Below are 115343 nucleotides of genomic sequence, written 5' to 3' on the forward strand. Positions count from 1 at the left end.
ATCCCGGCGATTACAACAGTGGGCTACGCCGGGATTCTGATCGGTCCGGCCGCCATCGGTTTTATCGCCCACATCAGCAGCCTTGAACTGGCGTTCATGGTCGTTGCCGTAATGCTCCTGGGCGTGGCCTTCGGGGGCAGCAAGCTGCGCACCTGAACGCTGCTACAGCCTGCGCGCCATACCCGAGACCCGGATCGAACTGCCGATCTGCTCGGGGATCTCGGCGCGCAGACGCGATGGGCTGCCCATGTCTTCACCTTGCAGGATGTCGATCAGCCCGCCGTGCGGCCAGCCTATATCGCGCAGATAACCACCCAGCGCAGCCGTGGCCGCTCCAGTGGCAGGGTCTTCATACACGCCGCCGAATGCAAATGGGTTGCGGGTATGAAACATTTGATCAGTCTCCGCCCAGGCCAGCAGAATCGTCGCCCAGCCTTCACGCGCCATCAGCTCGCGCCCGGCCTGTTGGTCGTAGTGCATGGCCTTGAGCGCTGCCCGACTGTTCAGTGCCAGGACCAGATGCCCGGCACCGCCATTTATATGTGCGGGAGGGATGCGCTCATCCAGATCGCTATGCGTATAGCCGAACAGCATCAGCGCTTCTTCCAGCAGCTGCGCGCTGATCGGTTTGCTGGATGTTGCCGGTGATTGCAATGCTGCCGAGGTCAGTGAACCCCGAGCATGACCTTCGACTGTAATCTGCGCCTGATTGAGCGTCAGGTTAAACACACCGTCGCCTTGCTGCGCCGCCAGTGCTGCACCTAGCGCAATGGTGGCATGGCCGCAGAACGGCACTTCGGCCAACGGCGAGAAATAGCGCACCCGCCAGCCGTTTTCGAGCGGGACAGCAAAAACGGTTTCGGAAAAACCGACCTCAGCAGCGATCTGCTGCATGCGCGCCTCATCAGGCAGCGAGGCACCAAGCCATACACCCGCCGGATTACCACCCTGATCGCCATCGCTGAACGCGGCCAGTCTGAGTATTTCGTTTGTCATGGGTTCGGGTCCTTGCCGTGCTCAGGGGTAGACAGTGTGCTACGCAGGTGTGTGGGGAATCCAGTGAGAAAGGCGCGCAGGGTGCGCAAACTCTTCCTGTCAAAGCCCCTCACATCTGGCCATCCGTCGCTCTACCAAGCGCTCGCGCAGTGTGTCGTAGCCCCAGTTGAACAACAGGGTATAAGGCAGAAACATCAGCAGCAGGCCGATATCCAGCCAGAATGCCTGCATCAGGCTGATCGACAGCCACCATGCGGCCAGCGGCACGACAGCCAGAATAAGCCCGGCTTCGAAGCCCGCTGCGTGCAGGATGCGAGTGGTCAGGATCATGGTGAATCCGTGGGTGCGGCGCAAGCGGTCGAACAGGGCGTTGTAGGTCATGTTCCAGAGCATGGCGATGGTGGAGATCATCACCGTCATGATGCCCATCATTGCCAACGAGTGGTCCATGAGCCAGGCCAGCAGCGGCGCGACCAGAATCACACCACCTACCTCGAACAACGTGGCATGCAGCGCACGCTCACGGATGGATTTACTGGGGCCGGAGGGCTGCTGACCTGTGTGATGTTTGCTGTGACTCATGATCGGGCTTCCCTTGTGTTCGTTCACGGCAGCATTATCATCGGCCTTTGCGTTAATCTGAAAATCATTGCCATCGGGAAAACCGATAAGAGACAGTCATGAGCTATTCACCTGAGGCGCTGGAAGCCTTTGTCCAGATCGCGGCGCTGGGGTCATTCAGCGCTGCCGCCAGGCGTCTGGGCAAGAGTCAATCGACCATCAGTGAAGCGATCGCCCGCCTGGAGATCGATCTGGGGCTGGAGTTGTTCGATCGCTCATCGCGGCAACCGGTGCTTACCGATGCCGGGAGAGTGATGCTTGGTCGTGTCGACGACCTGCTGTGCGCCTCGGACCGGCTGCGACGTGCGGCTGCGCGACTGGCTGCGGGCGTCGAGCCTCGGTTGACGCTGGTGCTGTCCGATGCCAACCAGTTCGCCGATTTCGAGCGACTGATGACCGAGCTGGACGAACGCTTTCCAGAGCTGGAAATGGAGTGTGTGTTTGCCGAACATGGTGATGCGATCAGTCTGGTGCAGTCGGGCAGGGCATCCCTTGGGCTGCTTTCGGCACAAGCCAGCTACCCACCTGAAATCGGTCATGCCACCATCGATGAAAGTGCTGACTTCGGCTTGTTCGTGTCGCATGGACATCCGCTTGCCGCGCTTGAGCGGGTCGACTATCAGCAACTGGCGCGCTATCGCGCATTGCGCCTCAACACGCTGGTCGAGCACAGTATTCCTACCGACGATCTGCCCACCAGCGGCCACCGTCACTGGTCAGCGCCCAATTACCTGCTGCTGATGGACATGGCCGCTTTCGGTTTCGGCTGGTCGGCTTTGCCGCGCTGGCTGGTGTCACGTTATTCGGGCGGGCTGCTGAAGGAACTGAAGGTCTCGGGTTGGCCGCGACGTTCGGCGGTCGACATTATCTGGTCATTCGAGCGCAGCCTGGGGCCGGCCGGGGCGTGGTTGCTAGACTCATTGGTACCGTTTGCGGGGGAATGAGGCGGGAACACGACTGGCTATATTGGTCTGGTTTCATCGATAAAATTCGGAATGGTCTGACAGACCCTTATAAGTGTCTCCTTTACTGTCGTCACCCCCCGGCTTAAGGCCGGAACTGCGTGATGAACCAAGGATGCCTACATGATTTCCTCTGCAAAACTTGGCGACTTGCATGCCTGCCCGATTCCGGGCCACGGCATCACGCCCATTGTGACGGCTTCAAGCGATGTTCTGATCAACTCACTGACTACAGCGCGGGTCGGCGATATGTGTGCCTGCGGGGCGGTGATCGTTGCGGGTTTTCCATCCATCATGGTCAATGGCCGGCCCATGGCCCACCTCGGCAGTCCGAGCAGCCACGGCGGCATGTTGATCAGCGGCAGCGACGATGTGGGCGGCGGTTCTACGCCGTGACGGTACGCTGGACCCACAGCGACTCGAGACAGTGATAAATGATCCGGATCTTGCAGGTAACGCCATGTAGTGACATTTTATTACCCTGACGTCTGATCAGACATTTACTGCGGACAGGTGGATATGGCATTCGACTGGCACTCTGACCTTATTACGCGTGACACGCCGGTGGACAATCACTACCGCAATACGCAGAACGTGCGGCGTTTCATGATCGGGCAGTGCGGCGCTTCCTTCAGGTTTGATCGAGCCTTCATGGGCTGGATCAAGGACGATACGCCCAAAAGCATGGGGCAGGTGGCAGACGAGTGGTTGAGGACCCGGCCGTCGGCGTCACAGGCAACCTGAAGTCGCTTTTTTGCGCTTTGCCACTGTGCTTTCCAGGTATCCGGTTGTCGCTCAGCGAGCAGGCAGCGCCTGGAACTCACCTTTCGACAAACCCTGTACGTCGTTGCCCATGCTGTCACGGATGTTCAGGTCGGCGCCCTTGTCGGTGAGGGCTTTGAGTACCTCGGTGCGTTTGAACAGCGCTGCATACATGGCGGCGGTCTGCCCGGCATTGTTGGTCAGGTCGGGACCGCAGTCGGCCTGAACAAGACGCTTGGCGATACTCAGTTCACCTTTGAAAATTGCGCCCATCAGCGCGGTATTGCCGCGATTGTCCTTGGCGCAGGGGTCTGCACCTGCATCGATCAGCCTGGTCACCGAGTCTTCATGGCCGTGATAAGCCGCCAGGATGAGACCGGTATAGCCTTGCTCGTCCCGAACATTGAGGTCGTAATGGGCCTCGATGAATGTGTCGAGCATGGGGTTGTTGCCTTCGCGGGAGGCGTCGAAAAAAAGGCTGCGCAACTGGCTTGCAGTCTGTTCCGCCGTCAATTGCTCAGGGGGTGTCGGTTGTGTCGCGTTCGCAGCTGCCGTAAACAACAGCAAGGCGTAGATGAGATTTTTCACGGGCGTTCTCCTGGCCATGCCCGCTCCGGCGCACCAGGCACCGGAGCGGGATTTCAGCTCATCAGTCTTTCAGGTTGGCAGCCAGCGACTTGACCTTGGCCAGATCGCCTTTGGCCACTTCGGTAACCCGAGTGCCGTAGGTTGGATCTGCCTTGTAGAGGAACGACAGCATGATGTTTTTGCTTTCAGTGTCAGTGTCGGCCAGCGACTCACCGAAGCTCTGCACCAGATCAGTCTGCTCTTTAGCGTTGTAAGAGCGATAAAGGTCACCCGCCTGCTTGAAGTTCTGCTCACGCGTGATCTTCGCCTGCTGGGTGGTGCCGCTCAGCGGAAGTTCGCTGTAACGCGCCTTCTCATCCGCTGGACGCGGCTCCAGCCGGCTTGGCTCGTAGTTCACGCCGCTGGTGGTGTGGCCACTGTTCATCTTGCCATCCTGGTTGCCGTTGTTAACCGCCACTTTAGGCTGGTTGACTGGCAGGCTCAGGCCGTTGGCGCCCAGACGATACATTTGCGTGTCGGCGTAGGAAAACACACGACCTTGCAGCAGGCGGTCTTCGGAAGGCTCGATGCCTGGAACCAGGTTGGCCGGAGCCATGGCGACCTGCTCGGTTTCCTGGAAGAAGTTGTCTACGTTCTTGTTCAGCACCATCTGACCGATCTTTTTCTCGGGTACATCAGGCCAGATCTTGGTCGCGTCCAGAGGGTCGAATTCGAACTTGGCCAGGTCTTCCGGCTTCAGAACCTGCACGTACAGATCCCATTTCGGGAAGTCGCCTTTCTTGATGGCGCCCACCAGATCGTTGGTCAGGTGGCTGTAGTCCTTGGACTGGACCTGAGCAACTTCTTTCGGGTCAAGGTTCTTGAGACCCTGCAGGCTCTTCCAGTGGAACTTGACGTAGTGCACTTCGCCTTTGGCATTGACCAGCTTGTAGGCATGAACGCCGTTGCCGTCCATGAAGCGATAGCCTGCTGGCGTACCTTCGTTGGAGTACAGCAGGGTCAGCGTGCGGGTCGCTTCCGGTACGTGGGAGAAGAAGTCGAAGCGACGCGAGTCGTTGTCCAGGTTGGTACGCGGGTCAGGTTTGAACGCGTGCACCATGTCCGGGAACTTGATGGCGTCACGGATGAAGAAGGTAGGGAAGTTGTTGCCCACCAAGTCCCAGTTGCCATCGGCTGTGTAGAACTTGGTCGCAAAGCCGTGAGGGTCGCGCAGTGTTTCTGGTGAGTGGTTACCGTGAACCACGGAGGAGAAGCGGACAAAAACCGGGGTTTTTTCACCGGATTTAAAAACCGTCGCCTTGCTCAGGTCGCTGATGTCGGCCGATGCCGTGAATTCACCTTTGACACCTGTACCTCGGGCGTGCACGACGCGCTCCGGAATACGCTCGCGATCAAAGCGCTGCAGCTTTTGCAGCAGTTGCACGTCTTGCAGCAGGACCGGCCCTTGGGGGCCTGCGGTCTGGGAGTTCTGGTTGTCGCCGACTTCGGCACCATTGTCGCGAGTCAGCGTATCGGCTGCATAAGCCGCCGGAATACTGATAAGACCGGCTGCAGTCAAATGAACCACGTGTCTGGACCAGTTTAATAACGGCATTTTGAATCCCTCATATTTTTAGTAGGCGAGATAAGCTTAGGCGCGCGAACGTGAAAGGGTGATTATAAAAATGCATCGGGTTGATTAAAATAAATGCGAGCGAAAGTGTTGGATATTAGTCTTGTTTTTGTGCGTAGCTGAAATAGCAGTCGATAAATAATACTGGCAAAAAGCCTTTTTCTGGAGGGTACTAGTTTGCTACATCATTGAAATTAAGGTATTTTTTATTATATTTCGATTGCAATAATAAAGTTCTCATACCGTGCGTCAGTGACAGGTTGATGAAGGAAGCAGTAGGGGTGCCGAGTGTTTTATTTGCAAATCAGGCACCTTGATTTAATAGGGAGCTAACGTTCGGTAATATAATAGTGGGTCACGGAATAATATTCGGTAGTGGCTATTTGATAGTTGATATCGCGAATGAGTATCAACTAACGTTTATATTTATCAGCTTCTGACGATTCGGTGTTGCGTGCCTGGAAGCGTTATCATGCTTCTATAGCCAGTGCAGACAAACCACACATTCCGGAATCCGCCGCTTTATGCCAACCGTCATGCTGCTCCAGACCCCGCCCCCCGAATTCATCCGCAGCCAGATTCAGCAAATGGTCGTCGATTACGTCACCGACATCAGCCTAGTTGCCATCGACCCGAGCAACCCGCTGTACAACCTTTATCAGTATGGCGTGGGCTACGAGGTACATCTTTACCTCAATGCCATGGACGGTTCACAACATTTGGCCGTCGAACTGATTGTTGCGCTGGACGATGACGACCCGGAAATCGTATTGGGTTTTTTGTTGTATCTGCCGGTCAACGGCGACCCACAAGCCTGCGCGGTGGCCTACATGGCGGTTCTCGAAAGCCATCGTCAGCAAGGCATTGGTCGTTCAATGCTGGAGAAAATGATCGATCGATACCCGCATGCCGAACTGTACTGCGCAGTTGACAAGGTGCCTTGCTTTGAATCACTGGGCTTTCAGGTATTGGGCGCGCGGGGCCCCCAGGTCATCATGAACACCCGCGACCACGGCACTGGTGGGTTGCTGGCGGTCATGGACATTGCCCCGATCTACAGCTCGGTAGAAGTGCGGCAGATTCATGCCTATCTACTCAAACAGCATGGTAGCCAGGCAATGGTCGATGCCGAGAAGCAGCGCGATCTCCACCTTGACGAGAAGACCCGCCAAGCCAGGGAGTTTGTCGAACAACGGCCTGGCAGTAATACGTTTGGGGCTTTCAAACTGCATTAACGTGCATTGTTCATGAAACGTAGTGCACTTCATTCTCATTGCATTTACGTATTTTTATATTTGTCAAACTTTTTTACGTAAATCTCTCGGGGGATATGAACCATTCATTTGGGGTGAAGTCATTATGATATCACTGCTGCGTGATCATTTATCTCAGCGCCCCATCAGCTTCATCTCCCTCGGATACGTCTCATGAATTTCCTGCGTCAGTTAAAGTTTTCGACCAAGCTTATTTCGGCATTCATCGTTTGCGCACTGATCACGCTGGCTGTCGGCGGTCTGGGCATGGCAGGTGTTACCCGTCTGGGCAATGCGCTTGAGCTTACTTTTTCCAACAACCTGGTCTCTGTCGGCAATACCAATGAAACGCTTACCAGCCTGACAGCGCATAACCGCGGCCTTTACCGGTTGCTGGATGCGCAGGATGGCGGTGTGCCCGAGGCTGACATGGAGCGTGTTCGTCAGGCGCTGGGCGATGACCTTGCTCGTGCGCAGAAAGTTTTCGCAACCTACCGGGCCACTCCTCTGGAAGATGACGAGCGCGTCGCTGGCGACCAGTTGGAGCAAATGCTGCCTGCTTATATAGCGGGCTCTCAGCAAGTGGTCGAATTGATGAAGGCTGGCAATCTCGATAGCGCCCGCACTCGTTTGAACACATTATCCGCAGACGGATTTGCCAAGGCGCGTGGTTACTTGCGGACAATGATCGAGTCCAACAATCGCCAGATCAAGGAAGGGGCGGTGGCGGCGTCCGAGCTCAAGTCCAGATCAGTGCTGATGCTTGAGGTGGGCGTGGTTATTGCCTTTCTGGTAGCGATCATGCTGGGTGTATTCATCACTCGCATGATCACCCGACCACTGGCGGTGGCAGTAACAAGCGCCCAGCGCATTGCCGGCGGTGACCTGACTCAGCCTATCGTTTCCACCAGCGGTGATGAGGCTGGTCAGTTGCTCGATGCGCTGTCGGGGATGCAGACCGGTCTGAAACACACGATTCAGCAGATCGCCAGCGCCGCCGACCAGCTCGCTTCGGCAGCCGAGGAGCTGAGCGCGGTCACTGACGAGAGTACTCGCGGGCTGACTCGCCAAAACGATGAAATTCAGCAGGCGGCGACTGCGGTCAACGAGATGACCGCTGCAGTAGAGGAAGTGGCGCGCAATGCGGTGTCGACATCCGAAGCGTCGAAGACCGCGACGGATGACGCAATCGATGGTCGGGGTCAGGTCGATCACACTGTCAAAGGCATCACCACCATGGTTCATGAGATCACCGCATCCACGGGTGCCGTTTCTGAACTGGCCGGGCATGTCCGGGAAATCAGTAAAGTGCTCGACGTGATTCGCAGCATTGCCGAGCAGACCAATCTGCTGGCGCTCAACGCCGCCATCGAAGCAGCGCGTGCAGGTGAACAGGGCCGCGGCTTTGCGGTAGTGGCCGATGAGGTCCGTGCTTTGGCGCACCGTACTCAGGCATCGACAGTGGAAATCGAAGGGATGATCAGCACAGTGCAGTCAGGTGCCGATGGTGCCGTTGCTGCAATGGGTAAAAGCCTGACGCTGGCGACCAATACTCAGGAACTGGCGCTGCGGGCCGGTTCGGCGCTGGAAAAAATCACTATGGGTGTAGCGACCATCAACGAACGTAACATGGTCATTGCCTCCGCTTCCGAGGAGCAGGCCCAAGTGGCTCGCGAGGTTGACCGTAACCTGATCAACATTCAGGACCTTTCGACGCAGAGTGCTGCTGGCGCGAATCAGACTAGCGCTTCGAGTCAGGAACTGTCGCGTCTTGCTACCTCGTTCAATTTGCTGGTTGCCAACTTCAAGCTTTAATAGCCTCTTCCAGCAGGCATTTGTCTGGCGCACGTCTTCAGCCTTCCGGCCATGAAATTCCGGTCAGGTATGAAAAAGGCGTTGCGCCCGACCGGGTGGTATCGCGCATCATAGGCGTACTCAGCCCGAGAGAGACATTTTCATGCCTGTCATTGTTTACGCCCTGCGCCTGTCGCTCCTGAGAGTTTCGCTGTCACTTCTTGGCGCGCTGTCCCTTGGAATGTTTGCCAGTCATGCGTTGGCCAGCGACGAGACACAACTGGTCGAATCCCTGAACGCCTATCGGGGTCAGACGCAACGTTGTGGCGAGCAGGTGTCCATGGAACTGCCGCCGCTTGCCAGTGATCCGCGTCTGGTATTGCCTGCCAACGGCAATCTCGACCTGCAGCAGGCGCTGACTCGTGCCGCCTACCCGATGGTCACCGTGCAAGCGATCAGCCTGTCCGGACCGCGTGATGCGGCTTCGGCGCTCAAGGCCGTGCAAGAGAGTTTCTGTCGTGTGGTGCTGGACCCGCAGTTCGTCGACATCGGCGTCAGTCGCGAGGGCCGGGACTGGCGCATCGTGCTGGCCCGTTCGCTGGTTGCATCGCGTCTGGGTGATTGGCAGGCAGAGGGGCAGAAAATCCTCGAGATGGTCAATGTCGCCCGCACCCAGCCACGTCAGTGCGGTCCGCAGTCCTTTGCCGCGACCACGCCGCTGTCCTGGAACCTGATGCTGGGTACCGCCGCTCAGGCGCATTCACAGGCAATGGCCAATCAGAACTTTTTTGATCATAAGGATCACGACGGTCGCACGCCCGGAGATCGCACCGAGCTGGCCGGGTATGTGGGCCAGCAGGTCGGCGAGAACATTGCCGCGGGTCAGGATACTGCTCGCAAGGTGGTGGACGGCTGGCTGGCCAGCCCCGGTCATTGCGCCAATCTGATGAGCCCCGCTTATCGCGAGTTGGGTGCTGCCTACGCGATGGACCCCAAGAGTAATGCAGGCATCTACTGGACGGCGATGTTCGGCACGCAGCAGTGAGGTTTTCCGGTTTGCAGTGGTCGCCAGCCTAAAAACGAAACGCCTGGCGACCGATCAGCAGCCACTGGCCGTTTTGTTTCTGCCAGATCTGGAAGTTTTCTATCTCGGTCGGCACGACCTTGCCGCTGTTTACCGCCTGCGCCGAGAAGTGATTGCGCACCAGAGCCACGTCGCCGGAGAGCGTTATTTTCTGATTGAGCATCTTCAGTTCGTTGAAGCCGCTTCTGCCGGTTTCGATGTCTGCGATGAACGCTTGCTTGTCCTGAATAGCTCCGCTGGAGTGCCCGTAGGTGAGGTTGTCGGCAGTCAGTGCGTTCAGTTGCGCAATGTCCTTGTGCCACATGGCTTGCGTCAGTTTGTCTACGGCATTGGCCACGTCAGCTTCGTCGGAGGTCGCGGCGGTGACATATCCGCTAAACAGGCACAGAAAACCTATAAGCAATGTCAGCTTCTTCATGGGTATACCTTTTTTGTCGTTGTCGGGTTGGGGGAACCGGGACAGGCGATCAATTCATCTGTCGCCGTGCAACTTAGATCAGCGCGAGCGGCTCGACAAGTGCGATTGCGAATTCTTCAGGCCTGCAGAAGCGCAGTCTCGATAACAACCACAAAGCGCCCTGACATTGCTGTCAGGGCGCTTGGGTGTATGCTGCGCAATGTCAGGTTCCGGTTACCTTGTCACTCAGACCCGGAACTGCTTGGTCAGTCGATTCAGGCCTGAGGCCAGGCTCGACAGTTCTGCCGTGGCAATTGCAGTCTGGTTGGAACCTTCAGAAGTCTGACTGGACAGGTCGCGGATGCTGACCAGGCTTCGGTCAACCTCGCGCGCTACTTGGGCCTGTTCTTCGGCTGCGGTAGCGATCATCAGGTTGCGCTCGTTGATCTGGCTGATGGACTCGGTGATTTCGAGCAACGCCTTGCCGGCGCCGTTGGCCATTTCGAGTGTCTTTTGCGCCTGAACGCTGGTCTGTTCCATTGCCGTCACCGCATTGCCGGTACCGGTCTGAATCGAACTGACCATCTGTTCTATTTCACGGGTCGACTGCTGAGTACGGTGGGCCAGCGCCCGAACCTCGTCCGCGACCACCGCAAAGCCTCGTCCGGCCTCACCGGCGCGGGCGGCCTCGATGGCTGCGTTGAGGGCCAGCAGGTTGGTCTGTTCCGCGATGGCGCGGATTACGTCCAGCACTTTACTGATGTCGGTTGCCATGGCTGCCAGGCCTTGCACTTCGGTGGAGGTGAGTTGCACCTTGGACACCATAAGGTTGATGGCAGTGACGGTTTCATCGACTTGCGCGCGTCCGGCGATGGCGGCTGTACTGGACTGCGAGGTAACTTCCGATGCCGAGGCTGCGTTGCTGGCAACCTCTTCGACCGCAGCGCTCATCTGGTTGACGGCAGTGGCGGCCATTTCAATTTCATTGCTCTGACGCTGAATAGTGCGCGAAGCGTCTTCGGTTACCGCGTGCATCTCTTCGGAGGTGGCCGCGAGCTGGGTGGAAGAGTCGCCAATCAGGGTCAAGGCACTGCGCAGGTTGGTCTGCATGGCGGCCAGTGCCGCGATCAGTCTGGCAGCCTCGTCGGTGCCATCCAGGGGGATGTCCTTGGTCAGGTCGTTGTCGGCGATGCGTTGCGCAATGTTCAGCGACTCGCCAATGGGGCCGGTCAGGCTGCGGGTGTACATCCAGGCTAGGAGCAGCGTGGTCAGAACACCTGCGGCGATGAAAATGCCCACCATCCACAAGGTTTGCTGGTAAGCAGTGTCTGCCGTGGCGCCGGCCTTCTGGGCCTTGCTATCGTTGATGCCGGTGAGCTTCTTGAGGGTGGCTTCGACCTGATCGGCCGCGCTTTTCATTTCTCCATTGGAGGTCGCAACGGCTGCTTCGAGATTTCCCGCAGCGACTGACGCCAGGTAGCGATCCTGGGCCGCCTGATAATCGGCATTGGCCTTGGTGAGCTCATCAAATGCCTGGCGGCCTTGTGGGGTGACGATCAACTTGTTGAGGGCATCGGCATAACCAGCAATCAGCGAGCGTGATTGTTGAATATCACCCAGCGCCTTGGTCTTTCGTTCTTGCGGTTCGATCGGGTTACGGACGCGGGCATTGTTGCCTCTGATGCCTACAAACTCGCGATCCAGAGAACCAAGTAATTTGACGCTGGGCAGTACGTTGGTTTCGATGAATTTTTCGGCGGCGTTGAGTTCCGCGGCCTGACGCAGAGCCAGCAGGCCCAAGGCAACGATCATCAGGCAGAAGATGCCGAAACACAGTGCAGAACGGGGAGCGAGGTTGAGCTTTCGCAACATCATGAGTGTTTCTCCGGAGTGGGCAAAAAGGCTATCGCCCGCACGCGGTTTAACTTTGTAACAAAATAGTAAGCAAATATTTCAAAGCTTTTGAGCGCTGAAACGGCAGGTCAGGACCTGCCAGCTTCAGCCCCCAGGTCAGCGCTTTTCCATGCCCAGAAGAAACGTATCGACTGCCCGCTCGACCATGCCGCGAATCTGCTCGATGCTCAACGGCATAGGCGCCTGCTGGTAAAGGCGAATTTCTGTTTCTGCAGTCAGCAGTGCAGTGAGTTGCAGCGCCGCGATGTCCGGATCAGTCGATCGCAACTGCCCGCGCTGCATGGCTATGCGCATTGTCGATGCTATTGTCTGCAGGCACTCTCGAGGGCCCGATTCATAAAACATCATGCCGATGTCGGACTGTCCGGACTCGGCCACCACCATTCGGTACACCGCCAAGGCGCTGTCATCATTGATCAACATCATCAACATGCGCTCACCGAAGCGAGTCAGCATGGGGCGTAGTTCTATGTCGGTGCCCATCTCGTTGGTATTGCTCAGTTCCGAAACAGCCTCGGCCAGATGCGCCGTTGCCAGTCTGTTGACGACGGCGATGAACAGTTCTTCCTTGGAATGGAAATAACTGTAGATAGTGGCTTTGGAGCCACCCATGCGCTTGGTCACTTCGTTCATCGAAGCACGTTCGTAGCCCATTTCGAGGAAAACGCTTGCTGCGGCATCAATGATGGCTTCGCGGCGAGCTTCAGTACGCACCTTCATTTATATCCTTAATCCCTTGGTGAACCGCTCGGTACAGTTAGCGCAAAATTCTCTAGACTGGAACTGAACCGTTCGGTACGATTTAAGCCGAATCCGTGGAGCTTACTGGAAATGCAGACTCAGATAAATGCTGAAAGAGGGACGCTTTCTTTATCGGGTCATTCGACAGGCTGCCTTCAGTCATCCATTGCACCTATGTATCAATGATGGAGTGAACAGTTCCATGAACATCATCGATTTCAAGCAACCCGTGAAACGCTCCCATCGCGTCAGTACAGCAACGGTGCCCGTGCTCGAAAAGGTACTGACAGTCATCTTGAAAACCGATGTTCCCGTGCTCATGGGCATCTGCAGCGACGGCCTGCGCAGTAACAGCGCAATTCTGGGAGGCGAGTTCCAGGGCGAATCCTTCAGCGGTTCAGTGCTTTCCGGCGGCAGCAATCTGCTGGTCGAAATGTCATCCGAGCTGGCTGTTTTGGACACCCGTTTCACCTTGCGTACGCAGATGGGCGAGCTGATCAATGTTGAGAACAGGGGCATCATGCTCTTGGACGAGGCGGGCCAGCAGGAGCTTCAGAACGGCATATGGCCAATCAGCGAAGGCCATTACCAGTGTTCCTGCACACCACGTTTTCAGGTTTCTCTCGGTCCTAACGAGTGGCTGGAAAAGAGTGCCTTCATCGGCAAGATCGAATACCTGTACGCTCACGAAATGCTCATCAGCTTTTACCGCATGAAACCCTGACCGCTTAGCTCAGGAGCCTGCCGATTCATTCAGGCAGAAGGAGCAAGCCGGCGCGGGCGAGCTCCTGCGCAAGCATTCAGAATGTGACGCTGGCGCTCAGCCTTGCGGTGCGGGGTTCACCCACATTGACCTGCAACTGGCTGCCGGTGCTGGATGGGTAATACTGCTTGTCGAACAGGTTGTCCACGTTCAATTGCAGACGGGTTTTATAACCCGCCATTGGCACATCCCAGCGCAAGAATGCATCGGCAACGGTGTAGCTGCTCATGTAGAACGTGTTCGCGTCATCACCTGCACGTTCGCCGACGTAGCGCGCACCGCCGCCGGCATGCCAGTCACCCAGCCCGGACGGGATCTGCAGGTGGTGGGTGAGGTACAGGCTGGCCGTGTGTTTCGGCGCCTGACTCAGACGGTTGCCTTCGTTGTCAGGGTCGTCGAGTACTTCGGTGTGGGTATAGGCGTAAGTACCTATCATGTCCCAACGTTCGGCGATGCGTCCGGTCACGTCCAGCTCCACGCCCTGCGAACCTACTTTACCGGCTGCTTGGCTGATGCCAGTCACGCCAGTAGGCGTGACGACGTTTTTCTTCTCGATGTCGAACACGGCGAGGTTGACGTTGAGCTCCGGCGCCAGCGTATATTTGGCACCGACTTCGTAGCTACGGCCTTCTTCAGGATCGAACGTGGTGCCGTCGTCGTTCACTTCTTCGTTGGGCACAAATGAACGGCTGTAATTGCCATACAGCGAAAGGTCTTCATTCACCTTGAACACCAGGCCCGCCATCGGCAGGAACACATTGTCATTTTTGTCCAGGTTGGTGACGCGGTTGGCACCCAGGCCTTGGGCAATGTCCTGTTCATAATGCTGATAGCGACCGCCCAGTACCAGAATCCAGCGGTCATCCAAGTGCCAGTTGTCCTTGATGTACATGGACGTGGATGTCAACTGATTGCTGAGATTGCTGGTGGGCGCACTGACTACGCTCGGTTCGGCCAGGCTGCCGTAGGCCGGCGAAAATATATTGAAGCCGTTCTGGGCTGTATTGCGATAGGTCTTGCCGCGATACCTGTCGGAATCCTCATGTTCGGCGCCAACCAGCAGGTCGTGCTGCTGACCGAGAATGTCCTGCTTGCCGATGAAGTCCCAGCTGGCATAACGGGTTTCGTAATCGTAATGGCCGCCATTGGCCTGACGGCGCAGTACGCCGCTGCTGGACAGAGTACTGGGCTGGGCAATCGCAAGGCTGTAGCGATCATTGTTCCAGCCGTACGTCAGACGGGTTTTCCAGTCATCACTGAGCTGGTATTCGAAACGCGCGGTGGCGGTCTCGCTGATGCCCACCGTATTTGCCCACTTTTCGTCCAGCCGCTTGCCGTAGCTGATGTCGGCTGGATGACCGCCCGTGAACACGGTGCCGCGGTCAAACGGGCTGATGTAGTCGTTGTACTCGTAGGCCAGGGTCAGGCTGGCGCGTTCGCCGGTCCACGACAGCGAGGGTGCAATCAGAGTGTGTTGATCAACGCCGTAGTTGCGCCAGTAGTCCTCGCTCTGTCGTTCGGCCACCAGACGATAAGCCAGCCCTGAGTCGCCAAGCGGGCCGGTGGTGTCGACCCCAAAGCTGCCGCCGCCTTCGCTGTAGGCCGAGCCACTCAGCGTGGTGCTTTGCACATATTGCGGCTGTTTGCTGATCACGTTGATCACGCCGCCTGGCTCCATTGCTCCATACAACAATGAGGCCGGACCTTTGAGAACCTCGACGCGCTCGGTGGTTGCGCCAAAGTTCTTCGACACCACCGAGCGTACGCCGTCGCGCAGGATCGAACCGTCATCGTTAGTGCCAAAGCCGCGTTTGACCAGCGAGTCCTTGGTGTTACCTAACGTGTTGCCCTGACTGACACCACTGACGAACTTCATGGCGTCGTCCAGCGAGCGCACGTTGTAGTCGGCAATGGTCTGCGGCGTGACAACGTTGACCGATTGCGCTTCTTCCTTGATCGGCACATCACTCTTGCTGACCGTACTGGTGCTTTTCGCGCTGTAGCCTTCTTGGGGCTGCGTCGCGGCAGCGGACACCTGGGTGGCAGGCAGAACAGCGGTTTCTGCAGCCTGCACGGTACCGCTGGAGCATATCGCCAGAGACAGCGCAGACAACAGAAAAGGGCCAAGACGGCGAGTGCGTTGGGTGGAAGTGCTCAAGGGAGATGCTCTGTCAGGACGTTAATAGCAATAATTGTAATTTGATATTAATTCTCAAGTAAATAAATGAATCGCGGGCCATGGGATTTGATTGATCAATACTCCTGAGGCAAGTTGCTCATGATCGAGGCATGATGTTGGCATCAAGCCGCTTGCCCATGCTGATGATGGGTTCCGAGGTGTAGCCCAGTGTCTTGTAAAATGCCTGCACACGTTCGTTGAATGTGTGAATCTGCAGATTGATTTTTACACAGCCAAGATCGGTCAATGCCTGTTCGGCGTGCCTTACCAGTGCAGACCCCAGCCTGTTGCCGCGATGTTGTGGATCAACTGCGACTGCGTACAGCCAACCCCGATGACCGTCGTAGCCAGCAAGAATGGTTCCGATCACCTGATCGTTCAGAGTTGCGACGAAAAACAGCCGGTCGTCCACCGCAAGCTTCTTGTCGATTGAAAGATCAGAGCGGTTTTGCGGTGCTTCGTCATTGAAAACTGTTTTCCAGAGCTGGATGACAGCGAGGCGGTGATGCAGGTCGGAATACTCGACAATTGAGGTCATTGCGCAGTCCTTGAGTCGGGTACGCGAGCATACTGTTGCGCCTCGCAGGTTGTCTAACCGGCGTCTCTTGACTGGCGGCCCTGTCGGGTGGCTTGAGGCAGCGATGCTGGGGTCTTGAGCAGCCTCTGTATCGCCTGGCTGTAAGCCGGTTGCCCCAGTTGCATGCTGTTGTTGTGCGTGCCGCCGGGCACCAGCAGCAGTTGTTTCGGTTGTTTCGCCGCGTCGAACAACTCTTCGCTGAAGCGGGAGGGCACGTACTGGTCGTTGGTGCCATGGACGATCAGTACCGGCATGTGAATGTCTGCGATCTTGTCCAGCGAGTCGAATTTTTGCGACAGCAGCCAGCGCACGGGCAATGACGTGTTAGCAAGCGCGGTGGCCACATCGGCCAGGTTGGTGAAGGTCGATTCGATGATCAACCCCCGAGCCGCAGCCGGACTGTTGTTCTTTTCTGCATCTGTGCCCAGTTCTGCCGCCAGGTCCACCCCGACCGCGCCCCCCAACGAGTGTCCGTAGATCAACCTTCGGGACGGGTCGGGCTGCAATTGCTTGAGGCGTTCCCAAGCGATGCGTGCGTCCTCGTAAACGGACCTCTCGGATGGTAACTGGCCGACACTCTGACCAAAGCCACGGTAATCGATAGCCAGAACCGAGAAGCCTTGTGCGCTGAGCTGGCGGATGCGAAACAATTGCCCGGTCAGGTTCCATCTTGAGCCATGCAGGTACAACACAGCCGGGGCGTTCTTGTCTGGCGCAGGCCACCACCACGCATGAATGTTTTGCGACGTGCCGAAGGCAGGCGTGCGCAATTCGATCTCTTGAACCTCGTCGGGCAGCCCGCTGTACCAGCTGGCCGTGCCGGGTTCGATGCGGAACACCAGCTCTCTTTCCTTGTGCTCGAGTACTGCGCAACCAACCGGCAGCCCGAGAATAATGGCGAGCATCAGCAGCCATCTGACCGGACGAGCCCTGAAGCGCGCCAGAGGTGAAATCGCCATGAGTGCAGTGTTCCCCGTCAACGAGTTGCGAAAAATGCAGGTTATGCGCTTTGGTTACAAGGCGTACCAGCAAATGTCGGTTACAGCATATTGCACGGTAAGGCTGATGAACCCTGCAAACCTGGACCTTTATCAGGCACAGGCTCTTAAAGTCTGCTCGCACAAAACCCTACGCTTCAACAGGTTGCGGCCAGTGTGCGAAGGCGGTGCGGGTTGGCACGATTGGTTATTGAGGTAGCTCTTTATGACAGCCCGGGATTATGCTGTAGCCGCGCGGGCGCTATGTTTCTGCCGCTTGCCCGCCCTGATCGCCGATTTGCTCACCGCGTCAATCGCGCTTTCTTCAATTTCTTCGAGAGGTTATCGCCTAATGTTCCTTCACCGTCCCTTGGAAGAAAAAGATATCCCGATTATCTGCGAAATGCCGCAGAACGCCGACGAACTGTTCTACATGTTCCCCAGAGCAACCTATCCACTGACACCTTCACAGCTCGGCGACGCCTTGGCAACACGTCATGATTCGACCGTCATCGAGATGGATGGCGAGGTGGTCGGTTTTGCCAATTTCTCTCAGTGTGAATTTCGCGGTCGCTGCTCGCTCGGTAACGTCATCATCGCGCCGAAGGCCCGTTCGAAAGGGGTAGGGCGCTTCATGATCACCAGCATGATGGGGATCGCCTTCGACAAGCATGAAGCCAAGGAACTGATCGCGTCCTGCTATAACCACAACGTACCGGGGCTGCTGTTCTATCCGCGGATGGGATTCCGTCCGTACTCCATTGAAGAGAAGCGGGACAAGCAGGGCGCCCGGGTCGCTCTTCTCCATCTTCGTCTTTCCGGTTCCGAGCAGTAATCGCCTGACCGGAACCCGGCACGGCCGACCCTTGCTCGGCCCGTGCGCTTCCGGTATCGCAGTCAGTCCTTAAGGGGTTCTCCCCCACCGCCGGTAACGCCATTATCCCGTTCTAAAACCAACAAACTTTTCGCTGGAAAATGGCTCATTCATATACCGTTCGTCAGTCTGTGCTTTCTTTAGATAAGCCGGTTTTGGATTTATTGATCCGGGTCATAAGTTTTTGCCCTGAAAACCCTGACGATGAATCGTTTTTTCTAACAACCCCCGGTATTCAGCAGTGTTAAACGCGCGGTTTAATTTTTTGCGCAGGCGTTGATTGCAGGGGCGTTTGAAGCGTATAAATATCGAAAGCATCAGGTAAGTGACGACGGATAATTGGCGGGCCGGCACGTGCCGTTTTCAAATGTTCTACCAACCATAAAAATTGCCGAGATTTTGTCACTGTCGGGACATGCTTACACCCATAAGGAGATAAAGAGATGATCACCAGTGGATTGTCTGAGTTAGAACTCAGAAACATCGTTGAAGTTGCGTTTCTGCCGTTGCGCTGCACCTGCACAATCGCCAGTAATCAAATGACCGTGAAAATAGAAGACTTGGCCTCCGGGCGCGTGTTTCACAAAACAGGCATATCCATGAACGCTATAAAGACCAGTCGCGATATATCCGGCCTGGTTGCGAAGCTACGCACCGAGCGCGCCGCAGCCGCAGCCGCAGCCACCGCCACAGCGCTGCCGCATGCCCAGTCTAGCTTTGCCTGACCTGTTCTTGCTGCGAGGCGCCTGAAAGGCCCTGGGTCATTGAGACCAGGGCCTTTTCATATGTTTGCAACACCCTATGGTGTCTCTGCTGATTTCTTTACGTCGGTGACTCATTGCCTGGCAAACTGCGGTCAATGCCCCGAAGACTCTTCCTCCCGTTGCCTCCCTCCTGTCGGCGAATAAACAACGCTACTCAAATCATCAGCTTGTGGCGTACAGGTGAACTGTTTTCCCGTTTTCGCTGCCTCTAACTTACCTTGTTTTCAGGATACAAATTGTCACGCTTTTAATTCGGGTCGTGATGTATTTTCCTGAGTTGCATTTAAAGCGTCACAGGGTGATCACACTGATCGGTTATCTTTTAAAATGACGGAACTTCAAAACTTTGCTGCTGTTAGCGTTTATTGAACTGTGTTATTTCAGGCTTGGTAACGCTACATCATTCAGGTAGTGACTCGTGTTCGCTGGGCAATGCCTGAGTGCAGTAATAGTTTGGGCTGAACCGTTGAGGGAGGAGAAGCGCTCTGAAAGACAGGCATAAAAAACGGCGTCCTGAGACGCCGTATGGCTGGTCTGCCTGAAAAATCAGCAGGTCAGCATCGAATAGGGGGAGCGTGTGCGATTATTGTGGATCCTGATTTGGAGCCAGCTCTGCCTGTATGCGTTTGTAGATTTCTTCACGATGCACTGAAACGTTTTTAGGTGCATTGATGCCCAGCCGGACTTGAAGCCCTTGAACGCCAAGAATCGTCACGGTGATCTCGTCACCGATGTTTATGCTTTCGCCTACTTTGCGAGTGAGTATCAACATAATCTTTTCCTTGATGGCCTCTTGAAAACGCCTCTCTCAAGAGGCTGGCGTTTGCCTTTGCGTGGTAATTGTTGCCGAGTGCATCCAGATGCATCCGTCTGTATGACGTCGCAGTGGTGAATTTAATTCCCTCGGTTCATTTTCTTGTCATCGAGATTTGCATCCCCGATACGACGAGTGCGCCAATTCTGCCCGTTTTGACGTGAAAATGCCCGTATTTACTGGCGCCACATAAAAAGTAACGTGACAGCAGCGCGCATCGAGGTCGCCGTTGCCTCGCCCGGCAATGGCAGGCGAGACCATCTTCAGATGAGTGTAAGCGTAGGCGGGACCAGGAAAGATTGCCCGTGCTTTCTGAAATTTTAAAATGAAAGTGGTGGGCGGGGTGTAGGAAGAAGCTGACTGCGAGGGGCGGCAACTGGCTGTAGGTCGTGTTTATGCGCCGGGATGTGTGCTAATGCAGGAAGGAGGAGGGGCTGAGGATGCCAGCCTTCGCGGTTCTGGGTGTCCGCGAAGGCCGAGTATGCCTGTTGCGTTAAACGGCCATAGACAGCAGCATGATGAAAATCAGGCCGACCACCGAGAGGATGGTTTCCATCACCGTCCAAGTCTTGAAGGTTTCAGCCACGGTCATGTTGAAATATTGCTTGACCAGCCAGAAACCGGCGTCATTGACGTGCGACAGGATCAACGAGCCAGCGCCGGTGGCCAGCACCAGCAACTCGCGATTGACACCAGGAATCAGGCCAACCACCGGAGCGACAATCCCTGCACCGGTAATGGTCGCCACGGTGGCCGACCCGGTTGCGATGCGAATCACCGCCGCTACCAGCCACGCCAGCATGATCGGGTTGATCTGTGCCTGTACCGCCATGTGGCCGATCACGTCACCCACGCCGCTGGCGACCAGCATCTGCTTGAAACCACCGCCCGCACCGACGATCAGGACGATTGCGGCGACCGGAGCCAGGCTCTGGTCCAGCAGTTTCATGATTTTGCTGCGATCAAAGCCGCGCGCTGCACCAAAGGTGTAGAAGGCCAGCAACAGTGCCGCCAGCAGTGCGGTGATCGGGTGACCGATCAGGTCCATCCAGATGCGGAACATGTTGTTTTCTGGCAACACCACGTCGGCAAAGGTCTTGAGCAGCATCAGGAACACCGGCAGCAGGATGGTCACCAATGTAATGCCGAAGCCTGGCAGGTTCTCGGTGCTCGACTCCTTGGCGATCTGGTCCATCAGTTCCTTTGACGGGGTGCCAGGGATGCTTTTGGAAATCCAGTTGCCGAAGATCGGGCCAGCGATGATTGCCGTCGGCAGCGCAACGATCAGTCCGTAAAAAATGGTCTTGCCGATATCAGCGCCGAAAATGCCGATTGCCAGCAACGGACCCGGGTGCGGTGGCACCAGGCCGTGTACCGCTGAAAGGCCTGCGAGCAGCGGGATGCCGATCTTGACGATGGGCACGCCGGTGCGACGTGCAACGATGAACACCAGCGGAATCAGCAGAACAAAACCGATCTCGAAGAACAACGGGATGCCCACCAGAAACGCGGAAAACATCATTGCCCAATGCACTTTCTGCTTACCGAAGGTGCGGATCAAGGTCTGCGCAATCTGATCAGCGCCCCCCGAGTCGGCCATCAGTTTGCCGAGCATGGTGCCCAGACCAAGGATGATGCCAACGAATCCCAGCACGCCGCCGAAGCCGTCCTGGAACGATTTCATGACTTTTTCCACCGGCATTCCCGATGTCAGGCCAAGAAAGCCCGCTGCCAGGGTCAACGCGACGAAGGGGTGTACCTTGAATGTGGTGATCAACAGTACAAGACCGACGATGGTTACCAACGCATCGACGAGCAAGAACGTCTCATGGGTCATACCGAACATGGGTGTTTCTCCTGTTATTGTTTTAGGCCACTGCAAAGAGCGCCGTCGTTCTATCGTGTGTGCTCAAGACAGCGCTGTCTTTTGCATTCACGCCTTTATCAGGCGTGGGAGCCTTTCCACCATGCGGCAGCTTGGGTGCCAATCACATCGATGGGCAGGGAAGCATCCACGACCAGCGTCAGCGGCTCGCCTTCAGGGGACTCCAGGGTTGCGAACTGACTGTCTACCAGGCTGGCAGGCATGAAATGACCGGGACGGTGCGAGCAACGTTCGGTCGCCAGTTCCTTGCTCAGCTGAAGGAAGACAAACCCAAGGCCCGGCACCGCGTCACGCAGACGCTGACGATAGATGAGCTTGAGGGCAGAGCAGGTCAGGACCGGGTGTTCGCCGTTGGCGAGCGCCGCAGCCATTTCTTCACCCAGGCGGGTCAGCCAGCCGGCGCGGTCTTCATCATTTAGTGGGGTTCCGGCGCTCATCTTGTCGATGTTTGCCTGAGGATGGAACGCATCGCCTTCGATCAGGCGACCGCCGCTGTTGAGTGCGATCTCGGCACCGACGGCGCTTTTTCCGCAGCCCGACACACCCATCACCACAAGGGCGGAAATAGCAGTATTCGCAGTTGTCACAATAGGCACCTCGTCTGGAGACAGCGCTGTCTTTGTCCGATGGACATCAGGCTCAGCCTGTGCTGTTCCAGTTCTTTTCGTTGTTTTGAGTTCATCATTGAGCATCGGAGGCTGTTCTCCGGGGCCACCTTAAAGGGGAGCCCGAATGTGAAACCAGCGATAAAGCATTGTCACGTTCCATGAGACAGCGCTACCTTATTGGGCATACGTCATATTTGGCAACCCTTATGTTAGTTGGCAACGCATGACCCGCATTGGTTCCCGCTCTACCGGTCGTCCGACCCTCGATGAAGTGGCGCGGCTGGCTGCCGTTTCTCCGATCACCGCGTCCCGCGCTCTGCGGGGCGTTTCCACGGTTGCCCCACAGCTGGTCGAAAAAGTGCGTGCAGCGGCGCAAAGCCTGGGCTACGTCGCCAATTCTGCGGCGAGGGCACTGGCGTCATCCTGCAGCCAGACTGTCGTGGTGCTGGTGCCGTCGCTGTCCAACCAGTTGTTCATCGAAACCCTGGAAGCCATTCAAAATGTGTTGCGCGCGCGCGGCCTGGACGTGGTGATCGGCAACTATCACTACTCGCCCGCAGAAGAGGAAACGCTGTTGCGCAGCCATCTGGTCCATCGTCCCAGAGGGGTTCTGTTGACCGGCTTCGACCACACGCCGGCTTCGCGTCAGATGCTGGAAACCAGCGGCGTGCCCTGCGTCCACATGATGGAGCTGGATACCCGGCTTGGCGCCTATTGCGTAGGTTTCTCCCAGCAGCAGGCGGGTGCCGAAGCGGCTCGCCATCTGCTGGGGCGCGGTCGTAAACGTCTGGCTTATATGGCGGCCCAGCTCGACCCTCGCGTGTTGCAGCGTGGGGCAGGGTTTCGTCAGGTGCTGGAGGAGGCCGGGTTATTCGATCCCGATTTGCAGGTCTCGACACGTCAGTCTTCGTCAATCGGCCTGGGCGGTGAGCTGTTCGCTCGTCTGCTCGATGAGCACCCCGATGTCGATGGGGTTTTCTTCTGCAACGATGACCTGGCTCAGGGCGCAGCACTGGAGGCATTGCGTCTGGGGGTGGCGATCCCTGAACGGGTAGCGCTGGTGGGGTTCAACGATTTGCCCGGTTCTGCTCATATGGTTCCGCGCCTGACCTCCATACGCACGCCAAGGCAGGAAGTGGGGCAGCGCGCCGCTCAGTTGCTGCTGGGCCTGCTCGATGGCGTTGCGCAGGCTCCACAGGTGGATCTGGGCTTCGAGCTGGTAGTGCGAGAAAGCTCCTGAGTTGTCTCGCCGGCACTGTACAAGCATTTCTTCCGGTAACCTTCAGTGGTCATCCCTCAAGCCTTGTCTGACCAGTGGTAGCTCCGCTGCAACGGCTTCCTGCTGTCGTCCTGGACTGCCCGACCGCTATGTCCCGCATGCTTTTTTCAGTCTCATCTGGAAGGTTGTGACATGTTTCGACTGTCACTTCTGACAGTACCCATCCCCTCGGGTTGAGTATTCAATGACTCCATGTTCTGGATCGGAGCGGCATCGGTGTCTTGGCCGCATCGTTGGATGACGGGGATATATCTTCTTATCTATTCCCCGTTCTGGCGGTCTAACAAGGCCCATTGACTGGTGATGGAAATGCAAAAAAAGGCATCTCAACATGTTAGAGCTTTGACTCATATGGTCGATCCGGTCAGTTCAGGAGAGCCTCTGGACATCGCATGGTTGACCGGCATCATTCCTCTGGGGTTCGTACCCGCAGAACTCGCGCTCAGCCCCGATGAAACCACTCTTTACGTCGCGCATGAGAGTGGCCGCGAAGTCAGCGTGGTCGATATCGCCACTGCAAGCGTGGTCGGCAGTATCAAACGAGCGGGCGCCGGCGCCATCAGCCTGAGCCCCGACGGCAAACGGCTCTACACCATCGGCCAGAAGAGGTGCTATGTGGTCGATACCCGCCTGCGCGAAGTGATCCGCATACTTCCCGCAGCCAACGCCAATCGAGTGCTTTGCAGCGCGGATGGCCGGTTCATCTGCCTGTCCTTTCAGAATGCGCTGGGCGGGCTGATCCGTCTGATCGAGACCGAAAACTATACGGTCGAAAACGAATTCGATCTTGGGGCCTTGACCAATGCATCGCTGGCGCTGGGAATCAGCCCTTTGAATGACCGCTTTTACGCAACGATGCTGGTGGACCGGACTGCGCCTACCGACGTTCTGGCAATAAGCAGGGTTGATTACCAGCAGCACGAAATTACCGGCTTTTCCGATCCGCGATCAATGGCGTTCAGTGCCGATGGCGCTTGGCTGTATGTGGGCGGAATCGATGAGGTCTATATCGTCGATGCAGCGACCAACAAAACCTTTTATCGAGAGAGGGTCGGCAGCCAGGGTTATCCGGTAAGAATAATCGGCGTCACGCCCGACGATCGATACGTCTACGCGATCTACACCTGCAACTATGACGTTTACCGGATCGACACGGTGAAAGGCATCGCCACCTGTATTGCGTACTTTCCTTCCGTGGGGGGCGCCGTGTTGAACCGTAATGGCAATTACATTTATTCCTCGCACCCGGACATGAGCTGGATTTCGATCTACAGGCTCTAGGCGCTGCACATCAAAGGCTGCTTTCGGCCCGAGCCTGGCGTGTCTGACGTCCTGCATGCCTTCAGAAAGAGGGCCATTCGCTCATGCCCGGTGCAGGCGCATGAGCGAAACGGCAGGTCAGTCCTGGTTCTTGAACGCTAGCCTGGCCTCATGCAGCAATGGTTCGGTGTAGCCGGAGGGCTGCTCTGGCCCTTTGAACACCAGCGCGCAGGCGGTCTTGAATGCGGCAGAGTTCTTGAAGTCCCTGGCCATGGGTCGGTAGTGGGAGTCTCCTGCATTCTGCTTGTCGACCACCTTGGCCATACGCTCCAGCACGTTGTTAACGTCTTGCTGATCTACGATGTCATGCAAAAGCCAGTTGGCCATGTGCTGACTGGAGATACGCAACGTTGCGCGGTCTTCCATCAGGCCCACATTGTGAATGTCGGGCACCTTGGAACAGCCGATGCCTTGCTCGACCCAGCGTACGACGTAGCCCAGCAAACCCTGGGCATTGTTCTCCAGTTCTTCGAGAATCTGCTCCCGCGTCCATTCCGGCTTGTCCACTACCGGTATGGTCAGCAAGTCGTCGAGCAACGAGACACTGATGTCCGCCAGCGCCTGCTGCTCTAGTTCTTTTTGAATCTGCCCGACGTCGACCTGATGGTAGTGCAATGCGTGCAAGGTGGCTGCGGTGGGCGAGGGTACCCACGCGGTCGTGGCGCCAGATCGGGGATGAGCGATTTTCTGCTCCAGCATGTCGGCCATGCGATCAGGCATTGCCCACACACCCTTGCCGATCTGTGCTCTCCCGCGCAGGCCGCACGCCAGGCCGACCTGTACATTGTTGCGTTCGTAAGCCTTGATCCACGGAGAATTTTTCATCTCGCCCTTGCGCAGCACCGGTCCGGCCCGCATGGCGCTGTGGATCTCATCGCCGGTCCGGTCGAGAAACCCGGTATTGATGAACGCTACTCTTGCCGATGCTGCACCGATGCAGGCCTTCAAGTTGACGCTGGTGCGTCGCTCTTCGTCCATGATGCCCATCTTCAGGGTATTGCGCGGCAGTTGCAGTATGTCTTCGATACGGCTGAACAACTGATCGGCGAAAGCCACCTCGGCTGCGCCGTGCATTTTCGGCTTGACGATATAAATGCTGCCAGCCCTGGAGTTGCCTCGACGATTCAGATCATGCAAGCCGATCAGGCTGGTGATGACCCCATCGAGAATGCCTTCGGGGATCTCCTGCTCGTCCTCATCGACAATTGCCGGGTTGCTCATCAAATGGCCGACATTGCGAATGAACATCAGCGAGCGCCCACGCAACGTGAGCTCGCCTCCGCTAGCAGCCATGTAGGTGCGATCCGGGTTGAGACTGCGGATGATTGCCTTGCCGCCCTTGTCCAGCGTCTCGGTAAGATCACCTTTCATCAGGCCAAGCCAGTTGCGATAGACCGTCACCTTGTCTTCGGCGTCCACGGCAGCAACCGAGTCTTCGCAGTCGATGATGGTCGACAGAGCAGATTCCAGCAGCAGGTCCTTGATGCCGGCCGCATCGGTGCTGCCCACCGGGTGCTGCGGGTCGAACTGGATTTCGATATGCAAACCGTGGTTCTTGAGCAGAATTGCTTCCGGTTGATCGGGCTCGCCCCTGAAGCCGACATACTTTTCCGAGTGCTGCAGGAGGGTGTGTGAGCCATCCGCCAGGGCGATGCGCAGTTCGCCGTCCTCGATACGGTAGCTTCGAGCATCGCTGTGGCTGCCGTTGACCAGCGGTGCGCTGCTATCGAGCAGTTCGCGGGCGAAGGCGATTACCTTGTTGCCGCGTAACGGGTTGTAACCCGCGCGGATGTCGGCCCCGTTGGCGCTGGAAATTACATCGGTGCCGTACAGGGCGTCGTACAAAGAACCCCAACGGGCATTGGCAGCATTCAACGCATAGCGCGCGTTGCTGGCAGGTACCACCAGTTGCGGACCGGCTTGCTCGCTGATTTCCAGGTCGACATTGGCGGTGGTGGCGGTAACCCGCTCAGGTTCCGGCTGGAGGTAGCCAATCGAATGTAGAAAATCCCGGTAGGCGGGCATGTCGCTGATCGGGCCGGGATGTTTCTTGTGCCATTTGTCCAGCTCGGCCTGCAGGCGTTCGCGTTCTGCGAGCAGTTCGCGGTTGCGCGGTGCAAGTTCGTGTACCAGTACGTCAAAGCCTTTCCAGAATGTTTCCGGCTCCAGGCCGGTGCCTGGCAGCACTTCTTCATCGACAAAGCGCTGGAGATTGACAGCCACTTTGAGCCGTTGGCATTTGACGAAATCGTTCATCGGATGGGCTCCACATAAAAGTTGCGCTGTGATTTTTTGTTACGGGCACCCCTGATGAGCGGGCTCAGGGCACCAGAATGATGATCGCTCAGTCGGCATTCAATGCGGCAATGCCTGCCTTGGCGATCTGTGCGTCCTGATCGGCTTTGACACCGGAAACGCCCAGCGCACCGATCACCTGACCATCGACAATGACGGGCACACCGCCTTCCAGAGAAGTCAGCAGCGGGGCGCTGAGGAATGCGCTACGACCGCCGTTGACCATGTCTTCGTAGCCCTTGGATTCGCGTTTGCCGAGGGCCGAGGTCCGGGCTTTTTCAATCGAGATATAGCTGCTGATGGGCGAGGCATCGTCCAGTCGCTCGAACGCTAGCAAATGGCCGCCATCATCGACAACCGCGATGGCCACCGCCCAGCCATTGGCCTGCGCTTCATCGCGTGCGGCACCGAGCATCAGGCTGACTTCGGTCTGGGTCAGAACAGCTTTGATTTTCATGGGGTTCTCCAGAGCAGTGGTTATTCAATATGAGTTCAACGGGATTCAAGAGTGCCCAGCGCTTCATCGACCAGTTCGATCCAGTGCCGCACTGGCGTCCGCTCAGCACTCGCCAGGTGCGCCTGGCAGCCGATGTTGGCAGTGGCGATAACCTGTGGCTTGCCGCTTTCCAGCGCACTCATGCGGTTGTCGCGTAGTTGGCGGGCCAGCGCGGGTTGAGTCAGGGAGTAGGTGCCCGCCGAACCACAGCACAAGTGGCCGTCCGGCACGCTGGTCAGGTTGAAACCCAGGCGCAGCAGGACACGCTCCACCTCGCCACCGAGTTTTTGTGCATGCTGCAAGGTACAAGGGCAATGAAACGCCAGCCGGGTGTCGGTATTGATGCCGAGGTTCTCCAGTGGCTCATCGCGCAGGACTTCGACCAGGTCCCGGGTGCGTGCGCTGATCAGGGCGGCCTTGTCTGCATATAGCGGGTCGTCGCGCAATAGATGTGCGTAATCCTTGACGAAGGCACCGCAGCCGCTTGCCGTCTGGATGATGGCCTCGGCACCACCTTCGAGGGCTGGCCACCAGGCATCTATGTTGCGCCGCGCTCGCTCCAGGCCCGCATCCTGCGCATTCAGGTGGTAATCCACCGCGCCACAGCATCCAGCCTTGTTGATCGGGTTGATGCTGATGCCCAGACGGTCCAGCACCCTTGATGTTGCGGCGTTGGTGTTCGGTGAAAGTCCCGGCTGTACGCAACCTTCAAGCATCAGCATGCGCCGCGCATGGCGTGGTGCCGGACGCGCACCTGAGCGCAGGATCGTTGCGGGCAATTTGTTTCTCAGGTGGTCTGGCAGCAATGGGCGAAAGGCAGTACCCAGGCCGGTCAGCGCCTTGAACAACCCGGCATTCGGCACGACCCTGCGCAAGCCTTCGCGCAACAATCGCTGACCCAGTGGCCGGGGCACGGCGGCATCCACCGCAGCGCGTCCTATATCAAGCAGGTTGTGGTAATCCACGCCCGACGGGCATGTGGTTTCACAGTTACGACAGCTCAGGCAGCGGTCCAGATGCAGCTGGGTCTTCTCGGTGACTTCATGGCCTTCAAGCACCTGTTTGATCAGATAGATTCTGCCGCGCGGACCGTCCAGTTCATCACCCAGCAACTGATAGGTCGGGCACGTGGCATTGCAAAAGCCGCAATGCACGCAACTGCGCAGGATGCGCTCGGCTTCTTCGGCGCGGGGCTGTTTTCTGGCGTGTTCACTCAATGTGGTCTGCATGCCTCAAAGCTCCGCGTACAGTCGGCCAGGGTTGAAAATACCCTGCGGGTCGAGCCGGTTCTTGAGCGCCCGATGGTAGCGCAGCAAAGGCTCGGGCAAGGGCTGAAAAGGGCTGTCCACACGCGCCGGGCCATAGCATGTCGCGTGCCCGCCGACGGCTGCCGCCATCGTTCTGATCACGACGCTGTCCGCGTGTGATTTCAGCCAGCGTTGTGCGCCGCCCCAGTCAATCAACTGCTCGCCTGGCAGGTCGAGCACGCCGGTGTGGGCCGGTACGCAAACCCGCCATAGCGGGCGCGAATCCTGAAAAAATGGCAGGCGCTGCTCGTTCAATTGCTGCCAGTAGGCAGTATCGATCACCTCACCGCCAAGCCGCTCGTGCGCGGCTTTCACAGAGCCTTCACCCCCATCGAGGCGCAGACGCAGCACCTGACCATCATGACTGGCAGCACTGATTGGCATGGGTTGCCGTCCCCATTCGGCCAGGCAGGAAAGGGCGTTGGCACTGTCTGTCTGCAACGCGATGCTGATGCACAAACGCGGCTTGGGCAGCACTTTCAGCGACACTTCGGTCAACACCCCAAGGCAGCCAAAACTGCCCGCCATCAGGCGCGAGACGTCATAACCGGCAACATTTTTCATGACTTCTCCGCCGAAGCGCAGGTGTTTACCAAGCCCGGTGATCAGCCGGGTGCCTAGTACGAAATCCCGCACCGATCCGCTCCACGGGCGGCGTGGCCCGGACAGGCCGGTTGCGACCATGCCGCCAAGGGTTGCCGTGCCGAAGTCCGGAGGCTCGCACGGCAGCATCTGGCCAGTGGCGTCCAGTACCTGCACCAGTTCGCTCAGCGGCGTCCCGGCGCGGGCGGTAATCACCAGTTCTGTGGGGTCATAGCTGACGATACCGCGGTGTTCACGGGTGTCGAGAACGTCACCAGCCACCGGGCGACCGAGAAACGCTTTGCTGCCGCCGCCCTGAATACACAGCGGTCTGCCGTCCTCCAGCGCCTGATTGACCTGCTCAAGCAGTGCTTGAATAGCGTCCCTGTCTGGCGTGTTCATCAAAAGCGCTCCAGTTCAGGGAAGGGCAATTGCCCGGCGTGAATATGCATGGCGCCAAACTCTGCGCAGCGCTGCAGGGTGGGGATATTCTTGCCGGGGTTGAGCATGCCGCTCTCGTCGAACGCGGCCTTGATGGCATGGAAGAAGGTCAGTTCGTCGCTGTTGAACTGCGCGCACATCTGATTGATCTTTTCGCGCCCTACACCGTGTTCTCCGGTGATGCTGCCACCCACCGCCACACACAGTTCCAGAATTTTGCCGCCCAGGGTTTCGGCCCGTTCCAGTTCGCCCGGTTGATTGGCATCGAACAGGATCAGCGGGTGCATATTGCCGTCGCCGGCATGAAACACGTTGGCGACGCGCAGGCCGTACTGCTCGGACAACTCTTTGATGCCGCGCAGGACGCCCGGTAGTGCACGGCGCGGGATTGTCCCGTCCATGCAGTAGTAATCCGGCGAAAGGCGTCCGACTGCCGGAAAGGCGTTCTTGCGCCCGGCCCAGAAGCGCACGCGTTCGGCTTCATCGCGCGCCAGACGCACTTGTGTGGCGCCGGCGCGCTGCAGCACCACGCGGACTACCTCGCAGTCGGCCTGCACATCGGTTTCGACCCCGTCGAGCTCGCAGAGCAGAATGGCTTCGGCATCGACCGGGTAGCCAGCGTGAATGAAGTCTTCGGCGGCGCGGATCGCCAGGTTGTCCATCATTTCCAGTCCGCCGGGGATGATGCCGGCAGCGATGATGTCGGCCACCGCACGCCCGGCGTGTTCCACCGAATCGAACGCGGCGAGCAGCACCTTCGCCACCTGTGGTCTGGGCAGCAGTTTGACCGTGACCTCAGTGATGATGCCGAGCATGCCTTCGGAGCCGGTGAACAGCGCAAGCAAATCGAAACCCGGCGAGTCGAGGGTGTCGCTGCCCAGCGTCATGGGCTCGCCTTCGACAGTGAGGATGTCGACGCTGAGCAGATTGTGTACGGTCAGGCCATATTTGAGGCAATGTACGCCGCCTGCGTTTTCTGCCACGTTGCCGCCAATCGAACAGGCGATTTGTGAAGAAGGGTCAGGTGCGTAATACAGGCCGTGCGGTGCCGCAGCCTGAGAAATCGCCAGATTGCGCACACCGGGTTGCACCCGGGCCAGACGCGCATCGGGGTTGATCTCGAGGACCTGGCTGAAGCGCGCCATTACCAGCAGCACGCCTTTCTCCAGCGGCAGTGCGCCACCTGAAAGCCCGGTGCCGGCGCCCCTTGTGACCACCGGCACATGGCGCTCATGACAAAGCCGCAGCAGTGTCTGTACCTCTTCGAGGTGGCGCGGCAGCACTACCAGCATCGGCGTGGTGCGATACGCCGACAACCCGTCGCATTCATAGGGACGAAGCTCTTCGTCGCGATGCAGGATGTCCAGGTCGGGCAACAGGTGTCGCAGGTCGCGCAACAGTTGATGTTTATCGACAGCCGGCAGCATGCCGTCAATGCGTTCATCGTAGAGAATATTCATCAAGCCCCCCAGTTTTGTTTTTATCGGGTCAGCCCATTCCGGGCTCTGCACATAAAGTGGCCGCTCTCGACCATGCTGCGTTAAAAACACGCCTGGACGCGAGTTAGATCGTTGCTCGCATGTTTCCGCCCTGCCTGACGTCGCTCGCCGACTTTTCTACAGAGCCTAGCTCATGGCATGGGTGGCGAGGCTTGTGTTGACAGGGCAGGGTGGATCACGCAATTTACGCATTACGTAATGTGTTTACGAAAATAACAACAGGCAGCACCCGTGCGTCAATCAGGCGATCTACCAGGGCCTTTCACCAGACACACCCTGATGCGCAATCGGACAAGCCGGAGTAGGCTGCCCTCATGAAGATTCTTGGTCTGCAACTGATTTTTGGTGATTTCCTTGCTCGCAGTGTGCGAGGGATCCCATGTGCGCCGCCCGCAGGACAGTGATTGCGTCGTTTACTCACCTTCACTCTTCTGCAAGGAGCCAGTCATGGCTGATCTCTACGAAAACCCGATGGGCCTGATGGGTTTTGAATTTATCGAATTTGCGTCGCCGACCCCCAACAGCCTTGAACCCGTGTTCCAGATGATGGGCTTCACCAAGGTCGCGACGCACCGCTCCAAGGACGTGACGCTGTATCGCCAGGGTGCGATCAACCTGATTCTCAACAATGAACCGCACAGCCTGGCGTCCTACTTTGCGGCAGAGCATGGCCCCTCTGTGTGCGGCATGGCGTTTCGCGTCAAGGACGCCCAGCAGGCCTATAACCGGGCGCTGGAACTCGGCGCTCAGCCGCTGGAAATCGCCACCGGTCCCATGGAATTGCGCTTGCCTGCGATCAGGGGCATCGGCGGCGCTCCGCTGTACCTGATCGACCGTTTCGGCGAAGGAACGTCGATCTATGACATCGATTTCAACTTCATCGAAGGCGTGGACCGTCACCCGGTCGGCGCGGGCCTGAAGTTCATCGATCATCTGACCCATAACGTGTACCGCGGTCGCATGGCGTACTGGGCGAATTTCTACGAAAAACTGTTCAATTTCCGCGAACTGCGATATTTCGATATCAAAGGCGAGTACACCGGCCTGACCTCCAAGGCAATGACCGCGCCGGACGGCATGATTCGTATTCCGCTGAACGAAGAGTCGTCGAGAGGCGCAGGGCAGATCGAAGAGTTCCTGATGCAGTTCAACGGCGAAGGCATCCAGCATGTTGCGTTCTTCACTGACGACTTGATCAAGACCTGGGACGAGCTGAAAGCCACCGGCATGCGTTTCATGACCGCGCCGCCAGACACCTACTACGAGATGCTTCAGGGGCGCTTGCCCGATCATGGCGAGCCGGAAGACGAACTCAAGTCACGTGGCATATTGCTGGATGGCTCGTCCGAGGGCGGCGAACGCCGACTGCTGTTGCAGATATTCTCTGCCACCTTGATGGGGCCGGTGTTCTTCGAGTTCATTCAGCGCAAAGGCGACGACGGCTTTGGCGAGGGCAACTTCAAGGCACTGTTCGAATCCATCGAGCGCGATCAGATCCAGCGTGGCGTGCTGACACCGGATTGATCCTTGCTGGAGATGTCCGTAAAACTATCGTGCCCATGCTCCAGCGTGGGCATGCCTTTCTGGACGCTCTGCGTCCGATTTTGATGGTGAGGCGAAGGTTATGGGGCGTGTAATGCAGGCTCAGCCTGGCAGCTTGCCACCCATGCGTTCACTGATTGCGTTAGCTGTTTCTGAAAGACGTCGAGCCGCCTGGCTCTGCGCCTCGTCGTTGAGCAGCGACCCCGGCCCGACGACGGTAATCACACCCACCAGTTTGTTGCCCATGGCAAACAATGGGGAGGAAGCCGCATTGACGCCCGGCATCAATATACCTTGCACCTGATGCACGCCGTTGCTGCGGATCTGCTTTAGGTGACGCTCGACCTCGCGCAGACGACCGGCCTGCAGATGAGGTGTTTCCTGATGGCGAAGCAGGGCGGTCTCGTTCTGGGGCAAAAAGCTCTCGAATACCAGCCCGGTAGACGAGCCGAGCAGCGGCAGGACCGAACCGATCTGCGTCACCAGCGTCACTGCGCCCAGCGACGGCTCGACATACACCACGGTCGGACCTTTATTGCCCCACACGGCCAGGAAGCAGGTCTGGTTCAGCTCGTCGCGCAGATTGGCCAGCCAGGGGGCCGACACCTTCAGCACATCCAGCTTGCCCAGCGACGCCAGCCCGACTTGCAAGGCTTCGCGGCCCAGCCCGTAGTGATTATTGACGGCATCCTGCTCGGCAAAACCGCTGGCGATCAGCGCCTGCAAATAACGATGAACCTTGCTGGGCGGCATGCCCAGGTGCTCGGCAAGCCTGGACAGCGACGTCGCGGGCGACAACTCAGCCAGAGCCTTGAGTACGCCCAGGCCCACTTCAGCAGCCTGAACCTTTTGCTGACGTCCGCCTGTCGGGCTTTCGGTTTCTTCGGTCATGGATATGCGTTGCGCCGGTCTGGGAAGGCAGCTTTATAGCTTGACCGGGTTTCAAACTCAAATTACGTTAAGCGTAATCGATTTACGATTTTTGACGATCCACCTACTGCTGTGTGACTGAATAACAACAAGAGGCTCAGATGGCTATTCATTGCAGCTCGGATCCACTGGTCTATCAGTCAGGTTTTGGCAACCAGTTCAGCAGCGAAGCCTTGCCGGGCGCGGTACCGATTGCTCAGAACTCGCCGCAAAGGCACCCGTTGGGTTTGTACGCCGAGCAGTTCTCGGGAACCGCTTTTACCGTCGGTCGTGCCGAAGCTCGTCGTACCTGGATGTACCGGATCCAGCCCTCGGCAGCCCATCCGCGCTATCAGCGTGTCGATCGGCAGATCCTCGGTCAGCAGCAGGGGCCGATAAACCCCAATCGCCTGCGCTGGAACGCCTTTGACATCCCCAGAGAACCCACAGACTTCATCGACGGCCTGATATCACTGGCCAGCACGTCGATACCTGATCAGGCCGAAGGGGTCAGTGTTTACGTGTATGCCACCAATACCTCAATGCAGCGCGCGTTTTTCAATGCCGACGGCGAATGGCTGATTGTGCCGCAGCAGGGAAGATTAAGAATCGTCACCGAGCTGGGCGTGATGGACGTAGAGCCTCTGGAAGTTGCCGTGCTGCCGCGTGGCCTGAAATTCAGCGTGCAGTTGCTCGACTACAGCGCACGTGGCTACATCTGCGAGAATCATGGTTGCGCGTTACGCCTGCCGGAACTCGGGCCGATCGGCAGCAACGGATTGGCCAATGCGCGTGATTTTCTAACCCCGGTGGCCTGGTTTGAAGAACGAAACGAGCCGGTACAACTGGTACAGAAATTCCTTGGCGAACTGTGGGCGACTCAACTGCCGCACTCGCCGTTCGATGTGGTCGGCTGGCACGGCAACAATGTGCCGTACAAGTATGATCTGCGGCGCTTCAATACCATCGGCACCGTCAGTTACGATCACCCGGACCCCTCGATTTTTACCGTGCTGACCTCGCCAGGTCCCGTTCAGGGGCAGGCCAATATCGATTTTGTGATTTTCCCGCCACGCTGGATGGTGGCGGAAAATACTTTTCGTCCGCCGTGGTTTCATCGCAACCTGATGAACGAGTTCATGGGCCTGATCGATGGTGCTTACGACGCCAAGGCCGAAGGTTTCATGCCGGGCGGCTCGTCGCTGCACAACTGCATGAGCGCTCATGGGCCGGACAATGTCACGGCAGAAAAAGCCATCGCTGCCGATTTGAAACCGCACAAGATAGAAAACACCATGGCTTTTATGTTTGAGACCGGCAAGGTGCTGCGCCCCAGTCGCCATGCGCTGGATTGCCCGCAACTGCAAACCGACTACGACGGCTGCTGGAACGGCATGGCCAGAACGTTCAACAAGGAGCCGTTGTAATGAGCATTTCTTCAGGTCGCCGCAGTTGGGTCGCATCGGCCAACGGTCATGGCGACTTTCCACTTCAGAATCTGCCGCTGGGCGTGTTCAGCCATAACGGCTCCGCGCCGCGAGGTGGTATAGCCATCGGTGATCTGATCCTTGATCTCAAGGCTGTGCTAAAGGGTGGTTTCATCAAAGGGCCGGCGGTTGAAGCGGTCGAGGTTGCGAGCCGCGATCAGCTCAATGATTTCTTCGCGCTGGGTGCTGAAGCGCGTCGGGCCTTGCGTGCTGCCCTTGTGCAGTTGCTGGATGAAGACAGCCCACAACGCTCCTACCTGCAGGCCGCATCCGGCCTGTTGCTGCCTATGAACGAATGCACGATGCACATGCCCGCCCGGGTAGGTGACTACAGCGATTTCTACGTCGGCATTCATCATGCGTTGAACGTGGGGAAGATGTTTCGTCCAGACAACCCGCTGTTGCCCAATTACAAGTATGTGCCCATCGGTTATCACGGTCGGGCGTCGACCTTGTGTATCTCTGGCACACCGATCAGACGGCCCAACGGCCAGATGCTCATGGCCGGCCAGCAAGTGCCTGAGTTTGGTCCATGCAAACGGCTGGATTACGAACTGGAAATGGGCGTATGGATCGGCCCGGGCAATGCGCAGGGCGAGGCCATCGGGATCGACCGCGCGGCCGAGCATATCGCTGGGTTCTGCCTGCTCAACGACTGGTCCGCGCGCGACATACAAGCGTGGGAATACCAGCCGCTTGGACCGTTTTTATCCAAGAGTTTTGCGACCACCCTATCGCCCTGGGTGATCACTGCCGAAGCCCTTGAACCGTTTCGCAGCCCCCAGCCGGCGAGACCCGAGGGCGATCCGCAGCCGCTGCCTTATCTGCTCGACAGGAGCGATCAGCAGAGTGGCGCGCTGGATATCGAGCTGGAAGTCCTGCTGCTCACCGAACAGATGAAAACCCAGGGGCTTGCACCTCACCGGCTGGGTTTGAGCAACTCACTGAACATGTACTGGACCGCTGCGCAGATGGTTGCGCACCACAGCGTGAATGGCTGCAAGCTGCAACCGGGTGACCTGTTCGGCACCGGCACGTTGTCCGGGCCTGATGCGGGCCAGTTCGGCAGCCTGCTGGAGATGACTGAAGGGGGCAAAGATGTCATAACGTTGCCAGGTGGCGAACAGCGAAAGTTTCTGGAAAGTGGCGATGAGGTGATCCTGCGCGCTCGCTGTCATCGAGAAGGGCAGGTGTCGATCGGTTTTGGCGAGTGCCGCGGCACAGTGCTGGGGTGAGCGAAGACACCCGGCGGTGTCAGCGGGGCATTTCATACCAGCCCAGAAACATGTTCAGTGCCGATTCCACGACATTGCTTTGCTCATCGGGCGTGAGCAATGGCGCGTTGAAAGTCACTTGTGGCCAAAAGGCAAACGACTTGAGCAAGGCATGCATTTGCGTGGCGGCAAAGCCCGGGTCGACGTGTTTGAGGCGACCATCCTTCTGTGCGGCGCGGATCCATGCGCTGAAGGTTTCTTCGCGTTCATTGATGCGCGCCATCCACACCTGCGCCCGCTCTGGCGAGTGAATGGTTGCACCGACCACCACTCGCGCCAGATCAATGAAGCTGCTGTTGGTAAGGTTGCGCATCTTGCCCCACAGCAAGTCTCTCAATTGCTCACGCAGGCTGCTGTCAGCATGGTAGAGCACCTCCGACTGCGGCGGGGCGCAGCTCCACAGACGCTGGAGCATTTCGGCGAACAACTCCTCCTTGCTGGGGAAATGGTTATAGACCGTCCGTTTTGACACCTCGGCTCGCGCCGCAATGCGGTCCATGCTGGTGACCTCGAAGCCACGGTCGCCAAACTCGGCAATGGCTGCCAGAACAATGGCTTCGCGTTTCTGATCGGTAAGGCGCATGGGTGCGGTCATAGGTTCGCTTCAAACGTGCGTTTAGAGAAAAGTACACTTGGCAGTTTACTTGTCGCCCAGAATCATGCAAGCTTAAAACTACACCGTGTAGTGTAAAACACTGTTACATATTTTCCATCGGACATCCTGCAACGGGATTCACGTACAAAGTATGCACGGCTGGAGCCTCAACCTGTCCTCAGGAGTCAGCAAATCATGGCCTCGACCCACCAGAAAAAGGATGTTACTTCACTGCCTGTCCTGTCTCGGCACGAGGGGCGCTATCGCAATCATGCGCCCGTGAAGCCGCTCGGTTTTTTCCGGACGCTTGGTATCTTCTGGGACCAGCTGTTCAACAAGCCCAAGGACACACGCCCGGCAGGGGAAATTCCGGTTCAGCCGCTTTCGCGTCAGCAGTTGCTGGCAGCACCGAACAATACGGTGTATCGCCTGGGTCATTCGACTGTGCTGCTCAAGCTGCGCAACCGGTTCTGGATTACCGACCCGGTGTTTGCCGAGCGTGCCTCGCCGGTGCAGTGGGCAGGGCCGCAACGCTTTCATCAGCCGCCCATCAGCCTTGACGAGCTGCCGCCGATCACCGGTGTGATTCTCTCCCACAATCATTATGACCACCTTGACCGCATGGCTATAAAAGCCCTGACGGACAAGACCGAACACTTCCTGGCGCCGCTGGGTGTGGGCGATACGCTGATCGAGTGGGGCGTCCCTGCGCACAAGGTTCGTCAGCTCGACTGGTGGCAATCCACCGAGATCGAGGGTATCGAATTCGTTGCCACGCCTTCGCAGCATTTTTCGGGTCGTACATTGCTCGACAGCAATCGCACCTTATGGGCGTCCTGGGTGATGATCGACGACGATCAGCGGATTTTCTTCAGTGGCGACACGGGCTACTTCGACGGGTTCAAGACCATTGGCGAACAGTACGGGCCGTTCGATCTGACGCTTATGGAAACCGGCGCCTATAACGTCGAGTGGCCACAGGTACACATGCAGCCCGAACAGACCTTGCAGGCGCACCTGGACCTGCGCGGGCGCTGGCTGCTGCCGATCCACAACGGCACTTTTGACTTGGCGATGCATGCCTGGCACGAACCTTTCGACCGGATTCTGGCGTTGGCCTGGGAACAGAATGTGTTGATCACAACACCAATGATGGGCCAGCCGTTCTACCTGCAATTTCCGTGTAGCGGAATGACCTGGTGGCTGGGTGTAGATGATCTCGTCGGTGCCGAGGTGCCGCGCACAGAACAGGTCGAATGTTGCGATGGCCGTCGTCAGAACGCCTGAAAGCCGCGTGCGCCAGGTCTGACCTGATTTTCCGATAGCACGTCCCATATTCTGATTTGCCGCCGACCCGCCCACCCGGCCTAATCGTGACCTTTACAGCGAAGGTGACGGTATGCAATTGCGTGGCTTGGCGGGAAAACCTATCGGGTTGATGGTCAGTGTGGTTCTGGTCGCATTGAACCTGCGCCCATCGATGGCTGCAGTCGGTCCGTTACTGGCGGCGATTCGCCTTGACATGCCGCTGAGCTTCGCTGCGGCGTCGCTGTTGACCATGCTGCCGGTCATGGTCATGGGGCTGGCGATGTTTTTCGGCGTCAGGGTTGCCCATCTTCTGGGCTCGCACCGTAGTGTCATGCTGTCGCTGGCGCTGATCGGCGTGGCGACCCTGGCGCGTGTGTTTCTGGGGTCGGCTGTCGACCTGATTGCCAGCGCCGTGCTGGCGGGGCTCGGGGTTGCCATTATCCAGGCGCTGATGCCCGCGTTGATCAAAGCCCGTTTCAAGTCCCATGTCTCTTTGTGCATGGGGCTCTACGTCACGGCGATCATGGGTGGAGCAACCATTGCCGCATCCTTGAGTCCGCTTATCCTGTGGCTTAGTGGCAGTTGGCATGTCGCGCTGTCTGTCTGGTCCGCGCTGGCGCTATTGGCGCTGTGTTTCTGGAAGGGCCAGCAGCGGCGCTTGTCGCAGCCTGATGCACCAGTGGCCATGCTTGAGCAGCGAGCGTTTTCGCACCTGCCTCGGGCCTGGATGCTCGGGGTTTTCTTCGGTCTGGGCACTGCTTCCTATACCTGCGTGCTGGCCTGGCTGGCGCCTTATTACGTGGAACATGGCTGGAGCGAGCAGGGCGCCGGCCTGTTGCTGGGGTTTGTGACACTGATGGAAGTGATCTCGGGCTTGCTGGTGCCGGCGCTGGCCAACCGTAGCCGGGACAAACGTATCGCTCTGAGTGTTCTGCTCGGGTTGATGATGGCCGGTTTCGCCGGTCTGATCCTGATGCCCGAGCAATCGAGCCTGGTCTGGGCGGGCCTGCTGGGGTTGGGTATCGGCGGTCTGTTCCCGATGAGTCTTATCGTGTCGATGGACCATCTTGACGATCCGCAGCAGGCAGGCAGCCTCACGGCGTTCGTGCAGGGGATCGGTTACCTGATCGCCAGCCTGTCGCCACTGTTCGCCGGACTGATCCGCGACCTGACCGGCAGTTTCGCTGGGGCGTGGTGGTCGCTCATGGCAGTGGTCGCAATCATGCTGCTGATGGTGGCTCGACTTAACCCGCGGCATTATCATCGGTATCTGCGTGGTGCCCGGAGTACGCCGGAATGCGAAGAGGCTGCCTGATTGCATTTTGATGCTATCGTGCTCGCGCAGTCCTGACCGTCCGGTCGCAACGCCAGCGAGAAGCCTTGATGCTCAACAGTAATGCTCTGAGAAAGCTGGACATGCAGGACCTGATGGTATTTGTCTCAGTGTATGAGCAACGCAATCTGACGCTGGTCGCCGAAGCGCTGCATGTCAGTCAGTCGACGGTCAGTTACTGCCTGAAAAAGCTGCGTGCGAATTTCGAGGATGACTTGTTCATCAGCACTCGCAATGGCATGCGTCCGACCCGCAAGGCCCTTGCCATGCACAGCCATGTGCAGCAGATCCTGCAAGCCATCAATCTTTGCCATGACGGGCTGAAGCTGTTTGATCCGACACGCAGGCAAACCACCTTCACGGTGTGTGCTCCCGAGTATTTCGAGCTGCTGGTATTGCCTCACCTGATGCGCGATTTCGCGGCGGCGGGGTTCTCGGTCACTGTCAACGTGCAGAAGCTGGACAAGCATTTGCCAGTCGAGTCGCTCAACGACGGCCATCTCGATCTGGCCCTGTGTTTCGGTCCGGGTTTTCATCGAGTGCCCGACAGCCTGATTTCGCAGGTACTGCTGGAGGATGATCTGGTTTGCGTCATGGACTCGCAGTTCGCGCCGCAGAGCGCACTGATTGACACGACCACCTTTACCCGGCGGCGGCATGTATACCCGACCCCCTGGACCTCCGACAGCAATATGGTTGATGGCTGGCTGCAACGTCAGGGGCTGGAACGCGACATTGTCGCTCGTGCCAACAGTTACCGGGCGGCCTTACAGTTGCTCGAGGGTACCGACTTCATTCTGGTGCTGCCACGGCGCATTCAGACCCTGCTGGATAACGAACCGTGGGTTTCTGTTTTCGAGCTGCCACCGGACCTGCCCGGTTTTAGCCTGGACATGGTCTGGAGCGCGCAGGCCGATCAGGATGAAACGAGTTGCTGGCTGCGCGAACAGATCGTGAAGGTCTGTGCAGAGCGGGGGCTGCTCTGACCAGCGATCAGCTGCCGGAATTGTCTTTTTGCGGGTCGGGAGAAGTGCCAGGTCGTGGCTGCTCACCCTGCTTGTTGAGTTCTTTATTCTTCTCACCCACTTTGCCGGCATTTTCCGGTTTGTGGTCGAGGTCTTCACGTTTGGATTCATCTGTCATGGCAGTTCTCCAGAGGGGTGGGGTATCTGGATATTGGGCTGTTGCAGCCCGACAAGATTCGATCTAAATGACGCGCGGTTCAATGCCGACCCTTCAGGCACCGAACCGCGCATCAGGCATCAACTCAACAGAGTCAGCACGTCTTTGGCAGCCTGCGCCGAACTGGCCGGGTTCTGTCCGGTCACGAGTTTGCCATCGGTCAGCACGTAAACGCTCCAGTCATCGCCTTTGGAGTAGTCGCCGCCCAACGCTTTGAGCGCGTCTTCGACCAGAAAAGGTACAACGTTGGTCAGGCCGACAGCTTCTTCTTCGCTGTTGGTAAAACCGGTAACGCGGCGACCCTTGACCAGCGGCTCGCCATTTTGTGCTTTGACCTTACGCAGCACGCCGGGTGCGTGGCACACCAGACCATGTGGCTTGTCGGCTTTGGCAAACGCTTCGATCAAAGCAATGGAATGCGCGTCTTCGGCCAGATCCCACAGTGGACCGTGACCGCCCGGGTAGAACACAGCATCGAAATCGGCGGCGTTTACTTCAGCCAGGCGTCCGGTATTGGCCAGCACTTTCTGAGCATCGGTATCTTTGGCGAAGCGCTCGGTTTCAGCGGTCTGGGCGTCAGGCTCATCGCTTTTAGGGTCAAGCGGTGGTTGGCCGCCAGCAGGCGATACCAACGTGACTTCGGCACCTGCATCCTTGAACACGTAATAAGGAGCTGCAAATTCTTCGAGCCAGAAACCGGTTTTTTTGCCGGTGTCGCCCAGTTGGTCATGGGACGTCAGAACCATCAGGATTTTCATATTCATGCTCGTTTTTGAAGGGTTGGGAGGGTGTAGACAGACAAAACCCCCAGGAGTTATGAGAATCTTTGCTGCGCAACGAAACAAGGCCGGATATCGACGCAGTGCTTTACGTCAAGATCCGGCCTTGCTCAGACTGGGCGCTGAAAAGCTTCAGGCAAAGATCATTGCTCTTTGGTCAGGTCCACCAGCGGCTCTTTGCGGACTTCGGTTTCGCGCCCGTCCTGGATGGTCTTGATCTGCCCGAGTGCCTTGTCGACTGCACCCTTGTCAGCCAGCAGGCTGTAGCTGATCTGGAACTGACGTTGCTCCTTCGGTGCAATGGTCGGCACCAGGTTGAGGGGGCGCTGGAATCGGCGGTTATAAGAGAAACTGGTGCCTGGCTCCAGCCCGGTCACGTAACCCTGACCTTTGGTGTCTGTGTTTTTCCACAGCGAGAACACCGGCAACTGCTTGGTATTGAAACCGACGGCAACGCCCAGACTGCCGGCCTTGTTGTGCAGCACGGTCACGGTGTCACCTTTCTCATCGCCGTAAGGCACGATGTTGTAGACCGTCTCGTCGTAGTCCGGGGTAGGTGCGCGGTAGGTTTGCCAGTCGCCCAGATCAGCCTTGGCCTTCTCGTTGAACGGCGAGACCTGCTTGACCGGTGCCTCGAAGCGCGCGCCCTGTTCGAGGAATGGCGTGCTGAAGTTGCTGTGGTACAGCGCCTGATACTCTTTCGGATAATCGCCGTTGTTGGTCAACGTATCGTTAAGCGAGAAGCTTGTGCTGCCAGGCTCGGTGACCAGTTCGGTCTGCACCGAGAAATCCACTTTCTTGAACGCCTGCTCCTTGAGTTCGCCCTTCAGGCGAATGGCATAAGGCGGTTTTTCGTCGATCTGCAGCGTAACCTTGCTGGCCGGGATATTGGCCGCGCGACCGTGCAGGGTCAGCAACTCGCCATTGTCCATGCCCGGATGGCCCACCCATTCGTAACCGCAACGGACGACCAGTTCGTTGAACCCTTCCAGCCAGCCCAGCCCGCCACGGCCGTTAAGCTCGATGAACGCCGGGTTGACGACATCCTTGACCGGTGAATCCCACCCCATGCGCACGTCGCCAACCGAGGCATGCAACACGTTCATGCCGCGGGTCGGTACCACCGACAGCTTCATCGTGCCGTTGTCGATATCGATAATGCTCACGCCTTCCTGACGACCGCCATGCAGCGTGCGCATCGTGATCGTGAACGGCTTGTCAGTCTTGACGCCCAATTGCTTGCTGGTGATCTGCTGATTTTGCGCAGCCTTGTCGGTATCGAGCAGCACGTAGTCCCAGGCAAAAACACTGGAAGCGGCAGTCAACGCGCCGAGGCCTACAAGCAGGGGAAGGGATTTCATGGCGGTGGTCCTTCTGGAATTATTGGAATTATGGTCTTGCAGAGCGCATTCAACCTGACACCAAAGCCGAGTTAAACGATTCAGCAATCAGTTGAGTCTAGCCAAAATGAAGGCAGCTGTGGAGCGGTATTTCCAGGCCCGGCAGCACTTGTGTATCACGATGAGCGCGAAGCCTGGAGACGACGATCAGAAAGTTATCGTTCCTCACGCGCCCGCGCAGGACATCAGGCAACAGCCCCACTCAGCAACCGTTCGATCTGCGCCTGTTCCCAGGCGCTGAGCAAGCTGACCGGGTCAGTCCGCAGCCAGCTCTCGAACGAGCCTTCCCGCCCGTCCGGGCAGCGGCTGTAGCGGCAGTGGCTCAGGCTGCTTTCGATCGTTTCCAGCGTCAGCAGCCAGCCGTCTATGGTCACCTGATGCAGCCCGGTGTCCGAGGTGTGGCCAACACGCTGCATTTCTCGCGTGCCCATCGCAGCATCTCGCAGTTGCTGGTACACCTCCCGAGTGGTCAATGCTTTCATGGGCTTCAAGTATCTCGATTTTCGCTGAGTAAAGCGCGGTTTTGAGTCGCGCACCGTTACCGTTGTTTGGCTGCCTGATCAGCCTGCCTTCAGGATGATTGTGCCGCGCCGAACAGGCTTTCGATCTCCGGGCGTGTCTGATTGATCGCGCCGAGTTGACGAATCAATTGAGCCTGACGGCTGCCACGCACCCCGGCGGCGGTCATGATCGCGTCACGCACGTAGGTGTAGACACCGCTGACGCCAAATGGTGTTACATAGCGAACATGCGCGCCGAGGCCTTGGGTGATGGCCTTGAAATGCTCGCTCGCGTAGTAGGTCCGACGAGTCCAGGCCGACTCGAACACCACTTCCATCATGACCATGTCCAGACGGGGCTCTTCGACTTCGTGATTCACATCGGGTGCAGGCGGTGCCGGTTGAGCGTTGTCGTAGGGTTGCGCGAGGTGCAGGCGCAGCTTGAGGACCGCATCGGCACCGGCCATCTCGCGGGCCAGTTTTTCCACGGCGTCGCGCGCAGCCGACCGATCACCGCTGTCGAGATGAAAGTGCAGATGGGTTTTGTCCTGGGTTGCCGTTTCGTTGGGGATCGGATCAGGCAGACGATCGACCAGCGTGCTCGAGCCGTCCGGCACGTCGTAGGCAATGGTTTCCGCGAACATGTTCTGCTCGTCTGTAAACAGCAGGGAGCTGGCGTCCTTGAATTGCTTCTGGTCCTCGGCGGACAGAAAGCCGATCTCCACGCCGCCATCAAGCACATAGCTCTGCAGTGGCTTGACGCCTTCGATGACCGGCCACAGATGGCCGTCCTTTTCTCGCGTCAGATGGTGCTGAACGTACCACCCCAGGCCTGGAAGCCTTGCGCACAGCGGGCCGTGAACGTCACGCCAGTAGGTGGCGAACAACGCGTGAGGGACCCCGTCTCTGCGCAGGACAGTGGTGTAGGAATTGATGACGATGTTCTCGTCGCGGGAGCCGTAATCGTCGGGCAGTGCTGAGGTATGCATAAATACTCTCTGTGCGGAAGGTGTGTATCTCAGGCGCCCCGCTGCGAAAGTAAGTTCAAGGAGATTTACCGAAGGGCACATGCGCTCGATGCAATGCACGGCGAGACGAACAGATGCCCTCGGTAGGCGCCCGCCAGGGTATGCGCAGACACGATCAGCCACATGACCGCCAGCAACCCCACCAGCCCTTGGCCGAACACGTCGAAAAAGCCCAGATGCAGGGTCGCACCCAGTTTGAGCGTCGCCAGCGCGTACACCCCGAGTGGAAAGGTGAATGCCCACCAGCCCAGATTGAACGCCAGACCTTGCTTGAAATAGCGCGCTGTTATCAGCACTGCCAGCGCCATCCACCACAGGCCCAGCCCCCAGAAAAGCATACCGGCAATGACCCCGACGCCGGCTGCCACGTTGCCCACCGACGCCAAGCCGTGTGCGGCAAACACTGCCGGGGCATCGCTGCTCATCACCAGCATGCTCAGTGCGCCCGTACCGATCGGGCCCAGTGCCAGCCAGCTCGATGCCGCCATGCTCTCGTGCGGCAGCTTGTGCAGTGCCAATCGCAACAGCAAGATCACCAGGATGCTCAGCGCAACAGGCACCGAGTAGGCCCACAGTACGTAGCTGGTGATCAGCACGGTGAACTGCGCATCTGGCGTGGCGAGCTGCTGCGTCAGCAACCCGCCGCAGGCCGCTGCGACTTCGGCGGCCACCACGGGCAATAGCCATACAGCGGTCATTTTCTCGATGCTGTGTTCCTGGCGGGTGAACATCATGAACGGGATCAGTACGCCACAGGCCAGCGCCATGGCCACATCCAGCCACCACAGGGCTTCGGCAACCGGAACAATTGAATCGCCCCAGCGTGCCGGGCCGAAGACCAGCAGGCCGCTGATGAGGGTCGTCAGGCCCATGGGGATCGTGCCGAAGAACATCGAGACCGTCGAATGCCCGAACACCTTACGCGCCTCGTTGAAGAACAACAGCCAGCGACAGGCGTACATCACGCTGAACAGCACGAACAGGCCTATATTGAGGAACCACAGTGCTTCCCCTAGGTTACGCAAAAGTGCCGAGTTGCCTGGCAGTTGCGCCAACGCCAGCGACAGAATTCCGGTGCCCATGGTTACGGCGAACCAGTTTGGCGTGAATTGGCGGATCGCTTCGCGCGGGCTCGCCAAGGCTTTGAGAGGGGCGTAACCCTTGATGATGATGGCGAGCCGGTTCATGGCGTTTTCCTGCGGGTAGTTGCGGATGTGCAGTTAGTTTAAGGTTCGACAATAAATTCTCTAAACGGGTAATCTCGCTTCTTGTTACCTGTATTTCAGGTAGATAAACCCTGAATGGAGTTCGCCCTTGAGGCTTAACCTGCGGCAACTGCAGATTTTTTGCGCTATTACGCGGCACGGCAGCACTACCAGTGCAGGCCATGCGCTGGCGTTATCTCAGTCGGCCACCAGCGCTGCACTCAACGAGCTGGAAAGTGCGCTCGGCACGCGCCTGTTCGACCGGGTGGGCAAGCGGCTGGTCCTTAATGACAGTGGACAGGCGCTGTTGCCCCGCGCCATGACGATGCTGGAAAGCGCCCAGCAGATCGAAGACAGTTTTCTGCTGCCCGATGCCAGCCTGAATGCGCGCCTGCGAATCGGCAGTAGCAGCACTATCGGCAATTACGAGCTGCCGCTGATTATCGGTGCGCTTCGCGCCTCTGCACCGCTGTTGCGGGTGGACGTAGACATCGGCAACAGCGCATCAATTGCCCGCAAGGTCTCGCAGTTCGAGATTGACATGGGGCTGATCGAGGCGCCGTGTCATCTGCCGGAACTGATCGCCGAGCCTTGGCGGGTCGATGAGATGCTCATTGTTGCCGGCAGCAGTCATCCGCTGGCCCGGCAGGCACAGGTATCACTGACTGAATTGCAGCATGCGGAATGGCTATTGCGCGAGCCGGGCTCCGGAACCCGGGAGGAGGTCGAGCACTTGCTGCTCAGGCACCTGCATGATCTGAAGGACATGCGCCAGATGGGCAGTTCCGAGGCAATAAAACGCACCCTTGCTGAGGGCATCGGCATCAGCTGTCTGTCCCGGCGCGTGGTGGCTGATCTGCTGGCAAGCGGTCAGTTGAAGACGCTTGCCAGCCCACTGCCGCCGTTGAACCGGCGATTCTTCATGATCAGGCACCGCGACAAATTCATCTCGCCGAGTCTTGAGTGCTTCCGCGATACCTGCAGGCAAGCCGTCGATCAGGCTTCTGTGCTGCGCCACGGCTTGAGCCATAACGCCAGTCCTGCCAGCAATAGCGCACCATAAAGGCAGCTCAATCCAAGCTGCAGCCAGGTATTTTGCAGCGGATGCAGGGCCAGAGCGGCGATCACCATCAGCGCGCTGGCCAGCAACCAGTGACTGCGCCAGGGCAGGACCTTGAGCAGTGACTGGCGCCGCATCAGCAGCAGACCAGTGACCAGTGCGCCGCCCAATGCTGCGATGGCGATGCCGGACAGACCGAATACCAAGGGCAATGTACCGAGCAGCAGCGCGTTGCACAGGCTGCCGATCAGTTCGCAGTTGAGCGGCAGACGTGTATCACCTGCTGCGTAGGCATACCGTGCGAGCAACGCATTCCAGGCACCGAACATCAGCGGTACGGCAAACCATGCCAGCAGTCCCGGCAAAGGGCCGTCGTGGGTCTGAGCGGGCAGCAGCAGGGTTACGAGCGCGCCAGCCGCACCTATCAGGCCGGCCACCGCTGGCAAGGTCAGCAAGGTGGCGCTGCCCAGCCCGCGCCGTAGCAGCGACAGACGCTGATCGCCCGCGCTGCCGCTCATCAGCCCCAACAGCACCTGATTCAGGCTCATCAGCGCTATCAACGGCAGGTTTATCAGCTTGCGCGCCAGGTTGACCCAGGTCACCGCGCCTTCGCCAAGCAACGAAGCCACCATTCGCTCAAGCAAAGCAAGGCCCTGGCTGGCCAGGTTGCTGCTCAGCAGTGGCCCGATGCGTTGCAACAGTTCGCGCACGGCGCCAGCTTCCGATTGCCACTGCCAGGGTCGCCAGCCGGACCGGTACAACGTCGGTAACAGCACGCTGGGCATCAGTATGCTGCCCAGCACGCAGGCACTGGCGACGCCGATCGATGTGGATGCGTGACCAGAAGTGGCGAGGTAGATCACCGCTGGCAAGTTGAACAGCAGCGAGCCAAGCCCGGCCAGTACGAACCGCGACCGAGCCTGCAAGGGTACGCAGAACAATGCGTGCAGCAAAAAACCGGGGGCGCACCAGGCCAGCCAGCGCAGGCCGCCAGCAGCCTGAACGTAACCATCGGTATCCAGTCCCGGGCCTATCAGTCGCACCAGAGGCCCGGCACCGACCACCAGCATCAGGCTCAGTGCCAGACCGCCCAGCAGCAGTCGCGGTGCCATACCACCGAGCCAGCGCTGCTGCCGCTCGGCGGAGCGTTGCTGATACAGCGGCAAGGCCGCCGCACTGAGCAAGCCGGCTGCCAGCGACATGCGCAATGCTTCAGGTACAAACATCGAGACCAGAAACGCATCGCTTTGGCCTCCTGCGCCCCAGGCCGCGACTAACAGCCACTCACGGGCAAAACCGGCTGCCAGGCCGGTAAGGGTGGCCAGTGTCAGCCAGAGTGTCGAACCCAGCATCGCAGGTGCTGCCGATCAGTGGAACAAGGTGAACAGGCCTTTGCCGCCCACCTTGTACTTGAGATTACGCGCGCGCTCGCCTTTGACTTCGGCATTTGGGCCGCTGACGATCGCGTAGGGCGCGACAGGCTTGGACACCACGCTGTTGCCACCGACCACGGCACCTTCGCCGATGTCGGCACCGAACGAGAGCAGGGCGCGGCTGCATATCCAGGCGTAGTCACCGATGAACACCGGCCCGCCCACCGCCCAGAACTCGGGTTCATTCAGGTCGTGCCCTCCGGCGATAATCAGCACATGCGAGGCGATGGTGACGTGATCGCCAATCACCAGCCCACCACGTGCATCCAGCTGGCAATGCCAGCCCACTGTGGTGTCATTGCCGATACGCAGGCTGTCGACCCCCAGAACTTCGGTATTGCGCCATACGGTCGAGCCTTTGCCGATCTTTGCCCCTCCGATACGCAGCCAGAGCAGGCGCAGGGTATGGCTGGGGATCTTGCAGATCAGAATGTTGTAAGCCAACTCCCAAGTGCGCAGCATGCGGTCACATAGCGTCGGCCAGTTGATCCCGTAAAGCGGAATCAGGGCGCCGAGGGTTTCACTGGCTAGCAGCTTGTAAAAACGTCGTGCCAGCGGGTTCTCGATTCTCGGCTCGATATTCAGGTAGCAGATGAACGACAAGGTCCGCTCCTTTATACGCGTCTCGAAGCACACTTCGTTGTCGAGCATCCACTGGTAGGCGGCTTCGAGTTCTTCAAGTGGCACGGCCATCTTGCGTGCGTAGTCGGGCAGCGCCTCTCTGAGGTTGTGCGAATGCAGCATGCGATGTTTCATACGGAGGCTTCCAGCTCGGGTGGGGCAGCGGGGTGATGACGTGAGTTTGCGGCGCTGGCGCGCAGGCGCCTGGTTTCGTGCAGGCTGATGCCGACAAACAGCCAGAACAGGGCAGCCAGCACGCTGGTGAAACTGAAATAGTGGTCGAACAGGCCGCTGAACAGGGCCGACAGCACGCCGATCATGCAACCCAGCGCAATCGCGTTTTCGCGGGTCAGCACGATTCGGCCCGTGTCGGGGCGTACGGCCTTCCACCAACTGACCGTGACGGCGATAAACAGCAGCATGCCGGGCAGACCGATCTTGTAGATGAAGTTCAGCCACAAATTGGAAATACCGAATTGCGTGTAGCCCAGAACTGGCGGATCGGTCTTGAAACCGATGCCGAACGGGAACGTCGCCATTGCATCCGGGAAATGACTGTATTCAAGGAAGCGGATCGCGGTGCTGACGTCGTCATCGGCGAACAGGCCCATCAGCCGCTCTTGCAGCGGTGGATAGAACATCAACAGCACGACGCCGGCAGTTATGCCACCCATCAGCAACCGACCGAGATGCGGGACACGCCGACGGACCATCCACAGCATCACTGCCAGCAGGCTCACCAGCGCGCCGCGTGACCCGGTCAGCAGCAGGCCGACGACGCCCAACACTGCAACGGCCAGGCCCAGCTTGCGTGCCATGCCGCTGCGGGTCATGCCGAAACAGAATGCCAGCGGCAGCAACATTGCCAGAGCGCCGCCGGCCACGTTGGGGTGCATCCAGGGTGAGCCCATCCGGGTGGCGAATGATTGCAAACTATCGTTCAGGGTGTCTGCGCCGCTGTAGCCCAGACTGCCGAGAATCGGGATGATTGCTGTTCCCGAGCCTTTGCTTACATAGATCGAGATCGACATCAGCAGCAACAGAAGCGTCCCGCCGAGCAACGCAATGACCAGGCTTTCCAGCGTCTTGAGATCGGTCAGCAAGCGTGGCACCAGAAACAGGATCGACAGGTTGAACAGCCAGCGGACCCAGTTGATCGGCCCATTGCCTTCGGCGACGACGGTCAGTTGGCCCACCAGAAACGGAAAAGCGCTGAACAGCATCAAGGCGACCAGCAACCGCTCGGTGCGCAGCATCGGGGGCACTTTGTCCTGTTCTTGAAAAAATACGCCCTGCAGCAGGTAGCTGACCCAGGTCAGCATGATCAGCCCCTCGGACACCGTCGTCCGAATGCCGATCTGAACCGTGGAGTAGGGCAGAAAGGTCCCGATAAAGCCGAACAGCAGCAAGCCGAGCACTGGGCGGCGCATGACTGTCGCCACGGCGGCAATACCCAGCACGGCCATCAGCACTAGCGGTATCGGCAACAGCCAGATCATCACCCCGAACAACAGGCTGATCAGTAACCCCAGAGGCATCGCCAGTGGCATCAGCGCAGCTCCTCCAGCGTAGCGTGAACGCGATCGCAGAACGCTTTCAACTGATAGCGGTCGGTCCAGTTCCTGGCGAGAGCCGGGTCTTCTTCGGGGGCATGGGACAGCGTGCCCATCAGCCTGATCAGGTTGCCGCTGTCATCAGGTGAAAAGCGCGGGCTGTGGGGTGGGGCGACTTCATCCAGCGACGAACCGGTGGCCACGGCTACCGGAGTCCCCACGTTCAGCGCCTCGATCACCGGCAGCCCGAAACCTTCGCTTCTTGACGGCTGCCAGAGCCGCTCGGCATTTTTGTAGACTGCGTGCAGCTCGGCATCACTGAGGCCGGTCAGCACGTGCAGACCCGGCAACTGACGCTGCGCTTCGGTCAACGGTTCATCGCTACCGACCAGAACCAGCTCCGGGGTGTCGACGAACTGCATGCGTGCGGTCTGCCAGGCCTCGACGAACCATTTGATGTTCTTGCGTGGCTCGCGAGTGCCAACGCACAGCCAATAGCGCTCGGGAAGCCGCAGGTGAGTGACGTCGGCCGGTTCGCCCTCGAAGCGCTCGACCAGCAGGGGCACGACCCGCAGCTTGTCCTTGAACCGTGGGAACAGGCGCGCCGCCTCGTTGGCGGTAAATTGCGACGGCACCCAGATCTGGTCGGCAACCTTGAGCGACCAGACAATCGACAGGTAGTCGGTCAAGCGGTACACCCGGGCTTTCAGGCGCGAACCGTGGCTGTTCTGCTGGGTGATCTGAAACAGATCGTGCAGTTGCAGCACATAGCGCATGCCAGCCGGTTTTCGACCCAGCGGCAGGCCCATGTTGATATTCGCGACATAGACCTCGATGCCTGCATCGCGCAGGGCGCCAGGCAGGAAAGAGCCCTCGAAGCGCGCGCGGTCCGGCAGGCGATGCACCGAATCCAGCGGGGCAGCCCAGCGCGGCGCATGCATCACGCGGCGCACCGAATGGTCGTAAGGTGCGACGCCGAACAATTGCAGTTGCACGTCCGGGTGCTCGCGGAAGGCTTTCTCCAGCGCAAAATTCTGGCGGCCGATGCCGCTGATGGGGTAACCGGCTGCCGCGCGGTAATCGAGTCCTATACGCATGAGCGCGATCCTTGCTTAGTGGGCGAAAAGCGGGTGTAGATCACTTCCAGCTGGGCAGCCGACACTGACCAGTCGTGCCGGGCGCGCACATAAACGCGGCCTGCCTCACCGATCTGATCGAGCCGCAGTGGCTTGTCGGTGTATTCGACTATCAATGTGGCGAGTCCGGCTGCATCTTCGCTGCCCAGATAATGTTCGCCATTGATCACCGACAGGCCCGAGACGCCTTGCGCGGTAGTCACCACCGGCAAGCCGGCGGCCATGGCTTCCAGCGTCTTGAGTTTGGAACCGCCGCCCTGGCGCAAAGGGGCGAAGAACATCGAGGCGGTGGCCTGCAAGGCGCGCAGGTCGGGTACGAAACCCAGCCATTCGATGCGTGGGTCCGGCCAGCGCTCGCGCCAGCTCTCAGGCATGCCAAAACCGCCGATGGCGAAATTCACCTCCGGTGCCTGAGCCCAGACCTTCGGCATGATCTCATCCAGCGCCCATTCGATGGCATCGATGTTGGGGCCGTACTCATAATTGCCGATGAAGAGCAGGCGATGGCTGCCGCGGTCGGCACGCACACTGGCGTAGTAGCCGCAATCGACACTGTTGACGACATAGGACGTGGCCCTGCCGCTCAGGCGCGACAGCACCTTGGCATCGTCCTCGGTCACTGCAATCAACTCGCCGGTCTGACGAAACACTCGGCTTTCCCAGCGTCTGTAGCGCCAGCGATCATACAAAGCAAAAGCCCCGGCCCAGCGCGGCAGCCGGTCGTAGCTGGCGGCACCCAAGTCGGATTCGACGTTGTGCTCGGTCAGTACGAATGGCTTGCCCGAGCGTTTTAGCGCGCGTTCGAAAGGCTGAAAGAAATACGTATGCTGCAGCTGGATGATGTCCCAGTCTTCCTCGAGCAGTTGCTCGAAGGCTTTTTCCAGTGTCGGGGCATAGCCGTTGATACTGGCCAGCATCGGAGCAGGCGAGAACGCCACAGCCAGCATTGTGCGGAAGCTCAGCAGTGGACGTCGATCAATCACGATCAGGCGCTCCAGCCAGGGTTCAAGTGCCGAGCGGGATTCATCATCCAGCGCAGTCTTGGACTGAACCAGCAGGGTGATGCGATGGCCTCGGGCTGCCAGGTTGCGCAGCAGGTGATATTCCCGGGTCTTGCCGCCGCTGGTGGTGGGCCATGGCAGGTAGGGGAGCGTCCATAGAATTCGCATGCTCAAGGTTTCCATTCCAGGATTTGCAGAGTCGGCTTCAGCAGCAGGGTGATGCCCTGGCTGCCGGACAGCGGGGTACGGCTGCCGGTCAGCGGGTCATGCACCACTGCGTTGGTGATGCCTGGAAAATTCAGCGATGTGCCGGTGGCGCTCCAGAACATCAACAGACGGGAGCCATCGTCCCTGCTCCACGGCACCGCGTACAGATCGCCGGGCACGGCGCTCACCGCAGGCGGGTCCGCAGGTTTGAGGCGCGGGCCGGTGATCTTCAGGAAGTTCTGCAGTGCGGTGTAGACCGGTTTGGGGCCTGCTTGCAGGTCCAGCAGCCCGTAGCCCTGATCACGGGCCGAAGCACGCTCGTCAAGGTCGCTGAGGTTGAACAGGAAGATACGCTGGAAGTCCAGGGCGCTCATCAGCGCCAGGCGCCGCAGGGTGTAGTCGGCCTGGCCTGAAGTGCCAATCAGCTGTTGCATCTCCACCGGACCGTCGTAGCTTGACCAGCCCCATTCGGTGGCCCACACCTGCTTGACACCGTTGCTGTGCAGCAAGTTATTCATGGCATCGGCGCGTACCAGAAAGTCGCGGTCTGCCACCGAGTCGCCTTCCGGGTATTCGGAGTATGGGTGGTAGGCGGCCACGATATTCTGCTGGCCCAGACCGTTGTCGAGCAGGGCCTGCAGCATGTAGCCGGAGGTGCTGTGCATCTGGCTGTAGTAGGCCATGCCTGCGGTGACGATAGTTTTATCCGGCAAGGCTGCGCGAATGGCATCGGCTGTGGTCGTCAGCAAACGGCCATAAGCCGCCGGGTCCTCCTTGGGGAGCCAGATAATATTGGGCTCGTTCCAGACCTGCCAGTTGCTCACCTGCGGGTAGCGCCTGGCCAGAGCGGTCATGCGTGCGGCAAAGACGTTGAAATCTTTGGGCGGGTACTGATCGCGGCTTCGGGCATCGACCGGGGCACTGCTGGCGAACGAAGCCGAACCGACCAGGTACGCCAGCGTGTTGTAGTTGCGCGCCTTGATCGCCGCCATGGCGGCGTCCAGTTCGGCCAGGGCGTATTGATCCTTTTGCGGTTCGATGATCGGCCAGTGGATGGTCAGCCGCACCCAGTTCAGGCCCAGCTCATCCAGACGATCCATCTGTTGCCTATAGGTGTCCGGCGCAAAGTACTGGAACTGTACGTTGACACCCAGAAAGTCTTTCCAGACCACGTCGCGGGGCGCTTTCAGGACCGTTGCCGCCTGAACGGCGCAGCTCAGGGTGGCAGCTATCAGCGCGGTTGTAACGGCCTTGAATCTGGATAAACGCTGCATGTCACTTCTCCTCGCAGGCTTGGCGGAAGACGTCCCGGAAATGTTCGGCGGTATGACTCCAGACCCGGGCCTCGCCCATGCGCGAGGCGTTCACTGCCCATTGCTGGATCATTTCGGGCGATGCGCAGACACGCGCCAGGGCACTGGCCAGGCATTCGACATCACCCTGAGGATAGATCGTGCCGTTGCCGTGCGAGACTTCTTCGGCAAATGAACGTGCATCCGAGGTGATGACGCCTCTGCCGCAGGCCACTGCCCATGACAACGCGCCGCTGGTGCCGCGCAGTTTGCCGAGAATCTTCAGTTTGCTTGATTCGCGATAGGGCAGCACCATCACATGATGAGCCTGAATGACCTGCGCGATCTGCTCGGCAGGCAAGTCCAGTTGCCAGTCGATCAGGTCGACGAGGCCCAACTGGCGAATACGCGTACGCAGTTGCTCCAGGTAACTGCCGGACTGGCCGAATGCCATTTCCGGCTCGCTGCCGCCCGCCAGGGTCAGGCGTACCGTTGAACGCAGTGCGGGCTGTGAAGTGAACACACTGGCCAGCGCGTCCAGCAGGTCCTCTATGCCCTTGCCGCGATAGATGAAACCGAAGTACAGCAGGCGCAAAGGCTTCATCGGCGGCAATGGGGCCGACGCAATCGCCACGTTGCCGTGATGGATCACAACCATTTGCGCTGGCTTGAGGCCCATGCGCTGACGCAGGCTTTGACTGCCTGCCTGTGTCAGGGTCACCAGCCGGGTCATGTGCCTTGCCAGCTGTCGCTCTTCATGTAGGCACAGCGGGTCGGCCAGCACTGTGGCCATCTCCGGCAGAGGTGAACGCATACCGCTGGCGATCGACAGTGGCCAGGGAAGCTTTTCGCGGCGCCAGACCAGTCGTTCAGGGTCATGTACGGTCGCGGTCAGCGGCAGCTTCGGGAAGCGCCGGCGCAGGGCGCGCAAGGCCTGGAACTCCGCCAGTCTTCCACCCCCCAGTTCGGCATGGACCAGATCCACGCTGCTCCAGTCCGTGTCAGCCACCCGCTGTTCTGCGGCGCGAGGATCATTGCCTACCCCTTGCAGCGGCGTACTGATCTGCAGTCCCAGAGCTTCCAGCGCCTGGCGCAGATGCCCGGCATAGTCAGCGATGCCGTTCTGCTCGGGCGGCAGCGGTGCCAGCAGCGCGATTCTCATCAGCCTCGACTCCCGAACCGCTTGAGGAACTTCAGCACGCGTTCCGGCACTTCGAAACGGCGCCGGTTGACGATGATGCCGTCGACCTTCTTGAAGGCGGTATTGAGATTGTTCAGTGTGTCCTCGAGCATCGGCACGGTGGTTTCTTCGGCACGCACCACCAGTACGATCAGATCAGCCTTGCGCAGCAGCACGAAAGCGTCCTGATTAGCGGACAGTGCCGAGGCGTTGATCAGCACGATTTCACCCGGGCTGGCAGGGCTGCGCCCTTCAGTGCGGACTTGATGGCCCTGCTCGACCAGCAACGTGCGCAGCCGCTCGATCACGAAGGCCACACCCGCGCCCGACTTGACCGAAGTAAAGCCGAGGGTCAGGCCCTGTCCGTCGACCTGATCCAGCGGCAGGATTCCGTAAACACGGTGCAGGTTGGAGGTAAAGGCAGCGCTGCGTTCCTGCGCGCGCTCCAGATCTGGCAGGCTGGTCCAGACCGGCACGCCAAAGCTGCTCTCGATCTTGTCGCCGTCATGGATGCGCTGATCCAGCAGGTAGAAGAAGTACAACGCCAGCGCGCCCACCACAACGCTCAACGGAAACGCCAGTAGCAGCATCAACAGGCTTTTCGGAAAGACCCGGCTGGGGTTGAACGTTGCCTCTTCAATGGTTGCGATGTTGCTGATCTGGCTGTTGTCCAGCTCGCGGTCGATGCGGGATTTTTCCAGACTGTCCTTGTACAGCGCGTAGCTTTTTTCCGAGGCATCCAGCTCGTTCTGCAGGCGTGAAAGCTCTGGCTCCAGATTCAGCGCCTGCTGGCGATCGTTTTCCAGTTGAGCGATTTGTGCATTCTGCTGCGCAAGCTGGGTTTGCAGGCGTGCGTAGCTGGTCTGCTGATCGGCGTAGACGTTCTGCATGCGGTTGTAGATAGGGTTGGGCGTGATGCTTTCGGAGCGCTGAACAGTTGCCTCCTGCCCGTTGAGCAGTTTCTTGAGGTTATCGATTTCCTCATTGATCGCCCGAATCGGTGGCGCCTGGTCCTTGAACGAGCGGAGCATTTCCTGGCGCTCCACTTCCTTGCCATTGATGCGGTTCTGCAAGTCCTGGCGATTGGGGTTGAGCGCCAGCTCGCGTCCGGCGGAGACGGTCTTGGGCTGCTCGGACAGCTGCTTTTTCAGCAGGTCCAGGCCTGCCTTGGTCGAGGCGATGGAGCGCGTTGTATTGTTGCGTTCGGTGCGCAGGTCGTTGAGCCCCTGAGACGTATCGGCCAGTCGCTGGGAAATACTGACTGCGCTGAGCTGGTTCAGGTAGTTCTGAATCTGCTTCTTGTATTCGATGATGTTCTCACCGGTGGTCTTCACTTCCGCTTCGTAGAACGCATACAGGCTGACCCGGCCAAGGGTCTTGGTGCGCTGCGACTGATATTCATCGATCCACGTCTTGAGCACTGTTTGTGCCGTGGCGGGGTCGTTCCAGGTAAAGGTCAGTTCCATTACCGAGGAACCAGGCTCATGACGGACCTTGAAGTTCTTTTCCAGGTCTTCGGCCAGCCGCTCGACCTGCGAGCGGTGTTCCACCAGACCGATGAATTGGAGGACGCTGCGCACGCCGTTGACGACGCCCCCGACGACTGCCTTGACGCCGTTCTTTATCGATGCCAGCACGCCGGTTTCAGGGGGTGCCATTGACAGCTCCGCCAGGTACTTCTCGGACACTGCGCGCATGATCGGTCGGCCGCTGAGCATGCGCTCTTCGTCGAGCAGCGGGTCACGCAGGCCGCTGGGTATGACGATGGCCTGACGGTCGGAAAGCTCGATAGGCACAGTGCTGCTGTCGCGGCCGGGCTTGACCAGCAGCAGAGCTGTTGATTCATAGCGATTGGGCAGCAGAAAGGCGCCCAGCAGAATAATGACGAAGGTCGCCAGCACGGTAATCTTGACTTCGCGCTTGAAGATAAAGAACAGGCGCAGCAGGTCGCGGAATGAGCGGATGTTGATCATGTCTGTATCCCTGACAATTAATTGTTATTGCGCAACTCGTAGTTCATGCCCAGCCCGATCGACTTCGCGAAGGGAATCAGCTGGTTGAAATACAGGGACACGCCGTCCACCTTGTTGCCGACCGATGATTTGGGAACAAACACTATGTCGCCGCGTTTCAGCAGTACCGGCGCGGTTGGGCCTCCGGCATCTGCCCAGAGGAACTTGCTGTAGTCGAAAAAGTAGGTCTTGTAGAGCCCGTTCTCTTCCTGACGCAGCAGTGCAACCCGACCGGCATCTGCGTCCAGCGCGACCCCGCCTGCGCCGAGGATGGCCTGATTGAGATTGGTGGCCACGTTGATCGGCAGCGTGACCGAATTGCGCACGGCGCCGCCCACGAACACGGTATTGCCCGGCGACTGAGAAATATTGATGGTCAGTGCCGTCTCGCGGTAGACAGTCTGCAGCTTGCTTTCCAGCAGGTCATTCAATTGCTGTAGCGTCAGGCCGGCCGCTTTTACCGTACCGATGTAGGGGTAGGAAAAAGTGCCGTCATTGAGCACCTGGAACAAGGTCAACTCATAGATGGAGTTGGCCGTGAACGCCGAAATCGACGGCGCCTCGCCACTGTTGCGCACAATGCGCAGCGTGTCGCCAGGACGAATGCGTTCCGGCGGCAGCGGTTTACCCGCCAACGCGCGCCCGGCCGCCTGGCCCGCCTCGATTTGCGCACGATCGTCCGGCAAGCCGACCCGCGACGGGGTGTTGCACGCACTCACCAGCAAAAGGCTGGCAATCAGCATCATGCTTCTCATTGTTCCTGAACTCCTGTCATGCACAAATACGGCTCCCTTGCGGGTAATAAACTCATGATGGCGGGTACTGCATTACGTAAGCGTCGTGATTCAAATTTACTTGATCGGTGCAAACTGCCTGCGGTCGCTCAGCCTTTGGCGGGTTTTTCCGGCACCCGGCCATAGATGTCGGTAAACCGCACAATGTCGTCCTCGCCCAGGTATTCGCCGCTCTGGACTTCAATCATCACCAAATCGATGACTCCCGGATTAACCAGCCGGTGAGTGAAGCCCGGTTTGATGAACGTCGACTCGTTGGTGTCGAGCATGAATTCCCGCTCGCCGTTGGTCACAGTGGCCATGCCGCTGACCACGATCCAGTGTTCGCTGCGATGGTGATGCATCTGTAATGACAGCGAAGCTCTGGGGCGCACCACGATGCGTTTGATCTTGAAGCGCTTGCCTTCTTCAAGCACCGTGTAGGTGCCCCACGGGCGGGTTACGGTTCGGTGCAGGCGGTAGGCATCATGCCCTTGACGCTTTAGTTCCTGAGCGATGATCTTGACGTCCTGACTGCGGCGACCGTCGGCGATCAACAGCGCGTCGGGGGTGTCGATAATGATCAGATTGTCGAGGCCGACCGCACCTACCAGCCGTTTTCGCGAATCGATGTAACAGTTGGTGACGTCATGCAGCACGGTTTCGCCGTTGCAATAGTTGCCCTGTGCATCGACGGGCGACAGTTCGCGCACGGCCTGCCAGGAGCCGATGTCGCTCCAGCCCAGTTGGCAGGGCACCACCGCCACCTTGTCGGAGCGCTCCATCAAGGCGTAGTCGATGGAGATGTCGGGTGCCAGGGCAAACGAATCGCTGTCCAGCTCGATCTGCAATTCGCGATCGCCTTCCTTGCGCTGGCTTGACGCCAGGCATGCACTGACAGCGTTCAGCACCTCGGGGGCATGAGCGCGCATTTCACGCAGTACGGCGTCGGCGCGCATGCAGAACATGCCGGCGTTCCAGAAGTGCAGGCCTCCATCGACATAAGCCTGAGCAGTGGCTGCGTCGGGTTTTTCGACGAAACGTGCCACCTGACAGCCGTCGTTGCCCAGCGCCGGGCCTTTTTCGATGTAACCGAAACCGGTTTCGGGCGCGGTGGGCAGAATACCGAACGTCACCAGCCAGCCGTCGGCAGCAAGTGCCTGAGCCGCCGCCACGGCGCGGGCAAACGCCGCAACGTCGGTGATCAGATGATCAGCCGGCAACACCAGCAATTGCGCATCGTCGCCGTACAGCTCGCTCACGTGCAGTGCAGCCGCAGCAACAGCTGCGGCGGTATTGCGGCCAAAGGGCTCGAGGATGAAGTCCAGACGTGCCTTGCCTTTGTTCAGCTGCCGGTAGTCGTCGACCGTGCGGAAATACACTTCACGATTGGTGACGGTCAGAAGACGATCGACACCGGGCAGACCGACCGCGCGCAAAAAGGTCTTCTGCAGCAGGCTTTCGCCATCGGGAAGGCGCATGAACGGCTTGGGCATGGCTTCCCGCGAGACAGGCCACAGGCGGGTGCCGGAGCCGCCGGCGATGATGCAGGGAATGAGTGTGCTCATCAGAAAGCCTCGCGAGTGAATAGCACTGCAGGCACAGTGCGCATGAGGATGTACAGGTCGAACCAGACTGACCAGTTTTCTATGTACTCAAGGTCGAACTCGACCCTTTTTTCGATTTTTTCTACTGTGTCGGTTTCGCCACGATAGCCGTTGATCTGCGCCAGGCCGGTAATCCCGGGTTTGACGCGGTGCCGCGATGTGTACTCTTTCACCGCCTGTTCGAAAAGAATCCCGGCAGCCTTGGTGGCGGTCGCATGTGGACGCGGCCCCACCATCGACATGCTGCCTGCCGCCACATTGAACAATTGCGGCAGTTCATCAAGGCTGGTCTTGCGAATGAAGCGCCCGACCCGGGTGACTCTGGCGTCGCCTCGGGTGGTCTGTTGTTCGGCTGTTGCGTCAGCCTGGTGCTGATGCATGGAGCGAAACTTGAACACCTCGATCAGGCGATTGTTATAGCCATAGCGCTTCTGGCGGAAAAACACCGGCCCTGGCGAGTCGAGCTTTATGGCCATCGCGACCAGCAGCATGACCGGCGACAGAGCCAGCAGGGCCAGAGACGACAGGACAATGTCCTCGGCACGCTTGATGAAGGGCGACCAGCCGTTGAGCGGAACGTCCGAGGCGTTGAACATCGGTAGCCGGGCCACTTCGGTAATGCGGTTGTGGGTGTGTCGGAAAGCAATCATGTCTGGCACCAGCAACACATTGACCGGCAGCCTGCGCAGTTCGCGAATGATGTAATCCATACGGTTTTCAGCCGTCCAGGGCAGGGCGACCAGCACCTGGGTTACCTTCTCTTCGCGAATCAAACGCTCCAGATCGCTGGTGTTGCCCAGCATCGGCAGGTTGGCGACGGTCTTGGGCAGGCGTCCGATACGATCGTCGATAAAACCGATCACGCCCGAGCGAATGTCCTGATGTTCAAGGAGGTATTCGGCAAGACGCTGCCCGTTTTCAGTCGCGCCCAGAATGACCGCATGTTGCAGGAAGAAGCCTTTGCGCATCTGGCGCTTGAACAGTGTCAGCAGCAACAGGCGAATGACGCCGAACAACGCAAGGCTGGTCAGGTACCAGATCAGCAGCTCTTCATTGGAGAGGTAACCGAACAACCCCATGGCCTGTTGCATGAACAGCAGCAGGCCGAATGCTGCGGTCCAGGCGATCGCCATTGCCCGCATGCGTAAATCGTTGCTGAACAGGGCCTCTGAGTAGACCCCCATGGCTTGAAACACCAGCACGCCGACACTGCCGAAAAACAGCAGCATGGTCAGGTAAGTCTGTGGCGTCTGCAGGCCACTGTCCTTCATGAGCAACATGATCGCCAGCCCCGGCAGAATGCAGGCAATGCCGTGGGCTAACCGAATGCCGAACAGAAAATATTCGACCAGACTGGTGCGGGTGAGCGAAAGACTGTCGACTGGCTGCAACCTCATAGATCTTCCTTACTCCCTGTAGGCGTCAGAACCCTGCTGGTTCTGAACGTGCTCTGATGGCTGCGCGCAGCTTGCAGATAAGTATCTCTTTGCCATCACTGCTCCAGCTTAGCCAGTTACCGGTCGCTGCGATGAAGGATTCGGTCTGTCTTTTGTGAATATCACTTTAGTTATGTCGTCCAGAGCCGAATTTTATTTAAGACTTTTCAGTGATTTGTAGATGAAAACCTCTTCAAATGGATGGTTCTGTTGTCAGTAAAGCTCATGAAAAAAATACTGCTGTAACTAAATCGGTCCAATTCAGTTGCGACGTGTGAGACAGGAGCCTCCAAGGTCGGGCACATCAGCCATTCAAAGGGGCAGATTTTTTGAGGGAGATTGAAAATTATATGAAACCGACGGGCCTTTTCGCCTTGTCCGGGGTCACAATCATGCGCCGGGCAAAATGCGTCCCGACGCACAATCGTAAAAGAGCGTCGCTCACAGGCTTTAATCCGGACGGTTCGGCAGGGGAGGTGTCATGACACAACGCAGGGCAATGCTCATTCTTCACGGCAAACAGGCGCTCAATGAAGAGGTGCGCGATGCGGTCGCAGACAAGCGCAAGCAGGGCTGGGAGCTGGATGTACGCGTGACCTGGGAGGCAGGCGATGCCGAGCGTCTGGTCGGTGAAGCGCTGGCTGCGGGGCACAGGCATATAGTGGCTGGTGGCGGCGACGGTACGCTTCGTGACATCGCAGAAGCCTTGGCGTTGGCAGATATCAAAGCCAGCCTGACTATCCTGCCTCTTGGCACTGCCAATGACTTTGCCCGTGCTGCCGGCGTGCCACTCGAAGTGGCGAAAGCGCTGAAACTGATGGATGTCGAGCCCCGCGCCGTTGACCTGGGGGAAGTGGGCGGCAAGCTGTTCCTCAATATGGCGACAGGCGGTTTTGGCAGTCAGGTGACGGCCAACACCTCCGAAGACCTCAAGAAAGTACTGGGCGGCGCAGCCTATCTGTTTACCGGACTGACGCGCTTCAGCGAGCTGCACGCTGCTCATGGCGAGTTGACCGGGCCGGACTTTCACTGGCGCGGCGATCTGCTCGCGCTGGGCATCGGCAACGGTCGCCAGGCGGGCGGCGGACACGAACTGTGTCCGACTGCGTTGGCCGATGATGGCTTGCTGGACATCAGCATACTGCCAGCGCCTCAGGAAGTGGTGGGTACGCTCAGAAGTCTGCTCGAGGGTGGTCTCGGCTTTGACAACATGTTCATCCGCGCACGTCTGCCCTGGGTCGAACTCAAGTCTGCCCAGGGGCTGGATATCAATCTGGACGGCGAGCCGTTGTCCGGTGAAGACCTGCGCTTCGAGGCGCGACCGGCAGCGCTGCAGGTTCATCTACCAGCGGACTCACCCTTGCTGAGCAACGTAGCGGGTCTCAATCGTCCAGACTGATGATCCGTTCCCGAACACAAAACAGTACCAGCCCGGCGACATCGAAGATCTGCAGACGCTTCATGATCTGGGACCGATGGGTTTCGACGGTCTTTATGCTCAGGCCCAGGCCGCTGGCCATTTCGCGTGTCGATTTGCCGCGAACGATCAGTCGCAGTATTTCAAGTTGGCGCGCGGTGAGGTTATGCCGCTCTTTCGCTTCGATGGCCCTGTTCGATCGAGTGCCGCGCGTGGCACGCTTGACGACGGTGTGGGCGATGGCAGGGCTCAGGTAGCGCTCGCCCGAGCGCAGCGCATCCAGTGCCTGCTCGAGTTCGGCGGCGGTGGTGTCCTTGAGCAGATAGCCGCAAGCGCCCAGCTCTAGTGCGCGCATGATCATCGCCGTATCAGTGTGCATCGAAAGAACCAGGACTTTGCACTGCGGTTGCACACTCAACAGTTGTTCGAGTGCGTCGAGGCCGTCGACGTTCTTCATCCAGATGTCGAGCAGTACGATGTCGGGCTGGAGGCATTGCGCCAGGCTCGACAGCTGCGCACCGTCAGATGCTTCGCCCACGACAGCGTAGCCCGGAATATCCGCAACCAGCGCTCGCACGCCGGCTCTGATCAGTGAGTGATCGTCGACCAGTAACAGATTGCAGGTCATGGTGGCTCTTGCGTAGATAGGCCCGCTGAGGTCATTCCTTCGTCAAACATCAAGACAATGGACGGAAATGTCCTGTATGACAATAGCGCTTGCGGGCAATGCAACAACACGGTCGGCCCGTGAGTCGCATCAAATGCTATCGGCGGGTAGTACCTGCCGGCGCCTGTGGCGTGGACAAGCCAGCCAATTGGTCAAGAAGCTCGAGTTGTTCGTTGTTGTCCATCGTCAACTCGCCGGTCTGCGGATCGAGTAGCTCGACTTGCCATGAAATCAGCGTAAGGCAGTTCTTGACCGTGCGCAGTGTTTCCTGCGACAGCTCGCTGGTCTGGCTGCCGGATTTCAACAGCTGGCACAGCTTGCTTGAAAACTCGGCGATACAGGGCACCGGCGCTGCTTCCGCTTCCCTAGCCAACGTGCGCAGTGTGGTCAGCAGGCAGCCTGTCGCATCCTCGTCGTCGGGGATCATCTCCAGGTGCGACAGGCATTCTTCCGATTTGTAAAGAAGCGCCTGAGATGTGCTCAGAAACTCGTCGTGTTTCTGCTGCCAATCGTTGTTGCTCAGCATCCTTTATCTCCACAGATCATGGATAGCGAACTTCCGCCCGCGGCGAATGGCTGACAGTTAATGTCGATTTCACATGAAAGTATGTAGGGCATTTCCGAATGTCGCCAATTCCGGTCGTGTACTCAGGGTGTAAGGCGGACAAGAATCAGGCTCCGGTCATAAAGTGAGAATTACTTCACGATAGTGGCAATTAGATGGTGATCATATCAGGTTATCCCTGATTGACATTTTATGGGCGTAGCAAGCGTGGCCGTTGTATCTCTACAGAGTGCCTGGCCTTTAGCGCATTGTGTTGCAACATTTGTCGGCGAAGGCTGCCGGGCGGGGAAGCGGTGATGTTATATTGATATCAATTTCTGCGAATGGCCTTCATCGCCATTAAGGTCCGGCCCGTTTCAGCCGATACAGCTTCTATAGACTCATCATGACCATTGCTTCTGGAGCTAAAATGGCAGGCATTCTCGACACAGTAGATCAACGCACACAGCTGGTGGGCGAGAATCGCCTGGAAATCCTCATGTTTCGCCTTGCCGGTCGGCAGTTGTTCGCGATTAACGTGTTCAAGGTCCAGGAAGTGCTGCAACTACCCAAACTGACCCTCATGCCGCAACGTCACTCCTTCGTCTGTGGTGTCGTCAATCTGCGCGGTCAGACCCTTCCGGTGATCGACCTGTCCCAGGCCATCGGCATGCGTCCGCTGGTGCCAGGGCCTGGCAGCACAATTATTGTGACTGAGTACAACCGCTCTGTTCAGGCGTTCCTGGTCGGTGGCGTGGATCGCATCGTTAACATGAACTGGGATGCGATCATGCCGCCACCGGCCAGCGCCGGTCGCCAGCACTACCTGACGGCCATCAGCAAGGTCGATGATCAACTGGTAGAAATCATCGACGTTGAGAAAGTCCTCGCCGAGATCGTGCCCTACAACGCCAAGGTATCCCGCGAGAAGCTTGAAGATCCGGTGCTGGAACACGCACGTGGTCGTGAAGTACTGCTGGTCGATGACTCGAAGGTAGCTCTGTCACAGCTGCGCGATACCCTCTCTCAACTGGGTCTCAAGCTGCACGTGGCCAGTGATGGCTTGAAGGCGTTGAACATGCTCAAGGCCTGGGCAGATGCAGGCGAGAACGTTCAAGAGAAGCTGTTGATGGTGTTTACCGATGCAGAAATGCCGGAAATGGATGGCTATCGTCTGACCACCGAGATTCGCAACGACCCGCGCCTGCGCGCCCTGTACATCGTGCTGCACACCTCGCTGTCCGGAAGCTTCAACGAATCGATGGTCAAGAAGGTCGGCTGCGACAACTTCCTCTCCAAGTTTCAGCCCGACAAGCTGGTCGAAGTGGTGCGCGAGCGTCTCCTGATGATCATCTGAAAACTGCCGGACTGCTGCTCCCGGATGTCTGCCGGTTGCTCTTCGTATAAGCTTTGACGTCAGCATCAAAGCTTATCGAGCCCCTCAAGGAACCGGCCCTCATGTTACGTCTCAGCTCGCTCTACCGTTACCCCCTCAAGTCCTGCAAGCCGGAAACCTTGCAGCGAGCCTCTTTCGATACATTGGGGTTGGCGGGGGATCGGCGCTGGATGCTTGTCGATGAAAGTAACGGTCGATTTTTTACTCAGCGAGCCCTGCCGCAGATGTCGCAGCTTTCAGTGCTGTGGAATGCCAGTGGTGGCGTAACGCTCTCGGCGCCTGATCTCGATCCTCTCGACGTCGCTGTTCCGCAGGACCTCGAAACAAACCTGCGTGGTGTGACGGTCTGGCATGATTCGCTGCAGGTGCCGGATGCAGGTGATGCGGCGGCCGAGTGGGTCAGCCAACTGATCGGCAAGCCCACACGCATGGTGTACATGCCCGTGGAGCGCGCGCGCAGAATGCCGGGGGGCTACGGCCGCGATGACGGGCGCGTGAACTTTGCCGACGGCTTCCCCTTGCTGCTGATCGGCCAGGGCTCGCTGGACGACCTGTCGGCGCGTCTTGGCAGGCCGATGGACATGCGACGCTTCAGGCCCAACCTGGTGGTCGAAGGGGCCGAGGCTTTCGCTGAAGACGGCTGGAAGCGTCTTCGTATCGGCGACATCGAGTTCCGCCTGCTCAAGCCTTGTGCGCGTTGCATCCTGACGACAGTCGATCCGGTCACTGGCGAGCGCAGTCCGGACCGCGAACCGTTTGCGACGCTCAAGACCTATCGGCAAGTAGAGGGCAATGTATTGTTCGGCCAGAACATGGTCAACGAAGGGGTGGGGGAGCTGGAAGTGGGGATGACGGTGGAAGTGCTGGAGTAGGCGCCGACTGCCGGGAACAAGCACTCGTCCGAGTGCTTGTTCCGTGGGCCTGTCAGAGGTCGTCGAAAAACCGCTCGTGCCAGTCGACCAAGGGTTGCGGCGAGTTGAGTTTCTGACCGTAGATCACCGAGTACGACAGCACGTTTTGCACGTATTGACGGGTTTCGTCGAACGGGATGCTTTCAACCCAGACGTCGAAGGCCAGGTGATTGGCACCCTTGAGCCACTGACGCACACGGCCCGGTCCTGCGTTGTAGGCGGCCGAGGCAAGTACGCGGTTGCCATTGAACTGAGCATGTACCGAGCTCAGGTAGGCTGCCCCCAGCTGGATATTGGTGTCCGGGTCCAGAACCTGCTGAGGCGAGGCGAGCGGGATGCTGTACTTGCGCGCGGTTTCCTTCGCGGTCGCAGGCATCAACTGCATCAGCCCTGCAGCGCCGACACCTGAACGTGCATCGTCCATGAACGCGCTTTCCTGGCGAGTGATGGCGAACACCCAGCTGGAATGCAGACCCCTTACTCGCGCTTCACGCACCAGTGTGTCGCGATGCGCCATCGGGAAGCGGATGTCCAGATCATCCCAGTACTGTGCCTGACTGATGGTGCGGATCGCCGGGAAATACCATTGCATGTCGTAGGCCAGTTTGGCCTGTGCGACCATTTCGTCGCGGTTGAACAGGCGGCTGACGTGATACCACTCGCGTCGCCCGTTGACGATCTCGCCGCGGTCGTGAAATTCCAGTGCGCGCCGCACGCCAGGCGTGTTGCGCACCTTGTTTATCAGCGCCTGGCTGAGCACCAGCGGTTTGTTGTTGAGCTGGTACGGGCTCTGGGTGCGATCGGCCGCCAGAAAACCGTAGAAGTCGCGTTCCTTGGCCACATCCTTGTACAGCGCTGCAATCAACGGGCTATTGGGCTGGGCCAGTTCGAGGGAGCGGGCTTCCCAGTAGCGCCAGCGATTGGTGGCTGCGAGGTCCTTGGGCAGTCGCCGCGCCAGCTCGTACGCATCTTCCCAGCGGCCCAGGCGCAGGAGCAGGCGCATACGCCATTCGGTGACCGTATCGTCGCGCAGTTCAGGGTCGTATCGGGTCATGACCTCCAGCGCACGGTCGTCGTAACGACGTGCCAGGGTCAGACCGATTTCCTTGGCAATCTCGACCTGTTCTTCGCGAGAGAAGTGCATGGTCGCCGAGTAGCCATCGAGCATCGACAGAACTTTTTGCGGGTCCTCCTTTGCCAGGCGACGCAGACCTAGACCAACCACATCGGACATCGCTTCGTCCACGGGCGCGAACTGCGACGGGTTGTTGACCATCTCCGGTTTCTGGGCGACAGCCAGTAACAGGCGACCCTGTGGGGCCAGCGAATTGAGGCTGTTGACCAGCGTGGTCGCCAGGCTGTAGTTACGCGCCTGGGCGGCCAGTTTGGCCCGCTGCCAGCGCTTTTGTTCGGTCAACTGGCCCGCTGCCGCCCACTGGGCGAAAAACCCGTCACACGCCGCCGGCAGTGTCTTGCCGGTCATCCAGAGCTTTTCGGCACTGGCATAGCCTTCGGCGCGTTTATTATTGTTCAACTGGTATTGCCCATACAGGCAGTCAAGTTCGACGAACTTCATTTTAGGGTCGTAGTACTTGACGAAGGGCTGCCAGTCGCCACGCTCGGCCAGCCAGCGCAACCAGCGCAGCTTCATCCAGTTGGCCTGGGGCAGGTCGCCATGTTCGGCGAGAAACTTCTCGATCTCGGCATTGCTTGCCGTTTTCAGGCGTGCCGTCAGCTCATCGTATTCAAGATACGGCTCCAGCGGATAGTCGGCCAATGCCGTGCTGTACATCTGGTAGGGGCCCGAATCGCCCTTGGCCAGTGCGCGCTTTGCTTCGTCATAATACTTGCGTTGCTGGTTGAGGTCTGCCGCATGAGCAGTCTGGACGGCGGTGGCGGAGAGGAGCAGGCACGATAAAAAGCTGAACAAACGACTGCGCATGAGACTTCCGAACAGATGAGTCGGTGAAAAGTATGGCTAGCTTAGCCTTTTGCCAGCTCTTGGTGAAAGCATTGCCGACAAGCTTGACTCATGTAGACATAATTGCCGTTTATAAAGGTGTCACCGATATCGACACGCGTACCGCGAATGCCGACATCCGCATGCTATCTCAGGTAGAATGCGCGCCCGGTTTTTGGAGAAGCTCATGACCCTGCTCAAATTCAGCGATGTGTCCCTTGCCTTCGGCGCCATGCCGTTACTGGACAGGGTGTCCTGGCAGATCGCCCGTGGCGAGCGGGTGTGCATCATCGGCCGCAACGGCACAGGCAAATCCAGCATGTTGAAGCTGGTAAAAGGCGTTCAAAAGCCTGACGACGGCGCTGTCTGGCGCGCACCCGGCCTAAAGATCGGCGAATTGCCCCAGGAATTGCCAGTGGCCGACGGACGGACAGTGTTCGACGTCGTGGCCGAAGGTCTCGATGGCGTCGGTGCGTTGCTCGCCGAATACCACCATCTGGCGCAGAACTGCGTCACCGAGGAAGACCTGAACAAGCTTATGCACGTTCAGCAAGACCTCGAAGCCCGCGATGGCTGGCGCCTGCAGCAACTGGTCGACAGCACGCTGAGCCGTCTGCAGTTACCTGCCGACAAGACACTGGCCGAGCTGTCGGGTGGCTGGCGTCGTCGTGTTCTGCTGGCTCAGGCACTGGTTTCCGAGCCAGACCTGCTGCTGCTCGACGAACCGACCAACCACCTGGATATCGGTGCCATTGCCTGGCTTGAAGAAGCCCTCAAGGAATTCCAGGGTGCCGTGCTGTTCATCACGCACGACCGGGCATTCCTGCAAAACCTCGCGACACGCATTCTTGAGCTGGACCGCGGCGGCCTGATCGACTGGAACGGTGACTACGCCAGCTTCCTCGTTCACAAGGAAGCCGCACTGGCTGCCGAAGAGACTGCCAATGCGCTCTTCGACAAACGTCTGGCTCAGGAAGAAGTCTGGATTCGTCAGGGGATCAAGGCCCGTCGTACCCGTAACGAAGGCCGTGTGCGTGCGCTTAAGGAGTTGCGTGTAGAGCGCAGCGAGCGTCGTGAGCGTACCGGCAAGGCCAATATCCAGCTCGACACTGCCGAAAAATCCGGCAAGCAGGTCATGATTCTGGAAAACGTCAGCTTCGCTCACCCGGGCGGGCCGACCCTGATCAAGGACTTTTCGATGGTCTTGCAGCGCGAGGACCGTATCGGTCTGCTCGGCGCCAACGGCACCGGCAAGACCACGCTGCTCAAGCTGATGCTCGACAACCTGCAGCCAACTGCCGGCAAGGTTGAAGTGGGTACGCGTCTGGACGTCGCCTATTTCGACCAGTTGCGTCACCAGCTCGATCTGGAAAAGACCGTCATCGATAACGTCGCCGAAGGTCGCGACTTCATCGATATCGATGGCCAGAGCCGTCACGTGCTGAGCTACCTCGGCGATTTCCTGTTCAGCCCGCAGCGTGCCCGCACGCCGGTCAAGGCGCTGTCTGGTGGCGAGCGTGCCCGTCTGCTGCTGGCCAAGTTGTTCAGCAAGCCGGCCAACCTGCTGGTACTCGACGAACCGACCAACGACCTCGATGTAGAAACCCTCGAGCTGCTGGAAGAAGTGCTGCTGACCTTCAAGGGTACGGTTCTGATGGTCAGTCACGACCGGGCATTCCTCGACAACGTCGTCACCAGCACGCTGGTGTTCGAAGGCGAAGGCAAGGTTCGCGAGTACGTGGGCGGTTATCAGGACTGGCTGCGTCAGGGCGGTTCACCGCGTCTGCTGGGGGTTGCCGACACCAAGTCCGGCAAGGCCGAGCTGGCGAGCGCTGTGGTGCAGGCAGCACCGGTGGCGGCTCAGGAGATGCCGGTCGCGAAGAAGAAGCTCAGCTACAAGCTTCAGCGTGAGCTTGAGGCATTGCCTGCGCAGATTGATGAGGTAGAGGGCAAGATTGCTGTGCTCAATGCCGAAATGGCCGAGCCGGGCTTCTATCAGCGTTCTTCCGAGCAGACCGCAGCGGTACTTGCCCAGCTGGAAAACCTGCAGGCCGAGCTGGACAAGTTGCTGGAGCGTTGGGCAGAACTGGACGAGTGATCGTCTGATTCGCTTATGCAAGACAGAAAGCCCGGGTAACCGGGCTTTTCGTTATGGCGATCTCAGATCATTCAGCCTTCTTGAGGCTGACTGCCAGTACGTCGCACGGGGCACCGTGCAGCACGTCGTTGGCGGTGGAGCCAAGCAGCAGGGCCAGACCGTGACGACCGTGGCTGCCGACGACGATCAGGTCACAGCCCTGGCTCTTGGCCAAGCGGTGGATTTCCTGACGTGGCTGACCAAACACCAGATGGCTTTGATCGTCTTTTATCTGTGGGTACTTGAGCTTGAGCTTTCCCAGTTTTTCCTTGGCCTGATCGATCTGTTGCTGCTGCAGCTGCGACAGGTCCATAGGGACGTCGCCGCCGAATGCCATCGCTATCGGTTCGACGATGTGCACCACCGAGAACTTTGCGCCGCTGGCATCAGCCAGCATGCTGGCGCGACGGATAACCGGGTCACACTCATCAGTAAGGTCAATGGCAACCACAATGTGTTGGTAAGGCATGAGGGTGTCCTCCGGGAGAATTGCGATGGTGGGAGTATGGCTCTTTCATGGGCATCTGGGCAGACCCTTGTGCAAGTCATTGTTTTTGAATTGTTATAAAGAGCCGGGAATCGGGCGAGGGAAAGAAATATGACGGTCTGGATCGTCTTGTCAATCATCGGTGTGATGTTGAGCCCTTTGGTGTGGCTGCGTCCATCACGCCATCAGAGCGGCAGAATGGCGCTGCGCATGGAGGCGCGACGTCTTGGCATGGGCATGCAGTTGACGCCTCAAGAGTGGCCGCACTGGTTGTCTAAAGAGCCGCCAAGCCCCTGCGCCCAGTACCATCGACCGCGCCTGGGAACTCGCGCAGATGCGTGGGTGTACTGGCAGAGCGAGCCGGGCGTCTGGCGCAATCGCTGGCGCGAAGCCTGCGAGGACGAGCGTCTATTGCCGCATCTGACGACGCTGCCTGTTGATGTGTTCAAGGTCGAGGCGGACGGGCAAATGATTGCGGCTTACTGGGCCGAGCGGGGCGAGTCGGAGGTCTTGCTGCGTATCGATGCGGTTCTCAAGGCACTGGCCTGACCGAATCGCAGGCAATAAAAAGCCCGATAACAACATCGGGCCGGGGTTGGCCAGGCAGGCCGATAATTCGTCGCGCGCCGACATGCTCTTATTGCCATGTCGGGCATCGCTGTTGCGCACCCGCAAATCAGCTGCATTGCGAGCCTCTTATGGCGCAGTGCTGCGACTCTAGACCTTTTGCTTCTTTTTGTCGCGATTCCTGCAACTATTTTTTGCATATGCCCTGTGATGGTGCGATTCAATCTCGCTTATCTCGAGAAACGCGCTGGGTGTGACACTATCACTCCGGCGAATGACGACGAATTGCAGGTTGTCATGGACGTAATCAAGCGCTTGTATATTCCCCCGTATCGGTCATTTTTTGAGTGTTTTGTCGAATTGACAATCACACGGTTTTGCCCGATGGTGTGCGTACCCAAATCAAACGGGCGTATGAAATGAGCGTTTGGTCGTCAGACGGCTCTTACAGAATCCTGACTACCACGTCGCAGCGGTTATACGAGTGATTTGGCGTGTTCATCGACGGCGACGTCGTAGCCTCGTCGGGCATTGACGCCCGACGGGTATCGTTCAGCTTCCATATTGTGGAGATCAGTTGATGATTTACGAAGGTAAAGCCATCACGGTTAAGGCTCTTGAAAGTGGCATCGTCGAATTGAATTTCGACCTCAAGGGTGAGTCCGTCAACAAGTTCAACCGCCTCACCCTCAATGAATTGCGCCAGGCGGTCGATGCCATCAAGGCAGATGCATCGGTCAAGGGCGTGATTGTCACCAGCGGCAAGGATTCGTTCATTGTCGGTGCCGACATCACCGAGTTCGTCGAGAACTTCAAGTTGCCGGAAGCCGAACTGGTTGCCGGCAATCTGGAAGCCAACAGAATCTTCAGCGATTTCGAAGACTTGGGCGTACCTACCGTCGTAGCCATCAATGGCATCGCGCTGGGCGGTGGTCTGGAAATGTGTCTGGCCGCCGATTTCCGTGTCATGTCCAGCAGCGCCCGCATTGGCCTGCCAGAAGTCAAACTGGGTTTGTATCCGGGCTTCGGTGGCACCGTTCGCCTGCCGCGCATCGTCGGCGCCGATAACGCGATCGAGTGGATTGCATCGGGCAAGGAAAACGCAGCAGAAGACGCTCTGAAAGTCGGTGCTGTCGATGCTGTCGTGGCACCGGAGAAGCTTCAGGCGGCCGCACTTGACCTCATCCAGCGCGCCATTTCCGGCGAGTTCGATTACAAGGCCAAACGCCAGCCCAAACTGGAAAAGCTCAAATTGAATGCCATCGAGCAGATGATGGCTTTCGAAACGGCCAAAGGCTTCGTCGCGGGTCAGGCCGGTCCTAATTACCCGGCCCCTGTAGAAGCCATCAAGACCATTCAGAAAGCCGCCAATTTCGGTCGCGACAAAGCGCTGGAAGTCGAAGCTGCCGGCTTCGTCAAGATGGCCAAGACCTCGGCAGCTCACAGCCTGATCGGTCTTTTCCTGAACGATCAGGAGCTGAAAAAGAAAGCCAAGGGCTACGATAAGGTTGCCCGTGACGTGAAACAGGCTGCAGTACTGGGCGCTGGCATCATGGGCGGTGGCATTGCCTATCAGTCAGCGGTCAAAGGTACGCCGATCCTGATGAAGGACATCCGTGAAGAGGCCATTCAACTGGGCTTGAACGAAGCGTCCAAGCTGCTGGGCGGTCGCCTTGAAAAAGGCCGTCTCACGGCAGCGAAGATGGCCGAAGCGCTGAATGCGATCCGTCCTACACTGTCGTATGGCGATTTCGGCAATGTCGATCTGGTGGTCGAAGCGGTAGTCGAAAACCCCAAGGTCAAACAGGCCGTGCTGGCTGAAGTTGAAGCCAATGTGGGCGAGAACACCATTCTGGCGTCCAACACTTCTACCATTTCGATCAGCCTGCTGGCCCAGGCGCTCAAGCGTCCGGAAAACTTCGTCGGCATGCACTTCTTCAACCCGGTGCACATGATGCCCCTGGTGGAAGTCATTCGTGGCGAGAAGTCCAGCGAGGAGGCAGTTGCTACCACTGTTGCTTATGCCCGGAAAATGGGCAAGAACCCGATCGTGGTCAACGACTGCCCGGGCTTTCTGGTTAATCGTGTGTTGTTCCCTTATTTCGGTGGTTTCGCCAGGCTGGTCAGCGCGGGTGTGGATTTCGTGCGCATCGACAAGGTCATGGAGAAGTTCGGCTGGCCGATGGGGCCTGCCTATCTGATGGACGTGGTCGGTATCGACACCGGGCACCACGGTCGAGACGTTATGGCCGAAGGCTTTCCGGACCGTATGAAGGATGACCGTCGCTCTGCCATCGACGCGCTTTACGAGGCCAATCGTCTGGGCCAGAAGAACGGCAAGGGCTTCTATGCCTACGAGGCGGACAAGAAGGGCAAGCCGAAGAAGGTCAACGACCCGGCCGTGCTTGATGTGCTCAAGCCGATTGTCTACGAGCAGCGTGAAGTGAGCGACGAAGACATCATCAACTGGATGATGATCCCGCTTTGCCTGGAAACGGTCCGTTGCCTGGAAGACGGCATCGTCGAAACCGCCGCCGAAGCCGATATGGGTCTGATCTACGGTATTGGTTTCCCTCCGTTCCGCGGGGGTGCGCTGCGCTACATCGACTCTATCGGTGTGGCCGAATTCGTTGCCCTGGCCGACCGATATGCCGAGCTGGGTGCCCTGTATCAACCGACCGCGAAGCTTCGTGAGATGGCCCTTAATGGCCAGAGCTTCTTTGGTCAAGCGTCTTCCGAGGAATGAACGTATGAGCCTTAATCCAAGAGACGTCGTGATTGTCGACTTCGGTCGCACCCCGATGGGTCGCTCCAAGGGCGGCATGCACCGCAATACCCGTGCTGAAGACATGTCGGCGCACCTGATCAGCAAGCTGCTCGAACGCAACAGCAAGGTCGATCCTGCTGAAGTGGAGGACGTGATCTGGGGTTGCGTCAACCAGACCCTGGAGCAGGGCTGGAACATTGCGCGCATGGCGTCGCTGCTGACTCAGATCCCGCATACTTCTGCCGCCCAGACCGTAAGCCGTCTTTGCGGTTCGTCCATGAGCGCGCTGCATACCGCTGCGCAGGCGATCATGACCAATAATGGCGACGTGTTCGTCATCGGCGGTGTGGAGCACATGGGCCATGTCAGCATGATGCACGGCGTCGACCCGAATCCGCACATGTCGCTTTATGCTGCCAAGGCTTCGGGGATGATGGGGCTGACTGCCGAGATGCTTGGCAAGATGCACGGCATAACTCGCGAGCAGCAGGACGCATTCGGTGTGCGCTCTCATCAGCTTGCCCACAAGGCAACGCTGGAGGGTAAATTCAAGGACGAGATCATCCCGATGCAGGGCTATGACGAGAACGGTTTCCTCAAGGTCTTCGACTACGATGAAACCATCCGTCCGGACACCACTCTGGAAAGTCTGGCGGCCCTCAAGCCTGCCTTCAATCCGAAAGGTGGCACCGTGACTGCTGGCACTTCTTCGCAGATCACCGACGGTGCGTCATGCATGATCGTCATGTCGGCCCAGCGTGCCCAAGACCTGGGCATCCAGCCGATGGCGGTGATTCGTTCGATGGCAGTGGCCGGTGTAGACCCTGCAATCATGGGCTACGGTCCTGTTCCGGCAACGCAAAAAGCGCTCAAGCGCGCCGGTCTCGGCATTGCCGATATCGACTTCTTCGAGCTCAACGAAGCCTTCGCTGCACAGGCCCTGCCGGTGCTCAAGGATCTGAAAGTCCTCGACAAGATGAATGAGAAGGTTAACCTGCACGGCGGCGCCATCGCTCTGGGCCATCCTTTTGGATGTTCCGGCGCACGCATCTCCGGCACCTTGCTCAATGTCATGAAGCAAAATGGCGGCACGTTCGGCGTGTCGACCATGTGTATTGGTCTGGGTCAGGGCATCGCGACCGTTTTCGAACGCGTCTGATTCCCGAGTGTGATGCAAGCCGGGGCTTTGTGCCCCGGCTTTTGTTTTTTGAAAAAACAGTTTTTAACCAAATGTTTTGAACGTGTTACAAGAGGACCGCAGCATGCAATTGCAACCAGGGCTATACCGCCACTACAAAGGCCCGGAGTACCGGGTTTTCAGTGTTGCCAGGCATTCCGAAACCGAAGAAGAAGTCGTGTTCTATCAGGCTTTGTATGGTGATTTCGGTATGTGGGTGCGGCCCTTGAGCATGTTTCTCGAGTCGGTCGAGGTTGACGGGGAGCAGGTCCCGCGCTTTGCTTTGGTTGAGGCCGAACCGAGCCTGTTTTCCCGAACGTGAGAGGGAAGGGCACAACAGGCTGTGCTTGACCTCACCTTGTAGCCACTATATATAGCGTGGCCTTTACAAGCTCCTCATTGTCTTTCATCTAGTATTCAGGAATTTTCTGATCCATGGGCAAATCGCTGGTCATCGTGGAATCCCCGGCTAAGGCCAAGACCATCAACAAGTATTTGGGCAACCAGTACGTGGTGAAGTCGAGTATCGGCCATATCCGAGACCTGCCCACCAGCGGTTCGGCTAGTGCTGCCAAAGATCCTGCCGCCAAGCGTGGCAAGGCCGCTGCGGGCGAAGGCCCGGTACTGACGCCGAAAGAAAAAGCGCAGCGCCAGCTGGTCTCGCGCATGGGGGTTGACCCGGAACACGGCTGGAAAGCCAAATACGAGATCCTTCCCGGCAAGGAGAAGGTCATCGAAGAGCTGCGCAAGCTCGCCAAGGATGCCGACATCATCTATCTCGCGACGGACTTGGACCGCGAAGGGGAAGCCATTGCCTGGCACCTGCGCGAAGCCATCGGCGGAGATGACAGTCGCTACAAGCGTGTGGTGTTCAACGAAATCACCAAGAAGGCTATCCAGGAAGCGTTTTCCAAGCCGGGTGAGCTGGACATCGCACGAGTCAATGCTCAGCAGGCGCGCCGTTTTCTTGACCGCGTTGTCGGCTACATGGTCTCGCCTCTGTTGTGGCAGAAAGTCGCTCGAGGGTTGTCTGCCGGGCGCGTGCAATCGGTTGCAGTGAAGCTGGTGGTAGAGCGTGAGCGAGAAATTCGCGCCTTCAACCCGGAAGAATACTGGGAAATCCACGCCGACCTTGGCACCGCAAAAGGCGCCAATGTGCGCTTTGAAGTAGCGCGGGAAAAAGGCGAAGCGTTCAAGCCGCTGAACGAAGCCCAGGCCATGGCCGCCCTTGAAAAGCTCAAGGCGTCCACCTACAGCATCATCAAGCGTGAAGACAAACCGACCAGCAGCAAGCCGTCGGCACCGTTCATTACCTCGACTCTGCAACAGGCCGCCAGCAACCGTCTGGGCTTCGGCGTGAAGAAGACCATGATGATGGCGCAGCGCTTGTACGAGGCGGGCTACATCACCTACATGCGTACCGACTCGACCAATCTCTCGGCCGATGCCGTCAGCATGGCGCGCGACTATATCGGAACCGAATTCGGCAAGAAATACCTGCCGGAAACGCCGAATGTCTACAGCAGCAAGGAGGGCGCACAAGAGGCGCACGAAGCAATTCGACCTTCCGACGTCAACACCCATCCGTCAAAACTGACCGGCATGGAGCGTGATGCAGAGCGTCTTTACGAGTTGATCTGGCGTCAGTTCGTGGCCTGCCAGATGCTGCCTGCGCAATACTTGTCGACCACCGTCACCGTGGCTGCCAGCGATTTCGAACTGCGTGCCAAGGGCCGTATCCTGAAATTCGACGGCTATACCCGTGCATTGCCGCAAATGGCCAAGCCAGGCGATGACGACGTGCTGCCAGACATGGTTCAGGGCGAAGTCCTGAAAATGAACAAGCTTGACCCGAGTCAGCATTTCACCAAGCCGCCTGCGCGCTACTCCGAAGCCAGTCTGGTCAAGGAGATGGAAAAACGCGGTATCGGTCGTCCTTCGACCTATGCGGCAATCATCTCGACCATTCAGGACCGTGGCTACGTGGCGCTGCACAATCGCCGCTTCTATTCGGAAAAGATGGGCGATATCGTTACTGGACGCCTGGCTGAAAGTTTCTCCAACCTGATGGACTACGGTTTCACCGCCGGGATGGAAGAGAATCTCGATGATGTCGCCAAGGGGCAGCGTGACTGGAAAAACGTGCTGGACGAGTTCTACGGGGATTTCCGCAAAAAACTGGAAGTAGCCGAAGCGCCGGACAGCGGTATGCGCGCCAATCAGCCGGTGATGACCGATATCCCGTGCAAAGTGTGCGGTCGACCGATGCAGATCCGTACCGCCTCGACCGGCGTGTTTCTCGGCTGCTCGGGTTACAGCCTGCCACCCAAGGAGCGCTGCAAGGCGACGGTCAATCTGACCCCGGGTGACGAGATTGCCGATGATGACGAGGGCGAGTCAGAGTCACGTGTACTGCGTGGCAAGCATCGCTGCCCGATCTGCAGCACTGCGATGGATGCCTATCTGCTCGACGAGAAACACAAACTGCATATATGCGGTAACAACCCGGATTGCACGGGTTACGAGATCGAAGAGGGTACTTATCGCATCAAGGGCTATGAAGGTCCGAGCCTTGAATGCGACAAGTGCGGCAGCGAGATGCAGCTCAAGACCGGCCGTTTCGGCAAGTTCTTCGGCTGTACCAATCCTGATTGCAAGAACACCCGCAAACTGTTGAAAAGCGGCGACGCGGCTCCACCTAAAATGGACCCGGTGAAAATGCCGGAGCTAAAGTGCGACAAGGTCGACGACACCTATATTCTGCGCGACGGTGCTTCAGGTCTGTTTCTGGCTGCCAGTCAGTTTCCGAAAAACCGCGAAACCCGCGCACCGTTGGTCGTCGAGATTGCGCCGCACAAGGACGAGATCGATCCCAAGTATCACTTCCTTTGTGAAGCGCCGAAAAAGGATCCTGATGGCCGTCCTACGGTGATCCGCTACAGTCGCAAGACCAAAGAGCAATATGTCCAGACTGAAGTGGAAGGCAAGCCTACCGGCTGGCGCGCGTTCTACGACGGCAGCGCATGGAAGGTTGAAGACAAGCGTTGATCGCAGGCGTCCGGCTCCACGAGCCGAGCGTCGTTTTCAGCAGGTCCGGGCCTGTGCCATCAGTTTCTCCTGATGGCACAGGCTGTGCGCGTCTTGTTCCATTGTGATGGAGAGTTTCATCATGGCTCATGAGCTCTATACCCGTACCAACCAGAAAATCTATTTCGCTGGCCTCGCGCTTGAGGCGCTGGGCAGGGCAGAGAAGGGGCAGGCAGTAAACTCCCCGGCACTGTTGCAGGCGGAGCGCGAGTCGGCGCTGTTTCATCTGTATGGCGCACTGCTGGGTTTGTGTCATGAGATCGCAGGGTTCTATCGTCTGCCGCAAGCCAATGCGCGTCGGGCGGAGGAGTTGCTGACTCAGGAAGTGCTGGACGCCATCGCGATTCCCGAAATGGCCGAGCTGGTCGAACTGGCTCAGCATCGTCAGACCTGGCTGGCGCAGCTGCTGGCTGCATATAACGCACTGTTCGAGCCCCTGCGCGCGCCGAAGAAGCTTAAGGGCGATGTCAGGCAGCCGATCATACAGGCTGTGAACCTGGACGCTGAGCCGGAGTCTGAATTGTCACGTGAAGAGCTGGAAAGCTGGCGTCAGCAGCTCAAAGGGCTTGCCATTCGCTTTCGTGAAGGGTTGAGCGAGTGCTGAAAACCAATGAAGTACAGGCTGGCAGGCTGTTACAATGCCCGCCTATTGCGGAGTAACTGTACCAATGCCTACTTCTTTTCTGGAAATTGTCGAATTACCTGACGGACGTATCGAGCTGCGTCGTGCCGATGACGAAGGTTCACTGGTGACGCTTGATTTCTCTGCGGATGCCAAAGCGTTCATGCAAGGCCAGCACGTTGAAGTCGCCAAAGCCATGCTGAGTGTGGGCGTGCAGATGGCCGGGCGTCTGGCCGAAGGCGAAATCGAGACCGATGACGGCCCTCACGTTTTGCACTGACCTCTGAATTCCGGCCCGAAAACATTGACCGGGCGTTTCAGCCCAGTCGGATGTTCAGGCTTTGCGCCTCGCCGATTTTTGCCGCACTGATCAGTTGCTGGCGCGCCGATGTGCCGAGCGGGTTGATCCAGCTCACCACTGTATGACTACGTCCCAGTCGAAGTGCCTCACGCGTCAGCTCAAGCACACTTTGCGTGCCACGGGGCTGTAACAGCAGGATTCGCTCCCGATTAAGTCCTGCATCGCGCAACCATGTCTGCGTAAGGCTTGAAGGGGGAGCGATCAATGTCAGCCAGCGAGCGTCTGTTTCTTCGCTCAAGTCTCGAAGGACAGGGGCCAGCAGGTTGAGGCAGTTCCCGGCCGCGCCGCGCAAGGACAGCTCACTGAAAACTTCCGGCTCGTGGCTCCAGGGTGTTTCGATTGAATCTGTGAGCATTGGGGCGATGGGCTGAGCCAGAAACGCCTCGAACAGTGGCAATTGCGAATGCGGTGCTTGATGGAACTGCATAACGTCTCCTTAACGGCGAATGACGCCGACGCTTAAACCTTCGATCACCAGTTCCTGATCCTTGAGATCGACCTCGATAGGGGCGAAATCAGGGTTTTCGGCCAGCAGCCAGACCTTGCTGCCTTCACGTTTGAAGCGCTTGACAGTCACTTCGTCGCCGATTCGTGCAACCACGATCTGGCCATTGCGGGCCTCGCGGGTGGTGTGTACCGCCAGCAGGTCGCCGTCCAGAATGCCGACGTCCTTCATGCTCATGCCGTGTACGCGCAACAGGTAGTTGGCGCTGGGGTGAAAGAAGGACGGGTTGATGTTGCAGGACTCTTCGATATGTTGCTGAGCCAGGATCGGTGCGCCAGCTGCGACGCGGCCGATCACCGGCAGGCTGCTGTCGTCGGGACGTGCTTCGAAGCCGGGAATGCGGATGCCGCGTGAGGCGCCAGGTGTCATCTCGATGGCGCCCTTGCGGGCCAATGCCTTCAAATGCTCTTCTGCAGCGTTGGGAGACTTGAAGCCCAGTTCCTGGGCGATCTCCGCACGTGTCGGCGGGAAGCCGTTGTCTTCCAGACAGCGTTTGATGAAGCCCAGGATTTCGGCCTGGCGTGGCGTCAGTTTTATCATGATGGGCGCTCTGGCTTTTTATACAGTGACTGGGATTATATACAGTGAAAGCGCATTGGCAATCACCCATTTCACTTTCACCGCCGAGCGGTGATACCGGCAGGTGCGTAACTGATCCTCAGGCAGCCTGCTTCCAGCTGCCGGGTATACCCTTGATATTGGTTTTTGTGACTGTTCGGCCATAAAGTGGACGGGTCTGCTTGACAAGCAGACCGCCTGATACGTATGTTTCAAACGTTCGTTTGTTAGGCAGAGAGCCATGGCCCAGTCGGAAACCGTTGAACGCATCCTTGATGCTGCAGAGCAGCTATTTGCAGAGAAAGGTTTCGCTGAAACATCCTTGCGTCTCATCACCAGCAAGGCTTCGGTCAATCTGGCAGCGGTGAATTATCACTTCGGGTCGAAGAAGGCCCTGATTCAAGCGGTGTTCTCGCGTTTTCTCGGCCCATTCTGCATCAGCCTCGATCGTGAGCTGGAGCGGCGTCAGGCCAGTCCCGGGCACAACCCCAGCCTGGAAGAGCTGCTCGAAATCCTCGTCGAGCAGGCACTCGTCGTGCAGCCGCGCAGTGGTAATGACCTGTCGATTTTCATGCGTTTGCTGGGGCTTGCCTTCAGCCAGAGCCAGGGCCACTTGCGCCGCTACCTGGAAGACATGTATGGCAAGGTATTCCGTCGCTACATGACACTGGTCAATGAAGCGGCTCCGCGGATCCCTCCTATCGAGCTGTTCTGGCGGGTGCATTTCATGCTTGGGGCTGCTGCGTTCAGCATGTCCGGCATCAAGGCCCTGCGCGCTATCGCCGAGACTGATTTTGGCGTCAACACCTCCATAGAGCAGGTCATGCGCCTGATGGTGCCGTTTCTGGCAGCAGGGATGCGCGCCGACACCGGCGTCAGCGACCCGGCTATGATTGCCGCCCAGCTCAAGCCGCGTACCAAGAGCAGCGCCAACGCTCCTGCGCCTGCCAAGGCCTGAACCGCTACTGCCCGGCTGCATTGCGTCAGGCTTCAGGATCAAGCACCATGCGCGGATTGAAAACAGGCACTGGTGTGTAAGGGTTTTTCTATGAGTTCTGGCCTGCAAGGCTCCCTGATGGTTGATGTCGCCGGCACATGGCTGACCAGCGAAGACCGTCAGTTTCTGCGCCAGCCCGAAGTGGGCGGCTTGATCATTTTTGCTCGCAATATTGAGCATCCACGTCAGGTTCGGGAGCTGAGCGCAGCCATACGCGCCGTTCGCCCCGACCTTCTGCTGGCAGTGGATCAAGAGGGCGGTCGGGTCCAGCGGCTGCGTCAAGGCTTTGTGCGTCTGCCGCCGATGCGTGCCATTGCCGAAAAGCCCGATGCTGTCACGCTGGCTGAGCACTGTGGCTGGGTAATGGCGACCGAAGTGCTGGCGGTCGGGCTCGACCTGAGCTTTGCGCCGGTGCTGGACCTGGATTACCAGCGCAGTGCTGTCGTGGGCACGCGTTCCTTCGAAGGCGATCCCGAGCGTGCGGCGTTGCTGGCAGGTGCCTTCATTCGTGGCATGAACTCGGCAGGCATGGCGGCGACCGGCAAGCACTTTCCCGGTCATGGCTGGGCCGAAGCTGATTCTCATGTGGCCATTCCGACTGACGAGCGCAGTCTGGAGCAGATTCGCGCCAATGATCTGCTGCCGTTTGCGCGCTTGAGCCAGCAACTGGCGGCGGTGATGCCAGCCCACGTCATCTACCCGAAGGTCGATTCGCAGCCCGCCGGTTTTTCAAGGCGCTGGCTGCAGGACATCCTGCGCGACGAACTGAAATTCGACGGTGTTATCTTCAGCGACGATCTGTCGATGGCCGGTGCTCACGTCGTTGGCGATGCTGCCAGCCGTATTGAGGCAGCGCTAACGGCCGGCTGCGACATGGGCCTGGTCTGCAATGATCGTGCGGCCGCAGAACTCGCGCTTGGCGCGGCGCAACGCATGAAGGTCAAACCGTCGCCGCGCATTGCCCGCATGCGTGGGCAGGCAACCGCCGGCACCGATTATCGACAACACCCGCGCTGGCTGGCGGCGCTTCAGGCGCTGCGCGCTGCTCAACTGATCGATTAAGGATTTGCGATGACTGTTTACGCGATTATTGGCGGTACCGGCCTGACCCAACTGGAAGGTCTGAACATTCGGCAGTCATTGCCGACCAACACGCCATACGGCGCGCCTTCCGGTGAGATCCAGATCGGCGACTATGCTGGCCGTGAGGTCATGTTTTTGGCGCGTCATGGCCATCCGCACCGTCTGCCGCCGCATCAGGTCAACTACCGGGCCAACATCTGGGCCTTGAAGCAGGCGGGCGCCGAAGCGATTCTGGCGGTCAATGCGGTGGGCGGTATCCACCCGGAAATGGGCACCGGGCATTTTTGTGTGCCACATGATCTGGTCGACTACACCAGCGGTCGCCAGCACACGTTCTTTGCCGATGACCTGGAAACGGTTACCCACATCGATTTCAGCTACCCCTACAGCGAAGCACTGCGCGCGCGACTGATTGCAGCGCTGGCGGCAGAAGGTTGCGCATTCTCGGACCGGGGTGTCTACGCCTGCACTCAGGGACCACGCCTGGAAACCGTTGCAGAGATCATCCGCCTTGAGCGCGATGGCTGCGATATCGTCGGCATGACCGGCATGCCGGAGGCTGCGCTGGCACGTGAACTGGAGCTTAAATATGCCTGCCTGGCGCTGGTGGTGAACCCGGCGGCAGGAAAGTCGACCACGGTCATTACCATGGCTGAGATCGAACAGGCTCTGCGGGACGGCATGGGCAAGGTGAAAGCAACACTTGCCCGGGTTCTTTCCGCGTCCTGATTCACAGCATGCGTTTGAGGGTGTTGTCCTTGCGCACCAAGTGATGCCAGACCGCGGCAATCACATGCAGCCCGATGACATAGTAGAAGATCGAGCCCAGCAACTTGTGCAGGTCTTCGAACGTCTCGGCGGTGCGGTCAGAGGTCGGCAGCGGCCAGGGAATCTGCAGGTCGGTCAGCGGAACAGGCAGCGCGCCTTTTTCCACCATGACCGTCAACAGGCCAAGCACCGGTTGCGCGAACAGAAACGCATACAGTGCGTAATGTGAAAGGGAGGCTGCCAGGCGCAGCACACCTTCCAGCGGTGGTGTAATGCCGGGCGGACGATGGCGTCGACGCTCGGCGACACGAAAGAACGCCATGACCAGAATCAGAATGCCTACCCAGAAATGGCTTTGTACGACCAGCAGGCGGTACTCGGAGCCTTTGCCGAACTGGGTGCGGCTCAGAATCAGCGTGTACGCAAGCACAATCAGGACCGCCATGATCCAGTGCAGCCATCGTGCTCTAGGGCTGTAACGTTGAGAAGTCGGTGCATCCACGGTTGAATTCCTTGTTGCTTTTACAGGCTTGGTAGACAGCTTAGGCCGCAGGTCGGGGCATGCGTTGCATTATGGCCCGATTTATTGCAGCTCCGCTGCGTGATGCATTGAATGTTGAATATGGCAATTAAGCAGCAGGGGCGTGACGGGATGGAACCTGTGCTCATGGGTGGCTTCATATAACGTGACTATTCACCCAGGAGCGAGTCTTGACCAGTGCCAATACGCCCTTCGGCCCGGCGACGCCGGTGTCGGCAAGTGTTTCATTGAATGTACTGACCATGAATATGCACATGGGCTTTGGCATTTTCAATCGCCGCTTCATTCTTCCGGAGTTGCGCGAAGCTGTGCGCAGTGTATCGGCCGATATCGTATTTCTTCAGGAAGTACATGGTGAACAACAGAGCCATGCCCGCAGTGTCAAAGGCTGGCCAACGATTTCGCAATACGAGTTTCTCGCCGACGCCATGTGGAGCGATTTTGCCTACGGCCGCAATGCGGTGTATCCGGACGGCGATCACGGTAACGCGCTGTTATCCAAATACCCGATCATCCAGCACGAAAACCTCGACATATCCATCGATGGCACCGAGCAGCGAGGCTTGCTGCACTGTATTCTGGATGTGCCGAACCATGGCCACGTGCATGCTGTCTGCGTCCATCTAGGGCTGTTTGAAAGCCATCGGCGCCAGCAATTGAAACTGCTCGCCGAGCTGATGGCACGTCTCCCAGAGGGCGAACCGGTGATTGTGGCCGGAGACTTCAATGACTGGCGCCAGCGCGCCGATGCACTTCTGCACGGCACGGGGTTGCATGAAGTGTTTGTAGAGCGCTTCGGCGCGCCAGCGAAAAGCTTTCCGGCGCGCTGGCCGTTACTTCGGCTTGACCGGATTTACGTCCGCAATGCGACGTCCCACAGCCCGAAAGTGCTGTCCAGCCGGCCGTGGTCTCATCTTTCCGATCATGCACCCCTGGCAGTGGAGTTGACCTTATGACCAACAAGACAGGGCAGTGGCGCGACGGCAACTCCGTGGAGTTGCTGATTAACGGCGAAGACTTTTATGCCCGCGTATTCGAGTGTATCCGCGCTGCTCGCAAAGAAGTGTTGATCGAGACGTTCATTATTTTTGAAGACCGGATCGGCGAGGGGTTGCAGCAGGCATTGCTCGAAGCTGCCGGCAATGGTGCGAAAGTGGTGGTCACGGTTGATGATTACGGTACTTCGGACCTGAGTTCGACGTTTGTCAGAACCATGATCGATGCCGGTATCCAGATTCAGCTGTTCGACCCGCGCCCGCGTTTCATGGGTATGCGTACCAACCTGTTCCGGCGTCTGCACCGCAAGGTAGTGGTTATTGATGGCGAACTGGGTTTTATCGGCGGCATCAACTACAGCGTCGATCACATGACCGACACCGGCCTTACCGCCAAACAGGACTACGCCGTTCTGGTGCGCGGTCCGATTGTCGGCGACATCCACAAGAGCGCCATGAGCATGCTCAGTGACGCGGTCCGGTCGAAGCTGACGCCGATACCGCTCAAGCTGGATCGTGCAGGCAATGCCAGTATGCTGCTTGCCGAACGCGACAATGGCGAGCACACCACTGACATCGAAGAACAGTACCTCGAGGCGATTCGTGGCGCGACCCAGCGGATTACCCTCGCCAACGCCTATTTCTTCCCAAGCTATCGGTTTTTGCGTGAGCTGCGCAATGCCTCGCGACGCGGCGTGAAGGTCACGCTGATTCTGCAAGGTCAGCCGGACATGCCGTTCGTGCGGGTCTGCTCGCGTCTGACCTACACCTATCTGTTGCGCGACGGGGTGGTCATTCACGAGTACAAGCAGCGTGCGCTGCACGGCAAGGTCGCGTTGATCGACGAGGAATGGCTGACGGTGGGTTCCAGCAACCTCGACCCGTTGAGCCTGGCGTTGAACCTGGAGGCCAATCTGGTCATCCGTGACCCTGAGCTCAATCAGCGTCTGCAGGATCATCTGATGGAGCTTGCCGCAGCGCACAGCACCCAGATGAGCCTGAAAGGGGCTGCTCGTGGCCAGTGGTGGCGGGCGCCGATGATCGTGCTGAGCTTCTTTTTCCTGCGCCGTTTTCCGGCGATTGCCGGGCTGTTTCCGGTTCACGGGGTACGTCTCAAACCGCTGCGCGCTGGCGATGTAGTGCCTGAGGCCAAGGCTATCGAACAGCATCAGAACCTTCATGAACTGGATCAGGAGAAAACGTCATGACCCAGGCCGCAAGCGCTGCGCCGCAGAGCGCGCAGAAGACCAAATGGAAATGGGCAAAACGGATCTTCAATCTGTTTTTCTTCATTGCGGTGCCGGTATTGCTGTTCATGCTGGTCAGGAACCTCGACTGGCAAGAGGTCAAGAAAGCGCTGGCATCCTACAAGGCCAGCACCCTGATCATCGCCTCTGTCGTCGCGTTTGCCAGCTACGCCACCTATTGCGGGTTTGACATACTGGCGCGTTACTACACGCGGCATAAATTGTCGATCAAGCAGATCGTCCCGGTCACGTTCGTCTGCTATGCGTTCAATCTTAACCTCAGCTCATGGGTGGGTGGGATTGCTTTGCGTTATCGGTTGTATTCCCGACTGGGGCTGGAAGTTTCGACCATTACCCGAATTCTGAGTCTTAGCCTGATTACCAACTGGCTGGGTTACATGCTGCTGGCCGGTTTTGTGTTTTCAATGGGCTTTCTGGAATTGCCCAAAGAATGGTCCGTCGGTTCCACGACCTTGCAACTGATCGGCTTTGGGCTGTTGGCAGTGTGCTTTGCCTACTTGCTGGCTTGCCGGTTTTCCAGGCGGCGCTCGTGGACGATCCGTAAACAGGAATTCAATCTGCCTTCGTTGAAGCAGGCGTTGATGCAAGCCAGCCTGGGTGCCCTGAACTGGTCGTTGATGGCGGCGGTGATCTACACCCTGTTACCCGACAGCGCGTTTTACCCCGCCGTCCTTGGGGTACTGTTGATCAGCAGCATTGCAGGTGTCATTACTCACATCCCGGCCGGGCTCGGGGTGCTGGAGACAGTGTTCATCACCTTGCTGGCGCACCAGTTTTCCAAGGGCAGCATGCTGGCCGCACTGATCGGCTACCGCGCTATCTACTTCCTGCTGCCTTTGTTGCTGGCGCTGGTGGTTTATCTGGTGCTGGAAAAACGTGCGAAGAAAATGGGCGAGAAGAACCAGCAACGCATGGGCGAAGAAGCCAAGTCCCAAAGTTGAAGTCAGGCTTCTGCCCGGAAGGTGTGGGCATTGCGGTTAGCTGCCGTGGTTACTTCCTTCCGGGCCTGTATTCAGGCGGATCCCAGCCCTCAATCGTCAAACCCGACCTGCTCGTGGATTTCGTCCACCTTCAGCTCCAGGCGATACGCCACTGCGATGAACAGCGCCTGACACAGGCACAGGGTTGCGCTCAGTGATCGGAAGGCAAACGAGCTGCCTTCGTTGACCAGCAACACCGAATTGGCGCGTTTGGCCAGTGGCGACAGGTTGCTGTCGGTGATGATCAGGGTCTTGGCCTGGTGATGCTGGGCGATGCGCAGGCAATGCTGGGTTTCCTTGCCGTAGGGCGTGAAACTGATCGCAATCACCAGATCATTGGCGCGCACGCTGCGCATCTGCTCGCGGTAGCTGCCGCCCAGGCCCGAAATCAGGTGAATACGCTTGTTGGTGTGCTGCAGGTTGTAGACCAGGTAGTCCGCCACTGCAAATGAACGCCTTACTCCCACCACATAGATGTTGTCGGCATTGACCACCAGGTCTACGGCCTTTTCGAACTCGACGTCATCCAGCTCTGCGCTCAGACGTTCGAGCCCGGACAGCGTTGCATCGACGCATTCGCGTGCCAGATCGCCCGCGCTGGCTTTTTGCGACTTGTTGGCAATCATGCTGCGAATACGCTGCTGGTAGTTCTGCACCGGCGTGGTCTTGTGGGTGTAGGCCTCACGAAACAGCGCCTGCATTTCACTGAAGCCACTGAACCCGAAACGCTGGGAAAAGCGCACGATGGCTGAAGGATGAACCTCACATTCACGCGCGATATCGCTTATGCGGTCGACCATGATGCGGTCGCTCTGCTGGCTCATGTAGCTGGCAATGCGCTTTAGCTGGCGAGGCAGACCGTCGTACTCATCGGTAATCATGCGCAGCAGGGCTTCGGCGCTGGTCGGCGGAACGTCGACGCTCGTCTCGGACAGAGTGGGCTGGTCGGCGCTGGTCATAGTCACATCCTTTCTGCTTGTTCGTTCAGAGCACCGGGTCGAGACCGCGCCCTGCTGATGGAGCTGCTTCTGGCAGGCAACAGCGACTATATCCTACCTGTCCTTACACCGCGCCAGCAGTTGCACCAATCTATAGAAAAAATATTCCACAAAAAATAAATATAGAATAAATATTGATTGATGCCCCGCGACGTTTTAGGCTGCATTCACACAGGCAGATCGTGCATCCCATGCATGCGCTGCAGGCTGATAAAAATAACAGGAGCCACCATGGGCCAGACTCGCTTTGCCACCGGGCGTCAGTTGGATCTGATCTGCCTTGGACGCTTGGGCGTCGATCTCTATGCGCAGCAAGTGGGCGCACGACTTGAAGATGTCTCCAGTTTTGCCAAATACCTCGGTGGTTCGTCCGCCAATATCGCGTTTGGCACCGCCAGACTTGGCCTCAAGTCAGCAATGCTCAGCCGGGTAGGCGATGACCACATGGGTCGTTTTCTGGTCGAGTCGCTGGCGCGGGAAGGCTGTGACGTCAGCGCCATCAAATGCGACCCCGAGCGTCTCACCGCGATGGTGCTGCTTGGCTTGAAGGACCGCGAAACCTTTCCGCTGGTGTTCTACCGCGAAAATTGCGCCGACATGGCCCTGCGCGCCGAAGACATAGACGAGCAGCAAATAGCATCTAGCAAGGCGTTGCTGATTACCGGCACGCATTTTTCGACTGATCAGGTGTTCCAGGCCAGCAGCCAGGCGCTGGATTATGCTGAGAAACACAACGTCAGACGGGTTCTGGATATCGACTATCGGCCGGTGCTCTGGGGGCTTGCAGGCAAAGCCGATGGCGAGACGCGGTTCGTCGCCGACAACAGGGTCAGCCAGCATGTGCAGCGTATCCTGCCGCGTTTCGACCTCATCGTCGGCACCGAAGAAGAGTTTTTGATTGCCGGTGGCTCGACCGATTTGCTCGGCGCACTGCGCACCGTGCGTGAATTGACTGCTGCAACGCTGGTGGTCAAGCTCGGCCCGCAAGGTTGCACGGTCATTCACGGAGCCATTCCAGCACGTCTCGAAGATGGCGCGATTTATCCCGGTGTGCGAGTGGAGGTGCTCAATGTCCTGGGTGCCGGTGACGCGTTCATGTCCGGTTTTCTGAGTGGCTGGCTCAAGGACGCCAGCGATGAGCGTTGCTGCCAGTTGGCCAATGCCTGCGGCGGGCTGGTGGTCTCGCGCCATGCCTGCGCCCCGGCGATGCCCACGCTCGCCGAACTCGACTACCTGTTCAGCAGCGCTGAACCCGTTACCCGCCCTGATCAGGACGTCGTTCTGCAGCGCCTGCACCGGGTCAGCGTGCCGCGCAGGCAGTGGAAACAACTGTTCATCTTCGCCTTTGATCATCGCGGTCAGTTGGTCGAACTGGCGCAGCAGGCCGGGCGTGACCTGGACAGTATCAGTCAGCTCAAGCAACTGTTTGTGCAATCGGTCGCACACGTCGAGGCGGATCTGCGCAAGCGCGGTATCGAAGCCGATGTCGGGCTGCTTGCCGATCAGCGCTTTGGCCAGGACTCGCTCAACGCTGCCACCGGTCGTGGCTGGTGGCTGGCGCGCCCGGTGGAGGTGCAGGGCTCAAGACCGCTAGCGTTCGAGCACGGCCGCTCCATCGGCAGCAACCTGATCAACTGGCCGCAGGAACAGATCATCAAGTGCCTGGTGCAATACCATCCTGATGACGAACCCATGCTGCGTCTGGAACAGGAAGCGCAGATCAAGGCGCTGTATGACGCATCGAACGTCAGCGGCCATGAGTTGCTGCTTGAAATCATTCCGCCCAAGGAGCACCCGTCGCCTCATCCGGATGTGATGGTCCGAGCGATGAAGCGCTTGTACAACCTGGGCATTTATCCGGCGTGGTGGAAAATCGAGGCGCAGAGTGCCGCTGTCTGGCAGCAGCTGGACGAATTGATTGAGCAGCGTGATCCGTACTGTCGCGGCATCGTGCTGCTCGGGCTCAATGCCCCGGTCGAAGAACTGGCGGCCGGCTTTGCCCAGGCTCGCAACAGCCGCGTCTGCAAGGGGTTTGCCGTTGGCCGGACGATCTTTCGTGAGCCAAGCCGGGCCTGGATGGCTGGGGAAATCGACGATGCAACGCTGGTCAGCCGGGTGCAGAGTACTTTCAACTGGTTGATCGAGTCCTGGCGCGAAAGCCGCGCCTGAATTTATTGATGCAGCGATAACAACAAGAAAGGTGCAGCCATGCCTGTTTCAGTTTCCACGCCCAAGATCCGCATTGGTATCAACCCGATCTCCTGGAGCAACGATGATTTGCCGGCCTTGGGGGGAGAAACGCCCTTGAGTACCGCGCTGAGCGAAGGTAAAGACATCGGCTACGAAGGTTTTGAGCTCAACGGCAAGTTCCCGAAGGACGCCAAGGGCGTCGGTGATGTGCTGCGGCCCTACGACCTGGCGCTGGTGTCCGGCTGGTATTCGAGTCGTCTGGCACAGCGTTCTGTGGCTGAAGAAATCGAGGCCATCAGCCCGCATGTGCACTTGCTCGCCGAAAACGGCGCGTCGGTGCTGGTGTACGGCGAGGTGGCCGATTCCATTCAGGGGCAACGCATCCCGCTGGTCGAACGACCGCGCTTTCACACCGATCAGGCCTGGCGCGAATACGCTGACAAGCTTACCGAGCTGGCGCGCTACACGCTCTCCCGAGGAGTGCGTCTGGCCTATCACCACCACATGGGGGCCTACGTCGAATCGCCTCAGGATATCGACAAGCTGATGGCGCTGACCGGCAGCGAAGTCGGCCTGCTGTTCGATTCGGGGCATTGCTATATGGGCGGTGGCGAGCCTTTGCAGGTGCTGAGCAAGCACATAAAACGGGTCTGCCACGTGCATTTCAAGGACGTGCGCAAACCAGTCGTACAACTGGCCCGCAACAATCTCTGGAGCTTTCCGGACTGCATCATCAACGGCACGTTCACTGTGCCAGGTGACGGCGACATCGATTTTGCGGCACTGCTCGACGTGTTATTGCAGGCTGGCTATAGCGGCTGGCTGGTCGTCGAGGCTGAACAGGATCCGGCGGTTGCGCCCAGTTACGCCTATGCCAAAAAAGGTTATGACACCTTGCGCCAATTGCTGGCCGATGCCTGATAAGGAGGATTGATTCATGAGTCTGCTGACCAAAAGCAAACCTGCCGGCCGAGACATTGTTGCACTTGCGCCGGGCACCCTCGAATACGTGGGCTTCAAGGCTTACCGTCTGGAGAGTGGAGAACGCCTGCCGTTGAACACCGAACAGCATGAAGTGTGCGTGGTAGTGCTTGCCGGGCACGTCAGTGTGAGCGGCGAGGCGCCGGGGCAGGGCGCGTTCAATTGGGAAGATATCGGCGACAGGCAGTCAGTGTTCGAAGAGAAATCACCGTTTGCGGTCTACCTGCCGCCGCACAGCCGGGCCGAATTCGTCGCCCGTGGGTCGGTTCATCTGGCTGTGTGCAGCGCCCCTGGCGATGCCGGCAAGCAGCTTGCGGCCCGGTTGATTCAGCCTGCCAGCATGAAACGCAGCGTGCGCGGCAAAGGGGCCAATACCCGATACGTGTGCGACATTCTGCCCGACAGCGAGCCGGCCCATTCGCTGCTGGTGGTCGAGGTGCGCACGCCTTCGGGGCATTCCTCCAGCTACCCGCCGCACAAGCACGATAAAGACAACCTGCCGCACGAGAGTTTTCTCGAAGAAACCTATTACCACATGGTCAACCCGCCGCAGGGCTTCGTCTTCCAGCGCGTCTATACCGACGACCGCAGTATTGATCAGGCCATGGCCGTGGAAAACAACGACCTGGTGACAGTGCCCAAGGGCTATCACCCGGTGTCCGTGCCTTACGGTTATGAATCGTATTACCTGAACGTGATGGCCGGCCCGACGCGTGCCTGGCAGTTCCATAACGATCCGCAGCACAGCTGGCTGCTGGATCTTTAATCCCCCTTTTCTTTGGAGTCATGCAGATGAGCGAGTCACCGGTGATCGGCCATTACATCAACGGGCACGTGAATGACGGCGATGGCGAGCGTTTCAGCGACGTCTTCAACCCGGCAGTCGGCACGGTTCAGTCGCGCGTCGCGCTGGCCAGTGTCAAGACAGTGGATGAAGCAGTTACAGCAGCCAGGGCGGCGTTTCCGGGCTGGGCCGATCAGTCTTCTTTGCGCCGAGCGCGGGTGATGTTCAAGTTCAAGGAATTGCTCGATCGACACCACGACGAGCTGGCGCAGATAATCTGCCGGGAACACGGCAAGGTGCTCTCCGATGCGCGCGGTGAAGTGGTGCGCGGCATAGAAATCGTCGAATTTGCCTGCGGCGCGCCGAGCCTGCTCAAGAGTGACTTCAGTGACAACATCGGTGGCGGTATCGATAACTGGAACCTGCGCCAACCTCTGGGCGTCTGCGCCGGGGTCACGCCGTTCAACTTCCCGGTCATGGTGCCGCTGTGGATGATCCCCATGGCGCTGGTGACCGGCAACTGCTTTATTCTCAAACCGTCCGAGCGTGACCCTTCAGCCAGTCTGTTGATGGCGCGGCTATTGAAAGAGGCCGGGTTGCCCGACGGCGTGTTCAATGTGGTGCAGGGTGACAAGGTGGCGGTCGATGCCTTGCTCCAGCACCCTGATATCGAGGCGATTTCGTTCGTCGGTTCTACCCCGATTGCCGAATACATCTATCAACAGGGCACTGCCCGCGGCAAGCGCGTGCAGGCGCTTGGCGGGGCCAAGAATCACATGATCGTGATGCCCGATGCCGATCTGGATCAGGCCGCCGATGCCTTGATCGGCGCTGCCTATGGTTCGGCTGGCGAGCGATGCATGGCCATTTCCGTTGCCGTGGTAGTGGGCGACGTGGGCCAGCGTCTGATCGACAAGCTGCTGCCACGCATCGAACGGCTCAAGGTCGGCAACGGCATGCAGGCCGATTCGGATATGGGGCCGCTGGTCACCGCCGTACACAAGGCCAAGGTCGAGGGTTTCATCGATCAGGGTGTGAAAGAAGGTGCCACGCTGATTGTCGATGGTCGCAATTTCAGTGTGCCGGGCGCCGAGCAGGGCTTCTTTGTCGGGGCAACGCTGTTCGACAACGTCACGCCGCAAATGCAGATCTACAAGGAAGAAATCTTTGGCCCGGTGCTGGGCATCGTGCATGTAGCGGATTTCGCCAGCGCAGTAGAGCTGATCAACGCGCATGAGTTCGGCAATGGCGTGTCGTGCTTCACCAGCGATGGCGGCGTGGCCCGTGCATTTGCCAGGACCATCAAGGTCGGCATGGTCGGGATCAACGTGCCGATTCCGGTACCTATGGCCTGGCATTCGTTTGGAGGCTGGAAGCGTTCGCTGTTCGGCGATCACCATGCCTACGGCGAAGAAGGGCTGCGCTTCTACAGCCGCTACAAAAGCGTCATGCAGCGCTGGCCGGACAGCATCGCCAAAGGGCCGGAGTTCAGCATGCCGACCGCCAAATAGTTTTCACCCATCAATGGAATGTGCGGAGAACAATAACAATGAGTCATCCACTGCGTTTCGCCCTTAATCGAATGGTCGCGCCACGCCTGTCGCTTGAGGAATTTGTCGATCTGGCTGTAAAGCTGGGTGCCGACGCCATCGAGATCCGCAACGACCTTAAGGGCATCGAGATCGAGGACGGCACTGCGCCAGAGGTCGTTGCTGATCTTTGTGCTGCCAAAGGCGTACAGGTTCTTTCGATCAATGCGCTGTACCCGTTCGATGTCTGGAATGACGAGCGCAGTGCCCAGGCGACAAAACTGGCGCAGTACGCTCGCGCCTGCGGTGCGAAGGGGCTGGTGTTGTGCCCGCTCAACGACCGTGCCGACACGCGCAACGGGGCGCAGCGTGCTTCCGGGTTGCGCACCGCGCTGACCGCGCTGGCGCCGATGCTTCGTGAGTACGGGGTTCTGGGTTTCGTCGAGCCGCTGGGCTTCGAGGAGTGCTCGCTGCGCTTCAAGCGTCAGGCCGTGGATGCAATCAAGGCCGTTGGCGGGCTGGATGTCTACCGTCTGGTTCACGACACCTTTCATCACCATCTGGCGGGTGAGGTCGAGCTGTTTCCGGAGCTGACCGGGCTGGTGCATATCTCCGGTGTCGAGGACGCGCAGGCGCCGCTCAACAGCATTCGCGACGGTCACCGCGTGCTGGTTGGCGAGGCTGATATTCTTGGCAACGTTGCACAGATCGAAAGGTTGCTGGACAGCGGCTATTCAGGACATCTGTCGTTTGAACCGTTCGCCGAAAGCGTTCATGCGCTGGACGATATTCCCCAGGCGATCTCGGTAAGCATGACGCATTTGTCACAAGCCGTTTCCCAACGCCATTGATTTTCTGCCTATTCAGGCCACCTCAAACAAGAACAAGGTGCCAACATGAGTACAACCCGACTGACCATGGCCCAGGCTCTGGTGAAGTTTCTCGATAATCAGTATGTCGAAGTTGACGGCGTACAGAGCAAGTTCGTCGCGGGCATTTTTACCATCTTCGGCCACGGCAATGTGTTGGGCCTCGGCCAGGCGCTGGAGCAGGACAGCGGTGAGCTGGTGGTGCATCAAGGCCGTAACGAGCAGGGCATGTGCCACGCTGCCATCGGTTTTGCCAAACAGCATCTGCGTCGCAAAATCTACGCCTGCAGCTCTTCGGTAGGGCCGGGGGCGGCCAACATGATCACTGCGGCTGCAACGGCGTCTGCCAACCGGATTCCGCTGCTGCTGTTGCCCGGCGATGTCTACGCCAGCCGCCAGCCTGACCCGGTGCTGCAACAGATCGAGCAATTTCACGACCTGAGCATCAGCACCAACGATGCCTTCAAGGCCGTGAGCAAGTACTGGGACCGTATCAACCGCCCCGAGCAGCTGATGAGCGCCGCGCTCAACGCCATGCGCGTGCTGACCGACCCGGCCGAGACAGGTGCAGTGACCCTGGCACTGCCCCAGGACGTTCAGGCCGAAGCCTACGATTACCCGGACAGCTTTCTGCAAAAACGCGTACACCGTATTGATCGTCGTCCGCCAAGCAAGGCGATGCTCGACGATGCGCTGGCCTTGCTCGGCAGCAAGCGCAAGCCCTTGCTGATCTGCGGTGGCGGGGTGCGTTATTCAGGCGCAGCTGCAGCGTTGCAAGCCTTTGCAGAGCGCTTCGACATCCCGTTTGCGGAAACCCAGGCAGGTAAAAGCGCCATCGTCTCGGCGCACCCGTTGAACATGGGTGGGATCGGCGAAACCGGCACGGTGGCGGCCAATCAACTGGCAAAGGAAGCCGATCTGATCATCGGCGTAGGCACCCGCTACAGCGATTTCACCACCGCGTCGAAATGGTTGTTCCAGAACCCGGATGTACAGTTTCTCAACCTCAATGTTGGCGCTTTCGATGTACAGAAACTGGACGGCGTGCAGTTGTTGGCCGATGCGCAGGTGGCCTTGCAGGCACTGACCGAAAGCCTGCAGGCCAGCGGTTATCGTGCTGCGTGGGGCGATGCGCCGCGGACCGCGCGTGCGCAACTGGATGCCGAAGTGGATCGGCTGTATGCGGTGGAGTATCAGAGCGAAGGCTTCGTGCCTGAAATCAACGACCACATGGACCCGGCCGTGCTGCGCGACTTCATTGAGCTGACCGGTTCGTGCCTGACCCAGAGCGGCGTGCTGGGCATTCTCAACCGCAACCTGCCGGCCGACGCGGTAATCGTTGCCGCCGCGGGCAGCCTGCCGGGGGACTTGCAACGCGCCTGGCGCAGCACCGGGGTCGATACCTATCACGTTGAATACGGCTACTCGTGCATGGGCTATGAGGTCAATGCTGCGCTCGGCGTCAAGCTCGCCGAGCCGCACCGGGAAGTCTTCGCACTGGTCGGCGATGGTTCTTACATGATGCTCCATTCGGAGCTGGCGACCTCGATTCAGGAGCGCCGCAAGATCAACGTTGTGTTGCTCGACAACATGACCTTCGGTTGCATCAACAATTTGCAGATGGAACACGGAATGAACAGTTTCGGCACCGAGTTCCGTTTCCGCAACCCGGAGACCGGCAAGCTCGATGGCGACTTCGTACCGGTGGATTTTGCCATGAGCGCGGCGGCTTATGGCTGCAAGACCTACAAGGTGAGCACTGCCGAGCAGTTGCATCAGGCGCTCGCCGATGCCCGGCTCCAGACGGTCTCGACGCTGATCGATATCAAGGTGCTGCCCAAGACCATGATTCACAAGTACCTGTCGTGGTGGCGGGTCGGTGTCGCCGAAGTATCCACCACAGGTACCACCGCTCAGGTGTACGAAAAACTCAACCGCGAGCTGGCCAAGGCGCGCCAGTACTGATCACTTTTTAGCGTTCATGGCCCGTGACCTGCTCACGGCAACATCCAATAACAAAAAGGAATACGAACATGGCATTGAAACTCGGCGTGATTGGTACAGGCGCAATCGGTCAGGATCATATCCGCCGTTGCAGCAAGACATTGGTCGGCAGTCAGGTGGTGGCCGTCACCGACATCAATCTGGAGCAGGCTGCAAAAGTTGTGCGCGACCTCGACATCAGCGCCGAAGTGTATGCCGACGGGCACGCTTTGATCGCGGCGCCCGATGTCGAGGCAGTGCTGGTTTGCTCGTGGGGGCCTAGCCATGAAGAGTACGTGCTGGCGGCCATCGCTGCAGGTAAGCCGGTGTTCTGCGAAAAGCCGCTGGCAGTGACGGCTCAAGGCTGCCGGCATATTGTCGAAGCCGAGATCGCCAGTGGCAGGCGTCTGGTGCAAGTGGGTTTCATGCGGCCTTATGATCAGGGCTATCGCGCCCTCAAGGCGGTGATCGACAGCGGCAAGATCGGCGAGCCGCTGATGCTCCATTGCGCCCACCGCAACCCGCGCGTAGGCGAGAATTACAAGACCGATATGGCCATCACTGACACCCTTATTCACGAACTCAATGTGCTGCGCTGGCTGCTCGACGATGATTATGTGTCTGCACAGGTGGTTTTTCCGCGCAAGACCGGCAAGGCCCTGGCGCACATGAAAGACCCGCAGATCGTGATGCTGGAGACCGCCAGAGGCACGCGCATCGACGTCGAGGTCTTCGTCAACTGCCAGTATGGCTACGACATCCAGTGCGAGGTGGTCGGCGAGAGCGGCATCGCCAGACTGCCCGAGCCTTCTCAGGTGCAGATGCGCAGTGAAGCCAAATTGTCCAACGCGATTCTGATGGACTGGAAAGACCGGTTCATTGCTGCCTATGACGTCGAGCTGCAGGACTTCATCGACGGCGTCAAGGCAGGAACGATCTACGGCCCTTCTGCCTGGGACGGCTATGCGGCTGCCGTAGCGGCCGATGCCTGCGTGCTGGCGCAGAACAACGGCGCAGTTGTGCCGATTGCCCTTGAAGTACGTCCGGCGTTCTACGCCTGACAGATTTTTCAGCCACGGGAACATCTCTCGTCAAAAGTAACAGGGAGGCATCATGCGGATCGCACTGGACCCATACATGTACCGCCATCTGCCCTTGGGGGCGATGGTCGATAAAACCGCGGAGCTGGGTTACGACTATATAGAACTGTCGCCGCGTGAAGATTTCATGCCGTTTTACAAGTATCCCCGCGTGGATCGCGCACGCATCAGGGAGTTTCGCAAAGCCCTTAGCGATGCAGGTGTGAAACTTTCTTCGCTGTTGCCGCTGTATCACTGGGCAGCGCCCGACGAAGACTTGCGTATTGCTGCAGTGCGCAACTGGAAACGTGCCATTCAGGTTGCGGTGGAAATGGACTGTGACCTTATGAATACCGAGTTCAGCGGGCAGTCGGATCATGCGCTGATCTGCGAGAACCAGTTCATGAAGTCGATGGACGAGCTGATGCCGCATTTCGAGCGCGAAGGCATCAAGCTCGATATTCAGGCGCATCCTTATGACTTCTGTGAGCGCAACAACGAGTCGGTGGACATCATTCGCGGGCTTGATCGTGACTGGATCAACTACCTGTATGCCGCGCCCCATACGTTTTTCTACGATGACGGCGTGGGAGATATCGCCTCCATGCTGCGCTATGCCGGCGACAGGCTCACCCACCTGATCATTGCCGACACCTATAATCACCGCGCCTCTTCCAGCCTGCGTTACATCGTCAACCCGCCCGGCGTGACGGCGACGGTGCATCAGCACCTTGATATCGGTCAGGGCGAGGTGAACTGGGAGGCGTTTTTCTCGACGTTGAGAGACATGAAGTTCGACGGCATCGCCACGATGGCTGTATTTGCCTGGGAAGAGCGCGCCGACGAGTCGAGCCGATTCATGCTTGAGCGGGTCAAAAGCGAGTTGCTGCGCTGATACGGTTGCACCGAACACACAACCGATGGCTGCGGCCTGAGGATCATGGACCACAGGAGATATCCATGCGAGCAGGGCTGGTGGGCTACGGCAAAGGGGGGCGTTACTTTCACGCGACGCTGATTTCAAGTGTGCCCGGTGCCACGTTTGCAGGCGTCGTTACCCGTTCGCCTGAACGAAAGCAGGGCGTGGCCAAGGATCATCCCGGCGTGGCGACGTTCGACACGCTTGCCGAACTGGTGACCGCCGGGGTCGATGTGGTGGTTATTTCAACACCGCTGGCATCGCGGCGAGCGCTGATTCTGGAGGCTATAGAGCTGGGCGTGGCGGTGGTCAGCGATAAGCCTTTCGCCGCCGATGCCGCGCAAGCGCGTGAGCTGGTGGAGGCTGCCGAAAGGCGTGGAGTATTGCTCAGCGTTTATCAGAACCGGCGTTGGGATTCCGACTTCCTCACGGTGCGTAAATTGATCGACAGCGGCGCGCTGGGCGAGATCAGCCGGTTCGAGTCAAGTATCGAGCGCTATTCGCCGCGCTCCGTCGGCAAGGCCAGCGGTGGTGGCATGTTGCGCGACCTGGGCAGTCATCTGGTGGATCAGGCGCTGGTGCTGTTCGGGCCGGTCGAGCGGGTATATGGCGAATTGCGCTTCGCCAGCGCGGACGACGAGCTGGATCACACGTTTTTCGTCGTACTGACCCATACCAACGGCGTGGTTTCGCACCTGTCCGGGAGTTGCCTGCAAAGCAGCCCGAAGCCGCGTTTTCGAGTTAGCGGATCGAAAGGCTGCTACAGCGTCGACGGCCTTGACGGTCAGGAGGAGGCGGCGTTTGCCGGTCTGACGCCGCGCTCCGAGGGCGAACGCTGGGGCGTTGAAGAGCACAGGCGTTGGGGCTGGTTCGAACACGGTGATCATCGTGAACGAGTGCCCTCGGAGCGCGGCTGCTGGCTCGAGTTCTACCAGCAATTGCAGCGTGCAATAGACGAGCAGGGTGCCAATCCGGTCGATCCTCATGACGCGATAGCATCAGCGCGGGTAATGGACGCCGCACGCCTGAGCGCAAAGGAGGGACGGATTGTGGCGCTGTAGCAACTGCGACGGTAATAGCTATGGACTCGCCTGCTGTCGCGCAATCCCGCCACTGAAATTTCCGCTCACGAAAGCCTGACGCCTGATACCCGTCAGGCTTTGTCATTTTCGGCCCGACAATAAATGAAATGGAATAAAATTCTAAAATTTGTTGAATTGGAAAATATTTTCCAATAGAGTCTTTTTCAGGTTACCGACTATCGAATCACCCGGGTCTGAAATCATTTTCAGGCCATGGGAAACACGCCAACAAAAACAAAACAAAAGATAGGTACTGTCGATGAAAACCCCTGCCTCTGGCCTCACCGCCAAGCGTTCTGCCACCCCGTCATTCTGGATTCGGACCATGGAGCACTTTCTTACGATCGTTGCCCGTGGGATGTGCGTGCAGCACAAGGACGCGCAATTGTTCTGCATTCCCGGTGCGACCGGAGTTCGCCTGCCCCGTTGACGGGTTGCACCGTTCTACGTCTTTGCCAAGCCCCGATAACAACAAGAATTTGGAGACAGACCCTTATGAATACCAAGGTTCGCTTTACCTCCCTCGCGCTGGTCCTGATGCTCGGCAGCAGTGCGGCACTGGCTGATATCAAGGTCGGGGTTGCCATGTCGCAGTTTGACGACACCTGGCTGACCTACCTGCGCGAGGACATGGGCGCCAAGGCCAAAACCATGCCCGGAGGCGTGACGCTGCAATTTGTCGATGCCCGTGCGGACGTCAATAAGCAGCTCGATCAGGTCAAGGAACTCATCAACAAGAAGGTCGATGCCCTGATCGTCAACCCGGTGGACACGGCAGCGACCGCCAGCATCACCAAGGCTGCAGTCGCTGCCGGTATTCCGCTGGTCTACGTTAACCGCCGCCCTGATCAGGTGAAACTGCCTGAAGGCGTCGCAACGGTCACCTCGGACGATACCGAGGCTGGCCGACTGCAAGCGCAGTTCATCGCCGAAAAAATGGGTGGCAAGGGTAGCGTCGTGATTCTGTTGGGTGATCTGGCCAACAATTCCACGCTGAACCGTACCAAAGGCGTTAAGGAAGTGCTGGCGAAATACCCGGATATCAAGATAGATCAGGAGCAGACCGGCACCTGGCTGCGTCAGAAGGGTATGGACCTGACCAATGACTGGCTCACTCAAGGCCGCAAGTTCAATGCGGTACTGGCCAACAACGACGAAATGGCCATTGGTGCCGCGCTGGCGCTGAAGCAGGCGGGTGTCAAGCAGGGCACTGTATTTGTCGCCGGAGTCGACGGTACGCCAGACGGGATCAGCGCCATCGAAAAAGGCGACCTGACAGCGTCCGTTTTTCAGGACGCCAAGGGCCAGGCCGATGGTGCAATCGATGCAGCGGTGAAAATGGCCAGGAAGGAAAAGGTCGAGCCCCAGGCAATTGTCATTCTTTATCGCCTGATTACGCCTGAAAACGTCGCCACCTTCAAATAACAACAGCCGGCAGGCCAGGGAGGCGCTTGAAATGCCCTCCCGCAGGCTGCCGCTTGAGGAGTTGTGATCATGTTCGGTTCTGCCACTGTCAGTCCGCCCGCGTCCGGCGACCTGCCGTCCATCGATGTGCATGGCGCCACGCCGGATACCCAGCACCCTTATCTGCTGGAAATCAGCCATATCAGCAACGCTTTCCCCGGCGTCATTGCGCTCGATGACGTGCAATTGCGAGTGCGCCCTGGCAGCGTGCTGGCGCTGATGGGCGAGAACGGAGCCGGAAAGTCGACGCTGATGAAAATCATCGCTGGCATCTACCAGCCGGACTCGGGCGAGATCCGCTTGCGTGGCGAGCCGGTTAGCTTTGAAACGCCACTTTCGGCCCTGCAGGCCGGCATTGCCATGATCCATCAGGAGCTCAACCTGATGCCGTTCATGAGTATTGCCGAGAATATCTGGATAGGCCGCGAGCAGCTCAACAGCCTGCACATGGTCGATCACCGGGAGATGCACCGCTGCACTGCCCAATTGCTGGAGCGCCTGCGCATCAAGCTTGATCCCGAAGAGCTGGTTGGCAACCTGAGCATCGCCGAGCGGCAGATGGTGGAGATTGCCAAGGCGGTTTCCTACAACTCGGACGTGCTGATCATGGACGAGCCGACCTCGGCCATTACTGAAACCGAAGTGGCTCACCTTTTTTCGATCATTGCCGACCTGCGCTCGCAGGGTAAAGGCATCATCTATATCACTCACAAGATGAGCGAAGTGTTCAAGATCGCCGATGAGGTTGCCGTGTTTCGCGACGGGGCCTACATCGGACTGCAGCGCGCCGACAGCATGGACGGCGACAGCCTGATCTCGATGATGGTCGGTCGTGAATTGACCCAACTGTTCCCCCAGCGTGACCAGCCGGCAGGCGATGTAAGGCTTTCTGTCAAGGGCCTGGGTTTGAAAGGCATCTTCCAGGGCGTAAGTTTCGACCTGCGCGCCGGTGAAATCCTTGGCATTGCCGGCCTGATGGGGTCGGGACGAACCAATGTGGCCGAGACCTTGTTCGGTATAACCCCCGCCGACAGCGGCGAGATTCTCTTCGAGGGCAAGACAGTGCGAATTGGCGATCCGCACCAGGCCATCGAACTGGGGTTTGCCCTGCTGACTGAGGATCGCAAGTTGACTGGCCTGTTTCCGTGCCTGTCGGTGATGGAAAACATGGAGATGGCGGTGCTGGCCAACTACGCAGGCAATGGCTTCGTGCAGCAAAAGGCCTTGCGTACCCTGTGCGAAGAGATGTGCAGGAAGCTGCGGGTAAAAACCCCTTCGCTGGAGCAGTGCATCGACACGCTCTCCGGCGGCAACCAGCAGAAAGCGTTGCTGGCGCGCTGGCTGATGACCAATCCCAAAGTCTTGATTCTCGACGAGCCCACACGCGGCATCGACGTAGGAGCCAAGGCGGAAATCTATCGGCTGATCTCGCTGCTGGCCAGCGAGGGGATGGCGGTGATCATGATCTCTTCGGAGCTGCCAGAAGTGCTGGGCATGAGTGACCGGGTCATGGTGATGCATGAGGGAGAGATGATGGGGATCCTTGATCGCAATGAGGCAACCCAGGAAAAAGTCATGCACCTGGCCTCTGGGCATCGGGTTCATTGAGTTCGCGATATGGCGCTCGGTAAAAGAAGAACAAGAGGGTAACGAACATGAGCAACGCGATTCTGCAAAATAAACCAGCTCTGGCGCCTGCCAGAGGCAAACGACGTCTGCCGACGGAGCTCAGTATCTTTCTGGTATTGATCGGCATCGGGCTGGTTTTCGAGATGTTTGGCTGGATCGTCCGCGACCAGAGTTTTCTGCTCAATTCCCAGCGCCTGGTACTGATGATTCTTCAGGTTTCGATCATCGGGTTGCTGGCCATCGGCGTGACCCAAGTGATCATCACGACAGGCATCGATCTGTCTTCCGGCTCGGTGCTGGCGCTGTCGGCGATGATTGCCGCGAGCCTGGCACAAACCTCGGACTATACCCGCGCAGTCTTTCCGTCGCTGACCGACCTGCCAGTGTGGATACCGGTGGTGGTCGGGCTGGGGGTGGGGCTGTTGGCTGGCGCGATCAACGGCAGCATCATTGCGATTACCGGGATCCCGCCATTCATCGCCACGCTGGGCATGATGGTCTCCGCGCGCGGCCTGGCGCGCTTCTATACCGAAGGCCAGCCGGTCAGCATGCTCTCTGATTCCTACACGGCCATCGGGCAGGGCGCGATGCCGGTGCTTATCTTTCTGGTGGTCGCCGTGATCTTTCACATTGCCCTGCGCTACACCAAGTACGGCAAATACACCTATGCCATCGGCGGCAACATGCAGGCGGCTCGGACTTCCGGAATCAACGTCAAGCGACACCTGATCATTGTCTACAGCATCGCCGGGCTTCTGGCCGGACTGGCGGGAGTCGTTGCTTCTGCGCGTGCTGCCACAGGGCAGGCGGGGATGGGGATGTCCTATGAGCTGGATGCGATCGCCGCAGCGGTCATCGGCGGCACCAGCCTCGCTGGCGGGGTGGGCAGAATCACTGGCACGGTGATTGGCGCACTGATTCTGGGAGTGATGGCCAGCGGTTTCACTTTTGTTGGCGTGGACGCCTATGTTCAGGACATTATCAAAGGCCTGATCATTGTAGCGGCGGTAGTAATCGATCAATATCGCAACAAGCGCAAGACTAAGCGCTGAGCTCCGATGCTGTATGGAAAGGCCTGTTTCAGGCCTTTTTTTGCTTTGAATATTGCCGGAACCGATGAGTCGTCCACGGGTCAGAGCCTCGTCAGGGCGCGTGCGCGGCAAGGTTTGTACCCGCATTTAAAGGGGGGTTCGTACGATTGTTGTACGAAAACCCTTCAATTGTGTTGCCGAGCCCGCTAGCCGGCCTTAGACTGCCGCCCCTCGTAAATTGAGTGCCAGGTGGCGCTTGGAGATTATTGGCTTGCACGGCAACGTCGAGCTGCTCCTCAATGCACGTTTTTTTATAGAGAAATAAATGACAAAGGAAAAGTTGCTGGCCATGCCGGCCGATGACTACATGAACGCCGAGCAGCACGCTTTCTTCGTCGAGCTGTTGCAGGGCATGAAGGTCGAGATCCACGAGCGAATCGAGCAGAGCCGTATTGCCATCGAGAGCCTGGACACGCCTGCGGATCCGGCTGACGCTGCTTCTGTCGAAGAAGAGCGCCACTGGCTGGTCAATGTAATTGACCGCGATCAGCGCATGCTGCCTCAGCTGGAAATGGCCCTCTCGCGCATTGCCGATGACACATTCGGCTGGTGCGATGACAGCGGCGAGCCTATTGGCCTCAAGCGTCTGCTGATCAGCCCGACCACCAAGTACTGCATCGAGGCGCAAGAGCGCCACGAGCAGATCGACAAGCACCAGCGCCAGGCCTGATACGCAGGCAACCGCAGCTGAGTGAAAACACCGGGAGGCAAGAAATTGCCTCCCGGTTTTGTTGTGCCCGGAATTTGTCGAAAGCCTCACGCTGTTCGCTACGACCAACAGCGCATGGCACTTAGCCGTTATCTAGCGTTTAATGGATCCCATAACGATAAATAGCGATGGGGTGACGAAGTATGGCCGAGAACCTTTCAATGGCAGCCGGACTGCCGCTGTCCGACGCACCTGATGCACAGTCGGGGGTGTGGGTGCCGGCGGCGCAGACCGTTGCAATGTGTCTGCTACTGACCGCCATGAGCGCTACTGGTCTGTCTCTCTATATTGTGGTTCCGATAACGCTGCTGGTGGTCTGGCTGCCCCGCCTGATGCGCGGGCGGAGGCCGGTTTTGCAAGCCGAAGCAGGGGCCAGCGATATTGTGTCTCTGGCTCGCGACCTGTCTCGCACCACCAGTCACAACGCGCTGTCGGCTGCTCAGGTAGCGTTTTCCGTCGGCCAACTGGCAGGCAAGGTGCAGTCGCAGTTGAGTGCTGCCGAGCAGATCGTCAGCAGCGCCGATCAGATGATCGCGACCGAACAGCAGACTGCGCAGTTGAGCCAGCAAGCCCTGGTGGCTGCCAGCGAGGCGCGTCAGCGCAGTGAGTCGGGCAGCAGCGTTCTGAACGAGTCCATCGAGCGCATGCACCAGTTGAGCACCCGTGCCATTAACAGCCGCCAGTTGATCGAGGCCCTCAGCCAGCGCAGTGAAGAGATCCAGAGGGTGACGCTGGTCATTCAGTCGATTGCCAGCCAGACCAACCTGCTGGCGCTCAATGCCGCTATCGAAGCCGCTCGGGCTGGCGAGTACGGGCGCGGCTTTGCGGTGGTGGCTGATGAGGTTCGCGGGCTTGCGGGGCGCACGGCCAGCGCTACGGGGGAAGTCGGTCAGATGGTGGCCGATATCCAGCAGCGTACTGCGCAGGTGGTCGAGCAGATTCGTGAATTGTCGTCCGGGCTGGATGCCGGGGTCGGGCAGGTCGAGCTGGCTGGTCAGCATCTGGGCAACATTGCACGTCTGGCCGTCGAAGTGGAGAGTCAGGTCAGCGAAATCGCTCAGGGTGCCCGAAGCAATCAGGATCAATTGGCGAGCCTGTTCGACGCCGTCGAAAACATGCGCAGCGATCTGGCGGTCAGTGATGAGCAGACTCGGCAACTGGCGAAGTCCGCGGTGCAGATGGAAGGCCAGGCAGAGACTATCAGTCAGCGGCTGGCCCAGGTCGGCCTGGATGACTATCACCAGCGTGTCTACGATCTGGCGCGCGAAGGTGCACGGCTCATCGGCGAAAAGTTCGAAGCTGATATCGACCAGGGACGGGTCAGTCTGGATGACTTGTTCGATCGCACCTACAAGCCGGTTCCCGATACCTCGCCCACCCGCTTCACGACGCGGTTTGATCGCTACACCGATCAGACATTGCCGGGGCTGCAGGAACCTTTGCTGCCCCGCCATGAAGGCCTGGTGTTTGCCATCGCCTGCACGCAACAGGGCTATGTGCCGACTCACAACAACGCCTTCAGCCTGCCGTTGACTGGCGACCGGGCGGTGGACAACGCGCGCAATCGCAGCAAGCGCAAGTTTGATGATCGAACCGGCATTCGTTGCGGCAGCCATCAGCAGCCCGTATTGCTGCAGACCTACACCCGAGACACCGGCGAACTGATGCATGATCTTTCGGTGCCAATCATGGTCAAGGGGCGGCATTGGGGTGGCCTGCGTCTGGGCTACAAACCGCAAGGGCGTTCATGACTGTAAGGACGTATATATGACGCGTTTCGGCCGGTTGATCAAGATGTTTATCAAAGCGTGTACAACTATAAGATACTGAACGCCAACTGTCGGTACTTATTGATCGTTTGCTGGTTTATAGCGACTGGGCGTGTAGGGGGTTTCTGAAAAGATCGTGTATGACTTGACTGTTCGGTGCCGTTGAGCAAGCTGTTTAAATCAACTTTATTTAAAGCTGGTTTAAATGCAGCCTTTTTGATGGGCTGCCTCTACGGACGGAAAAGTTATGAACCATGAATGGAATGTTCAACCCGCAACGCCAACGCCCTACGCAGTTTCCCGCCGGCTGACCGCCCGCATAGGGGTTTTCTTTGATGGCACGGGAAACAATCGCGTCAACAGTCAGATCGGGGCTGATTGCCAGGCGTTGATTGAAGTCAATAATGGGCAGCACATAAAAGAGTGTGCAGGGCGTCATGTTCATCCTGGCAGTAGTTACAGTAACGAGTTGAGCAATATAGCCAGGCTGGTCGGTTTATATCGACAACAAACGCTGGCCGACAATGACGGCACGGGTCTGATGGTGTACTGCCCGATCTATATCAGCGGTGCTGGCACGACCTCTGGCGGGCGCGATTCGGTATGGCCCGGACAGAGTTTTGGCCGAGGGACGACCGGCGTTATATCCAAAGTCGAAAACGCATTCAGGAAACTGGAATCGGCGTTAAAGAAACTCCCTCGGGACAATCCGGATTGCGTGTTGGAAACGCTCGAACTGGATGTGTTCGGCTTCAGTCGCGGCGCAGCTTCTGCCAGGCATTTTGCCAATGAAATCCTGAAGCAGGGCGCGGGTATGCTCGCCCCGATACTTGAAAGCCGCAAAGTACGTCTTGGAGAGGGGTTCGCGTGGAAGAACGACAGCGTGCGGCTCAAGGTGATCGGCCTGTTCGACACGGTCGCAGCAATCGGCAGCTTCAAGGACTTGGGTAATACCAGAGATGCGAGTAACCGGCGGGTGAACCTGTACCTGCCGCCCGGATGCGCCCAGCAGGTGTTGCATCTGGTGGCGCGTGACGAGTCCCGGCGCAATTTTGCGCTCAACAGTGTGCAGCCGGCATGGCCCAGGGAGATTATTCTGCCTGGCGCGCATTCCGACATTGGCGGTGGTTACCCACCGCAGATGGAAGAAAGCGTGATGCTGACCCGGCCTCGCATCAGCACCGTAAGCCGCTGCAGTCCGCCTGAAACAGCGGCGAGCTGGCTGGAGGCGCAACTCGAGTTGGACAACCTGGACCCTGAGCGGTGGATCGATCCGTCTGACACTCAGGCATCACTGCAGGTCCAGGCACGCGAAAGCGGAGGGTGTCCGCGTGCGCATTCGATGAAAGGCATGAGGGCGATTACCGCAGCCGTCTGCATGAACCGCCAGGTGTTCGGGCATCTGGCGCGCGTGTCGCTGAGGATCATGCACATTCTGGCGTGTGACGAAGGCGTGCCGTTCGATGCAATACCGCCAGGCCCTGAATTCCAGATTCCTCCCGAGCTTGAAGGCATTGCCCTCAAGCTGATCGATTATGCAAGAGGTGGCCCTTATAGGCTGAGCACGCAGGAAGAACAGATATTGCGCTGGCGCTACATACATCAGTCAGCACACTGGAGCGCGGTGGTGGGCAGACTGGGCACCTTCGGCGACGCTGTCTTCGTTCACGCTCCGCAACCGGGTGGTCGCATACTGCATCCCAACGTTGGTCAGCCCGGTTATCCGCAGTAATGCCCGACGCCCGAGTGGCTTACTCGGGCTTTTTGTGCAACCGCACATTGAGTTCGTCCACCACGATTGCCCATTCGGCGTCCTCATGCAGCTGTTCTTTGAGAAAGTCAGCCTGGCGCGGTGTCCAGAAATCCGCATCGATCAGCTTCACGTCGTCAGGCAGCTGGTGGCTGATGATGAACGTTTCGATGCTCTCATCGTCCGAATCCAGCGCCAGCTGAGCAAACAGGTCGTTGATGGTCGTTGTAGTCTGTTCCATGTCATCTCCTCAACGAGGGATATCCTCGTTTTCATCAGTTCTTTATGGGAGTGACCGAGGGACACAAGAGTTCGATGCATTTGGACCGGTAGAAAAGATGGCCTTTTGTACCATGACGACAAGTGATATGTTTCAAGCATCGCTCGATGCGCACTGATCGTCAGGGCCGAAGCCCGTCCGGCGTCTGATTCGTGTTCTGGCTGCCGGTTTACCGGCAGCGACGCCTCTGTGACACTGCAGTGTACAAAAGGTATATATCCCGTGGCCGCCCTGTACCGGTAGAATCCGCCACCCGCCTGCACACGATTTGCGGCAGCGCTGCCCAGCGCTCTTGCGTGCAGCGTGCCGGAAGCTTTCCGGTCGCTCCGCGCGGTCTATGGGTTAATCACTTTCTTGACTGCTCTGATATCGGGCAGTCTCGTTTTCATGTTTGAGGGTTTGTACTTTGGCTGTAAGTAATCTGGATACCCATGCTTTATTCGTGCTCGGCGACCTCCGCGCACAGTTGGTCAAGCAGTTTCAATCCCGTTTTGTCTACATCACCGAACAATCAGCCGAAGGCATTTATATCGCTGAAATCGACACCGAAAGCGCATTGGTGGTCGACGACAAGCCGCGTCTTGAACTCAAGGTCGGCGATCACTTCCGGGCGTCTGTTCTGCCCAGCCGTGAAGGCGGCAAGCTTGAATTGAAATTTCGCGACATCAAGATGACCGTGTATGGACTGGGCGAATATGCGTTCGTCGACGTCCCTGAAGGCCACGGCATCGTCTTCAAGGAAGGTCAGGCCGTGTTCATGGTCTTTGCTGCGAAAGAGCAGTTGCAGACCGGCATGAGCAAGCTTCTGAAGGGCGCCGTCGGCAAGGCCGCCAAATGGCGCAAGGGCGAACTGAGTTTCAAGGCCAGCGAGTAACACTGGCCTGGCATTTGGGTCAGCCTCCGCTCGACTCTCCGTCGGCGAGGCCGCTGCTGACCTCCGCAGGAACATCGTCACCGGCCATGCGCTTGCGAAACAATGCCGTGCGCGCCAGCAGCAGGGTGGTTACGGGCACGGTGATCGCCAGCAGCACCGGAATCAGCCATGCGTGAATCACTGGCTCTGATTTCAGCGCAGAGAAGTAAATGATAGAGGCCAGCGCCACGCACCAGGCGCCCAGTGTCGAAGCCAGGGCCGGTGGATGCATACGCTGGAAAAAGTCTTTCAGGCGCAGCAGCCCGAGCGCCCCGGTCAAGGCAAACAGGCTGCTGGCGATCAGCAGCCCGGCGGTGAGTATTTCAGCCCAGAAGGGCACAGTGTTCGGCAGTCCGGTCATTCGATCACCTCTCCGCGCAGCAGGAATTTTGCCAGTGCAAACGAGCCGACGAAGCCGAACAGTGCAATCAGCATTGCCGCTTCGAAATACGTGTCACTGGCATAACGGATACCCAGTACCAGCATCATCAGCATGGCGATGATGTACAGGTAGTCCAGCGCCAGTACCCGATCCTGAGCTGACGGCCCCTTGATCAGGCGCAGGAGGGTGATCACCATTGCCAGGGCAAAGATCAGCAGGCTGATCAGAATCGCGTTGTCGAGCAATGCACTCATTGGAAAATCTCCATCAACGGTCGCTCATAGGTGGTCTTGAAGTGCTCGATGAACTGCGCTTCGTCCTCCAGATCGAAGACGTGCATCAGCAGTACGCTGCGATCCAGCGCCAGCTCTGACCAGACCGTGCCGGGCACGACCGTTGTAACCATCGCCAGCGCGGCGAGGCCGTGGGCGTCGTGCAGTTCCAGCGGGATGAGTACAAATGCCGAACGTGGCGGGCGGCCTTCGAGTCGCCACACGCTGAGGCCGACCTGAAAGTTGGAAATGACCACGTCCCTTCCTACCCGCCATAGAAACTTCAGGATGGTGCCTGGTTTGCGGATGCGCACCGGCAAGGGCCGCAATGGCGCCATTAGGATCGGTGCAAGGAAACCCAGTACTGCGCCCAGCAAGATATGGCCAGGGCTGATCGACAGGTTCAGCACCAGCCACAGTACCCAGAGTGCCAGCGAGAGAATCGGGGCTGGAAGCAGACGCTTCATGGTTGCGCCTCCGAACTCACTTCCCGGCTGGTCGGGCCGGGTATCGGCCGTGTGGCGAGTACCGATTGCACGTACTGTTTGGGCTCATGCAGCGCAGCAGCGGTATCCTGGGTATAGCGCAGCAATGGCTCAGCCTTGAAGGTCAGCGCGATGCACAAGCCCAGCAGAATGATGATCGGCAGGCATTCATTGCGTCTCAGCAGTGGCGAAGGGCGCTCGTGAGGCGTCCAGAAACGCTGGGTGCCCAGTCGGGAAAATGCAATCAGTGACGCCAGTCCGGAAAAGATCAGCAGGCCGATGAGCATCCAGGATTTGGTCGACAGCGCTTCATCCTGCGCGACATCCAGCCCCAGCGGATTCATGAGGGCACTCAGCAGGGTGAGCTTGCCGATGAACCCTGACAAGGGCGGCATGCCGATGATCAGCAGGGCGCAAGCGATGAAGCTCAGGCCCAGGAACGCCATTGTCATGGGGATCACCTGACCTACCACGGCTTTCTGCTCGTCATCCAGGTTGGTGCCGGGCGGTGGATGCAGTGATTCGAGAGTGCGTGGCAGTTGATCCAGGTCATCTTCCAGCGGGATCTCGTTGGCCGAACGAGAACGTTCGATCAGTTCGCCCAGCAAAAACATCGCGCTCAGCGCCAGGGTCGAGCTGACCAGATAGAACAGTGCGCCCGATGTCAGGCTTGGCTGCGCAAAACCGATGGCCGACAAAAGTATGCCTGCCGATACCAGAATGCTCAGGCTGGCGAGCCGCTCCAGGCGCTGGGCTGCAATGATCGCGATGGCTGCGGTGAAAATCGTCGCCATGCCGCCGTATATCAGCCACTCGCCACCAAAGAATGCAGATGCGCCCGCCTGGCCTGAAAACAGCAGCGTCCATAGTCGCAGCAGGGTGTAGATGCCTACTTTTGTCATGATCGCAAACATCGCCGCTACCGGCGCGCTGGCGGCAGAGTAGGCCGGGACCAGCCAGAAGTTCAGTGGCCACATGCCCGCCTTGGCGAGAAAGGCCGTGGCCAGAATGGCGGCGCCTGCGTGCAGCAGTCCCAGATCGGCTTCCGATACCTGCGGAATCTTGATCGCAAGGTCGGCGAAGTTGAGCGTACCGGTTACCCCGTAGATCAGCGCGGCACCGATCAGGAATAGCGACGAGGCCAGCAGGTTGATCGAAATGTAGTGCAGGCCGGTGGACACTCTCGCCCGACCGGAGCCGTGCAGCATCAGGCCATAGGAGGCTGCGAGCAGCACCTCGAAAAACACGAACAGATTGAACAGGTCGGCCGTCAGGAATGCGCCGTACAGGCCCATTAGCTGAATCTGGAACAGTGCATGAAAGCTGGCACCGGCCCGGTCCCAGCGTGCCAGCGTGCCAGCGCGAACAGCAGGGCGCAGACGCCGACGATGCCGGTCAGTACCAGCATCAAGGCCGACAGGTGATCGACTACCAGCACTATGCCGAAGGGAACGCCCCAGTTGCCCGGCAGGTAGACGCCGATGGAACCGCTGCTGCCGGTCTGTTGCACCCAGAAAAACAGCACCACCGAGATGCCCAGCCCGAGCATGCTGGAAAACAGATTGATGCGTCCCTTGAGCGGCCGATGCTTTTCGCCCAGCCAGAGCATCAATCCGGCCGTCAGCAGCGGCAGCAGAATCGGCGCGATGATCAGTTGATTGATCCAGCTCATGCCTTGGGCTCCCGGCCATCTACATGGTCGGTGCCGGTCAGGCCCCTGGAGGCCAGCAATACCACCAGAAACAAAGCCGTCATGGCGAAACTGATCACGATGGCCGTCAATACCAGCGCTTGCGGCAGCGGGTCAGTGTAATTGAGCAGGTCCTGCGGAATGCCGTCCTTGATGATCGGCTCTCTGCCAATGAACAGGCTGCCCATGCTGAAGATGAACAGATTGACGCCGTAGGACAGCAGACACAGCCCCATGACCACCTGAAAGGTCCGCGGGCGCAGAATCAGCCAGACACCCGAGGCGGCCAGCACGCCGATGGCGGTTGCAATGACTTCTTCCATCAGAGGACTCCTTGCGGGTTGGCAACAGGCTTGGGCAGTTGAGTCGGACGATGGCTGCGCACCGACTGGTGGGCCAGCGCGGTGAGAATCAGCAGCGTCGACCCGACCACCACGGCATACACGCCGACGTCGAAGAACAGCGCGCTGGCGATGTGGATGTCACCCAGAATCGGTAAATCGACATGCGCGGTATGGGTGGTCATGAAGGGATAGCCCAGCAACATCGAACCGGCCCCGGTCAATACGGCACAGAGCAGACCGGTGCCCATCCAGCGTAACGGTCGCAGGCTCATCTGCGCCTCGACCCACTGAGTACCGGCGACCATGTATTGCAGAATGAATGCCACCGACATCACCAGACCTGCCACAAAACCGCCGCCCGGCTGGTTATGACCGCGAATGAACAGGTACATCGAAATGATGAAAGCAATCGGCAACAGCAACCTTACCAAGGCTGCCGGAACCATCATGAAGCCAAGCGCGGTGTCACTGGCACCACGCGGGTTGACCAGATCAGTCACCACGTCGCGAGCGAGCAGGCGCTGTTGTGCTGGCAGCAGAATGCTTTCCTTCGGTGGACGGAAGCGTCGCAGCAGAGCGAATACGGTCAGCGCGACCGCCCCCAGCACGGTTATTTCGCCGAACGTGTCGAAGCCACGGAAGTCCACCAGCATGACGTTGACGACGTTGCTACCGCCGCCCTGGGGCAGCGCGCGGCTCAGGTAAAAGGACGAGATGGCGTTGGGCGTCTGACGGGTCAGCATGGCATAGGAAAGCGTCGCCATCCCCAGACCGACCAGAACCGCGAGCCCGAAGTCGCGGAACCGCCTTGTGCGAGCACGCAGACGGGCGCTGAGGGGTGCGACATCTTCATTGCGGCGCGGCAGCCAGCGCAGGCCGAGCAGAATCAGCACGGTGGTCACCACTTCTACCGCCAGTTGGGTCAGCGCCAGGTCAGGGGCCGAGAACCAGACGAAGGTGATGCAGGTCATCAGCCCGCAGACGCTGACCATGACCAATGCCGCAAGGCGGTGATATTTACCCTGCCATGCAGCGCCTATCGCGCAGGCAATTGCGATCAGCCATAAAGTGACAAACACCCCGGAGCCCGGAATTTTCGGTCGGTCGCCCCAGGTCAGGCCACTGAAGTACATCGGAATGAAGCCGCCCAGTACTGCGGCCAGCACCAGTAGAAACAGCTGAGGCTGCAAGCGGCGAGTGCTGACTTTGCGCTCGAAGCGCCTTGCCCAGTGCATCATCACCACCTGGCTGCGCTCGAAGAAACGCTTGCCGTTGAGTCGTCCCACCAGCGGCGGGGCAGTGATGCGCTCCTGTTTTAGTGGCTTGCGCAGCAATAGATACAGAATGATACCGCCAGCCATCGCGACCAGACTCATCACCATCGGCAGGTTCCAGCCATGCCATATCGCCAGGCTGTACTCGGGCAACGTCCCGCCGACCACCGGACGCGCAGCCGCTGCCAGCAATGGGGCAACCGACTGCGCGGGAAAAATACCCACCACCAGGCACGTCAGCACCAACAACTCGACGGGCGCGCGCATCCAGCGCGGCGGTTCATGCGGCAAGTGCGGCAGATCCTTGGCTGCTGGTCCGAAAAACACGTCGACGGTGAAACGCAACGAATAGGCGACACTGAATATCCCGGCGATGGTCGCGATCACGGGGAGCGCGATTTCTACCCAGGCGGTGGCCGAGATGAATACGGTTTCGGCGAAGAACATTTCCTTGGACAGGAACCCGTTGAGCAATGGCACGCCAGCCATCGACGCGCTGGCGACCATCGCCAGGGTCGCGGTATAGGGCAGCAGCTTCACCAGCCCGCTGAGACGCCGGATATCCCGGGTTCCGCTTTCATGATCGATGATGCCGGCGGCCATGAACAACGAGGCCTTGAAGGTGGCGTGATTGAGAATGTGAAATACCGCGGCGACTGCCGCCAGCGGGCTATTCAGGCCCAACAGCAGGGTGATCAGGCCGAGGTGGCTGATGGTCGAGTAGGCCAGCAAGCCTTTAAGGTCGTTCTGAAAAATCGCGGCGTAGGCGCCCAGTATCAGTGTGCAGGCACCCGCACCGCTGACAATCCAGAACCACTGCTCGGTGCCGGACAGCGCGGGCCACATCCGCGCCATGAGAAAGACCCCTGCCTTGACCATGGTCGCCGAGTGCAGATAGGCCGAAACCGGCGTCGGCGCGGCCATGGCGTGCGGCAGCCAGAAATGGAACGGGAACTGAGCGCTTTTAGTCAGCGCGCCAATCAGGATCAGGGTCAGCAACACAGGGTAAAGGGCGTGGGCGCGGATCGCCTCACCGGAGGCCAATACGCGGTCCAGGTCATAGCTGCCCGCCACATGCCCGAGAATCATCATGCCTGCCAGCAGCGCAAGGCCGCCCGCGCCTGTGACCATCAGTGCCATGTAGGCGCCGCGTCGAGCGTCGGCACGATGGTGCCAGTAGCCGATCAGCAGGAACGAGAACAGGCTGGTCAGCTCCCAGAAAAATACGATCTGAATCAGGTTGCCGGACATCACCAGGCCGAGCATGGCGCCCATGAATGCCAGGAAAAATGCGAAGAAGCGCGGTACCGGGTCGTCGGGCGACATGTAATAGCGTGCGTAAAGCGAGACCAGCGCACCGATGCCCAGCACCAGCATCGAGAACAGCCAGGCGAAGCCGTCGATGCGTAAAACAAAGTTCATTCCCAGACTTGGCAGCCAAAAATACTCCTCGCGTATAACGCCGCCGTCGGCAATCTGCGGGAACCACAAAGCCATCTGAACAGCGCCGATCAAGGCAACTGCGCCGGCCAGAAGAGATTCTGCATTACGCGCGTTATGCGGCAAAAAGGCCGCCAGACAGCTGCCGATAAAAGGCAGAAGCAGGAGAACTATCAGGGACATAGGCTTCTAATCTGCAGGGGAATGTCAAGCATCATACGTGCCAGACATCCCGATACCAAAGAAAGGGTTTCCGAAATTTCCTACAAAAAGTGTCTGCTGATTTCACGTCTTCACCGGGCTGCTGAAACCAGTGTGCGTGGCAGCAAGCATCACGTACCAGTCATTCGGCGGCCCGTACGCCTTTTTCATCGAGGCCTGCCTGCTCATCGGAGACGGGGCGAC

General features: G+C 58.6%; 103 protein-coding genes and 3 pseudogenes (1 of these 106 running past the window's edge). 53 read left to right on the plus strand and 53 right to left on the minus strand.

Features of this window, described 5'->3' with window-relative positions:
• A pseudogene (locus ALO43_RS29840) lies at positions 1-156 on the plus strand (MFS transporter); the annotation flags it as partial.
• Between the two features lie 6 nt (positions 157-162).
• Here the strand turns inward: ALO43_RS29840 and ALO43_RS01580 are convergent.
• Positions 163-996, minus strand: a complete 834-nt coding sequence (locus ALO43_RS01580; protein ID WP_054997005.1) for a PhzF family phenazine biosynthesis protein — start codon at positions 994-996, stop codon at positions 163-165.
• A gap of 99 nt (positions 997-1095) precedes the next feature.
• A complete protein-coding gene (locus ALO43_RS01585; RefSeq protein ID WP_080267778.1) occupies positions 1096-1578 on the minus strand; it encodes a multidrug/biocide efflux PACE transporter in 483 nt (160 codons plus the stop codon).
• 98 nt (positions 1579-1676) lie between these two features.
• On the opposite strand from ALO43_RS01585, the gene ALO43_RS01590 reads away from it, so the two are divergent.
• The 3 genes and pseudogenes from ALO43_RS01590 to ALO43_RS01600 all read left to right on the plus strand — a co-directional run bounded on the left by ALO43_RS01590 (position 1677) and on the right by ALO43_RS01600 (position 3323).
• Positions 1677-2561 (plus strand): LysR family transcriptional regulator, encoded by an 885-nt coding sequence (locus ALO43_RS01590; protein ID WP_024671077.1) that lies wholly within the window; start codon positions 1677-1679, stop codon positions 2559-2561.
• A gap of 141 nt (positions 2562-2702) precedes the next feature.
• A pseudogene (locus tag ALO43_RS01595) lies at positions 2703-3039 on the plus strand (PAAR domain-containing protein); the annotation flags it as partial.
• Positions 3040-3098: 59 nt separating this feature from the next.
• Entirely contained in the window at positions 3099-3323 is a 225-nt protein-coding gene (locus ALO43_RS01600) for a DUF6434 domain-containing protein (RefSeq protein ID WP_024689586.1), read from the plus strand.
• Positions 3324-3374: 51 nt separating this feature from the next.
• On the opposite strand, the gene ALO43_RS01605 is transcribed toward ALO43_RS01600, so the two are convergent.
• Positions 3375-3929 (minus strand): ankyrin repeat domain-containing protein, encoded by a 555-nt coding sequence (locus ALO43_RS01605; RefSeq protein ID WP_005890369.1) that lies wholly within the window; start codon positions 3927-3929, stop codon positions 3375-3377.
• Between the two features lie 61 nt (positions 3930-3990).
• Complete coding sequence (katB, locus tag ALO43_RS01610) at positions 3991-5523, minus strand: catalase KatB (protein WP_032618688.1); 1533 nt, start codon at positions 5521-5523, stop codon at positions 3991-3993.
• Positions 5524-6065: 542 nt separating this feature from the next.
• Here katB and ALO43_RS01615 point away from each other — a divergent pair.
• The 3 genes from ALO43_RS01615 to ALO43_RS01625 all read left to right on the plus strand — a co-directional run bounded on the left by ALO43_RS01615 (position 6066) and on the right by ALO43_RS01625 (position 9633).
• Complete coding sequence (locus tag ALO43_RS01615) at positions 6066-6776, plus strand: GNAT family N-acetyltransferase (protein ID WP_005890372.1); 711 nt, start codon at positions 6066-6068, stop codon at positions 6774-6776.
• A gap of 192 nt (positions 6777-6968) precedes the next feature.
• Positions 6969-8609: a methyl-accepting chemotaxis protein gene (locus tag ALO43_RS01620; RefSeq protein ID WP_024671072.1), complete on the plus strand. Its 1641-nt coding sequence runs from the start codon at positions 6969-6971 to the stop codon at positions 8607-8609.
• A gap of 142 nt (positions 8610-8751) precedes the next feature.
• Entirely contained in the window at positions 8752-9633 is an 882-nt protein-coding gene (locus ALO43_RS01625) for a CAP domain-containing protein (protein WP_054997006.1), read from the plus strand.
• Between the two features lie 28 nt (positions 9634-9661).
• Here the strand turns inward: ALO43_RS01625 and ALO43_RS01630 are convergent, their stop codons facing one another.
• The 3 genes from ALO43_RS01630 to ALO43_RS01640 all read right to left on the minus strand — a co-directional run bounded on the left by ALO43_RS01630 (position 9662) and on the right by ALO43_RS01640 (position 12703).
• Complete coding sequence (locus ALO43_RS01630) at positions 9662-10090, minus strand: nuclear transport factor 2 family protein (RefSeq protein WP_032618687.1); 429 nt, start codon at positions 10088-10090, stop codon at positions 9662-9664.
• Positions 10091-10315: 225 nt separating this feature from the next.
• A complete protein-coding gene (locus ALO43_RS01635) occupies positions 10316-11944 on the minus strand; it encodes a methyl-accepting chemotaxis protein (RefSeq protein WP_005890377.1) in 1629 nt (542 codons plus the stop codon).
• A 135-nt stretch (positions 11945-12079) separates the two neighbouring features.
• Complete coding sequence (locus ALO43_RS01640) at positions 12080-12703, minus strand: TetR/AcrR family transcriptional regulator (protein WP_005890378.1); 624 nt, start codon at positions 12701-12703, stop codon at positions 12080-12082.
• A 223-nt stretch (positions 12704-12926) separates the two neighbouring features.
• On the opposite strand from ALO43_RS01640, the gene ALO43_RS01645 reads away from it, so the two are divergent.
• Positions 12927-13448, plus strand: coding sequence for a DUF3237 domain-containing protein (locus ALO43_RS01645; protein WP_005890379.1), 522 nt, complete (start codon positions 12927-12929; stop codon positions 13446-13448).
• A gap of 76 nt (positions 13449-13524) precedes the next feature.
• On the opposite strand, the gene ALO43_RS01650 is transcribed toward ALO43_RS01645, so the two are convergent.
• The 3 genes from ALO43_RS01650 to ALO43_RS01660 all read right to left on the minus strand — a co-directional run bounded on the left by ALO43_RS01650 (position 13525) and on the right by ALO43_RS01660 (position 17202).
• Positions 13525-15645, minus strand: a complete 2121-nt coding sequence (locus ALO43_RS01650) for a TonB-dependent siderophore receptor (RefSeq protein WP_053479651.1) — start codon at positions 15643-15645, stop codon at positions 13525-13527.
• Positions 15646-15763: 118 nt separating this feature from the next.
• A complete protein-coding gene (locus ALO43_RS01655) occupies positions 15764-16204 on the minus strand; it encodes a GNAT family acetyltransferase (protein ID WP_054997007.1) in 441 nt (146 codons plus the stop codon).
• A 53-nt stretch (positions 16205-16257) separates the two neighbouring features.
• A complete protein-coding gene (locus ALO43_RS01660) occupies positions 16258-17202 on the minus strand; it encodes an alpha/beta hydrolase (RefSeq protein WP_054997008.1) in 945 nt (314 codons plus the stop codon).
• 370 nt (positions 17203-17572) lie between these two features.
• Between ALO43_RS01660 and ALO43_RS01670 the strand changes: the two genes are divergently transcribed.
• Entirely contained in the window at positions 17573-18055 is a 483-nt protein-coding gene (locus ALO43_RS01670; protein ID WP_024671063.1) for a GNAT family N-acetyltransferase, read from the plus strand.
• Between the two features lie 482 nt (positions 18056-18537).
• A complete protein-coding gene (locus ALO43_RS01675) occupies positions 18538-18819 on the plus strand; it encodes a DUF1652 domain-containing protein (RefSeq protein WP_024671062.1) in 282 nt (93 codons plus the stop codon).
• Between the two features lie 622 nt (positions 18820-19441).
• Here ALO43_RS01675 and csrA read toward each other — a convergent pair.
• The 3 genes from csrA to ALO43_RS01690 form a co-directional block, all read right to left on the minus strand.
• Positions 19442-19630 (minus strand): carbon storage regulator CsrA, encoded by a 189-nt coding sequence (gene csrA / locus ALO43_RS01680; protein WP_002554157.1) that lies wholly within the window; start codon positions 19628-19630, stop codon positions 19442-19444.
• Positions 19631-20165: 535 nt separating this feature from the next.
• Positions 20166-21518 carry a GntP family permease gene (locus ALO43_RS01685; RefSeq protein ID WP_003315860.1) on the minus strand — a complete coding sequence of 451 codons (1353 nt, stop codon included), beginning with the start codon at positions 21516-21518 and terminating at the stop codon, positions 20166-20168.
• 98 nt (positions 21519-21616) lie between these two features.
• Positions 21617-22105 carry a gluconokinase gene (locus tag ALO43_RS01690; protein WP_024671061.1) on the minus strand — a complete coding sequence of 163 codons (489 nt, stop codon included), beginning with the start codon at positions 22103-22105 and terminating at the stop codon, positions 21617-21619.
• 283 nt (positions 22106-22388) lie between these two features.
• Between ALO43_RS01690 and gntR the strand changes: the two genes are divergently transcribed.
• The gene (gene gntR, locus ALO43_RS01695; RefSeq protein ID WP_054997009.1) at positions 22389-23405 is read left to right on the plus strand and encodes an HTH-type transcriptional regulator GntR; all 1017 of its coding nucleotides are present in this window, start codon (positions 22389-22391) and stop codon (positions 23403-23405) included.
• A gap of 390 nt (positions 23406-23795) precedes the next feature.
• On the plus strand, positions 23796-24725 hold the full coding sequence (locus ALO43_RS01700) for a WD40 repeat domain-containing protein (protein WP_005890391.1): 930 nt from the start codon (positions 23796-23798) through the stop codon (positions 24723-24725).
• Positions 24726-24842: 117 nt separating this feature from the next.
• Here ALO43_RS01700 and ALO43_RS01705 read toward each other — a convergent pair whose 3' ends face one another.
• The 5 genes from ALO43_RS01705 to glcD form a co-directional block, all read right to left on the minus strand.
• The gene (locus ALO43_RS01705) at positions 24843-27020 is read right to left on the minus strand and encodes a malate synthase G (protein ID WP_054997010.1); all 2178 of its coding nucleotides are present in this window, start codon (positions 27018-27020) and stop codon (positions 24843-24845) included.
• 88 nt (positions 27021-27108) lie between these two features.
• Complete coding sequence (locus tag ALO43_RS01710; RefSeq protein ID WP_005890394.1) at positions 27109-27516, minus strand: heme-binding protein; 408 nt, start codon at positions 27514-27516, stop codon at positions 27109-27111.
• Between the two features lie 35 nt (positions 27517-27551).
• Positions 27552-28784: a glycolate oxidase subunit GlcF gene (gene glcF, locus ALO43_RS01715; protein ID WP_054997011.1), complete on the minus strand. Its 1233-nt coding sequence runs from the start codon at positions 28782-28784 to the stop codon at positions 27552-27554.
• Between the two features lie 3 nt (positions 28785-28787).
• Complete coding sequence (gene glcE / locus ALO43_RS01720; RefSeq protein ID WP_054997012.1) at positions 28788-29846, minus strand: glycolate oxidase subunit GlcE; 1059 nt, start codon at positions 29844-29846, stop codon at positions 28788-28790.
• A complete protein-coding gene (glcD, locus tag ALO43_RS01725; protein WP_054997013.1) occupies positions 29846-31345 on the minus strand; it encodes a glycolate oxidase subunit GlcD in 1500 nt (499 codons plus the stop codon). The genes glcE and glcD overlap by 1 nt, the downstream gene beginning before the upstream one ends.
• Before the next feature lie 486 nt (positions 31346-31831).
• Between glcD and hppD the strand changes: the two genes are divergently transcribed.
• Positions 31832-32908 carry a 4-hydroxyphenylpyruvate dioxygenase gene (gene hppD / locus ALO43_RS01730; RefSeq protein WP_054997014.1) on the plus strand — a complete coding sequence of 359 codons (1077 nt, stop codon included), beginning with the start codon at positions 31832-31834 and terminating at the stop codon, positions 32906-32908.
• Between the two features lie 120 nt (positions 32909-33028).
• On the opposite strand, the gene ALO43_RS01735 is transcribed toward hppD, so the two are convergent.
• Entirely contained in the window at positions 33029-33823 is a 795-nt protein-coding gene (locus tag ALO43_RS01735) for an IclR family transcriptional regulator (RefSeq protein WP_054997015.1), read from the minus strand.
• A gap of 134 nt (positions 33824-33957) precedes the next feature.
• Between ALO43_RS01735 and hmgA the strand changes: the two genes are divergently transcribed.
• Complete coding sequence (gene hmgA / locus ALO43_RS01740; protein ID WP_054997016.1) at positions 33958-35262, plus strand: homogentisate 1,2-dioxygenase; 1305 nt, start codon at positions 33958-33960, stop codon at positions 35260-35262.
• Positions 35262-36557, plus strand: a complete 1296-nt coding sequence (fahA, locus tag ALO43_RS01745; protein ID WP_054997017.1) for a fumarylacetoacetase — start codon at positions 35262-35264, stop codon at positions 36555-36557. Before hmgA ends, fahA begins: the two co-directional genes overlap by 1 nt.
• Before the next feature lie 19 nt (positions 36558-36576).
• On the opposite strand, the gene ALO43_RS01750 is transcribed toward fahA, so the two are convergent.
• Positions 36577-37191, minus strand: coding sequence for a TetR/AcrR family transcriptional regulator (locus tag ALO43_RS01750; protein WP_054989302.1), 615 nt, complete (start codon positions 37189-37191; stop codon positions 36577-36579).
• Positions 37192-37386: 195 nt separating this feature from the next.
• On the opposite strand from ALO43_RS01750, the gene ALO43_RS01755 reads away from it, so the two are divergent.
• The 3 genes from ALO43_RS01755 to ALO43_RS01765 all read left to right on the plus strand — a co-directional run bounded on the left by ALO43_RS01755 (position 37387) and on the right by ALO43_RS01765 (position 40818).
• A complete protein-coding gene (locus ALO43_RS01755; protein ID WP_054997018.1) occupies positions 37387-38478 on the plus strand; it encodes an MBL fold metallo-hydrolase in 1092 nt (363 codons plus the stop codon).
• Between the two features lie 112 nt (positions 38479-38590).
• Positions 38591-39814: a cyanate transporter gene (locus tag ALO43_RS01760; RefSeq protein WP_054997019.1), complete on the plus strand. Its 1224-nt coding sequence runs from the start codon at positions 38591-38593 to the stop codon at positions 39812-39814.
• A 68-nt stretch (positions 39815-39882) separates the two neighbouring features.
• Positions 39883-40818: a LysR family transcriptional regulator gene (locus ALO43_RS01765; RefSeq protein WP_054997020.1), complete on the plus strand. Its 936-nt coding sequence runs from the start codon at positions 39883-39885 to the stop codon at positions 40816-40818.
• 7 nt (positions 40819-40825) lie between these two features.
• Here the strand turns inward: ALO43_RS01765 and ALO43_RS30855 are convergent, their stop codons facing one another.
• From ALO43_RS30855 to ALO43_RS01790, 6 genes are all read right to left on the minus strand, one after another.
• Positions 40826-40975: a hypothetical protein gene (locus ALO43_RS30855; RefSeq protein ID WP_005890415.1), complete on the minus strand. Its 150-nt coding sequence runs from the start codon at positions 40973-40975 to the stop codon at positions 40826-40828.
• Between the two features lie 119 nt (positions 40976-41094).
• The gene (locus ALO43_RS01770; RefSeq protein WP_005890416.1) at positions 41095-41772 is read right to left on the minus strand and encodes a type 1 glutamine amidotransferase domain-containing protein; all 678 of its coding nucleotides are present in this window, start codon (positions 41770-41772) and stop codon (positions 41095-41097) included.
• 164 nt (positions 41773-41936) lie between these two features.
• Positions 41937-43154, minus strand: coding sequence for an aldose 1-epimerase family protein (locus ALO43_RS01775; RefSeq protein ID WP_054997021.1), 1218 nt, complete (start codon positions 43152-43154; stop codon positions 41937-41939).
• Between the two features lie 224 nt (positions 43155-43378).
• Complete coding sequence (locus ALO43_RS01780; protein ID WP_005890420.1) at positions 43379-43675, minus strand: DUF7693 family protein; 297 nt, start codon at positions 43673-43675, stop codon at positions 43379-43381.
• Between the two features lie 89 nt (positions 43676-43764).
• Positions 43765-44682, minus strand: a complete 918-nt coding sequence (locus tag ALO43_RS01785) for an EthD domain-containing protein (RefSeq protein ID WP_054997022.1) — start codon at positions 44680-44682, stop codon at positions 43765-43767.
• A gap of 65 nt (positions 44683-44747) precedes the next feature.
• Complete coding sequence (locus tag ALO43_RS01790) at positions 44748-45908, minus strand: TDT family transporter (protein WP_054997023.1); 1161 nt, start codon at positions 45906-45908, stop codon at positions 44748-44750.
• A 127-nt stretch (positions 45909-46035) separates the two neighbouring features.
• Here ALO43_RS01790 and ALO43_RS01795 point away from each other — a divergent pair, with 127 nt between their 5' ends.
• A complete protein-coding gene (locus tag ALO43_RS01795; RefSeq protein WP_053479659.1) occupies positions 46036-46989 on the plus strand; it encodes a LysR family transcriptional regulator in 954 nt (317 codons plus the stop codon).
• Here ALO43_RS01795 and ALO43_RS01800 read toward each other — a convergent pair.
• The 11 genes from ALO43_RS01800 to ALO43_RS01850 all read right to left on the minus strand — a co-directional run bounded on the left by ALO43_RS01800 (position 46923) and on the right by ALO43_RS01850 (position 61198).
• Complete coding sequence (locus ALO43_RS01800; RefSeq protein WP_024671043.1) at positions 46923-48338, minus strand: lipid II flippase MurJ; 1416 nt, start codon at positions 48336-48338, stop codon at positions 46923-46925. The genes ALO43_RS01795 and ALO43_RS01800 overlap by 67 nt on opposite strands.
• Positions 48339-48353: 15 nt before the next feature.
• On the minus strand, positions 48354-49175 hold the full coding sequence (locus tag ALO43_RS01805) for an acyltransferase (protein ID WP_054997024.1): 822 nt from the start codon (positions 49173-49175) through the stop codon (positions 48354-48356).
• Positions 49172-50590, minus strand: a complete 1419-nt coding sequence (locus ALO43_RS01810) for an O-antigen ligase family protein (RefSeq protein WP_053479661.1) — start codon at positions 50588-50590, stop codon at positions 49172-49174. Before ALO43_RS01810 ends, ALO43_RS01805 begins: the two co-directional genes overlap by 4 nt.
• Positions 50590-51690: a glycosyltransferase family 4 protein gene (locus ALO43_RS01815; RefSeq protein WP_054997025.1), complete on the minus strand. Its 1101-nt coding sequence runs from the start codon at positions 51688-51690 to the stop codon at positions 50590-50592. The genes ALO43_RS01810 and ALO43_RS01815 overlap by 1 nt, the downstream gene beginning before the upstream one ends.
• Positions 51681-52898, minus strand: coding sequence for a glycosyltransferase family 4 protein (locus tag ALO43_RS01820; protein WP_054997026.1), 1218 nt, complete (start codon positions 52896-52898; stop codon positions 51681-51683). The genes ALO43_RS01815 and ALO43_RS01820 overlap by 10 nt, the downstream gene beginning before the upstream one ends.
• Before the next feature lie 2 nt (positions 52899-52900).
• Positions 52901-54211, minus strand: a complete 1311-nt coding sequence (locus ALO43_RS01825; RefSeq protein WP_024689755.1) for a cellulase family glycosylhydrolase — start codon at positions 54209-54211, stop codon at positions 52901-52903.
• Position 54212: 1 nt separating this feature from the next.
• Positions 54213-55391, minus strand: a complete 1179-nt coding sequence (locus ALO43_RS01830; RefSeq protein ID WP_005890438.1) for a glycosyltransferase — start codon at positions 55389-55391, stop codon at positions 54213-54215.
• Positions 55391-57382, minus strand: coding sequence for an exopolysaccharide transport family protein (locus ALO43_RS01835; RefSeq protein ID WP_005890439.1), 1992 nt, complete (start codon positions 57380-57382; stop codon positions 55391-55393). The genes ALO43_RS01830 and ALO43_RS01835 overlap by 1 nt, the downstream gene beginning before the upstream one ends.
• A 17-nt stretch (positions 57383-57399) precedes the next feature.
• Positions 57400-58176, minus strand: coding sequence for a polysaccharide biosynthesis/export family protein (locus ALO43_RS01840; protein WP_042932289.1), 777 nt, complete (start codon positions 58174-58176; stop codon positions 57400-57402).
• Between the two features lie 128 nt (positions 58177-58304).
• The gene (locus ALO43_RS01845; protein WP_054997027.1) at positions 58305-59762 is read right to left on the minus strand and encodes a mannose-1-phosphate guanylyltransferase/mannose-6-phosphate isomerase; all 1458 of its coding nucleotides are present in this window, start codon (positions 59760-59762) and stop codon (positions 58305-58307) included.
• A complete protein-coding gene (locus ALO43_RS01850; RefSeq protein ID WP_005890443.1) occupies positions 59762-61198 on the minus strand; it encodes an undecaprenyl-phosphate glucose phosphotransferase in 1437 nt (478 codons plus the stop codon). Before ALO43_RS01850 ends, ALO43_RS01845 begins: the two co-directional genes overlap by 1 nt.
• 520 nt (positions 61199-61718) lie before the next feature.
• Here ALO43_RS01850 and yegS point away from each other — a divergent pair.
• A complete protein-coding gene (gene yegS, locus ALO43_RS01855; protein ID WP_053479664.1) occupies positions 61719-62636 on the plus strand; it encodes a lipid kinase YegS in 918 nt (305 codons plus the stop codon).
• Here yegS and ALO43_RS01860 read toward each other — a convergent pair.
• Together ALO43_RS01860 and ALO43_RS01865 are read right to left on the minus strand one after the other, a co-directional pair.
• Entirely contained in the window at positions 62620-63282 is a 663-nt protein-coding gene (locus ALO43_RS01860) for a response regulator (RefSeq protein WP_053932438.1), read from the minus strand. The genes yegS and ALO43_RS01860 overlap by 17 nt on opposite strands.
• Before the next feature lie 136 nt (positions 63283-63418).
• Entirely contained in the window at positions 63419-63847 is a 429-nt protein-coding gene (locus ALO43_RS01865) for a hypothetical protein (protein ID WP_024671032.1), read from the minus strand.
• A gap of 448 nt (positions 63848-64295) precedes the next feature.
• Here ALO43_RS01865 and ALO43_RS01870 point away from each other — a divergent pair, with 448 nt between their 5' ends.
• Positions 64296-65222, plus strand: coding sequence for a chemotaxis protein CheV (locus tag ALO43_RS01870; protein ID WP_005890451.1), 927 nt, complete (start codon positions 64296-64298; stop codon positions 65220-65222).
• A 101-nt stretch (positions 65223-65323) separates the two neighbouring features.
• The gene (locus tag ALO43_RS01875; protein WP_024671031.1) at positions 65324-66133 is read left to right on the plus strand and encodes an MOSC domain-containing protein; all 810 of its coding nucleotides are present in this window, start codon (positions 65324-65326) and stop codon (positions 66131-66133) included.
• 52 nt (positions 66134-66185) lie between these two features.
• On the opposite strand, the gene ALO43_RS01880 is transcribed toward ALO43_RS01875, so the two are convergent.
• Complete coding sequence (locus ALO43_RS01880; protein WP_024671030.1) at positions 66186-68114, minus strand: transglycosylase SLT domain-containing protein; 1929 nt, start codon at positions 68112-68114, stop codon at positions 66186-66188.
• A 205-nt stretch (positions 68115-68319) separates the two neighbouring features.
• Here ALO43_RS01880 and ALO43_RS01885 point away from each other — a divergent pair, with 205 nt between their 5' ends.
• Entirely contained in the window at positions 68320-70230 is a 1911-nt protein-coding gene (locus ALO43_RS01885) for an ATP-binding cassette domain-containing protein (protein ID WP_054997028.1), read from the plus strand.
• A 67-nt stretch (positions 70231-70297) separates the two neighbouring features.
• Here the strand turns inward: ALO43_RS01885 and ALO43_RS01890 are convergent, their stop codons facing one another.
• Positions 70298-70738, minus strand: coding sequence for a universal stress protein (locus ALO43_RS01890; RefSeq protein WP_024689753.1), 441 nt, complete (start codon positions 70736-70738; stop codon positions 70298-70300).
• A gap of 129 nt (positions 70739-70867) precedes the next feature.
• On the opposite strand from ALO43_RS01890, the gene ALO43_RS01895 reads away from it, so the two are divergent.
• The 7 genes from ALO43_RS01895 to ALO43_RS01925 all read left to right on the plus strand — a co-directional run bounded on the left by ALO43_RS01895 (position 70868) and on the right by ALO43_RS01925 (position 79256).
• Complete coding sequence (locus ALO43_RS01895; protein ID WP_024671027.1) at positions 70868-71305, plus strand: hypothetical protein; 438 nt, start codon at positions 70868-70870, stop codon at positions 71303-71305.
• 598 nt (positions 71306-71903) lie between these two features.
• A complete protein-coding gene (gene fadB / locus ALO43_RS01900; protein WP_005890467.1) occupies positions 71904-74069 on the plus strand; it encodes a fatty acid oxidation complex subunit alpha FadB in 2166 nt (721 codons plus the stop codon).
• A 4-nt stretch (positions 74070-74073) separates the two neighbouring features.
• Entirely contained in the window at positions 74074-75249 is a 1176-nt protein-coding gene (gene fadA, locus ALO43_RS01905) for an acetyl-CoA C-acyltransferase FadA (RefSeq protein WP_005890468.1), read from the plus strand.
• 103 nt (positions 75250-75352) lie between these two features.
• Entirely contained in the window at positions 75353-75589 is a 237-nt protein-coding gene (locus ALO43_RS01910; RefSeq protein ID WP_053932437.1) for a DUF1653 domain-containing protein, read from the plus strand.
• A gap of 113 nt (positions 75590-75702) precedes the next feature.
• Positions 75703-78315 (plus strand): type I DNA topoisomerase, encoded by a 2613-nt coding sequence (topA, locus tag ALO43_RS01915; protein ID WP_024671025.1) that lies wholly within the window; start codon positions 75703-75705, stop codon positions 78313-78315.
• Positions 78316-78436: 121 nt separating this feature from the next.
• Positions 78437-78958, plus strand: coding sequence for a DUF6586 family protein (locus ALO43_RS01920; RefSeq protein WP_024671024.1), 522 nt, complete (start codon positions 78437-78439; stop codon positions 78956-78958).
• A 64-nt stretch (positions 78959-79022) separates the two neighbouring features.
• Positions 79023-79256, plus strand: coding sequence for a hypothetical protein (locus tag ALO43_RS01925; protein ID WP_005890475.1), 234 nt, complete (start codon positions 79023-79025; stop codon positions 79254-79256).
• Positions 79257-79293: 37 nt separating this feature from the next.
• Here ALO43_RS01925 and sulA read toward each other — a convergent pair whose 3' ends face one another.
• Together sulA and lexA are read right to left on the minus strand one after the other, a co-directional pair.
• Entirely contained in the window at positions 79294-79764 is a 471-nt protein-coding gene (gene sulA / locus ALO43_RS01930; protein WP_053479668.1) for an SOS-induced cell division inhibitor SulA, read from the minus strand.
• Positions 79765-79773: 9 nt separating this feature from the next.
• Entirely contained in the window at positions 79774-80382 is a 609-nt protein-coding gene (gene lexA, locus ALO43_RS01935) for a transcriptional repressor LexA (RefSeq protein WP_003315796.1), read from the minus strand.
• Positions 80383-80641: 259 nt separating this feature from the next.
• Between lexA and psrA the strand changes: the two genes are divergently transcribed.
• The 3 genes from psrA to ALO43_RS01950 all read left to right on the plus strand — a co-directional run bounded on the left by psrA (position 80642) and on the right by ALO43_RS01950 (position 83209).
• Positions 80642-81358 (plus strand): transcriptional regulator PsrA, encoded by a 717-nt coding sequence (gene psrA, locus ALO43_RS01940; RefSeq protein WP_024671022.1) that lies wholly within the window; start codon positions 80642-80644, stop codon positions 81356-81358.
• Between the two features lie 90 nt (positions 81359-81448).
• On the plus strand, positions 81449-82459 hold the full coding sequence (nagZ, locus tag ALO43_RS01945; RefSeq protein WP_024671021.1) for a beta-N-acetylhexosaminidase: 1011 nt from the start codon (positions 81449-81451) through the stop codon (positions 82457-82459).
• 9 nt (positions 82460-82468) lie between these two features.
• Complete coding sequence (locus tag ALO43_RS01950) at positions 82469-83209, plus strand: S-methyl-5'-thioinosine phosphorylase (RefSeq protein ID WP_053479671.1); 741 nt, start codon at positions 82469-82471, stop codon at positions 83207-83209.
• 1 nt (position 83210) lies between these two features.
• On the opposite strand, the gene ALO43_RS01955 is transcribed toward ALO43_RS01950, so the two are convergent.
• Positions 83211-83750, minus strand: coding sequence for a cytochrome b (locus ALO43_RS01955; protein ID WP_024671019.1), 540 nt, complete (start codon positions 83748-83750; stop codon positions 83211-83213).
• A gap of 209 nt (positions 83751-83959) precedes the next feature.
• Between ALO43_RS01955 and ALO43_RS01960 the strand changes: the two genes are divergently transcribed.
• Genes ALO43_RS01960 through ALO43_RS01970 form a run of 3 tightly spaced genes read left to right on the plus strand, consistent with a single transcriptional unit; the run spans position 83960 to position 86993 of the window.
• Positions 83960-84745, plus strand: a complete 786-nt coding sequence (locus tag ALO43_RS01960; RefSeq protein ID WP_005890487.1) for an endonuclease/exonuclease/phosphatase family protein — start codon at positions 83960-83962, stop codon at positions 84743-84745.
• The gene (clsB, locus tag ALO43_RS01965) at positions 84742-85992 is read left to right on the plus strand and encodes a cardiolipin synthase ClsB (protein ID WP_024671018.1); all 1251 of its coding nucleotides are present in this window, start codon (positions 84742-84744) and stop codon (positions 85990-85992) included. Before ALO43_RS01960 ends, clsB begins: the two co-directional genes overlap by 4 nt.
• A complete protein-coding gene (locus ALO43_RS01970) occupies positions 85989-86993 on the plus strand; it encodes a lysylphosphatidylglycerol synthase domain-containing protein (protein ID WP_024689752.1) in 1005 nt (334 codons plus the stop codon). Before clsB ends, ALO43_RS01970 begins: the two co-directional genes overlap by 4 nt.
• Positions 86994-87082: 89 nt before the next feature.
• On the opposite strand, the gene ALO43_RS01975 is transcribed toward ALO43_RS01970, so the two are convergent.
• Positions 87083-87991 (minus strand): MurR/RpiR family transcriptional regulator, encoded by a 909-nt coding sequence (locus ALO43_RS01975; protein ID WP_005890493.1) that lies wholly within the window; start codon positions 87989-87991, stop codon positions 87083-87085.
• Positions 87992-88261: 270 nt separating this feature from the next.
• On the opposite strand from ALO43_RS01975, the gene ALO43_RS01980 reads away from it, so the two are divergent.
• The 16 genes from ALO43_RS01980 to ALO43_RS02055 all read left to right on the plus strand — a co-directional run bounded on the left by ALO43_RS01980 (position 88262) and on the right by ALO43_RS02055 (position 107840).
• On the plus strand, positions 88262-90199 hold the full coding sequence (locus ALO43_RS01980; RefSeq protein WP_024689751.1) for a bifunctional 5-dehydro-2-deoxygluconokinase/5-dehydro-2-deoxyphosphogluconate aldolase: 1938 nt from the start codon (positions 88262-88264) through the stop codon (positions 90197-90199).
• 39 nt (positions 90200-90238) lie between these two features.
• A complete protein-coding gene (iolE, locus tag ALO43_RS01985; protein WP_005890497.1) occupies positions 90239-91141 on the plus strand; it encodes a myo-inosose-2 dehydratase in 903 nt (300 codons plus the stop codon).
• 16 nt (positions 91142-91157) lie between these two features.
• Positions 91158-91967, plus strand: a complete 810-nt coding sequence (gene iolB / locus ALO43_RS01990; protein ID WP_005890499.1) for a 5-deoxy-glucuronate isomerase — start codon at positions 91158-91160, stop codon at positions 91965-91967.
• Positions 91968-91993: 26 nt separating this feature from the next.
• A complete protein-coding gene (locus ALO43_RS01995) occupies positions 91994-93496 on the plus strand; it encodes a CoA-acylating methylmalonate-semialdehyde dehydrogenase (RefSeq protein WP_005890501.1) in 1503 nt (500 codons plus the stop codon).
• Between the two features lie 38 nt (positions 93497-93534).
• Positions 93535-94365, plus strand: a complete 831-nt coding sequence (locus ALO43_RS02000; protein ID WP_053479677.1) for a TIM barrel protein — start codon at positions 93535-93537, stop codon at positions 94363-94365.
• A gap of 45 nt (positions 94366-94410) precedes the next feature.
• Positions 94411-96348, plus strand: a complete 1938-nt coding sequence (iolD, locus tag ALO43_RS02005) for a 3D-(3,5/4)-trihydroxycyclohexane-1,2-dione acylhydrolase (decyclizing) (RefSeq protein WP_024671013.1) — start codon at positions 94411-94413, stop codon at positions 96346-96348.
• A gap of 68 nt (positions 96349-96416) precedes the next feature.
• Positions 96417-97427, plus strand: coding sequence for a bifunctional inositol 2-dehydrogenase/D-chiro-inositol 1-dehydrogenase (iolG, locus tag ALO43_RS02010; protein ID WP_054997029.1), 1011 nt, complete (start codon positions 96417-96419; stop codon positions 97425-97427).
• 52 nt (positions 97428-97479) lie between these two features.
• Positions 97480-98340: a sugar phosphate isomerase/epimerase family protein gene (locus ALO43_RS02015; protein ID WP_054997030.1), complete on the plus strand. Its 861-nt coding sequence runs from the start codon at positions 97480-97482 to the stop codon at positions 98338-98340.
• Between the two features lie 65 nt (positions 98341-98405).
• A complete protein-coding gene (locus tag ALO43_RS02020) occupies positions 98406-99425 on the plus strand; it encodes a Gfo/Idh/MocA family protein (RefSeq protein WP_024671010.1) in 1020 nt (339 codons plus the stop codon).
• Positions 99426-99705: 280 nt separating this feature from the next.
• Positions 99706-99876 (plus strand): hypothetical protein, encoded by a 171-nt coding sequence (locus ALO43_RS29845; RefSeq protein WP_155490479.1) that lies wholly within the window; start codon positions 99706-99708, stop codon positions 99874-99876.
• A 65-nt stretch (positions 99877-99941) separates the two neighbouring features.
• Entirely contained in the window at positions 99942-100871 is a 930-nt protein-coding gene (locus ALO43_RS02030) for a sugar ABC transporter substrate-binding protein (RefSeq protein WP_054997032.1), read from the plus strand.
• A gap of 69 nt (positions 100872-100940) precedes the next feature.
• Positions 100941-102518 (plus strand): sugar ABC transporter ATP-binding protein, encoded by a 1578-nt coding sequence (locus tag ALO43_RS02035; RefSeq protein ID WP_054997033.1) that lies wholly within the window; start codon positions 100941-100943, stop codon positions 102516-102518.
• Positions 102519-102565: 47 nt separating this feature from the next.
• The gene (locus ALO43_RS02040) at positions 102566-103591 is read left to right on the plus strand and encodes an ABC transporter permease (protein ID WP_024671008.1); all 1026 of its coding nucleotides are present in this window, start codon (positions 102566-102568) and stop codon (positions 103589-103591) included.
• Between the two features lie 304 nt (positions 103592-103895).
• Positions 103896-104300, plus strand: a complete 405-nt coding sequence (locus ALO43_RS02045) for a TraR/DksA family transcriptional regulator (RefSeq protein WP_002554078.1) — start codon at positions 103896-103898, stop codon at positions 104298-104300.
• Positions 104301-104866: 566 nt separating this feature from the next.
• Positions 104867-106090 (plus strand): methyl-accepting chemotaxis protein, encoded by a 1224-nt coding sequence (locus ALO43_RS02050; RefSeq protein WP_371906701.1) that lies wholly within the window; start codon positions 104867-104869, stop codon positions 106088-106090.
• Positions 106091-106355: 265 nt separating this feature from the next.
• Positions 106356-107840 (plus strand): T6SS phospholipase effector Tle1-like catalytic domain-containing protein, encoded by a 1485-nt coding sequence (locus ALO43_RS02055; protein ID WP_024689743.1) that lies wholly within the window; start codon positions 106356-106358, stop codon positions 107838-107840.
• A gap of 19 nt (positions 107841-107859) precedes the next feature.
• Here the strand turns inward: ALO43_RS02055 and ALO43_RS02060 are convergent, their stop codons facing one another.
• The gene (locus tag ALO43_RS02060) at positions 107860-108099 is read right to left on the minus strand and encodes a DUF2789 domain-containing protein (RefSeq protein WP_005890525.1); all 240 of its coding nucleotides are present in this window, start codon (positions 108097-108099) and stop codon (positions 107860-107862) included.
• Positions 108100-108544: 445 nt separating this feature from the next.
• Here ALO43_RS02060 and ALO43_RS02065 point away from each other — a divergent pair, with 445 nt between their 5' ends.
• On the plus strand, positions 108545-109012 hold the full coding sequence (locus ALO43_RS02065; RefSeq protein WP_005890527.1) for a hypothetical protein: 468 nt from the start codon (positions 108545-108547) through the stop codon (positions 109010-109012).
• A gap of 19 nt (positions 109013-109031) precedes the next feature.
• Here the strand turns inward: ALO43_RS02065 and ALO43_RS02070 are convergent, their stop codons facing one another.
• The 7 genes and pseudogenes from ALO43_RS02070 to ALO43_RS02100 all read right to left on the minus strand — a co-directional run.
• Entirely contained in the window at positions 109032-109412 is a 381-nt protein-coding gene (locus ALO43_RS02070) for a Na+/H+ antiporter subunit G (RefSeq protein ID WP_005890530.1), read from the minus strand.
• The gene (locus ALO43_RS02075) at positions 109409-109687 is read right to left on the minus strand and encodes a K+/H+ antiporter subunit F (RefSeq protein WP_005890532.1); all 279 of its coding nucleotides are present in this window, start codon (positions 109685-109687) and stop codon (positions 109409-109411) included. The genes ALO43_RS02070 and ALO43_RS02075 overlap by 4 nt, the downstream gene beginning before the upstream one ends.
• Positions 109684-110172, minus strand: coding sequence for a Na+/H+ antiporter subunit E (locus ALO43_RS02080; protein ID WP_024671005.1), 489 nt, complete (start codon positions 110170-110172; stop codon positions 109684-109686). Before ALO43_RS02080 ends, ALO43_RS02075 begins: the two co-directional genes overlap by 4 nt.
• Positions 110169-111862: pseudogene (locus tag ALO43_RS02085) on the minus strand (monovalent cation/H+ antiporter subunit D). The gene ALO43_RS02080 and the pseudogene ALO43_RS02085 overlap by 4 nt, the downstream one beginning before the upstream one ends.
• On the minus strand, positions 111859-112203 hold the full coding sequence (locus ALO43_RS02090; RefSeq protein WP_003380836.1) for a Na+/H+ antiporter subunit C: 345 nt from the start codon (positions 112201-112203) through the stop codon (positions 111859-111861). Before ALO43_RS02090 ends, ALO43_RS02085 begins: the two are co-directional and overlap by 4 nt.
• The gene (locus ALO43_RS02095; RefSeq protein WP_054997034.1) at positions 112203-115121 is read right to left on the minus strand and encodes a monovalent cation/H+ antiporter subunit A; all 2919 of its coding nucleotides are present in this window, start codon (positions 115119-115121) and stop codon (positions 112203-112205) included. The genes ALO43_RS02090 and ALO43_RS02095 overlap by 1 nt, the downstream gene beginning before the upstream one ends.
• Before the next feature lie 160 nt (positions 115122-115281).
• Positions 115282-115343, minus strand: partial view of a DMT family transporter gene (locus ALO43_RS02100; protein WP_024671003.1) — the 3' end only. Its footprint extends 862 nt past the window's final position; the window shows 62 of its 924 coding nt (coding positions 863-924); its start codon lies beyond the right edge, outside the window; it ends in the stop codon at positions 115282-115284.

Origin of the sequence: Pseudomonas tremae (genome assembly GCF_001401155.1) — a bacterium.
Taxonomy (GTDB): Bacteria; Pseudomonadota; Gammaproteobacteria; order Pseudomonadales; family Pseudomonadaceae; genus Aquipseudomonas; species Aquipseudomonas tremae.

Coding starts and splice junctions, on each gene's coding strand:
- ALO43_RS01580 (WP_054997005.1), bottom strand. CDS start 996: ATGACAAACGAAATACTCAGACTGGCCGCGTTCAGCGATGGCGATCAG.
- ALO43_RS01585 (WP_080267778.1), bottom strand. CDS start 1,578: ATGAGTCACAGCAAACATCACACAGGTCAGCAGCCCTCCGGCCCCAGT.
- ALO43_RS01590 (WP_024671077.1), top strand. CDS start 1,677: ATGAGCTATTCACCTGAGGCGCTGGAAGCCTTTGTCCAGATCGCGGCG.
- ALO43_RS01600 (WP_024689586.1), top strand. CDS start 3,099: ATGGCATTCGACTGGCACTCTGACCTTATTACGCGTGACACGCCGGTG.
- katB (WP_032618688.1), bottom strand. CDS start 5,523: ATGCCGTTATTAAACTGGTCCAGACACGTGGTTCATTTGACTGCAGCC.
- ALO43_RS01615 (WP_005890372.1), top strand. CDS start 6,066: ATGCCAACCGTCATGCTGCTCCAGACCCCGCCCCCCGAATTCATCCGC.
- ALO43_RS01620 (WP_024671072.1), top strand. CDS start 6,969: ATGAATTTCCTGCGTCAGTTAAAGTTTTCGACCAAGCTTATTTCGGCA.
- ALO43_RS01625 (WP_054997006.1), top strand. CDS start 8,752: ATGCCTGTCATTGTTTACGCCCTGCGCCTGTCGCTCCTGAGAGTTTCG.
- ALO43_RS01630 (WP_032618687.1), bottom strand. CDS start 10,090: ATGAAGAAGCTGACATTGCTTATAGGTTTTCTGTGCCTGTTTAGCGGA.
- ALO43_RS01635 (WP_005890377.1), bottom strand. CDS start 11,944: ATGATGTTGCGAAAGCTCAACCTCGCTCCCCGTTCTGCACTGTGTTTC.
- ALO43_RS01640 (WP_005890378.1), bottom strand. CDS start 12,703: ATGAAGGTGCGTACTGAAGCTCGCCGCGAAGCCATCATTGATGCCGCA.
- ALO43_RS01645 (WP_005890379.1), top strand. CDS start 12,927: ATGAACATCATCGATTTCAAGCAACCCGTGAAACGCTCCCATCGCGTC.
- ALO43_RS01655 (WP_054997007.1), bottom strand. CDS start 16,204: ATGACCTCAATTGTCGAGTATTCCGACCTGCATCACCGCCTCGCTGTC.
- ALO43_RS01660 (WP_054997008.1), bottom strand. CDS start 17,202: ATGGCGATTTCACCTCTGGCGCGCTTCAGGGCTCGTCCGGTCAGATGG.
- ALO43_RS01670 (WP_024671063.1), top strand. CDS start 17,573: ATGTTCCTTCACCGTCCCTTGGAAGAAAAAGATATCCCGATTATCTGC.
- ALO43_RS01675 (WP_024671062.1), top strand. CDS start 18,538: ATGATCACCAGTGGATTGTCTGAGTTAGAACTCAGAAACATCGTTGAA.
- csrA (WP_002554157.1), bottom strand. CDS start 19,630: ATGTTGATACTCACTCGCAAAGTAGGCGAAAGCATAAACATCGGTGAC.
- ALO43_RS01685 (WP_003315860.1), bottom strand. CDS start 21,518: ATGTTCGGTATGACCCATGAGACGTTCTTGCTCGTCGATGCGTTGGTA.
- ALO43_RS01690 (WP_024671061.1), bottom strand. CDS start 22,105: ATGGGTGTGTCGGGCTGCGGAAAAAGCGCCGTCGGTGCCGAGATCGCA.
- gntR (WP_054997009.1), top strand. CDS start 22,389: ATGACCCGCATTGGTTCCCGCTCTACCGGTCGTCCGACCCTCGATGAA.
- ALO43_RS01700 (WP_005890391.1), top strand. CDS start 23,796: ATGGTCGATCCGGTCAGTTCAGGAGAGCCTCTGGACATCGCATGGTTG.
- ALO43_RS01705 (WP_054997010.1), bottom strand. CDS start 27,020: ATGAACGATTTCGTCAAATGCCAACGGCTCAAAGTGGCTGTCAATCTC.
- ALO43_RS01710 (WP_005890394.1), bottom strand. CDS start 27,516: ATGAAAATCAAAGCTGTTCTGACCCAGACCGAAGTCAGCCTGATGCTC.
- glcF (WP_054997011.1), bottom strand. CDS start 28,784: ATGCAGACCACATTGAGTGAACACGCCAGAAAACAGCCCCGCGCCGAA.
- glcE (WP_054997012.1), bottom strand. CDS start 29,846: ATGAACACGCCAGACAGGGACGCTATTCAAGCACTGCTTGAGCAGGTC.
- glcD (WP_054997013.1), bottom strand. CDS start 31,345: ATGAATATTCTCTACGATGAACGCATTGACGGCATGCTGCCGGCTGTC.
- hppD (WP_054997014.1), top strand. CDS start 31,832: ATGGCTGATCTCTACGAAAACCCGATGGGCCTGATGGGTTTTGAATTT.
- hmgA (WP_054997016.1), top strand. CDS start 33,958: ATGGCTATTCATTGCAGCTCGGATCCACTGGTCTATCAGTCAGGTTTT.
- fahA (WP_054997017.1), top strand. CDS start 35,262: ATGAGCATTTCTTCAGGTCGCCGCAGTTGGGTCGCATCGGCCAACGGT.
- ALO43_RS01750 (WP_054989302.1), bottom strand. CDS start 37,191: ATGACCGCACCCATGCGCCTTACCGATCAGAAACGCGAAGCCATTGTT.
- ALO43_RS01755 (WP_054997018.1), top strand. CDS start 37,387: ATGGCCTCGACCCACCAGAAAAAGGATGTTACTTCACTGCCTGTCCTG.
- ALO43_RS01760 (WP_054997019.1), top strand. CDS start 38,591: ATGCAATTGCGTGGCTTGGCGGGAAAACCTATCGGGTTGATGGTCAGT.
- ALO43_RS01765 (WP_054997020.1), top strand. CDS start 39,883: ATGCTCAACAGTAATGCTCTGAGAAAGCTGGACATGCAGGACCTGATG.
- ALO43_RS30855 (WP_005890415.1), bottom strand. CDS start 40,975: ATGACAGATGAATCCAAACGTGAAGACCTCGACCACAAACCGGAAAAT.
- ALO43_RS01770 (WP_005890416.1), bottom strand. CDS start 41,772: ATGAAAATCCTGATGGTTCTGACGTCCCATGACCAACTGGGCGACACC.
- ALO43_RS01775 (WP_054997021.1), bottom strand. CDS start 43,154: ATGAAATCCCTTCCCCTGCTTGTAGGCCTCGGCGCGTTGACTGCCGCT.
- ALO43_RS01780 (WP_005890420.1), bottom strand. CDS start 43,675: ATGAAAGCATTGACCACTCGGGAGGTGTACCAGCAACTGCGAGATGCT.
- ALO43_RS01785 (WP_054997022.1), bottom strand. CDS start 44,682: ATGCATACCTCAGCACTGCCCGACGATTACGGCTCCCGCGACGAGAAC.
- ALO43_RS01790 (WP_054997023.1), bottom strand. CDS start 45,908: ATGAACCGGCTCGCCATCATCATCAAGGGTTACGCCCCTCTCAAAGCC.
- ALO43_RS01800 (WP_024671043.1), bottom strand. CDS start 48,338: ATGCTGGGTTCGACACTCTGGCTGACACTGGCCACCCTTACCGGCCTG.
- ALO43_RS01805 (WP_054997024.1), bottom strand. CDS start 49,175: ATGAAACATCGCATGCTGCATTCGCACAACCTCAGAGAGGCGCTGCCC.
- ALO43_RS01810 (WP_053479661.1), bottom strand. CDS start 50,590: ATGCCACTGGCGATGCCTCTGGGGTTACTGATCAGCCTGTTGTTCGGG.
- ALO43_RS01815 (WP_054997025.1), bottom strand. CDS start 51,690: ATGCGTATAGGACTCGATTACCGCGCGGCAGCCGGTTACCCCATCAGC.
- ALO43_RS01820 (WP_054997026.1), bottom strand. CDS start 52,898: ATGCGAATTCTATGGACGCTCCCCTACCTGCCATGGCCCACCACCAGC.
- ALO43_RS01825 (WP_024689755.1), bottom strand. CDS start 54,211: ATGCAGCGTTTATCCAGATTCAAGGCCGTTACAACCGCGCTGATAGCT.
- ALO43_RS01830 (WP_005890438.1), bottom strand. CDS start 55,391: ATGAGAATCGCGCTGCTGGCACCGCTGCCGCCCGAGCAGAACGGCATC.
- ALO43_RS01835 (WP_005890439.1), bottom strand. CDS start 57,382: ATGATCAACATCCGCTCATTCCGCGACCTGCTGCGCCTGTTCTTTATC.
- ALO43_RS01840 (WP_042932289.1), bottom strand. CDS start 58,176: ATGAGAAGCATGATGCTGATTGCCAGCCTTTTGCTGGTGAGTGCGTGC.
- ALO43_RS01845 (WP_054997027.1), bottom strand. CDS start 59,762: ATGAGCACACTCATTCCCTGCATCATCGCCGGCGGCTCCGGCACCCGC.
- ALO43_RS01850 (WP_005890443.1), bottom strand. CDS start 61,198: ATGAGGTTGCAGCCAGTCGACAGTCTTTCGCTCACCCGCACCAGTCTG.
- yegS (WP_053479664.1), top strand. CDS start 61,719: ATGACACAACGCAGGGCAATGCTCATTCTTCACGGCAAACAGGCGCTC.
- ALO43_RS01860 (WP_053932438.1), bottom strand. CDS start 63,282: ATGACCTGCAATCTGTTACTGGTCGACGATCACTCACTGATCAGAGCC.
- ALO43_RS01865 (WP_024671032.1), bottom strand. CDS start 63,847: ATGCTGAGCAACAACGATTGGCAGCAGAAACACGACGAGTTTCTGAGC.
- ALO43_RS01870 (WP_005890451.1), top strand. CDS start 64,296: ATGGCAGGCATTCTCGACACAGTAGATCAACGCACACAGCTGGTGGGC.
- ALO43_RS01875 (WP_024671031.1), top strand. CDS start 65,324: ATGTTACGTCTCAGCTCGCTCTACCGTTACCCCCTCAAGTCCTGCAAG.
- ALO43_RS01880 (WP_024671030.1), bottom strand. CDS start 68,114: ATGCGCAGTCGTTTGTTCAGCTTTTTATCGTGCCTGCTCCTCTCCGCC.
- ALO43_RS01885 (WP_054997028.1), top strand. CDS start 68,320: ATGACCCTGCTCAAATTCAGCGATGTGTCCCTTGCCTTCGGCGCCATG.
- ALO43_RS01890 (WP_024689753.1), bottom strand. CDS start 70,738: ATGCCTTACCAACACATTGTGGTTGCCATTGACCTTACTGATGAGTGT.
- ALO43_RS01895 (WP_024671027.1), top strand. CDS start 70,868: ATGACGGTCTGGATCGTCTTGTCAATCATCGGTGTGATGTTGAGCCCT.
- fadB (WP_005890467.1), top strand. CDS start 71,904: ATGATTTACGAAGGTAAAGCCATCACGGTTAAGGCTCTTGAAAGTGGC.
- fadA (WP_005890468.1), top strand. CDS start 74,074: ATGAGCCTTAATCCAAGAGACGTCGTGATTGTCGACTTCGGTCGCACC.
- ALO43_RS01910 (WP_053932437.1), top strand. CDS start 75,353: ATGCAATTGCAACCAGGGCTATACCGCCACTACAAAGGCCCGGAGTAC.
- topA (WP_024671025.1), top strand. CDS start 75,703: ATGGGCAAATCGCTGGTCATCGTGGAATCCCCGGCTAAGGCCAAGACC.
- ALO43_RS01920 (WP_024671024.1), top strand. CDS start 78,437: ATGGCTCATGAGCTCTATACCCGTACCAACCAGAAAATCTATTTCGCT.
- ALO43_RS01925 (WP_005890475.1), top strand. CDS start 79,023: ATGCCTACTTCTTTTCTGGAAATTGTCGAATTACCTGACGGACGTATC.
- sulA (WP_053479668.1), bottom strand. CDS start 79,764: ATGCAGTTCCATCAAGCACCGCATTCGCAATTGCCACTGTTCGAGGCG.
- lexA (WP_003315796.1), bottom strand. CDS start 80,382: ATGATAAAACTGACGCCACGCCAGGCCGAAATCCTGGGCTTCATCAAA.
- psrA (WP_024671022.1), top strand. CDS start 80,642: ATGGCCCAGTCGGAAACCGTTGAACGCATCCTTGATGCTGCAGAGCAG.
- nagZ (WP_024671021.1), top strand. CDS start 81,449: ATGAGTTCTGGCCTGCAAGGCTCCCTGATGGTTGATGTCGCCGGCACA.
- ALO43_RS01950 (WP_053479671.1), top strand. CDS start 82,469: ATGACTGTTTACGCGATTATTGGCGGTACCGGCCTGACCCAACTGGAA.
- clsB (WP_024671018.1), top strand. CDS start 84,742: ATGACCAACAAGACAGGGCAGTGGCGCGACGGCAACTCCGTGGAGTTG.
- ALO43_RS01970 (WP_024689752.1), top strand. CDS start 85,989: ATGACCCAGGCCGCAAGCGCTGCGCCGCAGAGCGCGCAGAAGACCAAA.
- ALO43_RS01975 (WP_005890493.1), bottom strand. CDS start 87,991: ATGACCAGCGCCGACCAGCCCACTCTGTCCGAGACGAGCGTCGACGTT.
- ALO43_RS01980 (WP_024689751.1), top strand. CDS start 88,262: ATGGGCCAGACTCGCTTTGCCACCGGGCGTCAGTTGGATCTGATCTGC.
- iolE (WP_005890497.1), top strand. CDS start 90,239: ATGCCTGTTTCAGTTTCCACGCCCAAGATCCGCATTGGTATCAACCCG.
- iolB (WP_005890499.1), top strand. CDS start 91,158: ATGAGTCTGCTGACCAAAAGCAAACCTGCCGGCCGAGACATTGTTGCA.
- ALO43_RS01995 (WP_005890501.1), top strand. CDS start 91,994: ATGAGCGAGTCACCGGTGATCGGCCATTACATCAACGGGCACGTGAAT.
- ALO43_RS02000 (WP_053479677.1), top strand. CDS start 93,535: ATGAGTCATCCACTGCGTTTCGCCCTTAATCGAATGGTCGCGCCACGC.
- iolD (WP_024671013.1), top strand. CDS start 94,411: ATGAGTACAACCCGACTGACCATGGCCCAGGCTCTGGTGAAGTTTCTC.
- iolG (WP_054997029.1), top strand. CDS start 96,417: ATGGCATTGAAACTCGGCGTGATTGGTACAGGCGCAATCGGTCAGGAT.
- ALO43_RS02015 (WP_054997030.1), top strand. CDS start 97,480: ATGCGGATCGCACTGGACCCATACATGTACCGCCATCTGCCCTTGGGG.
- ALO43_RS02020 (WP_024671010.1), top strand. CDS start 98,406: ATGCGAGCAGGGCTGGTGGGCTACGGCAAAGGGGGGCGTTACTTTCAC.
- ALO43_RS29845 (WP_155490479.1), top strand. CDS start 99,706: ATGAAAACCCCTGCCTCTGGCCTCACCGCCAAGCGTTCTGCCACCCCG.
- ALO43_RS02030 (WP_054997032.1), top strand. CDS start 99,942: ATGAATACCAAGGTTCGCTTTACCTCCCTCGCGCTGGTCCTGATGCTC.
- ALO43_RS02035 (WP_054997033.1), top strand. CDS start 100,941: ATGTTCGGTTCTGCCACTGTCAGTCCGCCCGCGTCCGGCGACCTGCCG.
- ALO43_RS02040 (WP_024671008.1), top strand. CDS start 102,566: ATGAGCAACGCGATTCTGCAAAATAAACCAGCTCTGGCGCCTGCCAGA.
- ALO43_RS02045 (WP_002554078.1), top strand. CDS start 103,896: ATGACAAAGGAAAAGTTGCTGGCCATGCCGGCCGATGACTACATGAAC.
- ALO43_RS02050 (WP_371906701.1), top strand. CDS start 104,867: ATGATCGCGACCGAACAGCAGACTGCGCAGTTGAGCCAGCAAGCCCTG.
- ALO43_RS02055 (WP_024689743.1), top strand. CDS start 106,356: ATGAACCATGAATGGAATGTTCAACCCGCAACGCCAACGCCCTACGCA.
- ALO43_RS02060 (WP_005890525.1), bottom strand. CDS start 108,099: ATGGAACAGACTACAACGACCATCAACGACCTGTTTGCTCAGCTGGCG.
- ALO43_RS02070 (WP_005890530.1), bottom strand. CDS start 109,412: ATGACCGGACTGCCGAACACTGTGCCCTTCTGGGCTGAAATACTCACC.
- ALO43_RS02075 (WP_005890532.1), bottom strand. CDS start 109,687: ATGAGTGCATTGCTCGACAACGCGATTCTGATCAGCCTGCTGATCTTT.
- ALO43_RS02080 (WP_024671005.1), bottom strand. CDS start 110,172: ATGAAGCGTCTGCTTCCAGCCCCGATTCTCTCGCTGGCACTCTGGGTA.
- ALO43_RS02090 (WP_003380836.1), bottom strand. CDS start 112,203: ATGGAAGAAGTCATTGCAACCGCCATCGGCGTGCTGGCCGCCTCGGGT.
- ALO43_RS02095 (WP_054997034.1), bottom strand. CDS start 115,121: ATGTCCCTGATAGTTCTCCTGCTTCTGCCTTTTATCGGCAGCTGTCTG.